Origin of the sequence: Acinetobacter marinus, from assembly GCF_900096915.1 — a bacterium.
Lineage (GTDB): Bacteria > Pseudomonadota > Gammaproteobacteria > Pseudomonadales > Moraxellaceae > Acinetobacter > Acinetobacter marinus.
This window is the reverse complement of sequence record NZ_FMYK01000003.1, coordinates 1-115343: the sequence shown is the minus strand read 5'-3', so window position 1 is coordinate 115343 and position 115343 is coordinate 1. Positions and strand designations below refer to the sequence as shown.

Annotated in this window: 126 protein-coding genes, 1 tRNA gene, 1 other RNA gene, 1 pseudogene and 1 riboswitch (1 of these 130 running past the window's edge); of the genes and pseudogenes, 65 read left to right on the top strand and 64 right to left on the bottom strand. The window is 43.3% G+C overall.

What is annotated here, in order from left to right; all coding sequences use genetic code 11:
- Positions 1-662, top strand: the 3' portion of a protein-coding gene (locus tag BLQ60_RS06555; protein WP_092618665.1) for a phospholipase A. Its footprint begins 472 nt before the window's first position; the window shows 662 of its 1134 coding nt (coding positions 473-1134); its start codon lies off the left edge, out of view; the stop codon is at positions 660-662.
- A 109-nt stretch (positions 663-771) separates the two neighbouring features.
- Here BLQ60_RS06555 and rlmKL read toward each other — a convergent pair whose 3' ends face one another.
- Positions 772-2982, bottom strand: a complete 2211-nt coding sequence (rlmKL, locus tag BLQ60_RS06550; RefSeq protein ID WP_092617812.1) for a bifunctional 23S rRNA (guanine(2069)-N(7))-methyltransferase RlmK/23S rRNA (guanine(2445)-N(2))-methyltransferase RlmL — start codon at positions 2980-2982, stop codon at positions 772-774.
- A gap of 245 nt (positions 2983-3227) precedes the next feature.
- On the opposite strand from rlmKL, the gene BLQ60_RS06545 reads away from it, so the two are divergent.
- From BLQ60_RS06545 to purD, 6 genes are all read left to right on the top strand, one after another.
- Complete coding sequence (locus tag BLQ60_RS06545; RefSeq protein WP_092617809.1) at positions 3228-4118, top strand: bile acid:sodium symporter family protein; 891 nt, start codon at positions 3228-3230, stop codon at positions 4116-4118.
- Between the two features lie 242 nt (positions 4119-4360).
- Positions 4361-5257 carry a 50S ribosomal protein L11 methyltransferase gene (prmA, locus tag BLQ60_RS06540; protein WP_092617806.1) on the top strand — a complete coding sequence of 299 codons (897 nt, stop codon included), beginning with the start codon at positions 4361-4363 and terminating at the stop codon, positions 5255-5257.
- Between the two features lie 24 nt (positions 5258-5281).
- Entirely contained in the window at positions 5282-5854 is a 573-nt protein-coding gene (locus BLQ60_RS06535; RefSeq protein ID WP_092617803.1) for an MJ0042-type zinc finger domain-containing protein, read from the top strand.
- 478 nt (positions 5855-6332) lie between these two features.
- Complete coding sequence (gene fis / locus BLQ60_RS06530) at positions 6333-6602, top strand: DNA-binding transcriptional regulator Fis (RefSeq protein WP_092617800.1); 270 nt, start codon at positions 6333-6335, stop codon at positions 6600-6602.
- 89 nt (positions 6603-6691) lie between these two features.
- On the top strand, positions 6692-8266 hold the full coding sequence (gene purH, locus BLQ60_RS06525) for a bifunctional phosphoribosylaminoimidazolecarboxamide formyltransferase/IMP cyclohydrolase (RefSeq protein ID WP_092617797.1): 1575 nt from the start codon (positions 6692-6694) through the stop codon (positions 8264-8266).
- 145 nt (positions 8267-8411) lie between these two features.
- The gene (gene purD / locus BLQ60_RS06520) at positions 8412-9698 is read left to right on the top strand and encodes a phosphoribosylamine--glycine ligase (protein ID WP_092617794.1); all 1287 of its coding nucleotides are present in this window, start codon (positions 8412-8414) and stop codon (positions 9696-9698) included.
- Positions 9699-9773: 75 nt separating this feature from the next.
- Here purD and BLQ60_RS06515 read toward each other — a convergent pair whose 3' ends face one another.
- Positions 9774-10034, bottom strand: coding sequence for a metal/formaldehyde-sensitive transcriptional repressor (locus BLQ60_RS06515; RefSeq protein WP_092617791.1), 261 nt, complete (start codon positions 10032-10034; stop codon positions 9774-9776).
- 68 nt (positions 10035-10102) lie between these two features.
- On the opposite strand from BLQ60_RS06515, the gene dmeF reads away from it, so the two are divergent.
- Complete coding sequence (gene dmeF, locus BLQ60_RS06510) at positions 10103-11107, top strand: CDF family Co(II)/Ni(II) efflux transporter DmeF (protein WP_092617788.1); 1005 nt, start codon at positions 10103-10105, stop codon at positions 11105-11107.
- Positions 11108-11122: 15 nt separating this feature from the next.
- On the opposite strand, the gene BLQ60_RS06505 is transcribed toward dmeF, so the two are convergent.
- Positions 11123-11560: an Rrf2 family transcriptional regulator gene (locus BLQ60_RS06505; protein WP_092617785.1), complete on the bottom strand. Its 438-nt coding sequence runs from the start codon at positions 11558-11560 to the stop codon at positions 11123-11125.
- 110 nt (positions 11561-11670) lie between these two features.
- Here BLQ60_RS06505 and BLQ60_RS06500 point away from each other — a divergent pair, with 110 nt between their 5' ends.
- Together BLQ60_RS06500 and BLQ60_RS06495 are read left to right on the top strand one after the other, a co-directional pair.
- Positions 11671-12549, top strand: a complete 879-nt coding sequence (locus BLQ60_RS06500) for an NAD(P)/FAD-dependent oxidoreductase (RefSeq protein ID WP_092617782.1) — start codon at positions 11671-11673, stop codon at positions 12547-12549.
- A 227-nt stretch (positions 12550-12776) separates the two neighbouring features.
- A complete protein-coding gene (locus BLQ60_RS06495; RefSeq protein ID WP_092617779.1) occupies positions 12777-13283 on the top strand; it encodes a CC0125/CC1285 family lipoprotein in 507 nt (168 codons plus the stop codon).
- A gap of 128 nt (positions 13284-13411) precedes the next feature.
- Here BLQ60_RS06495 and BLQ60_RS06490 read toward each other — a convergent pair whose 3' ends face one another.
- A complete protein-coding gene (locus BLQ60_RS06490; RefSeq protein ID WP_092617776.1) occupies positions 13412-14554 on the bottom strand; it encodes an acyl-CoA dehydrogenase family protein in 1143 nt (380 codons plus the stop codon).
- 355 nt (positions 14555-14909) lie between these two features.
- Between BLQ60_RS06490 and metK the strand changes: the two genes are divergently transcribed.
- Positions 14910-16079 (top strand): methionine adenosyltransferase, encoded by a 1170-nt coding sequence (metK, locus tag BLQ60_RS06485; RefSeq protein WP_092617773.1) that lies wholly within the window; start codon positions 14910-14912, stop codon positions 16077-16079.
- A 105-nt stretch (positions 16080-16184) separates the two neighbouring features.
- Here metK and BLQ60_RS06480 read toward each other — a convergent pair whose 3' ends face one another.
- From BLQ60_RS06480 to BLQ60_RS06410, 14 genes are all read right to left on the bottom strand, one after another.
- On the bottom strand, positions 16185-16622 hold the full coding sequence (locus BLQ60_RS06480; protein WP_244515976.1) for an SRPBCC family protein: 438 nt from the start codon (positions 16620-16622) through the stop codon (positions 16185-16187).
- A gap of 184 nt (positions 16623-16806) precedes the next feature.
- Positions 16807-17262 carry a hypothetical protein gene (locus BLQ60_RS06475; protein WP_092617767.1) on the bottom strand — a complete coding sequence of 152 codons (456 nt, stop codon included), beginning with the start codon at positions 17260-17262 and terminating at the stop codon, positions 16807-16809.
- 160 nt (positions 17263-17422) lie between these two features.
- On the bottom strand, positions 17423-20086 hold the full coding sequence (gene mutS, locus BLQ60_RS06470) for a DNA mismatch repair protein MutS (protein WP_092617764.1): 2664 nt from the start codon (positions 20084-20086) through the stop codon (positions 17423-17425).
- A 221-nt stretch (positions 20087-20307) separates the two neighbouring features.
- Positions 20308-20736, bottom strand: a complete 429-nt coding sequence (locus BLQ60_RS06465; protein ID WP_092617761.1) for an organic hydroperoxide resistance protein — start codon at positions 20734-20736, stop codon at positions 20308-20310.
- A 406-nt stretch (positions 20737-21142) separates the two neighbouring features.
- A complete protein-coding gene (locus tag BLQ60_RS06460; protein WP_244515975.1) occupies positions 21143-21574 on the bottom strand; it encodes a MarR family winged helix-turn-helix transcriptional regulator in 432 nt (143 codons plus the stop codon).
- Between the two features lie 185 nt (positions 21575-21759).
- Positions 21760-23175, bottom strand: coding sequence for a type I glutamate--ammonia ligase (gene glnA / locus BLQ60_RS06455; protein ID WP_171259065.1), 1416 nt, complete (start codon positions 23173-23175; stop codon positions 21760-21762).
- 331 nt (positions 23176-23506) lie between these two features.
- Positions 23507-24760 carry a D-amino acid dehydrogenase gene (locus BLQ60_RS06450; protein ID WP_092617752.1) on the bottom strand — a complete coding sequence of 418 codons (1254 nt, stop codon included), beginning with the start codon at positions 24758-24760 and terminating at the stop codon, positions 23507-23509.
- A gap of 200 nt (positions 24761-24960) precedes the next feature.
- Positions 24961-25075: riboswitch (glycine riboswitch) on the bottom strand.
- A 165-nt stretch (positions 25076-25240) separates the two neighbouring features.
- Complete coding sequence (gene folE, locus BLQ60_RS06445) at positions 25241-25789, bottom strand: GTP cyclohydrolase I FolE (RefSeq protein ID WP_171259083.1); 549 nt, start codon at positions 25787-25789, stop codon at positions 25241-25243.
- A gap of 171 nt (positions 25790-25960) precedes the next feature.
- Positions 25961-26689 (bottom strand): Smr/MutS family protein, encoded by a 729-nt coding sequence (locus BLQ60_RS06440; protein WP_092617746.1) that lies wholly within the window; start codon positions 26687-26689, stop codon positions 25961-25963.
- A gap of 233 nt (positions 26690-26922) precedes the next feature.
- Positions 26923-26998, bottom strand: a tRNA-Arg gene (locus BLQ60_RS06430).
- 101 nt (positions 26999-27099) lie between these two features.
- Positions 27100-28344 (bottom strand): dihydroorotase, encoded by a 1245-nt coding sequence (locus tag BLQ60_RS06425; RefSeq protein WP_092618663.1) that lies wholly within the window; start codon positions 28342-28344, stop codon positions 27100-27102.
- 103 nt (positions 28345-28447) lie between these two features.
- Complete coding sequence (locus tag BLQ60_RS06420; protein ID WP_092617740.1) at positions 28448-29464, bottom strand: aspartate carbamoyltransferase catalytic subunit; 1017 nt, start codon at positions 29462-29464, stop codon at positions 28448-28450.
- Between the two features lie 173 nt (positions 29465-29637).
- Positions 29638-31032 carry a class II fumarate hydratase gene (fumC, locus tag BLQ60_RS06415; RefSeq protein ID WP_092617737.1) on the bottom strand — a complete coding sequence of 465 codons (1395 nt, stop codon included), beginning with the start codon at positions 31030-31032 and terminating at the stop codon, positions 29638-29640.
- A 275-nt stretch (positions 31033-31307) separates the two neighbouring features.
- Positions 31308-32318 (bottom strand): SDR family NAD(P)-dependent oxidoreductase, encoded by a 1011-nt coding sequence (locus tag BLQ60_RS06410; protein ID WP_092617735.1) that lies wholly within the window; start codon positions 32316-32318, stop codon positions 31308-31310.
- Positions 32319-32454: 136 nt separating this feature from the next.
- On the opposite strand from BLQ60_RS06410, the gene tusD reads away from it, so the two are divergent.
- The 7 genes from tusD (at position 32455) to accC (ending at position 36559) form a co-directional block, all read left to right on the top strand.
- Positions 32455-32823 carry a sulfurtransferase complex subunit TusD gene (gene tusD, locus BLQ60_RS06405; RefSeq protein WP_092617732.1) on the top strand — a complete coding sequence of 123 codons (369 nt, stop codon included), beginning with the start codon at positions 32455-32457 and terminating at the stop codon, positions 32821-32823.
- A gap of 27 nt (positions 32824-32850) precedes the next feature.
- Positions 32851-33216: a hypothetical protein gene (locus tag BLQ60_RS06400; RefSeq protein WP_143005190.1), complete on the top strand. Its 366-nt coding sequence runs from the start codon at positions 32851-32853 to the stop codon at positions 33214-33216.
- A 5-nt stretch (positions 33217-33221) separates the two neighbouring features.
- A complete protein-coding gene (locus BLQ60_RS06395) occupies positions 33222-33524 on the top strand; it encodes a DsrH/TusB family sulfur metabolism protein (protein WP_143005189.1) in 303 nt (100 codons plus the stop codon).
- A gap of 184 nt (positions 33525-33708) precedes the next feature.
- On the top strand, positions 33709-34017 hold the full coding sequence (locus BLQ60_RS06390; protein ID WP_092617723.1) for a TusE/DsrC/DsvC family sulfur relay protein: 309 nt from the start codon (positions 33709-33711) through the stop codon (positions 34015-34017).
- A 272-nt stretch (positions 34018-34289) separates the two neighbouring features.
- Positions 34290-34754: a type II 3-dehydroquinate dehydratase gene (aroQ, locus tag BLQ60_RS06385; RefSeq protein WP_092617720.1), complete on the top strand. Its 465-nt coding sequence runs from the start codon at positions 34290-34292 to the stop codon at positions 34752-34754.
- Between the two features lie 13 nt (positions 34755-34767).
- Positions 34768-35181 carry an acetyl-CoA carboxylase biotin carboxyl carrier protein gene (locus tag BLQ60_RS06380; protein ID WP_092617717.1) on the top strand — a complete coding sequence of 138 codons (414 nt, stop codon included), beginning with the start codon at positions 34768-34770 and terminating at the stop codon, positions 35179-35181.
- A 16-nt stretch (positions 35182-35197) separates the two neighbouring features.
- Positions 35198-36559: an acetyl-CoA carboxylase biotin carboxylase subunit gene (accC, locus tag BLQ60_RS06375; RefSeq protein WP_092617714.1), complete on the top strand. Its 1362-nt coding sequence runs from the start codon at positions 35198-35200 to the stop codon at positions 36557-36559.
- A gap of 69 nt (positions 36560-36628) precedes the next feature.
- On the opposite strand, the gene BLQ60_RS06370 is transcribed toward accC, so the two are convergent.
- On the bottom strand, positions 36629-37156 hold the full coding sequence (locus BLQ60_RS06370; RefSeq protein WP_092617712.1) for a hypothetical protein: 528 nt from the start codon (positions 37154-37156) through the stop codon (positions 36629-36631).
- A 309-nt stretch (positions 37157-37465) separates the two neighbouring features.
- On the opposite strand from BLQ60_RS06370, the gene BLQ60_RS06365 reads away from it, so the two are divergent.
- Positions 37466-38962, top strand: a complete 1497-nt coding sequence (locus tag BLQ60_RS06365) for an amidase (RefSeq protein WP_092617709.1) — start codon at positions 37466-37468, stop codon at positions 38960-38962.
- 47 nt (positions 38963-39009) lie between these two features.
- On the opposite strand, the gene BLQ60_RS06360 is transcribed toward BLQ60_RS06365, so the two are convergent.
- From BLQ60_RS06360 to BLQ60_RS06340, 5 genes are all read right to left on the bottom strand, one after another.
- Positions 39010-39852 carry a class I SAM-dependent methyltransferase gene (locus tag BLQ60_RS06360; RefSeq protein WP_092617705.1) on the bottom strand — a complete coding sequence of 281 codons (843 nt, stop codon included), beginning with the start codon at positions 39850-39852 and terminating at the stop codon, positions 39010-39012.
- Positions 39853-39857: 5 nt separating this feature from the next.
- The gene (locus BLQ60_RS06355) at positions 39858-40682 is read right to left on the bottom strand and encodes an undecaprenyl-diphosphate phosphatase (RefSeq protein ID WP_092617702.1); all 825 of its coding nucleotides are present in this window, start codon (positions 40680-40682) and stop codon (positions 39858-39860) included.
- A 58-nt stretch (positions 40683-40740) separates the two neighbouring features.
- A complete protein-coding gene (gene tsaB / locus BLQ60_RS06350; protein WP_092617699.1) occupies positions 40741-41415 on the bottom strand; it encodes a tRNA (adenosine(37)-N6)-threonylcarbamoyltransferase complex dimerization subunit type 1 TsaB in 675 nt (224 codons plus the stop codon).
- Positions 41416-41682: 267 nt separating this feature from the next.
- Complete coding sequence (locus BLQ60_RS06345; RefSeq protein ID WP_092617696.1) at positions 41683-42219, bottom strand: gamma carbonic anhydrase family protein; 537 nt, start codon at positions 42217-42219, stop codon at positions 41683-41685.
- Positions 42220-42436: 217 nt separating this feature from the next.
- Positions 42437-43087, bottom strand: coding sequence for a CoA pyrophosphatase (locus BLQ60_RS06340; RefSeq protein ID WP_092617694.1), 651 nt, complete (start codon positions 43085-43087; stop codon positions 42437-42439).
- Between the two features lie 183 nt (positions 43088-43270).
- On the opposite strand from BLQ60_RS06340, the gene BLQ60_RS06335 reads away from it, so the two are divergent.
- A complete protein-coding gene (locus tag BLQ60_RS06335; RefSeq protein WP_092617691.1) occupies positions 43271-43831 on the top strand; it encodes an NUDIX hydrolase in 561 nt (186 codons plus the stop codon).
- Between the two features lie 29 nt (positions 43832-43860).
- Here BLQ60_RS06335 and BLQ60_RS06330 read toward each other — a convergent pair whose 3' ends face one another.
- The 5 genes from BLQ60_RS06330 to orn all read right to left on the bottom strand — a co-directional run bounded on the left by BLQ60_RS06330 (position 43861) and on the right by orn (position 47890).
- Positions 43861-44799 carry a polyprenyl synthetase family protein gene (locus BLQ60_RS06330; protein WP_092617688.1) on the bottom strand — a complete coding sequence of 313 codons (939 nt, stop codon included), beginning with the start codon at positions 44797-44799 and terminating at the stop codon, positions 43861-43863.
- 35 nt (positions 44800-44834) lie between these two features.
- Complete coding sequence (locus BLQ60_RS06325; protein ID WP_092617686.1) at positions 44835-45188, bottom strand: zinc ribbon domain-containing protein YjdM; 354 nt, start codon at positions 45186-45188, stop codon at positions 44835-44837.
- 173 nt (positions 45189-45361) lie between these two features.
- A complete protein-coding gene (locus BLQ60_RS06320; protein ID WP_092617683.1) occupies positions 45362-46171 on the bottom strand; it encodes an enoyl-ACP reductase FabI in 810 nt (269 codons plus the stop codon).
- A gap of 207 nt (positions 46172-46378) precedes the next feature.
- Positions 46379-47110 carry a Bax inhibitor-1/YccA family protein gene (locus BLQ60_RS06315; RefSeq protein ID WP_092617680.1) on the bottom strand — a complete coding sequence of 244 codons (732 nt, stop codon included), beginning with the start codon at positions 47108-47110 and terminating at the stop codon, positions 46379-46381.
- Positions 47111-47338: 228 nt separating this feature from the next.
- Positions 47339-47890 carry an oligoribonuclease gene (orn, locus tag BLQ60_RS06310; RefSeq protein ID WP_092617677.1) on the bottom strand — a complete coding sequence of 184 codons (552 nt, stop codon included), beginning with the start codon at positions 47888-47890 and terminating at the stop codon, positions 47339-47341.
- Between the two features lie 136 nt (positions 47891-48026).
- On the opposite strand from orn, the gene rsgA reads away from it, so the two are divergent.
- The 4 genes from rsgA to secB all read left to right on the top strand — a co-directional run bounded on the left by rsgA (position 48027) and on the right by secB (position 50587).
- Positions 48027-49145, top strand: coding sequence for a ribosome small subunit-dependent GTPase A (gene rsgA / locus BLQ60_RS06305; RefSeq protein ID WP_092617674.1), 1119 nt, complete (start codon positions 48027-48029; stop codon positions 49143-49145).
- A 143-nt stretch (positions 49146-49288) separates the two neighbouring features.
- Positions 49289-49723: a rhodanese-like domain-containing protein gene (locus tag BLQ60_RS06300; RefSeq protein WP_092617671.1), complete on the top strand. Its 435-nt coding sequence runs from the start codon at positions 49289-49291 to the stop codon at positions 49721-49723.
- A 9-nt stretch (positions 49724-49732) separates the two neighbouring features.
- Positions 49733-49999 (top strand): glutaredoxin 3, encoded by a 267-nt coding sequence (grxC, locus tag BLQ60_RS06295; RefSeq protein WP_092617668.1) that lies wholly within the window; start codon positions 49733-49735, stop codon positions 49997-49999.
- A 123-nt stretch (positions 50000-50122) separates the two neighbouring features.
- Positions 50123-50587 carry a protein-export chaperone SecB gene (gene secB, locus BLQ60_RS06290; protein ID WP_092617665.1) on the top strand — a complete coding sequence of 155 codons (465 nt, stop codon included), beginning with the start codon at positions 50123-50125 and terminating at the stop codon, positions 50585-50587.
- Positions 50588-51145: 558 nt separating this feature from the next.
- Here the strand turns inward: secB and coaBC are convergent.
- Positions 51146-52411 (bottom strand): bifunctional phosphopantothenoylcysteine decarboxylase/phosphopantothenate--cysteine ligase CoaBC, encoded by a 1266-nt coding sequence (gene coaBC, locus BLQ60_RS06280; RefSeq protein WP_092617659.1) that lies wholly within the window; start codon positions 52409-52411, stop codon positions 51146-51148.
- A 196-nt stretch (positions 52412-52607) separates the two neighbouring features.
- Here coaBC and radC point away from each other — a divergent pair, with 196 nt between their 5' ends.
- Positions 52608-53330, top strand: a complete 723-nt coding sequence (gene radC, locus BLQ60_RS06275; protein ID WP_092617656.1) for a RadC family protein — start codon at positions 52608-52610, stop codon at positions 53328-53330.
- A 58-nt stretch (positions 53331-53388) separates the two neighbouring features.
- Positions 53389-54300, top strand: a complete 912-nt coding sequence (locus BLQ60_RS06270) for a bestrophin family protein (RefSeq protein ID WP_092617653.1) — start codon at positions 53389-53391, stop codon at positions 54298-54300.
- A 46-nt stretch (positions 54301-54346) separates the two neighbouring features.
- On the opposite strand, the gene BLQ60_RS06265 is transcribed toward BLQ60_RS06270, so the two are convergent.
- Positions 54347-54862: a (R)-mandelonitrile lyase gene (locus tag BLQ60_RS06265; RefSeq protein WP_213030466.1), complete on the bottom strand. Its 516-nt coding sequence runs from the start codon at positions 54860-54862 to the stop codon at positions 54347-54349.
- Between the two features lie 172 nt (positions 54863-55034).
- Here BLQ60_RS06265 and BLQ60_RS06260 point away from each other — a divergent pair, with 172 nt between their 5' ends.
- Complete coding sequence (locus tag BLQ60_RS06260) at positions 55035-55904, top strand: AraC family transcriptional regulator (protein WP_092617649.1); 870 nt, start codon at positions 55035-55037, stop codon at positions 55902-55904.
- Between the two features lie 11 nt (positions 55905-55915).
- Here BLQ60_RS06260 and BLQ60_RS06255 read toward each other — a convergent pair whose 3' ends face one another.
- The 10 genes from BLQ60_RS06255 to BLQ60_RS06210 all read right to left on the bottom strand — a co-directional run bounded on the left by BLQ60_RS06255 (position 55916) and on the right by BLQ60_RS06210 (position 63127).
- Complete coding sequence (locus tag BLQ60_RS06255) at positions 55916-56299, bottom strand: (R)-mandelonitrile lyase (RefSeq protein WP_092617646.1); 384 nt, start codon at positions 56297-56299, stop codon at positions 55916-55918.
- A 184-nt stretch (positions 56300-56483) separates the two neighbouring features.
- A complete protein-coding gene (locus BLQ60_RS06250) occupies positions 56484-57242 on the bottom strand; it encodes an SDR family oxidoreductase (protein ID WP_213030465.1) in 759 nt (252 codons plus the stop codon).
- Positions 57243-57415: 173 nt separating this feature from the next.
- Positions 57416-58171: an SDR family NAD(P)-dependent oxidoreductase gene (locus BLQ60_RS06245; RefSeq protein ID WP_092617640.1), complete on the bottom strand. Its 756-nt coding sequence runs from the start codon at positions 58169-58171 to the stop codon at positions 57416-57418.
- A gap of 93 nt (positions 58172-58264) precedes the next feature.
- Positions 58265-58573 carry a YciI family protein gene (locus BLQ60_RS06240; protein WP_213030464.1) on the bottom strand — a complete coding sequence of 103 codons (309 nt, stop codon included), beginning with the start codon at positions 58571-58573 and terminating at the stop codon, positions 58265-58267.
- 17 nt (positions 58574-58590) lie between these two features.
- On the bottom strand, positions 58591-59325 hold the full coding sequence (locus BLQ60_RS06235) for a putative quinol monooxygenase (protein WP_092617637.1): 735 nt from the start codon (positions 59323-59325) through the stop codon (positions 58591-58593).
- Between the two features lie 30 nt (positions 59326-59355).
- On the bottom strand, positions 59356-59928 hold the full coding sequence (locus tag BLQ60_RS06230; RefSeq protein WP_092617634.1) for an NAD(P)H-dependent oxidoreductase: 573 nt from the start codon (positions 59926-59928) through the stop codon (positions 59356-59358).
- A 340-nt stretch (positions 59929-60268) separates the two neighbouring features.
- Positions 60269-60835 (bottom strand): sugar O-acetyltransferase, encoded by a 567-nt coding sequence (locus BLQ60_RS06225; protein WP_092617631.1) that lies wholly within the window; start codon positions 60833-60835, stop codon positions 60269-60271.
- Positions 60836-60895: 60 nt separating this feature from the next.
- Complete coding sequence (locus tag BLQ60_RS06220; protein WP_092617628.1) at positions 60896-61657, bottom strand: carboxymuconolactone decarboxylase family protein; 762 nt, start codon at positions 61655-61657, stop codon at positions 60896-60898.
- Positions 61658-61734: 77 nt separating this feature from the next.
- Positions 61735-62118: a DUF1330 domain-containing protein gene (locus BLQ60_RS06215; protein WP_092617626.1), complete on the bottom strand. Its 384-nt coding sequence runs from the start codon at positions 62116-62118 to the stop codon at positions 61735-61737.
- Between the two features lie 61 nt (positions 62119-62179).
- Positions 62180-63127, bottom strand: a complete 948-nt coding sequence (locus BLQ60_RS06210; protein WP_092617623.1) for an aldo/keto reductase — start codon at positions 63125-63127, stop codon at positions 62180-62182.
- A gap of 226 nt (positions 63128-63353) precedes the next feature.
- On the opposite strand from BLQ60_RS06210, the gene BLQ60_RS06205 reads away from it, so the two are divergent.
- A complete protein-coding gene (locus tag BLQ60_RS06205; RefSeq protein ID WP_092617620.1) occupies positions 63354-64250 on the top strand; it encodes a LysR family transcriptional regulator in 897 nt (298 codons plus the stop codon).
- Between the two features lie 18 nt (positions 64251-64268).
- Here the strand turns inward: BLQ60_RS06205 and BLQ60_RS06200 are convergent, their stop codons facing one another.
- Complete coding sequence (locus tag BLQ60_RS06200; protein WP_092617617.1) at positions 64269-64625, bottom strand: RidA family protein; 357 nt, start codon at positions 64623-64625, stop codon at positions 64269-64271.
- A gap of 544 nt (positions 64626-65169) precedes the next feature.
- Between BLQ60_RS06200 and BLQ60_RS06195 the strand changes: the two genes are divergently transcribed.
- Positions 65170-66828 (top strand): acyl-CoA synthetase, encoded by a 1659-nt coding sequence (locus BLQ60_RS06195; protein WP_092617614.1) that lies wholly within the window; start codon positions 65170-65172, stop codon positions 66826-66828.
- Between the two features lie 90 nt (positions 66829-66918).
- Here BLQ60_RS06195 and BLQ60_RS06190 read toward each other — a convergent pair whose 3' ends face one another.
- The 12 genes from BLQ60_RS06190 to BLQ60_RS06135 all read right to left on the bottom strand — a co-directional run bounded on the left by BLQ60_RS06190 (position 66919) and on the right by BLQ60_RS06135 (position 77871).
- The gene (locus BLQ60_RS06190) at positions 66919-69069 is read right to left on the bottom strand and encodes a TonB-dependent siderophore receptor (RefSeq protein ID WP_092617611.1); all 2151 of its coding nucleotides are present in this window, start codon (positions 69067-69069) and stop codon (positions 66919-66921) included.
- A gap of 248 nt (positions 69070-69317) precedes the next feature.
- The gene (gene yjgA, locus BLQ60_RS06185) at positions 69318-69851 is read right to left on the bottom strand and encodes a ribosome biogenesis factor YjgA (RefSeq protein ID WP_092617608.1); all 534 of its coding nucleotides are present in this window, start codon (positions 69849-69851) and stop codon (positions 69318-69320) included.
- A 2-nt stretch (positions 69852-69853) separates the two neighbouring features.
- Positions 69854-70123 carry an HPr family phosphocarrier protein gene (locus BLQ60_RS06180; protein WP_092617606.1) on the bottom strand — a complete coding sequence of 90 codons (270 nt, stop codon included), beginning with the start codon at positions 70121-70123 and terminating at the stop codon, positions 69854-69856.
- Positions 70120-70971, bottom strand: coding sequence for an RNase adapter RapZ (rapZ, locus tag BLQ60_RS06175; protein WP_092617603.1), 852 nt, complete (start codon positions 70969-70971; stop codon positions 70120-70122). Before rapZ ends, BLQ60_RS06180 begins: the two co-directional genes overlap by 4 nt.
- A gap of 139 nt (positions 70972-71110) precedes the next feature.
- A complete protein-coding gene (gene panC, locus BLQ60_RS06170; RefSeq protein ID WP_092617599.1) occupies positions 71111-71959 on the bottom strand; it encodes a pantoate--beta-alanine ligase in 849 nt (282 codons plus the stop codon).
- Positions 71960-71962: 3 nt separating this feature from the next.
- Positions 71963-72769, bottom strand: coding sequence for a 3-methyl-2-oxobutanoate hydroxymethyltransferase (gene panB / locus BLQ60_RS06165; protein ID WP_092617596.1), 807 nt, complete (start codon positions 72767-72769; stop codon positions 71963-71965).
- A gap of 129 nt (positions 72770-72898) precedes the next feature.
- Complete coding sequence (folK, locus tag BLQ60_RS06160; protein ID WP_092617594.1) at positions 72899-73474, bottom strand: 2-amino-4-hydroxy-6-hydroxymethyldihydropteridine diphosphokinase; 576 nt, start codon at positions 73472-73474, stop codon at positions 72899-72901.
- Complete coding sequence (gene pcnB / locus BLQ60_RS06155) at positions 73471-74976, bottom strand: polynucleotide adenylyltransferase PcnB (RefSeq protein ID WP_092617591.1); 1506 nt, start codon at positions 74974-74976, stop codon at positions 73471-73473. Before pcnB ends, folK begins: the two co-directional genes overlap by 4 nt.
- Positions 74977-75106: 130 nt before the next feature.
- Entirely contained in the window at positions 75107-75619 is a 513-nt protein-coding gene (locus BLQ60_RS06150; protein ID WP_213030463.1) for a ComEA family DNA-binding protein, read from the bottom strand.
- On the bottom strand, positions 75606-76367 hold the full coding sequence (mazG, locus tag BLQ60_RS06145) for a nucleoside triphosphate pyrophosphohydrolase (protein ID WP_092618658.1): 762 nt from the start codon (positions 76365-76367) through the stop codon (positions 75606-75608). The genes BLQ60_RS06150 and mazG overlap by 14 nt, the downstream gene beginning before the upstream one ends.
- Positions 76368-76479: 112 nt before the next feature.
- Positions 76480-77190 carry a glutamine amidotransferase gene (locus tag BLQ60_RS06140; protein WP_092617588.1) on the bottom strand — a complete coding sequence of 237 codons (711 nt, stop codon included), beginning with the start codon at positions 77188-77190 and terminating at the stop codon, positions 76480-76482.
- Positions 77191-77217: 27 nt separating this feature from the next.
- Entirely contained in the window at positions 77218-77871 is a 654-nt protein-coding gene (locus BLQ60_RS06135) for a class I SAM-dependent DNA methyltransferase (RefSeq protein ID WP_092617585.1), read from the bottom strand.
- 206 nt (positions 77872-78077) lie between these two features.
- Here BLQ60_RS06135 and BLQ60_RS06130 point away from each other — a divergent pair, with 206 nt between their 5' ends.
- Positions 78078-79601, top strand: a complete 1524-nt coding sequence (locus tag BLQ60_RS06130) for a fumarate hydratase (RefSeq protein WP_092617582.1) — start codon at positions 78078-78080, stop codon at positions 79599-79601.
- A gap of 125 nt (positions 79602-79726) precedes the next feature.
- On the opposite strand, the gene BLQ60_RS06125 is transcribed toward BLQ60_RS06130, so the two are convergent.
- The 4 genes from BLQ60_RS06125 to BLQ60_RS06110 form a co-directional block, all read right to left on the bottom strand.
- The gene (locus BLQ60_RS06125; protein WP_092617579.1) at positions 79727-80572 is read right to left on the bottom strand and encodes a DMT family transporter; all 846 of its coding nucleotides are present in this window, start codon (positions 80570-80572) and stop codon (positions 79727-79729) included.
- Positions 80573-80760: 188 nt separating this feature from the next.
- Positions 80761-81795: a class II fructose-bisphosphate aldolase gene (gene fba / locus BLQ60_RS06120; RefSeq protein WP_092617576.1), complete on the bottom strand. Its 1035-nt coding sequence runs from the start codon at positions 81793-81795 to the stop codon at positions 80761-80763.
- Positions 81796-81906: 111 nt separating this feature from the next.
- Positions 81907-82230, bottom strand: coding sequence for a hypothetical protein (locus BLQ60_RS06115; protein WP_092617573.1), 324 nt, complete (start codon positions 82228-82230; stop codon positions 81907-81909).
- Between the two features lie 61 nt (positions 82231-82291).
- Entirely contained in the window at positions 82292-83485 is a 1194-nt protein-coding gene (locus tag BLQ60_RS06110) for a phosphoglycerate kinase (protein ID WP_092617570.1), read from the bottom strand.
- Between the two features lie 153 nt (positions 83486-83638).
- Between BLQ60_RS06110 and BLQ60_RS06105 the strand changes: the two genes are divergently transcribed.
- From BLQ60_RS06105 to BLQ60_RS06040, 14 genes are all read left to right on the top strand, one after another.
- Positions 83639-84022, top strand: a complete 384-nt coding sequence (locus BLQ60_RS06105; RefSeq protein ID WP_092617567.1) for a DUF2237 family protein — start codon at positions 83639-83641, stop codon at positions 84020-84022.
- Positions 84022-84609 (top strand): Maf family protein, encoded by a 588-nt coding sequence (locus tag BLQ60_RS06100; RefSeq protein WP_092617565.1) that lies wholly within the window; start codon positions 84022-84024, stop codon positions 84607-84609. Before BLQ60_RS06105 ends, BLQ60_RS06100 begins: the two co-directional genes overlap by 1 nt.
- A gap of 241 nt (positions 84610-84850) precedes the next feature.
- Positions 84851-85834: a KpsF/GutQ family sugar-phosphate isomerase gene (locus BLQ60_RS06095; protein ID WP_092618655.1), complete on the top strand. Its 984-nt coding sequence runs from the start codon at positions 84851-84853 to the stop codon at positions 85832-85834.
- Positions 85835-85836: 2 nt separating this feature from the next.
- Positions 85837-86376, top strand: a complete 540-nt coding sequence (locus BLQ60_RS06090; RefSeq protein WP_092617562.1) for a KdsC family phosphatase — start codon at positions 85837-85839, stop codon at positions 86374-86376.
- Positions 86377-86579: 203 nt separating this feature from the next.
- Entirely contained in the window at positions 86580-87134 is a 555-nt protein-coding gene (gene lptC / locus BLQ60_RS06085; RefSeq protein WP_092617559.1) for an LPS export ABC transporter periplasmic protein LptC, read from the top strand.
- The gene (gene lptA, locus BLQ60_RS06080) at positions 87118-87675 is read left to right on the top strand and encodes a lipopolysaccharide transport periplasmic protein LptA (protein WP_092617556.1); all 558 of its coding nucleotides are present in this window, start codon (positions 87118-87120) and stop codon (positions 87673-87675) included. Before lptC ends, lptA begins: the two co-directional genes overlap by 17 nt.
- Positions 87675-88415, top strand: a complete 741-nt coding sequence (gene lptB / locus BLQ60_RS06075; protein WP_092617553.1) for an LPS export ABC transporter ATP-binding protein — start codon at positions 87675-87677, stop codon at positions 88413-88415. Before lptA ends, lptB begins: the two co-directional genes overlap by 1 nt.
- Before the next feature lie 374 nt (positions 88416-88789).
- Entirely contained in the window at positions 88790-89302 is a 513-nt protein-coding gene (locus BLQ60_RS06070; RefSeq protein ID WP_092617550.1) for a DUF4189 domain-containing protein, read from the top strand.
- A 31-nt stretch (positions 89303-89333) separates the two neighbouring features.
- The gene (locus BLQ60_RS06065; RefSeq protein WP_092617547.1) at positions 89334-89861 is read left to right on the top strand and encodes a DUF4189 domain-containing protein; all 528 of its coding nucleotides are present in this window, start codon (positions 89334-89336) and stop codon (positions 89859-89861) included.
- Between the two features lie 154 nt (positions 89862-90015).
- Positions 90016-90528 carry a DUF4189 domain-containing protein gene (locus tag BLQ60_RS06060; protein ID WP_171259063.1) on the top strand — a complete coding sequence of 171 codons (513 nt, stop codon included), beginning with the start codon at positions 90016-90018 and terminating at the stop codon, positions 90526-90528.
- A gap of 153 nt (positions 90529-90681) precedes the next feature.
- Entirely contained in the window at positions 90682-91215 is a 534-nt protein-coding gene (locus BLQ60_RS06055) for a DUF4189 domain-containing protein (protein ID WP_092617541.1), read from the top strand.
- A 44-nt stretch (positions 91216-91259) separates the two neighbouring features.
- Positions 91260-91745 (top strand): DUF4189 domain-containing protein, encoded by a 486-nt coding sequence (locus BLQ60_RS06050; RefSeq protein ID WP_092617538.1) that lies wholly within the window; start codon positions 91260-91262, stop codon positions 91743-91745.
- A gap of 23 nt (positions 91746-91768) precedes the next feature.
- A complete protein-coding gene (locus BLQ60_RS06045) occupies positions 91769-92236 on the top strand; it encodes a DUF4189 domain-containing protein (RefSeq protein ID WP_092617535.1) in 468 nt (155 codons plus the stop codon).
- Between the two features lie 22 nt (positions 92237-92258).
- Complete coding sequence (locus BLQ60_RS06040; RefSeq protein WP_092617532.1) at positions 92259-92765, top strand: DUF4189 domain-containing protein; 507 nt, start codon at positions 92259-92261, stop codon at positions 92763-92765.
- A gap of 144 nt (positions 92766-92909) precedes the next feature.
- Here BLQ60_RS06040 and BLQ60_RS14035 read toward each other — a convergent pair whose 3' ends face one another.
- Complete coding sequence (locus tag BLQ60_RS14035; RefSeq protein WP_171259062.1) at positions 92910-93071, bottom strand: hypothetical protein; 162 nt, start codon at positions 93069-93071, stop codon at positions 92910-92912.
- 215 nt (positions 93072-93286) lie between these two features.
- Between BLQ60_RS14035 and BLQ60_RS06035 the strand changes: the two genes are divergently transcribed.
- On the top strand, positions 93287-94693 hold the full coding sequence (locus tag BLQ60_RS06035) for an aminotransferase-like domain-containing protein (protein ID WP_092617529.1): 1407 nt from the start codon (positions 93287-93289) through the stop codon (positions 94691-94693).
- Between the two features lie 28 nt (positions 94694-94721).
- On the opposite strand, the gene BLQ60_RS06030 is transcribed toward BLQ60_RS06035, so the two are convergent.
- The gene (locus BLQ60_RS06030; RefSeq protein WP_092617526.1) at positions 94722-95561 is read right to left on the bottom strand and encodes a hypothetical protein; all 840 of its coding nucleotides are present in this window, start codon (positions 95559-95561) and stop codon (positions 94722-94724) included.
- A 79-nt stretch (positions 95562-95640) separates the two neighbouring features.
- On the opposite strand from BLQ60_RS06030, the pseudogene BLQ60_RS06025 reads away from it, so the two are divergent.
- A pseudogene (locus BLQ60_RS06025) lies at positions 95641-95838 on the top strand (cytochrome d ubiquinol oxidase subunit II); the annotation flags it as partial.
- A gap of 451 nt (positions 95839-96289) precedes the next feature.
- Here the strand turns inward: BLQ60_RS06025 and BLQ60_RS06015 are convergent.
- Complete coding sequence (locus BLQ60_RS06015; RefSeq protein ID WP_092617520.1) at positions 96290-96898, bottom strand: hypothetical protein; 609 nt, start codon at positions 96896-96898, stop codon at positions 96290-96292.
- Positions 96899-97063: 165 nt separating this feature from the next.
- Positions 97064-98482 carry a signal recognition particle protein gene (gene ffh / locus BLQ60_RS06010; protein ID WP_092617517.1) on the bottom strand — a complete coding sequence of 473 codons (1419 nt, stop codon included), beginning with the start codon at positions 98480-98482 and terminating at the stop codon, positions 97064-97066.
- 196 nt (positions 98483-98678) lie between these two features.
- Here ffh and BLQ60_RS06005 point away from each other — a divergent pair, with 196 nt between their 5' ends.
- On the top strand, positions 98679-99491 hold the full coding sequence (locus tag BLQ60_RS06005; RefSeq protein WP_092617514.1) for a cytochrome C assembly family protein: 813 nt from the start codon (positions 98679-98681) through the stop codon (positions 99489-99491).
- A gap of 24 nt (positions 99492-99515) precedes the next feature.
- Here BLQ60_RS06005 and BLQ60_RS06000 read toward each other — a convergent pair whose 3' ends face one another.
- A complete protein-coding gene (locus BLQ60_RS06000; RefSeq protein ID WP_092617511.1) occupies positions 99516-100604 on the bottom strand; it encodes an AraC family transcriptional regulator in 1089 nt (362 codons plus the stop codon).
- Positions 100605-100791: 187 nt separating this feature from the next.
- Between BLQ60_RS06000 and BLQ60_RS05995 the strand changes: the two genes are divergently transcribed.
- The gene (locus BLQ60_RS05995; RefSeq protein ID WP_092617508.1) at positions 100792-101763 is read left to right on the top strand and encodes an NAD(P)H-dependent flavin oxidoreductase; all 972 of its coding nucleotides are present in this window, start codon (positions 100792-100794) and stop codon (positions 101761-101763) included.
- A 90-nt stretch (positions 101764-101853) separates the two neighbouring features.
- On the opposite strand, the gene BLQ60_RS05990 is transcribed toward BLQ60_RS05995, so the two are convergent.
- Positions 101854-102297, bottom strand: a complete 444-nt coding sequence (locus BLQ60_RS05990; RefSeq protein ID WP_092617505.1) for a DUF2147 domain-containing protein — start codon at positions 102295-102297, stop codon at positions 101854-101856.
- 380 nt (positions 102298-102677) lie between these two features.
- Between BLQ60_RS05990 and BLQ60_RS05985 the strand changes: the two genes are divergently transcribed.
- The 17 genes from BLQ60_RS05985 (at position 102678) to BLQ60_RS05905 (ending at position 115251) form a co-directional block, all read left to right on the top strand.
- Positions 102678-103307 carry a TetR/AcrR family transcriptional regulator gene (locus BLQ60_RS05985; protein WP_092617502.1) on the top strand — a complete coding sequence of 210 codons (630 nt, stop codon included), beginning with the start codon at positions 102678-102680 and terminating at the stop codon, positions 103305-103307.
- 113 nt (positions 103308-103420) lie between these two features.
- Positions 103421-103779, top strand: a transfer-messenger RNA (tmRNA) gene (gene ssrA / locus BLQ60_RS05980).
- A 175-nt stretch (positions 103780-103954) separates the two neighbouring features.
- The gene (locus BLQ60_RS05975; protein ID WP_092617500.1) at positions 103955-105304 is read left to right on the top strand and encodes a tyrosine-type recombinase/integrase; all 1350 of its coding nucleotides are present in this window, start codon (positions 103955-103957) and stop codon (positions 105302-105304) included.
- Between the two features lie 161 nt (positions 105305-105465).
- Positions 105466-106440 carry a hypothetical protein gene (locus BLQ60_RS05970; protein ID WP_092617498.1) on the top strand — a complete coding sequence of 325 codons (975 nt, stop codon included), beginning with the start codon at positions 105466-105468 and terminating at the stop codon, positions 106438-106440.
- Positions 106441-106538: 98 nt separating this feature from the next.
- Positions 106539-106748, top strand: coding sequence for a MerR family transcriptional regulator (locus BLQ60_RS05965; RefSeq protein WP_092617496.1), 210 nt, complete (start codon positions 106539-106541; stop codon positions 106746-106748).
- 2 nt (positions 106749-106750) lie between these two features.
- On the top strand, positions 106751-106960 hold the full coding sequence (locus BLQ60_RS05960; RefSeq protein WP_092617493.1) for a helix-turn-helix domain-containing protein: 210 nt from the start codon (positions 106751-106753) through the stop codon (positions 106958-106960).
- Positions 106961-106962: 2 nt separating this feature from the next.
- Positions 106963-107259, top strand: coding sequence for a hypothetical protein (locus tag BLQ60_RS05955; protein WP_092617490.1), 297 nt, complete (start codon positions 106963-106965; stop codon positions 107257-107259).
- 2 nt (positions 107260-107261) lie between these two features.
- A complete protein-coding gene (locus BLQ60_RS05950) occupies positions 107262-107600 on the top strand; it encodes a hypothetical protein (protein WP_092617487.1) in 339 nt (112 codons plus the stop codon).
- Entirely contained in the window at positions 107593-107874 is a 282-nt protein-coding gene (locus BLQ60_RS05945; RefSeq protein WP_092617485.1) for a hypothetical protein, read from the top strand. Before BLQ60_RS05950 ends, BLQ60_RS05945 begins: the two co-directional genes overlap by 8 nt.
- Positions 107871-110117: a DUF3987 domain-containing protein gene (locus tag BLQ60_RS05940; protein ID WP_244515974.1), complete on the top strand. Its 2247-nt coding sequence runs from the start codon at positions 107871-107873 to the stop codon at positions 110115-110117. Before BLQ60_RS05945 ends, BLQ60_RS05940 begins: the two co-directional genes overlap by 4 nt.
- A gap of 289 nt (positions 110118-110406) precedes the next feature.
- On the top strand, positions 110407-111066 hold the full coding sequence (locus tag BLQ60_RS05935; RefSeq protein WP_092617482.1) for an SOS response-associated peptidase family protein: 660 nt from the start codon (positions 110407-110409) through the stop codon (positions 111064-111066).
- Between the two features lie 170 nt (positions 111067-111236).
- The gene (locus tag BLQ60_RS05930; RefSeq protein WP_378235208.1) at positions 111237-111725 is read left to right on the top strand and encodes a LexA family protein; all 489 of its coding nucleotides are present in this window, start codon (positions 111237-111239) and stop codon (positions 111723-111725) included.
- 13 nt (positions 111726-111738) lie between these two features.
- Entirely contained in the window at positions 111739-113025 is a 1287-nt protein-coding gene (locus BLQ60_RS05925; protein WP_092617476.1) for a Y-family DNA polymerase, read from the top strand.
- A 477-nt stretch (positions 113026-113502) separates the two neighbouring features.
- A complete protein-coding gene (locus tag BLQ60_RS05920; protein WP_092617473.1) occupies positions 113503-113763 on the top strand; it encodes a hypothetical protein in 261 nt (86 codons plus the stop codon).
- A gap of 3 nt (positions 113764-113766) precedes the next feature.
- Positions 113767-114120 (top strand): hypothetical protein, encoded by a 354-nt coding sequence (locus BLQ60_RS05915; protein ID WP_092617470.1) that lies wholly within the window; start codon positions 113767-113769, stop codon positions 114118-114120.
- Positions 114121-114179: 59 nt separating this feature from the next.
- Positions 114180-114737 (top strand): hypothetical protein, encoded by a 558-nt coding sequence (locus tag BLQ60_RS05910; protein ID WP_092617466.1) that lies wholly within the window; start codon positions 114180-114182, stop codon positions 114735-114737.
- 124 nt (positions 114738-114861) lie between these two features.
- The gene (locus BLQ60_RS05905; protein ID WP_092617463.1) at positions 114862-115251 is read left to right on the top strand and encodes a helix-turn-helix domain-containing protein; all 390 of its coding nucleotides are present in this window, start codon (positions 114862-114864) and stop codon (positions 115249-115251) included.
- Positions 115252-115343: the final 92 nt, after the last annotated feature.

Sequence of the window (115343 nt, the reverse complement as noted above, 5' to 3'; positions counted from 1 at the left end):
TTACCACAGAGCAGGATTTAAAAAATACCGAAGCCAAATTCCAACTCTCCTTTAAAACCAAAGCACTGGAAAATATCATCGGTGACAATGGCGATGTCTGGATTGGTTATACCCAGTCCTCTCGCTGGCAGGTCTATAATGAAGATGAATCTCGTCCATTTCGTGAGACCAATTATGAGCCTGAAGCAAGTCTGATTTTCCGTACCAATTATAACTTACTCGGTCTACATGGACGCTTGCTCGGTGTGACCTTTAACCATCAATCCAATGGTCGTTCTGACCCACTCTCTCGAAGCTGGAACCGTGTCATGCTCAATGTCGGATTTGAGCGAGACAATTTTGCCTTGATGATCCGTCCGTGGTATCGCCTCGAGGAAGATGATGAGGATGATAACAACCCTGATATTACCGACTACCTTGGTCATGGCGACATCACGGCGAACTATAAATGGAAAGATCATAACTTCTCATTAATGGCACGTCACAGCTTAAAAGGCGGCGATGATAGTCACGGTGCGCTACAGTTTGACTGGGCATTTCCACTGTCAGGACCGCTACGTGGACATTTGCAAATCTTTGATGGTTATGGTGAAAGTCTGATTGATTATAACCACAAAGCCACCTATGTCGGCTTGGGTGTGTCTTTGGTGAATTGGTTCTAATACACCTCATAATAGAGAAAAATTCAACCATGAAAAAAACTCGCTGTGTTCGCACAGCGAGTTGTTTTATTTCAACACGTAACCATCGATTGAGATCACTTATCTGTTATTAATCATCCACAGCAAAATGACGAATGCGCCACGCACGGTGGATTTTTTGATTACGCTTGAAGTCTGGACCAATCGTCCACTGGGTGATTTCTTCCACATCAAACATCGCTTCAATCTCCTCATCCATCTCAAAGCCCCGATAGTTATTGGAGAAATATAAAACGCCGTCATTGCTCAGACGGTTCATGGCACGCTTGATCAACGATAAATGATCACGTTGTACATCGAATGTGCCGTAGAATTTCTTCGAGTTGGAGAAGGTCGGCGGATCAATAAAGATCAAATCGTATTGCTCATGCCCTTCTTTAAGCCATTCAAAACAATCACTGGCGAAGAATTGATGCTGTTCATCAGGGTGATCAACCGTCAAGCCATTCAGTACGAAGTTTTCTTTCGCCCAGTTCAAATAAGTATTAGACAGATCGACACTGGTGGTACTCGCCGCACCTGCCAATGCCGCATGCACACTGGCAGTCGATGTATAACTATACAAGTTTAAGAAATGTTTATTTTTCGCTTCTTTGGCAATCTGTAAACGAATCTGACGATGATCTAAGAACAAACCTGTGTCCAAATAATCCGTCATATTGATCAGTAGTTTGGCATCACCTTCACGCACGATAAAGCGTTTAGAGGCTTGGCTTTGCTTTTCATATTGTGCTTTACCCGACTGACGAGCACGAGTTTTGATAAAGACTTTTTCACGTGGAATCCCAGTGACCGCACGGATCGCCGCCAATGCAAGATTAAACCGTTTTTTAGCTTTTTCAGGATCAATCTTTTTCGGTGGCGCATACTCTTGCACATGCAACAGCTCGCCATACAAATCCACCGCCAAATTAAAATCAGGCAAATCTGCATCATATAAACGCAGACAGTGGACTTGTTCTTTCACTGCCCATTTTTTCAGGCTTTGCATGTTCTTCTGTAGACGATTGGCAAAGTCTTGCGCTTCTTCAATCTCTACTTTTTCAGCTTGCCAATGTTGTAAAAATGGTTGGCGATCAGTCGCTGCTTTGACCTGTCCCAGACGCACATAGATCGGCAAATTACCATTCATCAAGCGCAAAGTTTCAGGATCAGCCAGAGCTAAGACATCGGCTTGCTCGATATGCGCAGCAATTACCGCAGCATATTGTCCGCTAAATTGTTCCTGTAACAACATCGACAAACCTTGATACAAGGCACGATTCGAGGCTTTATCACCAAGTCGTTCGCCGTATGGTGGATTAGTCACCACAAATGCGGTTTGTTCATTTGTTAAATTAAAGTCACACCAATCCCCAAGGACACGTTCTTCGATCTGAATTTGATCGAGTACCGACTCAAAACCTGCGGCAATAACATTTTTGCGCGTGGCTTGTACCGCATCCCAGTCCGCATCAAACGCATAAAACTTCGGCAATGGTCGCTCCATCGCTGCATGATGACGTTCGACCGCTTCACGCTTGATGCTTTGCCACAGTTCATGATCATGTCCATGCCAACCATTAAAACCAAAACGACGCACCATACCTGGTGCTCGTTCAGTCAAGATCATCAAGGCTTCAATGATAAATGTCCCCGAGCCACACATCGGGTCGAGGATCATGTCAGGCTTGCGCTGAGTCAGTTGCGCTTTTTGCAAAATCGCTGCGGCAAGATTTTCTTTGATCGGCGCATCGGTCATATAGCGGCGATAGCCACGGCGGTGCAAGCTGTCGCCTGACAGATCAAGGCAGAAATGATGCGCTAACTTGCCTGCAAGCACATAAAGGGTTATTTCAGGTTGTTTGGTATCAATACTTGGACGGCGACCTTGGCTTTCCATAAAGCTATCGACCACGCCATCTTTGACACGTAAAGTCGCAAACTGGGTATTCACCTTGATTTCACGTTCGGTATGCAAGCGAATCGCAAAGGTACTTTGTGGTGCAAAGATCAGCGACCAATCAAAATTGACCGCCGCTTCAAACAGCTCTTCTGCGACATCACGATCATCATAATTTTGTTCAATCTCTTGCGAGAAAATTGGCAACAACACACGTGAGGCAAGCCGTGACCACATGCAAATACGATATGCGGTTTCAAGCTGACCTTGAATAATCAATCGCCCTGCTTTGCGATCAACCACCTCTGCACCTAGCGCAGTAATTTCTTCCTGCAATAGGTTTTCCAAACCATCGGCACAGGTGACCCAATATCGACTCGACGCTTGCTGTTTACTCATCAAATTTCTGCACAATCAAAATGTATAATTAAAACTTGGCATAGTGTAGCCTATTTTGCCGTGTAACATGTGCAAGACTGTCGATACGCTACTATTTTTTAAGCAAGTCTTTTCAACACGTGCTAATCAAGCCAAATGGAAAAGTTTGATCAAAGTTGTTCCGAGCAGTCATTTTAAAATGCTTGAAAAGCATCCGTTTTTAGATACACTCAATGTAATATCAACAACTTATTCAAGGATGAATAATGGATTCAGCATTAGTTACCGTATTTTTACCGATTGCACTCGGTATTGTCATGGCAGGCTTAGGCTTAGAGCTCACGCCACAAGACTTTAGCCGTGTCAGAAAACATCCCAAAGCGGTATTTGTGGCACTATTTTGCCAACTGGGCTTATTGGTCGGTATTGCTTTTGCACTGTGTAAAATCTTTGCGCTTCAGCCACTGCTTGCCGTCGGTTTGATGCTACTTGCAGCCTCTCCAGGTGGTGCAACTGCCAATCTGCTGAGCTATCTATTTAAAGGTGACATTGCATTAAATATTACCCTCACCGCCATTAACTCGATTTTAGCGGCGTTTACCCTGCCAATCGTGGTGAATTTTGCCATCAATCACTTTATGCAAGGCGATCAGCAGATCGGGCTACAGTTTGCCAAAGTGGTGCAAGTGTTTGTGATTATTATTGTACCCGTGTTGATCGGGATGTTAATTCGACATTACTCGCCTCGTACTGCCGAGATGCTAAATAAGCCAACCCGTATTTTTGCAGTGGTGTTTTTGGTGATCATCATTCTTGGTGCGATCATGAGCGAGCGTGAAAATATCCTCAACTATATTGGCGAAGTGGGTGTGGCAACTGCGTTATTCTGTGCGATCAGCTTAAGCATTGGCTACTTTGTGCCGAGAATGTTTGGGATTAGCGCAAAGCAAGCACGTGCTTCGGCGTTTGAAATTGGTATTCACAATGGGACGTTGGCGATTACCATTGCCATCACCATCATGGCGAGCACCACCATTGCCATGCCTGCGGCAGTGTATTCGATCTTTATGTATTTCTTTGCGGTAGCGTTTGGCTTTATGCTCAATCGTATTGCACCCTTACCTGCCGAAACCAGTGCGGAACAGATCAACCATTAACATCAACCATTAACATCAAATCTAAACAACTGAAACGAGCGCAATAACGCAAACAATCTAAATCAATCTAGCCAAGCGCATTGTCAAATCAATCAACAATGCGCTTTTTTACATCTTAGATGAGCATTTTCACATGCCAATATTTTCTTTTTTAATTTCAAGCGATGCGATGCACAGCATATATTTTTGCTGTGTGAATCCGTTACAATAGCGCACAATATTTGATTTTTTGGTGACCTATTTTGAACTGGCTACAAATCCATATCACAGTACAACAATCTCAAGTCGAAGTGTGCGAATCGCTGTTATTGTCTTTAGGCGCAGTCAGCGTGACTTTAGACGATGCAGAAGATCAAGCCTTGCTTGAACCTTTGCCAGGCGAAACCCCGCTTTGGGATAAGGTGATTGTGACGGGGATTTTCCAGCAAGAAGACGATCAACCTTTAAATGCTGAGGCACTTTCTCAATTTATCGCCACACAAATCGAACACACAGCAATCCGTTCAGAAGTCATCGAAGATCAAGCATGGGAACGTGCATGGATGGATTATTATGAGCCGATCCAAGTGGCGGATAATCTGTGGATCGTGCCTGAATGGCTTGAAGCGCCAAATCCTGAAGTGACCAATATCAAACTTGATCCAGGACTTGCCTTTGGTACGGGTAACCATGCCAGCACATTCCTTTGTTTGCAATGGCTTGCAGGATTAGACCTGAAAGATAAAGTGGTGATCGACTACGGCTGTGGTTCTGGCATTTTGGGTGTCGCTGCGCTACTGCTTGGTGCAAAATATGTCTATGCCACTGACATTGATCCACAAGCTGTGCTGGCAACCAAGCAAAATGCCGAATTAAATGGTGTGGCAGATCGCCTTTGGGTCGGGTTACCTGAGGAGTTTGATGCACATTATCAAGACAAAACTGAAATCTTGGTGGCAAATATCTTAGCCAAACCACTGATGATGCTGGTGGAAACCTTCTACAATCTGACTGTGCCAAATGCACAGATTGCGCTTGCAGGTCTAATTGAAGAGCAGATCGAAGATGTCAAAGCGGCTTATGCACCATATTTTGAAATCACGGGACAGCAGATGCGTGAAGAAAACTGGTGTCGCCTCTCTGGACACCGCAAGGCTTAACGCTTAGCCAACTGGATCAAGCCGATGCGCTACTATAGCCAATGTCCACATTGCCAAAGCACTTATGAGCTGACGCTTATGCAGCTCAATATTGCACAAGGTAAAGTACGCTGTGCACAGTGTCATACAGTGTTTGATGCGTTTGCGCATTTCATTCTTGATCCAGCCTATGAGCCAAGCATTCATCCTGAAAAACATCTCAACTTTTCGATTCACAATAATACCCAAAATATCGAAACCAACCCTGTTGATGCCACAGCCATTCGCTCAGAGAATCATGCAATCATCCAGCATGTCATGCAAATGATGGGCAATGGCGTCGACGGCTCAAAGCTCAACTTATATACCTATCTCAACCACCTTGACACCATGAGTCCGAATCAAACAGGACACACGCCACTTTTGCCGATCTCCAATCTACTGGATGAAAAAGATGCTGAGATGGCATATACAAGCACTTACACAAAAGCTGCGACAGGTCAATTTAGAAAGAAAGCCTCGCCGAATCAGCGTAACTATTATTTCACTTGGGGCATTATCAACTTTCTTTTGGTGTTGCTGCTCATTTTTCAATTTTTCTTTTTTTCTTATGTCTAAGCGCCCATCTGTTCAGTTTTCTCATAGATTTTTGTAAAAATCATGGGTAATTCACATTTGTGTATTTTTTAAACAATCTAGCAAAAACAAAAAGTTGTGCAATATACTCTTAAACTTCCCGAATATACAGCAAAATAATTACGAAAAAATGAACTTTATTTACTCACTTTGAGCCAGAAAATGCTATTATATGCGCAATTGAAGTTTTAACTTATTTCTTTGCTGGTTCTAGCAGTTTAAAAAACAAATTCCCTTTTGATTGCCAATCTCGATTGGTACAGGGAGTTATTTTTGTTGTTTTATGTGTGTATATTTTTCATACAACACAATCAACCTAAACGCCAACCACAATTTGAATTGTTTGCGCTTCACTCTGGATGAAGATGTGCCCGCTTTATGATCTAAAGTGGTCGCATAGACGCTTGATACATTAACCCACCACTATCGATCTAGTGGTCAAAATTTTCGGATTTATCGCATGAATAGTAAGTCTCCTATTTTTACTGCACAATCTGACGTTGCGCTACGTATTCACGTAGACCGTGCAGTCCGCCATTACTTCGCTCAATTGCAAGGTGAACAGCCTGCGCAAGTTTACGATATGGTTTTGGCTGAAATGGAGAAACCATTATTATCAGTCGTTCTTGAATATACTCGTGGCAACCAAACACGTGCTGCTGAGATTCTAGGACTTAACCGTGGCACTTTGCGTAAAAAGTTAAAAGCGCACGGACTAATGGCCGAATAACTGATAAAATGCCTGCCAACGAGCGGGCATTTTTTATGCCTAAATTTTAGATATTTCCCCTTTTCACTTTTGATTTTAAACATACCGCTATGACTGTTTCTCGTGCTTTAATTTCCGTTTCTGATAAGACTGGTATCGTTGAGTTCGCACAATCGCTTGCGAGCTTGAATATTGAAATTCTTTCAACTGGTGGCACTTATAAGCTACTTAAAGACAACCAAGTTCCTGTGATCGAAGTGTCAGAGCACACTGGCTTCCCAGAGATGATGGATGGTCGTGTCAAAACCTTACATCCAAAGATTCATGGCGGGATTTTGGCACGTCGTGGGCTAGATGAAGCAGTCATGGCTGAGCACAATATTGATGCGATCGACTTAGTGATTGTCAATCTTTATCCATTTGCTGAAACTGTGGCCAAGCCAAACTGCTCTCTTGCAGATGCGATTGAAAACATCGACATTGGCGGTCCAACCATGGTACGTGCTGCAGCGAAAAACCACGCATCAGTTGGTATCATCGTCAATGCTTCTGACTACGATACCGTAGTCGCTGAATTAAAAGCAGACGGTACACTTTCACATGCAACGCGTTTTGATTTGGCAGTGAAAGCCTTTGAACATACAGCACAATATGATGGCATGATTGCGCAATATCTTGGCGCACGTGTTGGCAAAGCAGAAGGTGAAGCCGATCAATTTGCCCGTACGTTCAATGTGCAAATGAACAAATCACAAGATTTACGCTACGGTGAAAACCCACATCAATCCGCAGCGTTCTATGTGGAAAGCACTGCGACTGAGGCGTCTGTATCGACTGCAACGCAATTGCAAGGTAAAGAGCTGTCGTATAACAATATCGCTGATACTGATGCTGCCCTTGAATGTGTTAAAACTTTTGCCAAGCCTGCTTGTGTGATTGTAAAACACGCCAATCCATGCGGCGTAGCAGTATCTTTAGACGGCATTCAAACTGCTTATGATCTTGCTTATGCAACCGATCCTGAGTCTGCATTTGGTGGCATCATCGCCTTTAACCGTGAGTTAGACGTAGCGACCGCACAAGCAATCGTTGATCGCCAGTTTGTGGAAGTGATCATTGCGCCAAGTATTGCTGACGGTGTGCTTGAAGTGACTGGTACTAAGAAAAATGTTCGTGTTTTAACTTGTGGCGAACTGCCAGCAATTGACGCACGTGCACCGCAGTTCGACTTCAAACGTGTCAATGGTGGACTTTTGGTACAAGATCAAGACTTGGGCATGATCAAAGCCTCAGATCTGAAAGTTGTGACGGAACGTGCCCCAACCGAGCAAGAAATCGACGATCTGATCTTCGCATGGAAAGTGGCGAAGTATGTCAAATCCAATGCGATTGTTTATGCAAAAAACCGTCAAACCATCGGTGTTGGCGCAGGTCAAATGAGTCGTGTCAACTCCGCTCGTATCGCAGCGATCAAAGCAGAACATGCAGGACTTGTGGTTGAAGGTGCAGTCATGGCATCAGATGCGTTCTTTCCATTCCGTGATGGTATTGATAATGCTGCCAAAGCTGGCATCAAATGTATTATCCAACCAGGTGGTTCAATGCGTGATGAAGAAACCATCGCTGCAGCAAATGAGCACGGCATTGCCATGGTATTTACAGGCATGCGTCACTTCCGTCACTGATTTTTAAAATCCCTTTGTACAGTTCAACACCTCATTTTGGGCTAGTACATCGGGATTTTTTCATTCATAATTTTTGATGAAATTTTTGCATCACAGCATTTTGATAAATTCGATTTCATTGCGAGATGAAAAGGGAAAATAATTGATGAATATTTTAGTTTTGGGTAGTGGTGGTCGTGAGCATGCCTTGTCTTGGAAAATTGCCCAAGATGCCAAAGTCAGCACGGTATTTGTTGCACCGGGTAATGCAGGCACCGCCAATGAAGACAAATGTCAAAATGTACAACTCGACATCTTGGACAATGTTGCCATCGTCGAATTTGCTAAAAATAACCAAATCGACCTCATCATCGTTGGGCCAGAAGCACCGCTAGTCAACGGCGTGGTCGATGCTGCTCGACTTGCAGGCTTAAAAATTTGGGGACCAACCCAATACGCTGCACAGCTCGAAGGCTCTAAAGCATTTGCCAAAGATTTCCTGAAAAAGCACAACATTCCAACGGCTTTTTATGAAGTCTTTACTGAAGTTGCTCCTGCCAAAGCCTATGTCGAACAACATGGCGCACCGATCGTCATCAAAGCCGATGGACTTGCTGCGGGTAAAGGCGTGATCGTTGCCATGACGAATGACGAAGCCTTTGCAGCGATTGATGACATGCTTGCAGGCAATAAATTTGGCGATGCAGGTAGCCGTGTCGTGATTGAGCAATTCTTAGAGGGTGAAGAAGCCTCGTTTATCTGCATGATCGACGGCAACAACATCTTGCCAATGGCAACTTCGCAAGATCACAAACGTATCTTTGAAGGTGATCAAGGTCCGAACACTGGTGGTATGGGCGCTTACTCCCCTGCGCCTGTGGTGACTGATGAAGTGTTCCAACGTGCTATGGATCAAGTCATGCGTCCAACTGTAGATGGCATGAAAAAAGATGGTCATAACTACACTGGATTCCTCTATGCAGGTTTGATGATTGATGCGGAAGGTCAGCCACGTGTGATCGAATTTAACTGTCGTTTTGGTGATCCTGAAACCCAGCCGATCATGATGCGCTTACAATCTTCACTGGTTGATTTGGTCGAAGCAGGTATTGCAGGCAATCTACCTAGCGAAGCGAAGTGGGATGAACGTAAGTCAATCGGTGTGGTTTTAGCTGCCGAAGGCTATCCTGAAAGCGTGCGTAAAGGCGATGTCATCTCAGGTCTGGGGCAATCTCCAGAAGACACCAAAATCTTCCATGCAGGCACAGCACTGACTGAAGATGGTCATGTGATCACGGCAGGTGGTCGTGTGCTGTGCGTGACTGCTCTTGGCGAAAGTGTCCTTGAAGCGCAGATCAATGCTTTAGAAGTGTGTGGTCAAGTGACTTTCACAGGCATGCAATATCGTAGTGATATTGGCTACCGTGCCATTGCACGTGAGAAAAATAGCTAAGAGCATTTTTCATACTTATTGCAAACAAAATCTAAAGGCAGGAAATTGATTTTCCTGCTTTTTTAATTCAAATCACTATTTATACTTTTTGATTAAATCTAAAAACTCTTGCAACTGCGCTTCATCATATTGCTGAGGCAAAATATGTTCCACCAAATGCGCTTCTAATAATTCATTCATCAAACCATGCACCGCACCACGAATTGCAGCTACTTGTTGTAACACATCAATACAAGCCGTTTGCCCTTCTGATACCGCTTTATAGGTCGCATTGACTTGTCCTTGTAGACGACTAATCCGATTCAGGACTTTTCGATTATTTGATAAGTGACCCATTGCAATTCTTCATCAAATCCAAAATACTATAGGGGAGTATTTTAACATATTTTTAAAAAGTAGCAATCATGTCTTCATCCACCTCAAATCATCTCCATGCCAACCACACCCATCAGTTTGATCAAGGCAATCCGCTTGCTCAGAAAAAAATTCTGATTGCGACCATTTTTACTGGCGTTATGATGGTTGCAGAAATTGCTGGTGGATGGATTTTCAACTCCATGGCACTACTTGCTGATGGCTGGCATATGAGTTCGCATATGTTGGCACTTGGCTTGGCTTATCTTGCCTATCGTGCGGCACGTCATTATGCCAATGACCCACGCTTTTGCTTTGGGACATGGAAAATCGAAATTCTCGCAGGATATAGCAGTGCGATCTTACTCATGGTCGTTGCTTTGATTATGTGTATTAGCTCGATAGAACGCTTATTTCATCCTGTGCAAATTCATTATAACGAAGCGATCAGCATTGCGATTTTAGGTTTAATCGTGAATGTCGTTTGTGCATGGTTACTGCATGATGATCATGCACATCATGGACACGTACATCACGGACATTCGCATCATAGCCACCATCATCATGACCATGATCATTCTCATCACGAACATTCACACGATGAACATGAAGCAACGCATACTCACCATAGCCATGATCTGAATCAACGCGCTGCATTTTTACATGTCATCGCAGATGCACTGACATCTGTACTGGCAATCATCGCTTTATTCGCTGGAAAATATTTGCAGTGGGATTTTTTAGATGCAGTTTTGGGAATTGTTGGTGCAATTTTAGTGTCAAAATGGGCTTTAGGACTGATTCGTCAAACAGGAAAAATTCTCCTTGAAGCTGAAATGGATGAGCCTGTCGTCGTTGAAATTAAAGAAATGATGCAGGATTTAGATGTTGAACTGGCAGATTTGCACGTATGGCAAGTTGGTCGAGAAAAATTTTCCTGCATTCTCGCTGTAAATACAGAAAATCATGCGATAACGCCTGAAAGTATCAAACATGCTTTGTCGATTCATGAAGAAATCGTACATGCCACGATCGAAGTGAATTATGCACAATGAAATCTGTACGGTGGATTACTGAGAATGAACTTTATTCGCCTCGGCATTAAACAACTTTGATAAATCGCCAAGTGTAGTCTGCCGAAAACGCTCAAATAAAATCCGTTGTGCTTCAACCACCGCATCATCCAAGACTTGATTGACCGCTTTTTCGACCAAGCAGTCTGGATGGCTATTTTGATTACCAATCGCAAAAATATTCGGCTCACCCACTGCTTGATAAATATCCATCAATGTCAGCTGTTCAAAGTGCTCAATCAAACACCATCCGCCATTTCGCCCTTTTTCCGATGTGACAAAACCTGCATCACGTAGCCCAGACATAGTACGGCGTACTACCACTGGATTGGTCGAAAGCATCTGTGCAAGCTGTTCTGAGGTATAAGATTTTCGATCACTCGCCATGTGTAAAAGTACGTGCAACATGCGAGAGAGTTTACTGTCGATTCTCAAGGGATTTCTACAAAATGTATGATGATTTGAATTAATGTAACATTAAAAGTTGCAATTATCAAAATTTATTGATAACGTAACTTCATATGTTACTTATTAAGGAATTTCTCATGCAATATGATGTGGCAATCATTGGTGGAAGTTATGCAGGTTTGTCCGCAGCTTTACCTTTAGCACGTGCTCGGCGCAGTGTTGTCGTGATTGATCACGGTCAACGGCGCAATCGTTTTGCGTCGCATTCTCATGGTTTTTTAACCCAAGATGGTACATTGGCGAGCGAGATTGCTGAGATTGCTCGTGAACAAATTTCACGTTACTCAACCGTGCAGTTTGAAACAGGTCAGGTGCTTGATGTTGCTAAATCGAATGATCTATTTCACGTCTGTATAGATAAAATCCATGCCATCACTGCCAAGCGGATTATTATTGCTACAGGTGTGACAGATCAATTGCCGGAGATTCAAGGGCTACGTGAACGCTGGGGACAATCTATTTTTCATTGCCCCTATTGTCATGGATATGAGTTGAATCAAGGTCAGATTGCGGTGATCAATAGCTCAGAATTTTCAACTCATCAAGCAATGATGCTACCAGACTGGGGACAAGTCACGTTTCTGAGCAATGGGAAAAACCTGACCGATGAAGAGCGTAAGCAACTTGCGTCAAAAAATATTCCGATTATTGATGATGAAATAGCAGAAATTAGTGAGCATGCGACGATTAATTTGCAAAGTAGCGCTTCACAACAATTTGACGGCATCTTCGTCAGTAGCGCCACACGCATTTTGCAAGATTGGATCAAGGCGCTTGGTGTAGAGATCGAAAGTAATGGCGTCGGTGAATGGATTAAAACCGATGCAATGAAACAAACCTCGATGGATGGCGTGTTTGCCAGTGGTGATGTGATTCGATTTGGTGGTTCAGTGCCACTTTCTGTGGCAGATGGCAATCTTGCTGGTGTGTCGGCACATCGTTCTTTGATTTTTTAAGTGCGAATCCAAGTTGATGGGAATCATGATTATTCAATCAAATTCTCATCATATTGGTTCAAATCATTCCAGCTCCAATCATCTAATATTCAATCATCTAAGCGCTCATCACTCAAACTGAAATCATCAAAGAAAATCACTAGATAAACCACCAACAAATCAGGTATGCTTAAATCGTATAGTGCGTCACATTTTAGATAGAAATAATCGGATCAAAGGATTAGAAAATGAAAAAAATATTGATGCTATGTGCGATTTCTGCTGTGCTTTTCGGTTGTACCACACCGACAAAGTACAAACCCATCGGAAATATTACTGGAGATGGTTATGAGGAAATCGAATTATCACCGAATTATTTTAAGGTGATTTTTCGAGGCAATGTGGAAACATCACTTGAGCGCACTGCTGATTTAGCGCTATTGCGTGCATCGGATTTGATGCTAGCGAGAAATTGCCCGAGTTTTGAAGTGGCGAAATCCGACCAAGATGTGACCACTCGCCTTTGGTCTCGACCTGAGACACTCACCACGACGACCGATACGCAAACCATCGGAGATACCATAAAAACCACGACCAAAACTGATAGCACAGGTGGTGATCTCTATGAAGTACATTTCCCTAAAGTCACGCTGGAAGTCAAATGCAGTACTGCCAAACCTGATTTAGAAAAAAATATTTACGATACGGCTTTTATCAATCGCTCACTCAAGCAAAAGTATCAGATTAAAAATTAAAGTGCGCATGCATCACCTGATGGCGCATCGTTCTTTGATTTTTTAAATATCTATTCCAAAGCAAGATATGAAAATGCCCACAAATGTGGGCATTTTCAATCATTCAATATGCTATTTCAGCCGTTCAATCAACGCCCCAACACATCTCGTGCCACAATCTCTTTCATGATCTCATTGGTACCACCATAAATCCGCTGAATCCGTGCATCTACAAAGAAGCGTGAAATCGGATATTCAGTCATATAGCCGTAACCACCAAACAGTTGTAGCAAATTATCCGCGACTTTCATCTGCATATCAGAGGAGAATGCTTTGATTGCGGCAGCAGTTTGCACCGTCATCACACCGTCCATGTACTCCTCTAGACAGCGCTCATAAAATGCTGCCACAGCTTGCTCATCAATCTTGGCTTGGGCAATGACAAAACGAGTATTTTGAAATTTGGCAATCGACTGACCAAAGGCTTGACGTTCTTGGACGTATTTTACCGTGACATCAATCGCACCACGAATCGCACCTAATGCCGTCGCTGCAATCGCTGTACGTTCACGAGGAAGCTCTTGCATCAAATAAATAAAGCCGTGCCCTGCTTGACCGAGCAATTGATTTTTCGGCACTTTGACATTATCAAAGAACAGCTCAGAGGTATCTTGAGAATGTAAGCCGATTTTGTCTAAGTTGGTGCCTTTTTTAAAGCCGTCTAAATGCGTATCCACCAGCATCAGTGAAACACCTTTTGCCTTTGCAGTGGGATCAGTTTTCACCGCAAGCACAACTAAATCTGCATGTTGACCATTAGAAATAAACGTCTTTGAACCATTTAATAAATAATGATCATCTTGCAAAATCGCATTGCTACGAATCGACTGCAAATCCGAACCTGCACCAGGCTCAGTCATACCAATCGCACCGACCACCTCACCTGTCACCATTCTTGGGAGCCAATATTGCTTTTGCTCATCATTGGCAATGTGCAAAATATACGGTGCGGCAATCTCCGAGTGACACGAAATCGCCGTCGATAATGCACCATAGCCTGCACGGGCAGATTCTTCCACCAACATCAAAGAATAGTGTGTCGGTACGCCATAACCGCCATATTCCTCTGGCAGATCGACACAGAGATAGCCATTTTCACCGAGCAGATTCCAGACTTGGCGAGGCATCAAGCCTTCTTTTTCCCAAGTTTCATAATGCGGTGCAATGTGCTCTTGCATAAAACGGCGAAAATTGTCACGGAAGAGTTCTAAATCGGCATCGTGCTTTAACATGTGCTTATCCTTGCGAATGAAATTTGAATCAATACGAACTGTTCTTGTTCGCATCATGGCTAATTTTTTTAATTATGCCACTTCCGAGGCGCCTTTGAGATCACATCTGACGACAAAGTGTGAACTGATCAGCCAGTTTTTGATTTTTTTCTACACTTGTCCAAAATGTAAAATACTTATCTGAATTTATGCGAACTTTTTCTACATCTTCTGACAGATGAATTATTATTTTATTTCAATCGCTTAAATATTCATTATCAAAAGTATTGATTGAATTGCCCCTGTGCTAACCTGCCATCTTGGTGCAATATGATGTAATATATCGCCATTTTTAAAATTCAAGATTGGAATATCCATGCGCGAGTACGCTGTATTTACATCAGAATCCGTGAGTGAAGGTCACCCAGACAAAATGGCTGATCAGATCAGTGATGCGATTCTTGATGCCATTTTAGAACAAGACATTTATGCACGTGTCGCATGCGAAACTTTGGTTAAAACTGGTGCGGTGGTACTTGCAGGGGAAATCACCACCACGGCAAATATCGATGTGGAAAATATTGTCCGTAACACAGTGAATGGCATCGGCTATCATCATTCTGACTTAGGCTTTGATGGTTCGACCTGTGCCGTGATCAATATGATCGGCAAGCAATCGCCAGAGATTGCTCAAGGTGTAGATCGCCAAAAACCTGAAGATCAAGGTGCTGGCGACCAAGGCTTGATGTTTGGATATGCCAGCCGTGAAACTGATGTGCTCATGCCTGCGCCAATCTCTTATGCGCACCGCTTAATGGAGCGCCAAGCTGAGCTACGTCGTAGCAATAATGGCTTGCCGTGGCTACGCCCTGATGCGAAAAGCCAAGTCACTTTTGCCTATGAAAATGGCAAACCAGTTCGCCTTGATGCGGTGGTACTTTCGACCCAACACGATCCTGAAATTTCTCAAGCGGATTTGAAAGAAGCAATCATTGAAGAAATCATCAAACCTGTAATTCCTGCGGAAATGTTCCATGCAGGCACGAAATTCCACATCAATCCAACAGGGATTTTTGTGATCGGCGGTCCAGTTGGCGACTGCGGTTTGACTGGTCGTAAAATTATTGTTGATACCTACGGCGGTATGGCGCGTCATGGTGGTGGTGCATTCTCTGGTAAAGATCCATCTAAAGTTGACCGCTCGGCAGCCTATGCAGGTCGTTATGTGGCGAAAAATATCGTGGCTGCGGGACTTGCGGATAAATGTGAAATCCAAGTGAGCTATGCCATCGGTGTGGCTGAGCCAACGTCGATCTCGATCAATACGTTTAACACAGCAAAAATCCCTGAAGAAACCATCATTGAATTGGTGCGTGAGCATTTTGACCTACGTCCGTTCGGTATTACACGTATGTTGAACTTGTTGCAACCGATGTATAAGCAAACAGCAACTTATGGTCACTTTGGTCGTGAAGGCAGTAGCACTGCATTTACATGGGAGCAAACTGATAAAGCAGAATTACTCAAAGATGCTGCAGGGCTTTAAGCCTTGATCTAGAATCGACTTAATCTAAAACAAAGCCTGCTCAATGCAGGCTTTGTTTTAAATAGCAGAAATTTCAGAAGATTTTAACTGCCGAATAAATAATATTTACGCACTTTCTGACAATGCTTTTAAAATGTCTAAACCTTTGGTAAAGCCATTACGCATCATGTCTTCCCATTCCGCATCAGTATCCAATTCGACTTTGACAATGGTTTGCCCTTGCGTATTTTCACTTAAAAAGTACTTTTCCTGTGCACCTTTCATTTTTAGGACTTGTGGACTGTCAAAATCCTCTACCCCATTTTCCATAAAACCAAGATGGGTAAATACAAGGACATTCGGTTCATTCATCTCGCTAATCGTTGAAATCATGCCGTTTTGACTGCCGTCTAAAAAGAGTGTCCGACCGTTCACCTGCCAATCCGACTGCATCCGAGAATCAGCACTGAATGCACTCGTCCACTTTGGATAAGTATCTTCGCCCCAGAGTTTTTGCCATACTGTGGTTAGATCTGCATTGATGATTTTTTCAAAAGTGAGCATGATCATTTTTCTTTCTCCAGCTTTTCCAGTTTTATGCATTCCGCTTTTAATATAGATCGTTTCCATTACAAATGACTTTAGCGAATTTTTATTGGTTTGAATGTTGAAGTTTTTTATACAGCGTAACTATTGATAACTCGCCTGAGATTCAATGGAAATTGTTCTTCAAATTACGTGTTTAGCACTAGATTCGTGTATTTTTATGCCACATCAGGTCTGCAATTAAACTGGATTCGACAGTTAAGTGACTCGCTTGAATTTTCTGATTGATGAATTGTTCAAAGGCATTTTTATCTTTACCTGACCAATAAATGCTCGGCAATAAAATAAAACGCTGTGCGCCTGCATAAAACACATAACTGCCCTGTCCGCCCAGCTCGATGCGATCAATGTCTTGCCAATGAATTTGATATTTTCCGATGAAGCAATGCTGTTCAATAACATGCTCATCTACGAAATATGTGCCTGAACACAGCAGAAAAAATACAGCAATCAAATCAAAAAAAGCCAAGCACAGTACAGGTGCATACTGCCCTGCATAAAAGGCACTGATCAAATTTAAACTAAAGAAAAATAATCCAAACGACCCGACATACGCTAATGTTGCGAGTGATACCCTGTAACTATTCTTTTGATCCATAACAAATTATTCCGCTCAAATCGGTGAGCGTGAGGCTGATCTTACAATGCATCTGATAAACATCGCACAGATTAAATCAGCCTGTCCTTAAACCGCATTCATAAGTTTAGTTTAATCCAGCTTAATGTTTTTTGATATAAACCAGCATACCCTTTGTCGCTTATTTCATCTGTTGTTTGAGTTGATAGAGCATATCCAAGGCTTGTCGTGGCGTGAGATCATCCAATTGTAAGTTTAATAATTGCTGTTCAATCTCTTGATATTTCTCCAACAACGCTTGATCGACTGTAAAACTTTCTGAATCATCAAACTGATTTTCTTCAGGTTGTGATTCGACAAGCTGAGGCTCGGCGAAAAGGTCGCTTTGTACTTGTTGCGGTATCGCCTGTGCTTGATGTACTTCAAGTTCAGAGAGTTTTTTCTGCGCAGATTTAACCACATTTTGTGGAATGCCTGCGAGCTTTGCCACTTGCAAACCATGACTTTTACTGGCCGGCCCATGCTGGACTTTGTGTAATAAAATCAATTGTCCTTTGATCTCTTTGGCCACCACATGATAGTTATCTATCGCAGACTCCGCACCAAGCTCAGTCAATTCAAAATAATGCGTGGCAAACATACACAGGCATTTAATGCGTTTGGCGAGATCAAGCACGCACGCCCACGCCAAAGACAAGCCATCGTAGGTACTTGTACCACGCCCAACCTCGTCCATCAGCACCAACGACTGACTGGTGGCATGATGCAGGATTTGCGCTGTTTCGGTCATCTCCACCATGAAAGTGGACTTGCCTGAGGACAAATCATCCGCCGAGCCAATCCGAGTAAAAATCCGATCAATACTACTCATCTTCGCCACATCCGCAGGGACGAAACTCCCACAATGCGCAAGTAACATAATCAATGCGGTCTGACGCATATAGGTCGATTTCCCGCCCATATTCGGACCAGTGATGATCGCCAAACGATGCTGTGCATCAAGGTGGGTATCGTTGGCGGTATATGGCGTTTTGATTAAGGCTTCCACCACAGGATGACGACCACCTTGAATATGTATGCCTGTTTCAAGCTGAAATTCAGGGCGTTGCCAATGGTGCATGCGAGCTTGGGTCGCCCAGTTGGCATAGACATCTAGTTCCGCAATGGCTCGACTCATGGTTTGTAGTGGCACAATTTCGTCACGAAGCTCTTGCAGAAGCAATTCATAGAGTTGCTTTTCACGGTTCAGCGCACGAGCTTCACTGGAGAGCACTTTATCTTCAAAAGATTTGAGCTCTGGCGTGATGTAGCGTTCGGCATTTTTTAAGGTCTGACGACGGATGAAATGTGCTGGTGCTTGCGCCGCTTGCGCACGAGACAGTTCGATATAGTAGCCACTGACTCGGTTATAACCGATTTTTAAGTTGGCAATACCTGAAGCCTCACGCTCTTTTACTTCCAAATCAATCAGGAATTGCCCTGCATGATCACGAATCTGACGCAATTCATCCAATTCATCATCAAAGCCTTCAGCAATCACGCCACCTTCACGCAGTAATACAGGCGGCAATTCGACAATCGCTTGATTGAGCCGATCATAAATATGCTGAAATTGACCGAGTTCTCTTGCAATACGAGTCAGTGCAATATCACCATTTTGCAAAGTTGCTTTTAACGCATGTTGTAAAAATGGCAACTGACCACAGGCTTGACGCAATTGCACAATATCCCGAGGTCGAGCAGTACCTAAGCCAATGCGTGACAGGACTCGTTCAATATCGCCAATCTCTCGCAATACCAAACGCAGTGGCTCTTCATGAAAGCCATCTTTGATGGTTTGTACCGCATTGAGTCGTTCATTCAACACTGCACTATCACGAATCGGCTGTGTGAGATGTCGTGCAAGCAGTCGTGAACCCATTGCGGTTTTACATTGATTGACCAAATCAAATAGCGATGTGCCATGCTCAAATAATGGCTCGATAATTTCGAGATTGCGCCGTGTAATCGGATCAAGCGCAATAAATTGATCGGATTGCTCCACTTTGATACTGGTGATGTGCGGTAACGCCGTTTTCTGCGTTTCACGTGCATAATGAATCAGCGCCGCCGCCGCCGCTTGGGCAAGCTCCAACTGATCTAAGCCAAAGCCAGCTAAGGACTTCACCCCGAATTGATCGCATAAAGTTTGATAAGCATTTTTAATATTAAAATCAACATTTGGACGCAGTGTAGTTGGACAATCCAATTGTGCTTCGATCTGGGCAAATAGCTCTCGATCGACCATCGACTCATCGACAATCACTTCATTTGGCGCAATGCGTGCCATTTCCAAGATCATTTGATCAGGCTGTAAGGCTTGTTGTTGTACTCGGAATAAGCCAGCACTTAAGTCTAAAACCGCAATACCAATTTGACCTTGTTTGATTGCAATCGAAACCAGATGATTATTTTGACTACTTGCCAACAACGCATCATCGGTCAATGTCCCTGGTGTTAATACACGAACCACTTGACGCTCTACAGGTCCTTTACCTGTAACCTCACCCACTTGTTCACAGATTGCTACTGTTTCCCCTGTTTTGATCAAGCGTGCAAGATAGCCTTCAGCGGCATGATATGGCACACCTGCCATCGGGATCGGCTCGCCATTGGACTTACCACGATGCGTGAGGGTAATCCCTAAAATTTTCACCGCTCGCTGGGCATCATCGAAGAACAATTCATAAAAATCGCCCATACGATAAAACAATAACGCCTTGGGATATTGTGCTTTGACTTGTAGGAATTGTTGCATCATCGGCGTATGCGAATCTAAGTGTTCAATCGCTTGCTTTACATCCATCAATACGCCCTTGATCAATTCTTCAAAAAAGTGGAACGTCACATTATAACCAACACAATTGCAAACGCTAGCCTGCCAGACCTTTGAACTCTGTATAAAATGTTAAGTGCCGAAATATCGACAATTTTCGGTGATTGGAAAACTGCAAATCCATAAAAAATCCCCTGATTCGGGGATTTTCACTGCATATTTAAGTGCGTTGAATAAGCACAAGCTCGAACTTAAACAATCACATTTAAGGTCACATCAATATTGCCGCGTGTTGCATTTGAGTATGGGCAAACGATATGTGCTGCATCGACCAGTTTTTGCGCTTCGGCTTGATCCATACCTTCCAGATGAACATTCAATGTCGCCTCAATGCCAAAACCATTTGGGATTGGACCGATACCAACCTCACCATCAATATAGGCATCTTTTGGAAGTGAAATCTTGTCACGCCCTGCGACGAACTTCATCGCACCCAAGAAACATGCCGAATAACCCGCAGCAAATAGTTGCTCTGGATTGGTGACTACACCACCAGCACCACCCATCTCTTTTGGCACACCTAGCTGTGCATCCAGTGCACCATCGTCAGAACGTACACGACCATCACGACCACCTGTTGCAGTTGCTTTTGCGGTATAGACTACATTTTCTAAAGCCATGAGAATAACTCCTTAAAATTAATATCGCCAACAAATATATCGTACACGATATATTTAATATTTCAAGCATGAAATTTCACTTGAGTGTTAAATAGGGTCTGTTGACATTTCACAGATGCTTGCGACTACGGATGTTTTTTAGGCGATACTAGGCAGGAATGAGGAAGTTTAGTCATTCTAAATAACTCGTTCCTAACGACGTAGCGTCAAAAAACATCCTAGTCCCGAAGGGTTATCGCTAAAACTGCCATAAACTTCGTTATGAAACTTGGCAAGGGAGTGACCATTCCCTTCGTTTCATGCCTCGTTTCTGTGGTTTTAGCTGATAACGCAATGCATGGTTGAAATGTCAACAGACCCTAATGTAGCGCCTTATGAATTGCTAAATTGTTGTTTATTGTTTCGCTTATTTTTGATTAAGCTGTGTTCTCAAGTCATTTAACGATTGTTTCAGCTCAATGATCTGTTCAAGATCACACTCTGTTGCACACAGCACTGCTTCGGGAATATTTTCAGCCTGTTGTTGTAATGCTTTGCCCTGCTCGGTGAGATGAATCAGTACCTGTCGTTCATCTTGACTTGAGCGACGACGCTCTAAAAGGTGCTGCGCTTCAAGTCGCTTGAGCAATGGTGTCAATGTGGAAGATTCTAAAAAAAGTTTTTTACCAATCTCGGAAACCGTAAGCTGATCTTTTTCCCATAACACCAACATCACCAAATATTGCGGGTAAGTAATATTCAGCGGTGCGAGCAGTTCTCTATAGTGTTGATTCAATGCCAGATTTGCCGAATACAAGGCAAAGCACAACTGATTATCGAGTTTAAGTAATTCATTCACAAAAATACCACGCCATGTTTATTTAAAAGTGCATCATTTCAGAGATAATTATAAAGCGTTTATCCAAATAAATCGCACACAATTTAATCTTGTCTATGGATAATTTTGTTTTGCCATAAAAAAAGCCCGCACATGGCGAGCTTTCTTGGATTGTAAATACAGTAGACGTATTACATAAAGCTGTATTACAAGCTGTAGTACATATCAAACTCAACTGGATGAGTCGTGGTGTTCAAACGACGTACATCTTCAGTTTTCAATTCGATATATGCATCAAGCATTTCTTTGGTGAATACACCGCCTTTGAGCAAGTATTCGTGATCTGCTTGAAGTGCTTCAAGTGCCATATCTAGGCTATGCGCAACTGTAGGGATTTTCGCTTCTTCTTCAGGAGGAAGATCATACAAGTTTTTGTCAGCAGCTTCACCTGGATGGATTTTGTTTTGAATACCGTCGATACCCGCCATCAACAATGCCGCAAAACCTAAGTACGGATTCATCATTGGATCAGGGAAACGTGCTTCAATACGCTTACCTTTCGGGCTAGAAACGTAAGGAATACGGATCGATGCAGAACGGTTACGTGCTGAGTAAGCCAACATAATCGGTGCTTCGAAGTGTGGTACCAAACGCTTATACGAGTTGGTTGATGGGTTAGTGATCGCATTCAATGAACGTGCATGTTTGATCACACCACCGATGAAAAACAACGCCATTTCTGAAAGACCTGCGTATTCGTCACCAGCAAACAAGTTCTTGCCATCTTTAGAGATCGACATGTGAACGTGCATACCAGAACCATTATCCCCTACAAGTGGCTTCGGCATGAAAGTCGCAGTTTTTGCAAATTGGTGCGCAACGTTATGTACTGCATATTTAAACTGTTGTACTTCGTCCGCTTTACGAACCATAGTGTTGAAGCTCACACCGATTTCCATTTGGCATGATGCAACTTCGTGGTGATGTACTTCGACACGACCTGGACCCATGATGTCTTCGATTTTCGCACACATTTCTGCACGCATATCTTGACCTGAATCTACTGGTGGCACTGGGAAGTAACCACCTTTAACACGTGGACGGTGACCTGAGTTACCTGCATCGTATTCTTTACCAGTAGACCAAGCTGCTTCTTCAGCAGAGATGGTGTGACGTGCGCCAGACATATCGATGTCCCATTTCACGTCATCAAATACGAAGAATTCTGGTTCTGGACCAAAGAATGCTGTATCACCGATACCAGTTGATTTCAAATATTCTTCTGCACGACGTGCGATAGAACGTGGATCACGCTCATAACCTTGACCAGTTGATGGCTCGATCACGTCACAGGTCACAACTACGGTTGCTTCTGCGAAGAATGGATCAAGGAATGCAGTTTCTGCATCAGGACGTAAAATCATGTCAGACGCTTCGATACCTTTCCAACCTGCGATTGACGAACCATCGAACATTTTACCGTCTTCGAAAGAATCTTCGTCGATGGTGTCTGCTGGGTAAGTCACGTGTTGCTCTTTACCTTTGGTATCTGTAAAACGGAAGTCTACCCACTTCGCGCCACTTTCTTTGATTAACTCAAGTACTTTATTAGACATGTGCATTACGCTCCAGTTGAATTTGTTCGCACCTGTTCGGTGCTTGTCCAGTTGGCAGTTTATTACTTGGGTCTAGTATAGCAATTCCCATACCAACTTTTATTCCCTTATCTAAAACATTGATATTCTTAGAACTCAAGCAATTTTAGAGTATTGAAATCCGTTTTATTATACTAAGCAATTTTAAAAATGCACTATTTAGAAACATCTGCATAAATAATTCATTTTTGACCCACAAAAGCGCACCAAATTAATACCTGACACACTTTTGATATTGTTTATGCATTAAAATAGTGCATTTTCACATAATACGATGCGATTCAATGCAACCCGTCTTTTAAGCATCCAACTTTTGATGCATCGATTGACTGATCAGTTCTGCGGTTGCCATTGAAAGCGTCCAACCGAGATGACCATGCCCTGTATTATAAAATACACGAGGATGTTTGCCTTGCTCGACCCGTGGCATCAGATTTGGTGTCATCGGACGCAGCCCACTCCACGGCACACTACTGCACGCATCAAGATAAAAGTTTTGTCGAGTCCACTGTAATAGTGGAAATACTCGATCTGCCCGTATATCACGATTATAGCCATTAAATTCCGCAGTTCCTGCGACACGGAAGCGGTTATCGCCTAAACGGCTGGCTACGATTTTTGCGCTTTCGTCGAGCAGGCTCACCCACGGTGCATTTTCTGGATGAGGTTCTGCCTCAAGATTGACCGTGATCGAATAGCCTTTGACAGGATAGATGTTGACCCGATCGCCAAGTTTTTCTGCCAGTTGATAGCTATTCACACCGCCACAAATCAACACGGCATCTGCTTCGATAGGATGTGCTTCAAATTGCTCAAAGGCGTCATCACTTGGCTTGATCATCAACGTCACACCGCCATCTTGAAGACTGTTGCCGTGTAATTGAATATCTGTCACATCAGTGCCGAATAGATATTCAACCCCATATTTTTCTGACACTTTTGCTAAGCCGTTGGTAAATTTATGAATATCTCCAGTGGCATCATCAGGCGTATAAAAACCGCCGACATAGTCGCCTTTTAGTGCAGGCTCAATACTTTTCATTTCTGCTGGACTCACTGCATGACGCACCAAGCCACCTTTGCAAAGGAGTTCATTGACCTTTTGCGCTTTTTGAAAATCAGCATCATTATGGAAAAAATGCAGAATACCTTTTTTCACCAAATCAAAGTCGATACCTTCTTGTTCTGCCACATCGAATAGGCGATAACGTGCATCGAGCGCCAACTTGACGGTTTCGATGGTATTGGCTTCATAGTCTTTGATATGTGATACAAATTGGTACAACCAACTGTATTTGTGCATAGAAAATGATGGATTGAGCAACAATGGTGCATCCGATTTGCCCATCCATTTCATGCCTTTACGAATGGTTGAAATTTGATTCCAAACCTCCGAGTTACATGCAGAAAGTTGTCCACCGTTGGCAAATGAGGTTTCCATTGCAGGTTTTAAATGACGTTCGATGACGGTCACTTGATGACCGAGTTTCGCCAGTGCATACGCAGAGGTCACCCCTGTAATGCCCGCACCGATAATACAAATTTTTGACATAGTGCTCTCGTACCTATTGCTTGATTATGCGGATGCATAGACCTCATCTGTCATCGGTACCTGAGAGTTTCGATTGGTTTTACTTTTCTAAATAAACATCACATCAACATACTTTAGAAAAATAAACTCAACCATCCCCTTCGGTGAGCTTGGCTAAACACGTTCTCGACATGTTTAAACTGCTTCTCTCCAGATTGTGAATCATCATCACGGTCCTTTTGCCTGAGAGTTTCCGAGGCTGTTGCTCCTTCGGCGTGCATTTTTCAGCAATATTTTTAATAAATCATGCTGATTACACTCTCCCGCAATGATCATTTCAGCTCAACTGAGCTGCGTTTCACCCAAGATGTAGCATGAAATATGCCACAGCTCAATTGTATTTTGAGCTATTGCTTAAGTTACTCTATTTTAAGTATAAAAAAAGGCAGAATTTAAAAATTCTGCCGTTAAATTCATCATTCAAACTACGCCTGTGCACCATTAAAACACTTCTGGCACGGCACTTAAGAATTCTTGACGCGCTTGTTGATTGTCTTTCATCTCACCCAGATACGAAACAGTACGGGTAGTTGAATGTTGTTTACCCACACCACGCATCACCATGCACATATGCGCCGAATCAATCATCACCGCCACACCACGTGCACCTGTTGCTTCTTGAACAGCTTCGGCGATTTGCTTGGTGAGATTTTCCTGAATCTGTAAACGTCGAGCAAACATCTCGGTAATACGAGCAAATTTCGATAAACCCAACACCTGACCTTCAGGTAAATAGGCAATGTGCACACGCCCATAAAATGGCAATAAGTGATGCTCACACAGTGAATAAAATTCGATATTTTTGACTAAAACCATCTCACGGTTATCCGCAGGAAATACCGCTTTATTGATAACATCTTCGAGCTTTTGTTGATAACCTGAGGTTAAAAATGAGAATGCTTTTGCCGCACGTATTGGCGTATCTTGAAGCCCTGGACGTGCCAAATCTTCACCAATTTCCGTTAAAATTTTTGCGTAGTATTGTTGCATACTCATGGGCTTACACTAGGTTCATCAAATAAGGTGCGCATTGTAGCAGAAACCTCGGCATAATTCAGTCCGAAGCACTATATTCGTGCTGAATTTATCGGATTCGTCATTGTGCTATTGTTGATTTTTTCTATGGTCGAATATCTCTGCGCTATAAAAATGCAAGTTCAGTTAATTCTGCGCATCATATTTCGGATTTTTCTCAGCACGTTTTAACAGCACCAAAACAGCGCCCGTACCACCTTGATTCTCTGGTGCACTGACAAATGCCAACACTTCTCGATGTTGACGAAGCCAACCATTGACGCAGGTTTTCAGTACGCCATCTTTGCCTTTGCCATGCACGATTTTTACTACATTTTGGTTATTTTCTTTGGCAATATGCAGTAACTCAAGCACAGCACTACGCGCTTGCTCGATGGTACAACCATGCAAGTCCACCGCTTCAAACCAACGCATCTTCCCTGCTTTTAAATCCTCAAATACACGATGTTGCAAAGTGGCAATGCGATAGCTGAGAAAGGCTTGATTCGCCACAGGGTTAAGCAAAGCCTGCATATCGGAGAGCGCCTCACCTTCTGCGATCTCACTGCCCTCTGCTGCCATACGCTTTGCCAAGGTTTGCGCATCGACTTTCTTTTGTTTCGTGGTATTTTCAGGCTGTGCAAGATTATGATCTTTAATCTTTTCTACGCCTTGCATGGCTTTGGAGAAGAGTTGTGATTCGTCCTCTATAGTCTGTGTATCTACGCTATTATTTTTTTGTGCTTTGCTTTTTTCTGCATTACTTTTTGTTTGGGCGTGACTGTCTGTGCGGTCACTATCACTATGAATTTGCTTTTTAAATTGTTTGAGTAGGTCGAGTTGCGATTTTGAAAGTGAGGTGTCGTGTTTGCTCATGGGATGAACTATAAAAGGCTTAACTAAATATGGTTCAAAATTATAGCGCAATAATTGTGAAATGGATGAATATCTTAAATTTTGAATGTTTGAATAAAGATCATCAATTAAAGTTGCACAAACTGGAAGGCATCTTGCGATTTGCAATTGCTTGTTATGCTAGTTGCATTGGACTCCCAGCTAAATATCAAAACATCGAACACATTTAAAATAAATTTTATTGAAAATTATTATGGTGCGCTCAGCGGGACTCGAACCCACGCCACAGGCTTCGGAGACCTGTACTCTATCCAGTTGAGCTATGAGCGCATAAAGAGGAAACACATCATAGGCAATTATGCAATGCAGGTAAAGTACCATCTACATTCACACCATATAATTGCCTAGATTTCAAACAGCTTATGTTTGAATTAAACGGTTTGGATGAAGCAATCCATCACTTTGCCTTTGAGCTGTGCATTGATGAGTGGCGTATTTTTGCCTTGTGACGACATCGCTTTGGCATCCATCGCCCACGTTTGTTCTGGATTGACCAATACCCAACCCGATTGCGCTTGCCATGTTTCTGTGAGATGAAACACTTGTGCAGCATTGATGGTTACGCTTTGTACCCATTGTAACGGCGTTAATAAACCTTCATCGACGAGTTGTACACCGAGCGACACAAAACTATCAAATGCGCTAAAGCCCGATTCTGTTTCAGCAAATGGTGCCATTTTTGCCGAGCTACTCAGTGGCTCATGATGCGTGCAGATCGCATCAATCACACCCGAACGCACACCTTCACGGAGCGCTTGACGATCTTGTTCAGAGCGCAATGGTGGACGAACATGGGCAAGTGAATTAAATCCATCAATAATTGCATCGGTTAAATGCAACTGATGCATCGCCACATCCGCTGTCACAGGTAAACCTTTGGCTTTGGCATTGGCAATCAGTTGTACCGACTCACCACAAGACAATAAACCAAAATGTGCTTCGACACCTGTCGCTTCGATCATGTGCAGATATTTTGAAATAGCGACTGTTTCAGCGATTGGTGGAATCATTGGTAAACCTTGTCGAGATGCGATAAAACCTTCATGCACACAGCCATCTTTAGCAATTTCAGGTTCTTCGGCGTAGAACACGACTTTTAAGCCGAGTCCTGCAGCGTACTCCATGGTACGAATCACCACATCATCATTGGCAAAAGCAGCATTGGCATTGGATACTGCGATACAACCGCCTTTGCGAAGTCCTGCCATATTTGCAGGTTGCTGACCATTTAAGCCTTGGGTTTGTGCGCCGATAATGTGGAGATAAATGCCACCATCTTTCAGTGCTTTTTCACGTAGTCCTGCGAGCAATGCGCCATTATCTTGGACAATCGGCTTGCTATCAGGCGGGGTCACGATATGCAAAATACCATTTTTACGTGCAGCAAGCCCTTCGGATTTGAGCGTACCGTGTTGTTGCTGACCTGGTTCACGAAGTCGAGCGCAAAGATCCAACATGGTTGGCATCAGCCAATGCCCTTTGCCGTCGATTTGCGTGATTTGACTTTGATCAACTGCCTTTCCATCGACTAAACGCCCTTGATCTAAATATACCGTTTGCACTTGATCAGTTTCAGTAAATGGGTTTATTACACGAACATTTTCAATTTTTACAATTTGGCTTGTGTGGTTTTGACTTACTTTACTTGGGTTTGCTTGGACTTCGCTCACAATAGTCTCACTTTAATTTTGCAGAATATTTTCAAATTTCATTTCAGATTTACAGACTCAATGTGTCAGCAAAGCCTTGATGTTGCAATTGTCCTTGCATACTTAAAGCAAGCACCGCCATACGCACCGCAATGCCATTGGTGACCTGTTTTAAAATCACCGACTGCGCACCATCTGCAATACTCGAAGCGATTTCCACACCACGATTCATTGGCCCTGGATGCATCACGATCGCATTCGGTTTAGCCAAAGCCAGACGCTCTTCATTTAAGCCATACAACTTATAGAACTCTTGTTGAGAAGAAAGTGCAGGCGAATCAATCCGTTCATTTTGGATCCGCAGCGCAATGATCACATCGCAGTCTTTCACACCTGCATCCATATCGGTAAATAAACGCACATCTTGCGAATAATCATCAAATGCCACAGGGAGCAAAGTGCGAGGACCAATCACCCGAATATCGCTACAACCCAAAGTTTGTAGGGCAGCAATATTTGATCGTGCCACACGAGAATGTTTAATATCCCCGATAATCGCCACGCTCAGCTCGGAAAATGGTTTATTCGATTCACGGCGAATGGTCAGCATATCGAGCATGGCTTGGGTTGGATGCGCATGGCGTCCATCACCCGCATTGATAATTGCCACATTCGGGCAGACGGTTTCGGCAATAAAATGCGCTGCACCTGAAGCCGAATGACGCACCACAAAAATATCCGCCGCCATCGCCTCAAGATTCCACAAGGTATCTCGTAAAGTTTCGCCTTTACTGGTACTTGAGCGGGCGATATCAATATTCAAGACATTTGCAGAAAGACGTTTGGCTGCCGCCTCAAAAGTCGTACGGGTACGGGTTGAGTTTTCAAAAAATAGATTCATCACCGTGCGCCCTTCTAATAACGGCGTGGTGATCAGATTATTATTGTCATCAAAAAAACTTTGGGCAGTATCAAGAATTTGCGTGAGATTGCTTTTGCTCAGCCCTTCGATGGTCAGAAAATGCTTAAGATTGCCATCTTGATTGAGCTGAATCTGACTTGGTTGGTGTTGTGCAGCAATGTGCATATTAAAATCCTCAATCGGCGCAGCCTCAAATGCGCTTATTCTAACGGAAAATCGCTGGGTTGCGCAGTTTTTTAATTTGAAGTGATTTTGTAGAAAGCAGCGAATTTTAATGATAAGACAAAAGCATTGAGCAGTTTCTCCACCCAATGCTTACTTTTTATCTCAGCAAAGCATTACAGATTTGGATGCACCATTTGTGCGGGTTGCACCACTTCATCAAATTGCGCTGCTGTCACCAAACCAAGTTCGACTGCAACTTGTTTCAATGATTTATTTTCTTTATACGCCGTTTTGGCGACTTTAGCAGCATTTTCATAGCCAATCACAGGATTCAATGCCGTGACTAACATCAATGAGTTATGCAAGAAATGATCAATTTTTTCTTCATTGGCTTCGATCCCGACGGCACAGTTGTCATTAAAACTATTCGCCGCATCGCCAAGCAATTGAATCGATTGCAACAAGTTATAGGCAATCACAGGCATAAACACATTTAACTCAAAATTGCCCGAAGCGCCTGCAATATTAATCGTCGTATCATTACCCATCACTTGCGCCACCACCATAGTCATGGCTTCACTTTGGGTTGGATTGACCTTGCCTGGCATGATGCTTGAACCAGGTTCATTTTCAGGAATGCGCAGTTCACCCAAACCACAACGAGGACCACTGGCAAGCCAGCGCACATCATTGGCGATTTTATTGAGGCTTGCTGCGATGGTTTTCAGTGCGCCTGAGGCAAAGACTGCGGCATCACGCCCTGCTAAGGCTTCAAATTTATTCGGTGCAGTCACGAAAGGAAGTTGAGTCAGTTCTGCCAGTTTTTTTGCTGATTTTCCTGCATATTCAGGATGGGCATTGAGTCCCGTACCAACGGCTGTTCCGCCAAGTGGCAATTCGTATAAACCCTGTAAGGCATAATCCAAACGTGCCAAACCATGCTCAAGCTGACTGACATAACCGCTAAATTCTTGCCCTAAAGTCAGTGGTGTTGCATCTTGCAAATGGGTACGACCAATCTTCACAATCGATTCAAATTCAGCAGATTTTGCAGCCAAAGTATTTTTTAAATTGGTGAGTGCAGGAATCAGCAGTTCATTGATCTGAATCGCTGCGGCCACATGGATCGCAGTTGGAAATGAATCGTTGGTGGATTGCGCACGATTAACATGATCATTGGGATGTACGGGCTTTTGTGCGCCGAGTGGCTGACCGAGTTTTTGATTGGCAACATTGGCAATGACTTCATTGCAGTTCATGTTGCTTTGCGTGCCTGAACCTGTTTGCCACACCACCAAAGGAAACTGGCTATCCCACTGTCCGACAATGACTTCATCGGCTGCACCAACGATGGCATCACAGATGTCTTGAGGAATTTGATCTAAAGAGGCGTTGGTCAATGCCGCAGACTTTTTCACCAAGCCCATGGCACGGATCATCGCTCGTGGCAGTCGTTCTTGACCAATTTTAAAATTTTGCAGGCTACGCTGTGTTTGTGCGCCCCACATGGCATCGCTAGGTACGGCGACATCGCCCATGGTGTCATGTTCAATACGTGTAGTAGACATACGTTCCTCTCTGTTGCTCGCACGATTTCGATCGTGAAAACTTTGATTTTATAGTCGAAGAAATTTATTTCTGATACAAGGCAACCGAGTGAAAATGTACAAATTTGACTTCAAGCAAGGTTAGCGCTGTAGCAGGATTAAAGCTCTCGACTATAGATGAATGGTATGGCTGGCAACATGTACACATGTTAGGCTGGCGACGTCGGCTATGATGGCAGGATTTTAAAAATTTTGCACTTTAAATTTCCATGATCTACCAAACCGAATGCATCACATCACATCCCATTCAAACTGGCTTGATAATATCGCCACTGATCTTCGACCATCTGCGTCAAACTGCGTTCCGCTTTCCATGTAATAGTATTGTTCAATTTTTCAAGATCACCATTTAACTGGGCAAACTCCTGCACACGTTCGGTACTTTCCTGTATCGAAATCACTGCACTGGTCACGTCTTCAACGGTTTCGATTAAACGATTTAGACTCCTCAGCTCGGGATGACAGAGATTAAAACTCGCTAAGAAATTTTGCTGATCATTCGACCACAGCATCAATTTATACAGCGCATCAAGCATATCTAAGACATGCAAATAACTGCGCTCTGCCGTTCCATCTTCACTGTCTAAATGTTGATTAAAAAGCTCAAAACTTTCACGTTGTCCCGCCGCAACTTGTAACAGAGATTGAATCACCGACTTCGGCATGTGCTGTGTCCATTCACCAAGTTGTCCATCATGATACGCACCGATGATATTACCGAGTCTTAAGTTGAGAATCTGCCAATAATCATCCACTTGAAAGGTATCTTGCAGAATGTGCTCAATATTTTGTTGTGCCCGCACATACGGAATCTGATGTTGATAATGAAAGTCATCCTGCTCTTTCCAGTCTTTACCCGATGCGCCGTAAACAGTCAGCGAAGATAAATTCACCAACCGACGCACACCACTACGCTGCATCGCACGTAGCACGCTCATCATACAACTCAGATTATTATTATAATATTCAAGGGGTTTATGCACAGACTCAGACAAACTCTTAAAGCCAGCACAATGCACCACATAATCAATCGGATATTGCTCAAAGACTTTTTGCAACGCTGGCGTATTACGCACATCAAGGCGCATAAATGGAATATACAGTTTTGTGATATACTCCAGTCGTTCCAAACTTTGCATAGAAGCATGTGATAGATTGTCCACCAGCACCACTTCGTGTCCTTTGGACATCAAGTACAATGCGATGTGGCTACCTAAGTATCCCAACCCACCCGTGATTAATATCATGTGTCTTCCTCGATTTGGTTTAGAGCAAAAATTAAGTTTAATTCATTTGAGTTATATCGTGATTACACGTCCATAGCATCATCTTTGTACCATATCTATGTACCTTTTCTATGTACCAGAACTGAGCACCGCTACGATGCATACTTTAATTTTAATCACCGCAGCGCCAACGACACGATTAGCCTATCATGCTTTTCAGCTTGCTTGTGCAATGAAAAGTAAGCAACACGCTTTTGAGGTCTTCTTTTATCAAGATGCGGTAAGCATTGCCAATGCACAGTTGTGGCATGCAGAAGATGAGCTGAATCTGACCCAAGCATGGCAAAGCCTCGACATCCCGCTCAATGTCTGCGTCAGTGCCGCACTCAGCCGTGGAGTCAGCGATACAGAAAATGCCAAACGCCACCATCTCGCACATGATAATCTGGCTGAAAAATACTGCTTAACGGGCTTAGGCACATTGGCTGAAGCGCTAAAAAATGCCGATCATGTCCTGCAATTTTAAACTTTAATGCTAAAAGATAACCCATCGATGAATCGTTCTATGCGCACCGTATTGATTATTCTCTCCAAAAGCGACCAATCGGCAATCACGGTCAATGAAAGCCTGTCGGCACTGATGCTGTTTGCCAGCTTTGACATCAATATCCATGTGCTGTTTCGTGATGCTGGACTCAGCCTTTTGCACAATGCTGCCACGCCAAATCCGCAGCTTAAGCATTTCCTCAAACCTGCCAGCAAGATGGTGGAAAGTTTTGAGTTTTATGATATTGAGCACCTATACGTTTTAGATCAAGATCGCAATCATCCACTCCTCAAAGATTGCTCATATCCCCTGCAAACCATCACACTTGATCAAGCGTTTATCAATCAATTTGATCATATTATTCATTGGTAAGTGAGATGCACCAAATGAAAGAAATGTCATTTAATCAACTTTTTATTCTACAAGCGAACTATAACCGACTTGAACAAGCATTGTCTGAACTTGCCAATATCGTGACAGATCAAGATGCGGTACTGTTATTAGAAGATGCTGTCCTTGCACCCTCACTCGATGCGATTTCACATGCCAAAGCAATTTTTATTCTAAGTGCAGATGCACATATAGAGCATGAAAAAAACTTAGGTAATATGAAAATCATCGACTATGGCGACTGGGCGGAGTTGTTGCAACTCAGTCAAAAAGTACATACTTGGCAATAGAGAACTTGAATAAAACAACTGCGTAGGCAAATTTCTGCGTTGCGCCTTGCTCGCAATCCTCATGTACCTTTTGTACACTGCGGTTGCTGTGCGAGGTGCGCCTTGAAATTTACACTACTCGTTCGTTTTATTCTTAGTCCCCAAAATCAAATCAGAACCTTCAATTCAGGATTCAAACCCACTTATGCTCGAACTCGATCAAGACGGTCACTTACAACACTTCCAAGATTGGACCCCCGAAGTTGCTCAGCAGTTGGCAGACACGCTAGAGCTCACGCTGGACGATGCGCATTTTGAGATCTTATATGCACTGCGGGCGTTCTATGATGAGTACGGCTATGCCCCTGCAACACGCCCGTTGATCAAATATTTAAGCACAAAGGTCAATCCTGAGATTAGCAATCAATTACTCATGCAACGCTTTAAAACGGGTCTGGTGGCACGGCATTTAACCCGACTTTCAGGACTGCCGAAACCGCCTAACTGCTTGTAAATTTGTAATTATTTTGACATCTATGTGCATTAATATACTGTTTCAATTGTGCTAAAATCTTCGCCAATGGATTGGCAAAAAATGATTATTTTGATTAAAATTGATTTACCTGTTCACAACAATGTTACATTTTCGATGTGTGGTTTTTGATAGTTTTAAACATTGTAAACAGCTATAATAAAGCGTATCTTGCAACGATCAATCGGCATATTCGCTATAATTTGTCGGGATCTTGAAAATTTATAATTTTTGCACATTTTGGAATACCCATCATGCAAAGTCGTATTTTGCTTATCCACGGACCTAATCTGAATTTACTCGGACAGCGTGAGCCTGAGGTCTATGGATCATTGACATTGGACGATATTAACGCCCAATTAAAGCAAAAAGCCGATACTACGGGTGCCTTACTCGAATCATTCCAAAGCAACTGGGAAGGTGCCATCATCGATCGCATCCACCAAGCCAGCGTAGAAAATTATCAATTTATTATTATCAATCCCGCAGCATATACGCATACTTCGGTCGCAATTCGTGACGCCCTGCTTGGCGTTGCCATTCCTTTTATCGAAGTTCATCTCTCCAACGTCCATGCCCGTGAATCATTCCGCCACCATTCTTACCTGTCTGATAAAGCAGTTGGGGTGATTTGTGGTCTCGGTGCACGTGGTTATGAATACGCACTGGATTATGCGATGCAACATTTAGCCAAGCCTCCTCTGCAATCGACGACTTAAGGAATTCATTCATATGGATATTCGCAAGATTAAAAAACTCATCGATCTCATGATCGAGTCAGATTTACAAGCCTTAGAAGTCAAAGAGGGAGATCAAGCGATTTCTCTAACTCGCCGCAATCCAGTCGTCGCTGGCACAGTCGCTACTGCAGCACCTGTCGCAGAAGCGCCTGTGGTAAAAACACCTCGCGGTGCAATCGAAACCGCACCAATGGTTGGCGTGTTCTATGCAGCACCGAATCCAGGTGAGCCACCTTTTGTCAAAGTCGGTCAAACCATTTCAGCAGGTGAAACACTTGGTATCATCGAAGCAATGAAAATCATGAACCCGATCGAAGCGACGCAAAGTGGTGTGATTGACGAAATTTTAGTTAAAAATGGTGACATTATTCAATTTGGTCAACCTCTATTCCGCTTTCGCCCTTAAGCAGTGAGGTGTCATCATGTTACAAAAAATTCTCATTGCCAACCGTGGTGAAATTGCCCTACGCATCACCCGTGCGTGTAAAGCCTTAGGCATTAAAACTGTTGGCGTCTATTCCGATGCGGACAAAGACTTGATGCATTTACGCTTTGTAGATGAAGCCGTCTGTATTGGTCCAGGTACCACCAGCGAAAGTTATTTGAATATTCCTGCGATTATTACCGCAGCAGAAGTTACAGGTGCTGATGCGATCCATCCGGGGTATGGTTTTTTATCTGAAAATGCCGAATTTGCAGAAATCGTAGAAACTTCGGGTTTTACCTTTATTGGTCCTCGTCCTGAACATATCCGTTTGATGGGTAATAAAGTCTCTGCCATTGTCGCCATGAAGAAAGCTGGCGTGCCGACCGTACCAGGTTCTGCACATGCAGTGACCCCGCAAAATGCCCTCGCCGAAGCCAAAGAAATTGGTTTTCCTTTGATCGTCAAAGCCGCTTCTGGCGGCGGTGGTCGTGGGATGCGTATTGTTGAACGGATCGATACCCTGCTCGAATCGGTACAAGCAGCACAGCGTGATGCTGAAATGTGGTTTGGCGATGATACGGTATATATGGAGCGTTTCTTACAGAAGCCTCGCCATGTCGAAGTGCAAATCCTCGCTGATGGTAATGGGCATGCGATTCACCTTTATGATCGTGACTGCTCACTGCAACGTCGCCATCAAAAAGTATTGGAAGAAGCACCAGCGCCGAATTTGCCTGAACAAGCACGTGCAGATATTTTACAAGCCTGTGTCAATGCCTGTGAAATGATTCAATACCGTGGTGCAGGCACCTTTGAGTTTCTCTACGAAGACGGTGAATTCTTCTTTATTGAGATGAATACTCGTGTGCAGGTTGAGCATCCTGTGACCGAAATGATCACTGGCATTGACATCATTGAGCAACAGATTCGCATTGCTTCAGGACTTGGCTTAAATCTTCAGCAAGAAGACATTGAAGTCAAAGGTCATGCCATGGAATGCCGAATCAATGCTGAAGACCCGCAAACTTTCTTACCTTCTGCTGGGAAAATTGACACCTACTTTACCCCAGGTGGTGCAGGTGTGCGGATGGATTCACATCTGTATGCAGGTTATAGCATCCCGCCGTTTTATGATTCGATGATTGCCAAACTGATCGTACATGGTAAAGATCGTGACACAGCAATTGCTCGACTACGCCAAGCATTAGACGAAATGGTCATTACAGGGGTGAAAACCAATATTCCACTGCACAAAAATGTGATTTTACGTGATCCACAGTTCTGTGAAACGGCGATGGATATTCATTATTTGGAAAAGCATTTGCTTAAACCATTTATGCCTGAAGAAAAAAAATAAGCCTTATGGCTTATTTTTTTGCGTGTAAAGTTTGCGTGCAGGATTTGAAACTGAATCAATACAATTCCGTTAAGGCAATTGTTTATTCAATGTCGCAAAGCATTGTTCGCCACGTTGATTACCACAGAATTGAATTTGAGTCGGATTGACCCATTTCACAAAGAACTGTTGAATCTCGCCTGTCTGATCTTGCTTAACACCAGAGCAATCGGTTTGATTATTGTCATATTTGATCTGAAAAATCAGTGTCGGTAGATACTCACTGCGATTGCTTGGCGCTTGATATTGATATTGTCCAATTGACCATTCCTGATCACTTTTGATCACCATATTATTTTCGCCGCTGAAATTATAATATTCAACACAGCGCTTGTTGTCTGGAATTTCCATGCCCCAAAGCCCCATGATCTCAGGACGAGTTTGAATATTTATTTTTGAACTATTGGCAGCAGCGACGAGCTCTTGCGCCTCTTCATTGGTAATTTGTTCATTATTTTGAGCCTGCGCAACTTCCGTGTCCGCAGTTTGTGCAACAGCCAAAGTCGTCCAGAAACCAAGCGACATCATCGCCACTGTGGTGCATACAATTTTTTTCATCACTTTTCATTCAAATCCAAATGTACTGGATTCAAACTTAGCATAATTTTCAAAAAATGTGTTTCACATTAACGATATATAACAATAGAAATAATCTATAAATGCGCAGGTATTCTCGTCATCAAATTTGTTTTTTTGCGATGAAAACCATCTGTCCAGTGATTACAGACACAAGCAACAACTGATTCGCCCGATAGACAATTCTCACCGTCTGCATACAATTGCGAATCTTAAATATTTCAGATACGATCAATTTCATCATTCGTCATAACAACATGCTTGCTTGGATGCAACACAGGATAAAAACACATGAAATTTGAAGAATATATACAATATGATGCACTTGGACTCGCCGAATTAGTCCAGACCAAACAAATCCCCGCCAGCGAACTCCTCGAAGTCGCCATCCATCGAGCTGAAGCCGTGAATCCAAAAATCAATGCCATCATCACGCCGATGTATGAGCGTGCACGAAACAAAGTCAATGCTTTGCCCGCTGGGCGGTTTACAGGGGTTCCCTTCCTTGCCAAAGATTTATACCAAGAATATGCAGGTGTGCCTTCGAGCTATGGTAGCCAATCCTATATTCGCCAAAAATTCACGCCAACCGAGAATGCCGAAATCGTCAATCGCTGGGAAAATGCAGGTGTGCTCAGCTTTGGGCTGACCAATACCCCAGAATTTGGTATCAAAGGCGTCACTGAGCCAGCCGCTTGGGGTGCCTGTAAAAATCCGTGGCATCTCAAACACAATAGTGGTGGTTCATCAGGTGGTTCTGCATCAGCAGTTGCAGCAGGCATTACCCCGATCGCAGGCGCAAATGATGGCGGTGGTTCGATTCGTATTCCTGCATCCTATTGTGGTTTATTCGGGCTCAAGCCCAGTCGTGGACGCACCCCGTGGGGACCAAATCGTAGTGAGCTGATGCACGGTGCAGCAACGCAGCATGTCCTGACTAAATCTGTGCGTGATAGTGCCGCCATGCTCGATGTGATTCATGGCTTTGAAAACAGTTCGCTGTTTCGCTTACCTGACCCTGAACAAAGTTACTTAGAATTGATTCAACGCCCACCGCAACCCTTAAAAATTGCCTACTCTACCGTTTCACCCGTAGGCACAAAGGTCTCTAAAGATGCGATAAGCGCCATCGAACAAACGGTAAAATTATTAGAATCACTTGGACATCATGTGGTTGAAGATCAGCCAAATATTAACGGCACACAGCTCGCCAAGGACTTTATTACCACATGGTTTAGTCAATGTGCGCATAGTCTTGAGCAAACCCGCCGTGAATTGGGCAAAAGTGTTCGAGAAAGTGATTTTGAACTGGATAGCCGTGTCATTGCAGCTTTCGGCGCCAATACCTCAGCCGTGGACTATATTCACAATTTGCAAAATTGGGGAAAATACGTCACCGCAATGAATCATTTTTTCAATCGTTATGATCTCTATCTTATGCCGAGCACCGCAACGGTTGCCCCGAAAAATGGTGAAGTGGCGACACCAAGTTGGCAAAAACCAATTCTCAAAACCTTGCTGACTTTGGGTAAAGCCGATTGGCTGGCACAAGGTGCACTGATGGAACAGCTGATTAAAGATAATCTAAAATGGGTACCTTTCACCCAACTTGCCAATATCACAGGCTTACCTGCCATGTCCGTGCCGTTGTATTGGAATAAGCACAATCTACCTTTGGGTTCACAGTTTATTGCGCCATTTGCTCGAGAAGATCGCTTATTACAATTGGCGCATCAATTAGAAATGGCGCAACCATGGATGCCGAATTATCAAAATATTGTGGTTTAAAATGTTTTGTTCAGTGCAGATTTTAAGCTGATATTTAATTTTGACTTTTAATTTTGAAAATACGCATCAAAGCGAATCGCATCACCCTGCCATTGATGGTCGGGTGTTTGCCCATCCAAAAATGCCGCATGTTTTGGGCGCTTGACAATCACACGTTTAACTTTGGCTTTGGCAAGATTAAGCAAAGCATCGCCCAAATCCATTTCGCCATCCTCAGGTAAAAGCAAGTGCAACAATTGCATTTGCTTTTTCACTTGCGCCTGTTTTTTCTCAGATTTTTGATTGTGATCTCGTGCAGGAAACATCGGATCCAGATAAATCACATCGGCTTGATCTTGTGCGATTTCAGTTAAATATTGCGCTGAATCTTGATGAATCACCGTGATTCGTTGCGAAATATTGACTAAATAATCATGCGTTTCTGCCTGCTTTTTTGCTGACTCAAGCAAAGCAAAAAGAATCGGATGACGCTCAAGCAAAATCACTTCTGCGCCAAGTGATGCCATCAACAAACTGTCATGCCCAAGCCCTGCGGTGGCATCGATTATTTTTATTGTAGGGTTGAGTTGTGGCTTAATCTGGCATGCCCGAGCAATCAATTCATTCTTCGGATTAGCACGTTTCAATCTGGGCACTTCATCTTGCCATGCAGGTTGCATTTTCATGCCATTTGCAGTCAGCCAAAGCCCATCTTCATCGACCATGAGTGCCAAGTCAGGATTGAATTTTAAAAACTTATTATTGATTTTTTCTACTTCGATCAACTGACTTTGTACTGTCAAATCTGCAATACGAGCTTGCCAATATTGTGCATGCTCGACATGCTCCGTCGTGTGATAAATTTTCCAAATTTGATCATCCGACTTCGGCAGTAGCTCACTCGCAGACATATTGCTTACCAAAGTTTCCAACCTGTCAGCGCAAACAACAAAATAATCAAACCTGACGCAATGCGATACCACGCAAAGATCATAAAGTCACGCTTTGCCACATACGCAACCAAAACACGAATCAAAATCAGCGCCGAGATAAACGATACAATCACACCAACGGCGATGACGAGCCAATCCGTTGTACCTTGCAACACATGACGACTTTGCCAACCATCAAGTAATCCCGCACCGACAATCACAGGAATGCCGAGGAAAAATGAAAACTCAGTAGCTGCTTTACGCGATAGACCGAGCATCATGCCACCAATAATAGTCGCCCCTGAACGTGATGTGCCGGGAATCAGCGACAAGACTTGGATTAAACCGATATAAATCGCTTGTTTATAACTGATATTTTCTACTTCGGGTGCATTAATTGCACGTGGATTTTTCTCTACCCACCAAATAATCAGACCACCGACGATTAGACCTATCGCCACGGTAATATCATTAAACAACACATCTTTAACCCATTGTCCAAAGGTTAAACCCATGAGAATGATCGGAATGGAGGCCAAAATTAGCCCAAGACCTAAGCGGCGACCGTTCTCTTCACCTGTGATAATGCCAGTCGCTGCCCCCCACAGCCGTGACCAATATTCATAGATCACTGCCGCAATCGCCCCCATCTGAATCACCACCACAAATACCGCACTTTTCTCAGGAGTCCAAAAGTTCATCAACTCCGAGGCAAGAATCAAATGCCCTGTACTAGAGATCGGCAGAAATTCGGTAATACCTTCGACGATGCCCATGATGATGGCTTTGAGAAACAGTAGTAAATCCATGTGTAATGCCTAAAACAATAATCTGAATGTGGTTTAAAGGATAAATATTAAATTGAACTTAAGACTTGCCTTGATCGGCAATTTTTTTCCAAGCATTGTCCCGCAAATAAACAGGCAATGCCTGATCTGCGGATACGTTACGCCCTGCCAACCATTCTGCTTTGGCAATTTCAGCAATATCTTTAGCATTGGCATAATACAGATTCTCCGCACATGTATGACCCACTAGACTTGCACCAGTTCCCACCACATACGTATCAAAAGGCGGATTCAGTTGCATCATCGCTTGATCGTAGCCCAGTAATTGTTCATCACCGTGTAACTGCATAATGCCTTGATCATCGACAGCGAACTGCCCGAAATAGACTTCACTCATGCGGGCATCAATCACCGCAGTGATTTCTGAAAATTGAGATTGTTGATAGGCATGTTGCGCCAATGCTTGTAAAGTCGATACAGGAATCACAGCTAAATCATTTGCCCATGCTAGCGCCTGCGTGACTGCAGCATTAATCCGCACACCGCTAAATGAGCCTGGTCCACGACTAAATGCGATCGCCGAAATATCCTGCCATGTACTTTTCGACTCGGCTAAGCCACATTCAATCATCGGCAAAATCTGCTGGGTCTGCATGCGTGCTTCATGATGATGCTCAAAAAACAAAGTTTGCGTTGCATCGACTATCGCAACCGAGCATTGTTCATTGGCTGTTTCGAGGGCAAGAATCTTCATAGGATGGCGCTACATTCCAGAACATTAAAAACGACAAATAAAAAACAGGGAATTTTCAAAAAAATTCGCCTGCTATGATACGCCAGTTGGATATTTTAAAAAGTATTTTTATCAGACAGATGTAGCAAAATGGTATCGAAATCCACTGCTATTTTGAGGTCTCCCCCTTTGAGGGGGAGATTTAGAGGGGGTGAAAAGTAATCTCAGGTTGATTTCGTGATGATTTTTTCATACATCTAATACAATCAGGCAGTCAACTTAAAACTATCAGTCCAATGAAAACGGCTTGAGCTCATCCCGAAACTTTTTAAAGTGCTGCGCATAATGCATCGCACTCATCGTAATCATTTGCGCCACTTGCTCAGAGGCTTGTTTCACCACTTGTCCCGGCGAACCCATCACGATCGAATTATCTGGAATCACTTTACCTTCTGGAATCAACGCATTAGCACCGATAATGCAGTTTTTACCGATCACCGCACGATTCAGAATCACCGAGTTAATCCCAATCAAGGTATTATCGCCAATGGTACAGCCATGTAGCATCGCCTGATGTCCGACGGTGACATGCTTCCCGACATTCAGCTCAATGCCTGCATCGGTATGTAGCACCGCATTTTCTTGGATATTACTCATATCACCAATACGAATGATCGAGTTGTCACCACGAATCACTGCACCAAACCAAATACTGACTTCACTGCCCAGTTCGACCTGTCCAATGACTGTGGCATTATCAGCCACCCAGCCATTCCACGGCTGAACGGTGGTGGTTGGATGCAAATCTCCGAGTTGATATATCATGGTTAAAATCCTTTTAAAATATAGGGAACTTCGAGAAACCACCTGCGTCGGCAAATTTCTGCGTTGCGCCTTGCTCGCAATCCTCATGTACTATATTTACACTGCGGTTGCTGTGCGAGGTGCGCCTTGAAATTTACGCTACTCGCTAGGTTTTTCGAGATTCCCTATGTGAGGGTTTGATTAATTGGAAAACAAATTATAAAACGAATAAAGCTGATTAATCGTCAATATCTAAACTGGTGTCAAAATCCGCATCAAGACCTGTCACGATGTCTGGCGCTTGCACAAAAAAAGGCCATTCTTTATGGCATTTTAATCCACGACGAAGTAATGTCACCATGATCCGAGCAGTCATCCCCCAAATGATTTCATTGTCAAAACGAAAACTTGGCATATACAAATCATGTTCTGCAAATCTAACCAAATAGGCATGTGGCGGACTTTGAATAAATTCTTGTAAAGGCACATAAAAAATCCGATCAATTTCCGCAGGTTCAGCGATCAGGTCTACAGCCGCAGGAATCACCCCGACAATCGGTTTCACGCGAAGACCAGAACGTGCCTGTTGCATCGGCAGCTCACCCAGTAATTGCACATCAAACGGGTTTAATGCAGTTTCTTCATGTGCTTCACGCAGTGCCACCACAATATTACTGGTATCTGCCCGCTCTCGCCGACCACCTGGAAACGATACTTCCCCTGCATGATGACGCATATGGGCTGCACGGCGAGTCAATAAAATCCGAGGCGTCGCTTCTTGGGTGATCGCAATCAAAACCGCCGCATCAGCAGACTGGGTACGGGGTTGAAATGATAAATTTTGCTGTAATTGTTCGATCAATTGATCTTGTTCAAACAATTTTTGCATGTGTGCTACCTTTTTTACTTTACTTCTTTCATCGTTGTCTAAATATTCAATCGTCAAATGAGCGATACGATTTCATGATTTATTTCCCTTTTTATCATCTATAACACAGTTGTAGGTGCGTTGGGAATTTTTTTACGTTATGCTCGCTAGGAATCTTGGACTCTTGAAATATACGAATAATTTATGAGCTTTTGTAGTAACTGCGGACAGCCGACTGAATATAAAATCCCGCTGGGCGATCATCAAACTCGTGAGGTTTGCCCTGCCTGCAAAGCAATCCATTACGTCAACCCAAAACTCATCTGTGGCGCACTTGCCCTATGGGAGGACAAAGTATTGCTCTGTCGCCGTGCCATCGAGCCACGCTATGGGCTATGGACATTGCCTGCGGGCTATATGGAATTGCTCGAAACGATGGAAGAAGGTGCAGCTCGGGAAACGCATGAGGAAGCCGAAGCAGAGATCGAAGTCGAACAACTATACTGCATGTACAACATTCCACGGATTGGGCAGATTTATGTGTTGTTTAAAGCAAAACTAATCGAAGGTAAGTTTGGCGCAGGCGAAGAAAGTATCGAATCTCGTTTGTTTGAGGAACATGAAATTCCGTGGAATGATCTCGCTTTTCCAAGTGTGAAGCGAACTTTAGAGCATTATTTTGAAGATCGTAAAACTTTAAAAAATACAGATCCATTTCCAACCCATTTGGAAACTTTAGGGACACGTTTAGACCAAACTGGATAAACTCAAAGCATTTATTTTAAAACCAAAATTCAACTTTGTCGGGTCAGTAAAAATTCCGCAATAGTGTGTAAAGCCTGTGTATTACCCTGCATTGTCTTGAGCGCATCCATCGCTTGGTCATGCAGTTGCTGTGCATAATGTTGCGCATTGTCCAAGCCCATCAATGCAGGATAAGTCGATTTTTCCACTTGCTGATCTTTACCCGCAGTTTTACCAAGCACTTCGGTATCTGCTGTAATATCCAAAATATCATCTTGCACTTGGAAAGCGAGCCCAAGCGCACGACCAAACTGACGCAGTGCCGTAAAATCTTGATCCGCTTTCGGCAATACCGTCACCGCCCCCATCATGATCGCTGCTTGAATCAATGCACCTGTTTTATTGAGATGAATTTGTTCTAAATGATCTTGATCTACCAACTTGCCTTCAGCTTGCAAATCCATGACCTGACCATTAACCATTTTGCTACTTGCCGTAGCGAGGATTTGCATCTGTCGTAAGCGAATCTGATCATTATGCTGTGTATTTTCTATACTGAGCTTGTCGATGCTTTGCATATCGTCAAATAACCGACTACCCAACACTTCAAATGCTATCGACTGCAATACATCTCCTGCCAACAACGCCGTCGATTCACCAAATGCCACATGACAGGTCGGTTGACCACGGCGCAAGGCATCATTGTCCATACACGGCAAATCATCGTGACATAGTGAATAACAATGAATTAACTCGACCGCCACCGCAGCACGACGCACCGCTGGATTGAATAATTCTGAAGTTTTTTCTAATTGGTTTAGCTCAGCAGTGGCGTAGCATAGCGCAGGACGAACTCGTTTCCCACCAAGCATCACCGCATGATGTACGGCTTCTTTCAGCGGACTGGTTAACGCAAACTGATCAAGGCAAAATTGCAAATCGGCTTGGATCTGTTGTTGTGAATGTTTTAATAGGTCAGGAATCGTCATCGTTCTACTCGATACATCAGCGCTATAGCGTTGCGTTATGCTTTTTTTACAAATTCTGATTTGAGTTTCATCGCACCGATACCGTCAATTTTACAGTCAATATCATGACCATCTGTTGCATCTGCGATTAAGCGAATATTTTTGACTTTGGTACCGACTTTGACCACTAAGGATGAGCCTTTAATTTTTAAATCTTTAATCACCGTCACCGTATCGCCATCGTTGAGTACATTGCCATTTGCGTCTTTAATGACGTCAGATGTCGCTTCAAGTGCCTCGCCCTCTCGCCATTCATACGCACATTCAGGACAGATCAATAGATCGGCATCTTGATAGGTATAGGTGGATTGGCATTGTGGGCAAGCTGGAAGTGCGGTGTCTAAAGACATAACGGAGTAGACTCAATCTTTTGAATTTTCAGTTTGTTATTATAAGGACAAATGCCATCAATGTCGCATTAAAAAACCTGAATCCACTATAGATTCAGGTTTGATGAGCTACCTTTTCCCATTCTCAAGACCTAAACACTGAGAATGTGGTACTCGAATTGAATCACTGAGATTTATTCACTCGCATCTTCAAGTAATGCACTACTCATGCCGACAGTGCTAAAGCCACCATCGACATACAGAATCTCACCTGAAATACCTGACGCCCACGGTGAGCACAGGAACAATGCCGCATTACCCACTTCTTCAATGGTGACATTACGTTGTAATGGCGCAGTTTTTTGGTTGGCATCGAGCATCTTACGGAACGATTTAATGCCACTGGCAGCCAAGGTGCGAATCGGACCTGCTGAGATCGCATTAACACGAATACCTTCAGCACCAAGACTTGAAGCAAGATAGCGTACGCTGGCTTCGAGTGAGGCTTTAGCCAATCCCATAACATTGTAGTTTGGCATCACACGCTCTGACCCTTGATAAGTCAGCGTGAGCAAACAACCTTGACGCACAGTCAATAACGGACGAGCAGCACGCGCCATGGCAATAAAGCTATACGAGCTAATATCGTGGGCAATTTTAAAGCCTTCACGACTGGTTACTTCAGTAAAATCACCGTCCAAAGTTTCCGCAGGTGCAAAACCGATCGAATGTACCACACCATCCAAGCCATCCCAATGTGTTGCCAAATCAGCAAAGGCTTGATCAATCTGTGCATCATCTGCCACATCACATGGAAACACCAACTCAGAACCGAGCTGTGCAGCAAACTCATCGACCCGTTTTTTTAATTTGTCATTTGGATAGGTAAAGGCAAGCTCGGCACCTTCACGATGCAATGCCTGTGCAATGCCATACGCAATCGATAATTTACTGGCAATCCCAGCGATCAAAAAACGTTTTCCTGCGAGTAAGCCTTGACTCATGTTCTACACCAATCTGTTTTATTCAAATTAACCGCATGATGCCGAACTTTGCCACACGCTGTAAAGGTTGAAATCTTCCAAAATATTTGAGAAATGTTTATGGAAAGCATTCTACATTGAGTAAAATCAGCACAAACAAATCAAGTAACCAGATAGCAAAAAGCCCTGCATGTGCAAGGCTTTCATAGAATCTGTAACGGTTTAAATTTAGTCGCTACTAAGCAAACCAATCAAACGTAGGAATGACACATACATCCACACCAAGGTCGCAAGAAGTGCAATACCGCATAACCATTCAAAACTTTTTGGTGCACCGTTGGCAGCGCCATTTTCGATCAAATCAAAATCCAAGATCAGATTCAATGAAGCAATAATTGCCACAAAAGCTGCAAAGCCGATGCCTAACCATGAACTTTCAAACAAGCCTGGAATGGTGCTTTGGAATGCCAACACCATGATCCACTGCACGATGAATACAGCCATGATCGCAAGCGTTGCAGAGATCACCACCGCTTTAAACTTCGCTGTGGCACGGATAATGCCAAAACGATATAAAGCAAACATAGTCAATGCTGTGGCAAAAGTTGCCAATAAGGCTTGTGATGCAATACCAGGGAAACGGGCTTCAAAAAATAATGAAATCCCACCCAAAAACACGCCTTCTAGCAAGGCATAGGGAATAGCAAGTGATGGTGCAAGATGCGTCTTAAAGGTTGCAATCAATGCCACCACAAATGAGCCGATACCGCCGACCACCAAACCGCCAAATGCCAGACTACTATTCCCTGTCATATTGCAGAAGATATAGAAGGCAATACCGAGCACCGCAGCGATCACAGTCATCAGTACCGACTTTTGGATCGCACCTTCGACCGTCATCGGATTGCCACGATCGGCGTAGACTTCCGCTCGGGTAAAAATTGGATTATTACTTTGCATATTTTTTAATCCTGTATTGATATAAAACGAAACGTACTGCAATGAACGACTTAAGCCACAATTTTGCCCTTATTTTGAGCGATTTTGGAAAATTTAGTTCATTGCATCCAATAAAAAAATAACGGTAATTTCACGCTAATTTAACATACAAAAATAGACACCGTGTAGCTTTATTTTACACAGTGTAATGTATTGAATTGTTTTAAAAAACCACTTCACTTTGGTGATTTATTCGACCCGAAAAAAATATTCACGATAATATTTCAACTCACGGATCGAATCACGAATATCATCCAGCGCCAAATGTGAGGCGTCTTTTTTCAAACCACTCATGATTTCAGGGCGCCAGCGTTTTGCCAATTCTTTCACTGAAGACACATCAAGATTACGATAATGGAAAAATTGCTCAAGCTCAGGCATCAGACGATGCATAAAACGGCGATCTTGGCAGATCGAGTTGCCACACATCGGCGAGGCTTTGGCGTTGACCCATTTTTTTAAAAATTCTAAAGTCTGCACTTCGGCATCACGAGCTGTCAATTGGCTACGGCGCACACGAGCGGTGAGCCCAGATTGACCATGTTGCTTGGTATTCCACTCGTCCATCGCATTGAGTACCGTATCCGCCTGATGAATGGCAAGCATCGGGCCTTCAGCCAAAATGTTGAGATCACCATCGGTGACAATGGTTGCTATTTCGATAATCTGATCATTGTCGGTATCCAAACCAGTCATCTCAAGATCAATCCAAATCAAACGTGTATCAGCAGTGCTCGTCATGAATAATATGCTTATCAGTAAATTTTAGCCTTACATACTAACAAACTTATGGCTAAAAAAAATGATTTTCCGTTGTGCGAAAGCCTCCACTTCGTGGTATTTTTGCCAGTCTATATATTTTGAATGAAATGAGTGGATGGCTTTAATCCGTAAACGTCGTTTGACTGATCAACAGCAACGCCGTATCGCTAAGCAACAAAAAAACCGTCAAGAAGAATTTGATGCCGATTTCGACATTGAAGGCTTGGTGGTGCAACATTACGGACGTCAGCTTGAAGTGCAAGTCTGCTCCTTGCCGAAGCAAGAGCTTCAACAACAGCAACCCGAAAATTCAAGCAACAATAATGTAAATAGCGACAGCGAATCCTTTTGGCGCCCGATCGTTTTAGGGGAAATTTGGCGCTGTCATACTCGTACCAACCTCGACAGCCTCGTCACTGGCGATCGAGTCACTTGGCAAGCCGATCCCAACACGGGCTTAGGCGTGATCACTGCCATTCATCCACGTACATCCCTACTCAGCCGACCTGACCGTTATCACAAACTGAAACCTGTAGCAGCCAATGTGAGCCTGATCGTCATCGTCTTTGCACCGATGCCTGAACCGTCTGCGATGCTGATTGATCGCTATCTGGTGGCGTGTCACGATGCGGATATTCAACCGTTATTGGTACTCAATAAAGCCGACTTGTTAAAATTAAATCAATTACAATCCGATTCCTTAGAATCTGAACCGACTTTACAACTATTGCAGCAATATCAAAATCTCGGCTATGAAACCTGCATCAGCCAAAGTGAAGCCGATGAAGACAGTCCATATCATCCAAAGCATTTACTAGAAAAATTTGCTGGGCAAACCGTGGTTTTCGTTGGGCAATCAGGTGTCGGTAAAAGCTCACTCATTAACACCATCATTCCTGATGCAGCGCAAAAAACCAATATCATTTCGGAAAACTCCGCACTGGGTCAGCACACCACCACGTCTACCCGTTTGATTCAATTCAATGACAACTCGGCAATTATCGACTCACCAGGGATTCGTGAGTTTGGTTTATGGCATTTGTCCAAAGATGCGATTTTGACAGGATTCCCAGAGTTTGATGACTATTATGGACAATGCCAATTCCGCAATTGCACTCATCAAAATGAAAAAAACTGTGCCTTACAACTGGCTGCCGAACAAGGCAAAGTCGATCAACGTCGCTTGGATAGTTTGATTCGTCTGCTCAATGAATCCGCTGACGCTGACAGCTGAGGCTAAAACAGATTTTAAAACTGATTCGAAAATGGGCACTGAAAAATTTTGCACTATTTCGACAAGCACGCTTGAAGTTCACTGTTCCATCACTATATATGGGGTATACTGTGCTCGCTTTTGAAAAAGACATAAGGTGAAATGTGGAACGTTGGCTAGAGTTTATGGGAAATCATCCCATTTTATTTGGTATTTTAGGGGTATTGATTGTCCTGTTTTTTGTGATGGAAAGTCGCCGTAGCGGTCGCAAAATTTCCCCACAATCTTTAGGTATTTTGACCAAAGCACAAAATGCAATGCTGATCGACTTGCGTGATGGCAAAGACTTTAAACAAGGTCATATCAGCGGTAGTCGCAATATTCCATATAGCCAACTCGACGCACATGTTGAGGAGCTCAAAGCCAGTGATCGTCCACTGATCTTCATCTGTAATCTGGGTCAAGTCGCAGGCGCAGCCTTGCAAAAAGTCGGTCATGCAGACAGCTATCGTCTAGACGGTGGCATCATGAACTGGAAAGGTCAAGGTCTGCCATTGGTCAAAACGGCTGAAGGCAAAAACAGCAAATCTCACAAATAGGAGCATCACATGACTGCAAATGTTGTCGTTTACTCAACCACGGTCTGCCCTTATTGTGTTCGTGCCAAGCAACTGCTTGAGCGCAAAGGCGTAGCATATAAAGAAATTAATCTGTCTACCGAAGCACCCGAAGTGCGTATGGAATTGATGCAACGCACCAATCACCGCACCGTGCCACAGATTTTTATCAATGATGAGTTTATCGGTGGCTTTGATCAGTTGTATGCGCTAGAGCGTGATGGACAACTGGATAGCAAACTTAACGCATCCTCTTAATTTTTAATGGTTTTAACATCACATTGTGTTTCTTTTAGAATTTCTATTTCACCGAGGCACAATGTGATCAAGTTAAAACTCATGATTTACTTCAACCTTCAACACTGTACATAGGAATAGACAATGAGCGAAGAACAACAAGCACAACCACAATTGGCATTAGAACGTATTTACTTAAAAGATGCTTCTTTTGAAGTGCCTGGGGCAAGCGTATTTACCAAAGAATGGCAACCTGAGTTGTCCATCAACCTCACATCTGCAGCAGAACAAATCGACCCAACCCATTATGAAGTGGCGCTGAAAGTCGTGGTGACTGCGAAAAATGGTGGCGAAACTGCATTTATCGCAGATACCACGCAAGCAGGTATTTTCTTGGTGGAAAATGTAGAACAAGAACGTATGCCGTACATTCTTGGCGCATACTGTCCGAACATCTTGTTCCCTTTCCTTCGTGAAGCGGTGAACGATCTAGTATGTAAAGGTAGCTTCCCACAACTGCTACTTAGCCCGATCAACTTCGATGCTGAGTTTGAAGCGAATATGCAACGTGCACAGCAACAGCAAGCGGATGCAGAAGGTCAAGCCTAAGCGCTAACCGTAGTATTAAATACGGAAAACCACAGTCTAGGCTGTGGTTTTTTATGGGGAATGATCTATTAAAAAAAATTTTTAAGGCTTTTTGCTCAAGTATTTCAAAAAAAGCCAATAGCTTGCACTGATTAATAGCGTCATCAAAATTGCGGGCAAACTACCATACATTTTCCACCACGGTTCTGAAATTTGTCCAGTGTGACTCCAGCCAAGCAGCAGAAAAAATGGAATAGCAATCATTAATGCACTCAGACTAATCGTCAAAATGTTCAATAAAAAATAATGATTCAAAAGCATCGAAAGCAAAAATGTAATCGGCACTATCAAAATACAATACGCCAAATAGATCAGCACATGACCAAAGAAAACTATAAAAATCGAATACAGGCTATATTCATGATTTGCAATGATAAAAAACAATGCCGTCAAACATAATAATGGTAATGGCGTTAGCAATAAGGCTTTAAGGATGTGTGCTTTTGAATATTTCATTAGTAATCACACTGTATTTACAACTTTATAATACGTTGTAAATATTCAACAAAGTGAAATCAATCAAGACACAGGCACATGCTTATCCAAGGCTTTAGCGATCGCCTCAACCAACTGCTTGGCAATCTCATGTTTTGAGGCTTTTTCCAATTCTTGCTTTTGCATCTGATATTGCTCCGCAAAGAACACCACCATCGCATTCTCATCTGAGGCAAAACCAATATCTGCACGAGATACATCATTACATGCGATCATATCGAGCTTTTTCGCTGTGAGTTTACCTTGTGCATAGTCTTCAACATTTTGCGTTTCTGCTGCGAATCCCACAGTAAATGGACGTTTGTCTAACTGTGCAATGGTCGCCACAATATCAGGATTTTTCACCAAAGCGACTTGCAGTTCATCCCCAGCTTTTTTGATTTTATGCTCTGCGACTTGCGCCACACGATAGTCCGCCACCGCAGCGGTAGCGATAAAGACATCGGTACCATTTTCCACCAACTGCATACTGTGTTTAAGCATCTCTTGTGCCGATTGCACTTTGATACGGCGCACACCATTTGGTGTATCAAGACTCACAGGTCCAGAGATCAGCGTCACATCCGCCCCTGCGGCATAGCATGCCTCAGCAATGGCAAAGCCCATTTTCCCTGTACTGTGATTCGAGATATAACGTACTGGGTCGATCAACTCACGGGTGGGTCCTGCGGTGATCACCACATGTTGCCCTGCGAGTAAACCGAATTTTTCTGAGATTTCACGCTCAGCTTGAGCAAAGAAATCATTAACCCACTGTGCAATATCTTCAGGCTCAGCCAAACGTCCTAAGCCCACATCACCACAGGCTTGCTCGCCTGCTTCAGGCATCACCACATGCACACCATCCTGCACCAATGTGGTCAGATTACGCTGTGTCGATTTGGCTGCCCACATCTGCTGATTCATCGCAGGTGCAACCCAGACAGGTGCTTTGGTGGCAAGATATAAGGTGCTGAGTAAATCATCCGCCAAACCATTGGCAAACTTAGCCAGAGTATCGCAACTGGCAGGTGCGATCAGCAACAAATCCGCCCAACGTGCAAGCTCAATGTGCCCCATGCCTGCTTCGGCTTCAGGATCAAGCAGTGCGGTATGCACAGGATTTCCCGATAAAGCCTGAAACGTCAGCGGTGTAATAAACGCCAATGCACCTTCGGTCATCACCACACGCACGTCAAAACCAAAATCTTTTAAACGACGTACCAAGATGGCGCTTTTATAGGCAGCGATGCCACCAGTTACACCGAGGACGATACGACGAGTTTTTAACGCTTCTGCTTCGAGCTTCATTCCACAACCTAATTTAATGTCTTCGGGCTGGCAAACCATGTTTTATAAATCGTGCTTTATAAACCATGCTTTACCCATCTGGCTTGATAAATCATGCTTGATAAAACATTGCAACGGCGCTCACAATAGCATTAAATAAGCCATTGCCCAAGCCATAATTTCCACAACAATTCTTGATAAAAAGTACAGTACAACAATGCATAAAACCAACGACGATACAGCACATCACACCACAAAAAAATCCATCAAACATTGGCCTGCGGGCGAACAACCTCGTGAGCGGCTGTTACAACATGGCGGTCACGTGCTCTCGGATGCAGAGTTGTTGGCAATCTTTCTACGCACAGGCTATAAAGAACACAGTGCGGTGGAAATGGCTCGGCAAATGTTGCATCACTTCGGTGGACTCAGGCAAATCCTTGATGCTACACCTGAGGAAATTATCGCCTTTAAAGGCATGGGCATGGGAAAATCAGCGCAATTGCTAGCCAGTAAAGAGCTTGCACAGCGTTATTTACAACAGCAATTACAAACGGTGGAAACACTGGATAATGTCCAGCTCATTGTTGATTTTCTTAAAATGAAGTTGCGTGCTGAACGCCAAGAGCTTTTTGCGATTTTGTTGCTCAATCAACATTGTCAATTTATTGAATTTAAAGTGCTATTTCACGGGACATTGAGCCAATGTTCGGTTTCAACGCAAGACATTATCCGCTACGCCTTGGATCATCATGCGCATCATTTGATTGCGGTGCACAATCATCCGCAAGGTCATGCCCTGCCATCACCCGAAGATTTACAATTCACGGCAAAACTAGCACAAGCCTGCCAATTGCTTGATATGCAACTGTCTGATCATTTTATCATTAGCCAAAATGAATATTTTTCTTTTGCCGAGCAAGGCATGATTGCAGATTAAATCCAGTCGTAATATGCTAATGCACTGTGATGCCTGACTCATTTTTTACGCTCAACTTATGATTATTCGCCAGCCAGTTAATACCTTTAAATTGCTCTTTTCATGGGAAGGCACCTTGTTGCCAAAAATCCTGCCGCCACTGGGTGTGGTGATGCTGTTGTCAGCCGTGGTGGGTGGCTTAGAATATAACAATATTTATCATTTCCCTGAATTACCGCTCATGGGTTTTACCTTAATTGGTTTGGTGCTGTCGATCTTTTTGGGCTTTAAAAATACCGCATGCTATGACCGTTGGTGGGAAGCACGTAAATTGTGGGGGATTCTCATTGCAACCTCACGTCACCTCGATCGAGACTGTCGGGTGCTGTCACAAGCTCGCCGTGAACGGACGGTGCAGCAAATCATTGTCTTTGCCAATGTACTGCGTGACCGACTTCGCCAAGAAACCAATAACCCGATGAGCCTGCACGAAATTACAGGGATGAGCGAAAATCAGATTCGACTACTTTCTCAACATGCCAACGCCCCGCAATATACCTTGAGTTTGATTCAATGGGAGTTTATGCAGGCATTGAAAGAAGGTGAGATTAGCGACATTATTTATGCGCAGTTGAATGCGCATGTGCACGAACTGAGTCTGGTGCATACGGGCTGTGATCGGATTGCCACCACACCGATTCCGTATGCGTATTCGGTGTTACTCAATCGCACGGTGTATTTTTTCTGTTTCTTATTGCCATTTAGTTTGGGCAGTCTTTTAGGGCTTGCCACACCGCTGTTGGTGGGGATCTTAGCCTATACTTTCTTGGGGCTAGATGCGCTCAGTACCGAGATTGAGGAACCGTTTGGCACACAAAGTAATGACTTGCCACTCGACTCGATGGTGCGCACCATTGAAATTGACTTGCTCAGCAGTTTGGGCAAAGCCACACCAGCCCCAATCCAAGCGGTGAATAGTAATTTGCTCTAAGCATCGCTCATCTTTTGGCTAATCTTTTGTCTGCCTAGTCTCTTGGCTAATCCTTTGACTGAGCATACTGTGCATCGGTCACAGGTTCTAGCCAATTGACATTTTTCCCATCCACAGACTCTTGGATCGCCAGATGGGTCATGGCATTTTTTTCAGTTGCGCCGTGCCAATGTTTTACGCCAGCAGGTGTCCAGACCATATCCCCTGGATTGATGGTGATCTTCTCTCCACCTTCAGATTGCACATAACCTTGCCCCGCCGTGACAATCAGCATTTGCCCTGCTGGGTGAGTATGCCAGTTGCTGCGTGCAGACGGTTCAAAGCTCACACTCGCCATACTCAGCCGTGACGGTGCTTCACGAGTGCTCACACTCATATCAAGGCGTGGCGCTTGACCTGAGAAATACTGACTTGGCGCAGTCTGTGATGGAATACTTCCTGCAGGCATGACTTGCATTTGCGGTGGAGTTTGATCCTCCGTTGCACTGTAGCTCATTTGACTTAGCCCAAGCACACTGACACTACTTAAAACGAGGGTAAATACCGAATTTAATGTTTTCATGATACATCTCCCAAAAGTAAAATGGATAAGATTTACACCTAAATTGCACAGAATAAAACTACAAAATTTGCCTATTTCTACAAATCGTTTTATAGTCAATCTGATCGAATTAATGCAATAATGGTTATTTCTTGATACAAATAATTTCAAATTCAATGAGTTAATATCGAATATGTCCCATTTTTCTGAAGCAACTATTCTCAAACTCTTGCCTTATCTTCAAGCAGATCAATATTGGCAAAGCCCGATTGAGGGCATTTCAATCTATATGAGTCAACATCCGACCACTGCCACGACATACATGCAAATGCCAAGTCTATGTTTGGTCTTACAAGGTGAAAAAACCGTGCAATTTGGCAATCAAATCATGACTTACGATCAAGATCGCTATATGTGTTATGGCATGGCATTGCCGATTACGGCACATATCACCAAAGCCTCTACAGACAAGCCATATATTGGTCTGATGATGCAGCTCAACCAGCAATTGTTGCTCGAGACCATGATGCAGATGCAATCCGAGTCCACTTCAGCGCCTGCTGCCTATTTCATTAGTGCGCTGGAGTCGCCCCTTGCCAATGCCTTACAGCGTCTGATTGACCTAGTGGATCGTCCTGCCGATATTGCCTTTATGGCACCATTACTTGAGCGAGAAATCTATTATCTTTTAATGAGTAGTCCACAAGGCAATATTCTGAAACAGTTAGCCACCCAAGATAGTCACAGCCAGCAGATTGCCGAGGCCACGACTTGGATGCAACAGCACTTTTCCGAAGCAGTTGAAATGGAAACACTTGCCACGCAGGTTGGCATGAGCATTTCCAGTTTTTACCAACATTTCAAACGCTTAACGGAAATGTCACCACTACAATATCAAAAATCCTTACGTCTCTTGGAGGCACGCCGAAAAATCAAACTGCGTTCAGCCAATATCACCCATATTGCCAGTGAAGTGGGTTATGACAGCCCATCTCAATTTAGCCGTGAATATAAGCGCTATTTTGAAGTCAGCCCAAAACAAGATTGGCTCACTGCGGTCTGACACCATGCAGATTATATTTGTGCTTGCAGATAATCCTCATCACTGACAGGTTCAAGCCACGTCACCACTTCACCATCTTCGGCTTCGTTGATGGCAAAATGGCTCATCATGGTGTCTTTGGCTGCGCCATGCCAATGCTTTTCATCGGCTGCAATCCACACCACATCACCCGCTTGAATCACTTGCGCAGGCTCACCTGCTTTTTGTACAAATCCACGACCCGCGGTGACCAGAAGAAGTTGACCAATCGGATGCGTATGCCAGTTGGTGCGGGCGCTCGGTTCAAAGGTCACATGACCCGCTCCCGCACGGGCTTTGCCTTGTGGATCACTGGCAATGTCAAACTGTGGGTCTAAGCGCACATGACCACCAGTAAAATAACCGCTATTGGTCATATCGATTGATGCACGACTACCATTTTAAAGACTTCCATCTTGATCTCCATATAATTTCTGGAAAGGTTGATGCTATTTTTAAACTAGAGATGAATATCGACTGATAAATATCTCTCATCATTCTATTTATGCCCCGCCGATACTGTCTTAAGTCTGCGCAAAAGACAGCATTAGCCAGACAATATTAAAAAGTCTGTTTGGTTGGGCGTAGACTGATCTCATTGATCGCCATATCCGCTGGTTGCTCGATCGCATAAACAATGGCACGTGCGACTGAGTCCGCTGGAATTTCATAGGCATCATAGAAGGCTTGCATTGCTGCGCCTGACTCTTGATCACTACTACCTAGTTTTAGCTCACTATCGACCGCACCAGGATAAAGTGTGGTGACTCGAATATTATCGCCTGCGACTTCTTCTCGTAGCCCTTCCGAGATCGCTTTGACAGCAAATTTGGTGGCGCTATACACCGTACCGACACCCGCAGAGACTTTGAGCCCAGCGACTGAAGACAGATTAATAATGTGTCCACTTTGCTTACTTTGCATGGTCGGTAATACGGCTGCAATGCCGTACAACACGCCTTTGATGTTAATGTCGATCATCTGATCCCATTCATCGACTTTTCGTTTTGCCAGTGGTGCCATCGGCATAATGCCTGCATTATTGATCAGCACATCAACTGTACCGTAGTGAGAAAGCGTCTTTTCAATTAATGCATCGACTTGTGCCTGTTGTGCGACATCGGTTGCGACGGCGATTGCTTGACCGCCTTCTACTTCGATTTCGGCGACCAACTGTTCTAACCGATCTACACGACGTGCCGCCAAAACCAGTTTTGCACCAAGTTTTGCCAAATGGCGAGCGGTGGTTTCACCCAAACCGCTTGATGCGCCAGTGATGACGATGACTTTATTTTGGATATTGTTTTGTAATGCTGACATGATGTACTCCATAATGATGAACAACGAGAAAACCATCGAGAAAATCATAACGCCGTGGAATCGTTCAAAATAGCGCAGTCTGCTATAAAACTTGCCTAATTCTACGAAGTGTATCGTAACGATACCAACACTATTACACGCCTCAATCTCAACCGATTGCTCGAATCTGTGTATTAAATCCCAAATCCGCCATCAGCAGCGTAGCTTGCTCCTGTGATATAGCTTGCCTCATCGGAGCTTAAAAATGCTACCACGTTAGCCACTTCTTGCGCTTGTCCAAAGCGAGCTAATGGTACGATTTGAGTGACAGCGTCAACGTGCGCTTTTGACTCCTCCGCTGTTAAGCCATCATTGTCATAGAGTGGCGTATCTGTCGGACCTGGTGCGACCACATTGACTTGTATTCCATCCCCTGCCAGCTCTTTTGCCCAACTACGTGTCAAGCTGTGTACTGCTGCTTTAGATGCGGTATATACCGACATATGGGGCATCGGGTTGTTGACCAATCCTGTTGAAATATTGATGATTTTTCCTTTGCTTGCTTTCAATAAGGGTAAGGCTTTGATGGTGAGGTCAATCACAGCACCGACATTTAAATCAAAAATATTTTTATACTCCGCCATCGATACATCTTCTAAGGCAGTTACAGGGGCGATACCTGCATTATTGATTAATACATCGAGCTGTCCATATTTTTGCTGAACATGGGCAATCACTTGATCAAGGTCGGCACTATTGACCACATTGGCTACTACAGCATCAATGCTTGGATAATCTTGTGCAGTTTCTTGCAACACCGCTAAGCGACGCCCAACAATAACAACCTTAAAGCCTTTTTTAGCGAGTGTCTGACTAATTGCTTGCCCAATACCAGTGCCACCACCAGTCACCAAAGCAACTTTCTGACGAGTATCTGTAGATTGAATCATTTTTTTCTCCGATTTTTCATAAAAAGATTGCCTGAGCTAAAACACAGTACTATCTTCGCGATCAGTATATTTTTGGATTAAATGTAGCGCATGTTACGACGCATGATCTTCTTTAAAAAACGCAAGATCATCTTGTATTTTCGCCAACTCAAACGACTCGACCACATAGTCGGCTTTATCAGGATAATAAACATCTTGTTCTAAAATCTTTTGCAATGCCTCACGATTCGGTGCTTTTGCGATAATCAGTCCCGCATATGGTTTACTGTGATATGGACCAAGTAATAAAAAATCACCTCGCTCAAAATACTGAGTAAACCATTGGCGATGTCCTGCAAGTAGCGATTCGCCTGCTTCGCCTTGGGTAAATTCTGGTTTAATGACGATATCAATAAAAAACATTTCATTTCTCCTTACGGTTAAGGCTGCTGTGCTGGATAATCCAAGCCACCTTTATTTTTCAATATGCTCGGCTTGATCTGATAAAAGGTCTTTTCCCCGAGCATGTTTGGGGTTTCGGTTAAATACTTCTGAAAATGTGCAGTTTGACGATGTGCCTGATAAGCCGCTTCACTGGCATAGATTTCAAAGAACAGCCACGTATTTGGATCCGCTTGCGTTGTCCCTGCATAGATTGCCAAGACCCGATCTTCAACAGCCAACGACTGGATCATTTCAGGCATCACGATCTGCTTGAATGCTTGCGCATCTTTGGCGTGGACTTGGATGCGTACCATATTGGTAATCAGCTCGTCCGTTAAAGTGATCGGAGCAACTTTATCACCCAAATATTGCACCTGTAAGGGTGTGGCAACTTTGTGTGCAGTTAAGATTTCTGGTGATTTTTCTTTAAAATATTGATAGGACTCAGATTGTAAATGCTGCTGATATGCGGCTTGATCTCGATAGATTTCCACCATATAGCGCCTATTGGGTTGCTCGGTACTGCTTAGCGCATACATCGCTAAAGTACCCGCCTCATCTTGGACTGAGCGCTCAATATTTTGCCGTGCTACGGCATCATATGTGGCACTTTGTCCAGCTTGAATATCCATTTCAAAGACATTCATGACGGGGACGGCTTGCGCTCCTCCACTGAGTAATGCCGTTGCCAAAAGTACTGAGGTCGCTATGTTCTTGCTGGTGGTTTTCATTCTTTTTCTCCCAATCATCTACGATCTACATTAGGCGGCTTGCGCTGTTGTACGAAGCTGTGCCACCAGTTGATTGGCATGGTCGATTGCTTTCGCTTTCACTCGAGCGATGTCTTCTGCTGTGCTGACATTGGGTATGGTCATCATGCCGTTAGAGTACACTGGTGCTAACCACTCGATTCGGCATAAATCAATGGTTTGTTGCAATGGTGTCAAGAACGCATCTACAGTGTTATTCATCGCTTGACCATGCTGATAGGCATCAAATGGCGCACCCGTGGTAAAAGACAAGATGATTTTTTTGCCCGCAAGGCGAAACTGACTGCCATGTGCCCAACCATATAAAAACACTTCATCCAACCAACGTTTCATCAAGGCTGGCATGGCATACCAATGAAAAGGAAATTGCCAAATAATCATATCGGCAGCTTCTAACGCCTGTTGCTCAGCCTGCACATCAATGTCACGATTGCGATACAACTGGTCTAAACGACGTACAGTCAACTGCGCACCCAACTCACTCGCCACAGTTTCAACAATAGTTTGATTAGCAACGGATGCGTCTAAATTTGGGTGACCTGAAATCAATAGAATAGAGGACATAACCTGACTCCTTAAATGATTGTTCTCAACTCGATGTGATCATTATAAGTGTCGCCATTGCATATTTTTAGACCTAAATTAGTAGAATCACTTTTTCCTATTTGGAAATAGTCTAACCATCAAATCTAAACATTAAATCTAAACATTAAATATAAGCATTAAATATAAGCGTTAAATCTAAACATTAAATCGTTGAATCATTCATTTGTTGTCAGTAAATAAAAAGACCACTTGCAAGCAATGACAAGTGATCTTTTAGGACTGCGTTGAAGTCATATTGTGGCTGATCTAAATCATGACCTGATCAATCGACAATCAATTCATAAGCGATTCAAAATATTTATCCTTGATCAAGGTGCTTAATCACTTTTGCAGGGGTTCCCGCCACCACCACATGATCAGGCACGTCTTGCGAAACGACAGCGTGTGCCGCCACCACCGAATTTTCACCGATAGTCACCCCTTGTAAGATCGTGGCACCTGCGCCAATCCACACATTGCGTTTGATATGAATCGGCTTTGGCACCAAACTATGTCGTTGTGTTGGGTCGAGTGGATGACCTTCAGTCAACAAGCTGACATTCGGTGCGATCAACACATCATCATCGATGCGTATCCCGCCAAGGCTAAGCATCGTGCAATTAAAATTGATAAAGACATTTTTTCCTAGACTCAGATGCTTGCCACAGTTGATCTGTAAAGGTGGAAATAGCGTCGTGCTTTCATGGATTTGCTGACCAATCATTTCGCTTAAATAGGTACGGATTTGCTCAGGTTCGCTCGAGGTATTGAGCTTTTGCATCACAGCAATCGTCTGAAAAGAGGCTTCTAGCATTTTATGCCCTTCAGGATCATTGGGACGAATGGTGTCGCCTGATCGCAATCGTTCAAAAATGTCTTTGCTCATTTATTCCTCTTTATTGATGTATTTTTCTGTAATCTTCAATTCACATCACAAGTCAGGATTTCATCGGCTGGCTTCAATTTCAGCGAGCAATGTTTCGATACGCTGTCCCGACTCAGGACTGACCGCTTGACGCATGATTTGTGCAAAAGCATCAAGCTGTTCTGGTGTGAGCCCGACATTCATTGAAGCATTTAAATGTCCTTTGAGCTGCGCATCAGTACCAGAAATCGCAGCTAAGGCAGCCACTGTCGCAAGCTCTCTCTGCTGATAATCCAGCACATCTCGTGCAAAAATATCACCAAACAAATGCTCTTTGAGATACACATCAATCATGGGTGCAAACTGCGCATATGCTGCCTGATTATGGGTTAGGTCTGTTTTAAAGATGTCATTACGCGTTTGATTACCTTTGGCATTGATGTCGGTGTCTTTTGGCAAAGGCGTTGCATCTTGACCGACTGTGTCCTTGATGCCCTGCGCTTTACGCTCATCCAAGACCTCCACCATGGCATTGATGCCGTTCAGACTGCGAGGAAAACCAACATAAGCATACATCTGAATCAGCACTTCACGGATTTGATTGATGCTCAATCCAGCGTCAAGTCCTTTACCAATGGCTTGTTTTAACGCAGTAATATCTCCGTTTGCAGTAAACGCAGCAACTGGGATGATGTTTTGCTGTTGAGTGCTTAACATATCTTTTTCCTTTGCAAAAATGGATTGAGTACATAAACTGAGTCCAATGCCAATTGCGGCAATTGCTTTGAAATATGATGTCGTTTGTTTAGAATCTGGCTGAGTTTTTTTAAAATTAAAATGCATAAAACCTCCATGGATATATTTTTGATTGATCAGAATTATAAATCGGTGATGATGACTACCTTTTTAAGCATGCCATACTATTCAGCTAAGCCTTCTACGATATAGGTTCTGGAGTTCCCTGCACTATGTCGGATTGGAATCAGCTTTTGGTATGCATCCGAGCTGTACCAATCTTGCGCTTGCTTTAAACTGTCAAACTTGATCATCACCAAACGACCTTGCACGCCAAAGCCTTCTTTAACATCCGCTTCTCCGCCACGGATCACAAATCTGCCACTATAAGGCTTAAAGGTTGATTCCACTTGTGCACTATATGGCTTGATTGCTTCCCGATCGGTTGCTTGAAACTCTGCAACATAATAGGCAGGTGTTTGGCTTGGTGTCTGTGCACTCACAGCGCTGGCGGTAAATGCACTCACAACCACAGCACAACTCAGTAATGATGGATATAAAAAACGCATGGTAAAACTCCCAAAACATCTCACATTATTTGATAATAAAATTGACAAGCCATTGACTGGTTTAGATCATTTTATTTTCCCATGCACCACGTGTGTCGACACCCGTTTTTTCTGCAAGTTGCTCAAGTTCTGCCACTTCGGCATCGGATAAGCGCACTGTTGCAGCATGTGCAACATCTTCCGCCTGCGCCGCTTTAGACACCCCGATAATAGGCAAAGTCCCTTTGGCGATCGCCCAAGCAATGCCAATCTGTGCAACCGAGGCATTTTTGTCTTGACCAATGTCACGCATTTTATTGGTCAGCGTTTCGAGCTGTGCCAATACACCATTATAGCTATCACCACGCCCACTGCCTTCAGGCATTGGGTGTTCAGGGTTATATTTGCCTGATAACGCACCTTGCTCTAAGACCATGTAGGCAAAGAAGATGATGTCATTTTCTTTACAGTAATCTAAAACACCTGCCTGCTCAGAAGCACGGTAGAGCAAACTATAGTGATTTTGTACCGCAGCCAGTCGATGTCCTGCAGCTTTGAGCGCAGTATCAATGGTTTTAATTTGTTCTAAGTTGTGATTTGAAATGCCAACCTGCAAAATCTTGCCTGAATCAAGCAAAGTAATCAGCTCATCCGTCCAACGGTTAAAATCCGTCGGATTATGTATCCAATACATATCAATCGCATCAACACCCAAACGCTCAAGACTTGCATCCACCAAATCGGTCACTGGGGTTTTAGACGCCTTATCAGCCATCTGCGGGGTGAATTTGGTCGATACTAAGATTTGATCACGTGGCACAGTACGCACAAATTCGCCTAACAAGGCTTCGGATGAACCCATACCATAGACAGAGGCGGTATCCCAAAGATTAAGCCCTGCTGCCATCGCTTGCTGAAACACGGGAGTCAGTTCTTCTTGACCGAGCTGATGTCCAAAGACTTGATCGCCACCTGCTGCACCTGTGCCCCATGCCCATGTGCCGAGTGCGATTTTTGGAAAGTTTTTCATAGCATCATCCTTTTGTATTCTGAGTTTGAATCATGTCTTGCCGACGATATGTCACATCACCTGCGCCACTTCGGTTAATTTGGCTGCGACTGATTGAATAACTAGAGTTTATGCGCTTTTTTCTTTCTTGTTTAGACAATGATCGGTAAAATAACTTTTTCCAAAATGGAAAAAATAACAATTGATTAGGCAAAATTATATGGATAAAGCATATGGATGAATCATCATGAATAGTGCTATTTATGGACAATTACACGTTTTTCATAGCATCGTTGCGCAAGGCAATATTTCTGCAGCTGCACGCCAGCTTGGTATCGGCGCACCTGCCGTCAGTAAGTCATTGAAGTTACTTGAAGACCATATTGGCTTACTATTATTTAACCGCACCACACGACAGATGGAACTGACCGAAGCAGGTCAGCTCCTGCTAAATCAGACCCAAGGCATTGTTGAATCTCAGGCGCATGCGGTGGAAAGCGTGCAGGACTTAGGCAATAGACCATTTGGACATGTGCGCATTACCGTCGCACGCTTTGCTTATATTTGTTATATCCAGCCTTATCTTGCCGAGTTTCATCAGCGCTATCCCGACATTGAACTGGAAATTTCAGTCTTTGATGGCGAAGTAGATTTACTCAGTGATGGCTATCATCTGGGGATTCGCTTTGGCGATAAACTGGAGGATGGTGTGGTTGCCCGACAATTGGCTTCACCATTTCGAGAGGGTTTATATGTGTCGCAAGGCTACATCGATCAATATGGTGTGCCACATTCACCTGCCGATCTGCATCAACACAAACTCATTGGGTATCGTTTCATCAGTGCAAAACGCATTTTGCCCTTAATCCTCTCTCAAAATAATCAAGAATTGACCATAGAAATGCCAAATAGCATCGTCACCAATGATATAGATGTCATGGCAGATGGCGTGCGCCAAGGTTTGGGCATTGGCAGACTCTTTACCCCCGTGCATGCCCGTTTAGCTGATCAAGCCCAGTTTATTCCTGTATTGGAGAAGTATTGGCGTACCTATCCTGCGGTATATTTATACTACCTACAGGATAGCCAAAAAGCACAGCGCATCCGTGTGCTGATTGATTTTTTACTGGAACGGATTAGCTGATGCAGATTGGCTAAACTGTTAAGCTGACTTCACCGCCACCACAGTAAGCTCTACCAAGACCTTTGGATCATAGAGTTTGGCTTCAACACAGGTGCGTGGTAATGCCTCAATATTAGCCACCCATGCATCCCAAACCGCATTAAACGGCGCATAATCTCGCTCAATATCTTTGAGATATATCGTGACCGATAGAATGTTGCTTTTATCCGTGCCTGCATCGGCAAGAAACTGATCAATTAAATCCAAAGTTTGCTGCGTCTGCCCTGTGATGTCTAAATCAAAATCCGTCGCCAACTGCCCTGCGAGATGCACCAAATTGCCCGAAACCGCCACTTCAGAAAAGCGTTTTGAAACGTGTAAGCGTTGTACTGTCATCTTGGAAAAGTCCACTTATTCAATCAATTGTCATTAGGGTCTATTGACATTTCACAGATGCTTGCGACTACGGATGTTTTTTAGGCGATACAAGGCAGGAATGAGGAAGTTTAGTCATTCTAAATAACTCGTTCCTAACGACGTAGCGTCAAAAAACATCCTAGTCCTGAAAGGTTATCGCTAAAACTGCCATAAACTTCGTTATGAAACTTGGCAAGGGAGTGACCATTCCCTTCGTTTCATGTCTCGCCTTACGGAGCAGTGCTCCTCAGGTTTTAGCTGATAACGCAATGCATGGTTGAAATGTCAACAGACCCTAAGCGCATGGTAGCAATCTCACCATGGATTCAACAAGTCCCGACTTGGCAGGTTGATAACAACTTGCTAAAAATAACCCTATCAACTGATTCACCGCAACTCGTTGTGATGTACCCCACACAATCACAAAACTGATCAGTTTTTCCTCGACTAAAGTCGCAGTGAGTAATTGCCCGCTTACTTTTACCCTGAACACGATGATAAAAAACCACTCAAAGGAATCGTAATGGTCAAGGCTTATGATGAATTGCCGAAAACTCCTGCCAACTTTGTTGCACTCTCTCCGCTGCGCTATTTAGAGCGTGCTGCGTATATTTATCCTGATCAAGATGCGATTATTCACGGCGAGCGTCAGATCTCATGGCGTCAGACCTATCAGCGTTGCCGACAATTTGCCAGCCAGCTGAAAAAGCTCGGCATTGAGAAAAATGATACGGTCTCGGTACTGCTTGCCAACGTCCCAGCAATGATTGAAGCACATTTTGCCGTGCCAATGATTGGTGCGGTGCTCAATACCTTAAACACCAGATTAGATGCCAAAACCTTAGCGTTTATGCTAGAACATGCCGAATCTAAAGTGCTATTGGTCGATCCCGAATTTCGCCAAGTCGCCGTTGATGCCTTGGCGATTGTTGCAGAACGTCAACCTGAGCAAAAAATCGTGGTGATTGATGTCTTTGATGCAGAATTTGACGGAGAGCAAATTGCGATTGGTCAGTTTGAGTTTGAAGCATGGATAGCGGGCGGTGATACCAACTTTGAATGGCAACTGCCGTCCGATGAATGGGATGCAATTAGCCTGAATTACACCTCTGGCACGACTGGCAATCCTAAAGGTGTGGTCTATCATCATCGTGGCGCATACATCAATGCCGCCAGTAATATTATCGCTTGCGGTATGACACCACGTGCTACCTACCTGTGGACATTGCCACTTTTTCATTGTAATGGCTGGTGCTTCGCATGGACGATGGCTGCCAATGGCGGTACCAATATTTGTCTAAGAAAAATCGATCCTGCACTGATTTTCCAGTTAATTGAACGCCATCAAGTGGATTATTTCTGCGGTGCGCCGATCGTGCTGTCGATGCTCATCAACGCCCCGAAAGATCAACAAATTAATATTCAACATGCTGTCGAAGTGATGGTCGCTGGTGCTGCGCCACCTGCTGCAATTATCGAAGGTATGCGTAATCTCGGTATCAACGTCACGCACGTCTATGGACTCACCGAAACTTATGGACCTTCGGCACTGTGTGCGTCACAGGCGGGCTGGAGTGATTTATCCATCCAAGAACAAGCCAAACTGCATTCCCGTCAGGGCGTGCCCTACCCATTGCAAGATGGCATGAAAGTGCTAGACCCTGACACATTACAGCCTGTAGCGCATGATGGGGAAACCATGGGCGAAATCATGTTCCGTGGCAATATCGTCATGAAAGGCTATCTCAAAAATCCTGAAGCGACCGCTGAAGCCTTTGCAGGTGGTTGGTTTCATACAGGTGATTTGGCGGTCTGTCAGCCTGATGGCTATGCCAAAATCACCGATCGCTCTAAAGATGTCATCATCTCAGGCGGTGAAAACATCTCCTCGCTGGAGGTTGAGGAAGTGCTCTATCGCCATCCTGCGGTGATGACGGCTGCCGTGGTTGCCAAGCCTGATCCAAAATGGCAAGAAGTGCCTTGTGCTTTTATCGAGTTAAAGCAAGGCGTGGACGTGAACGTAGAGGATTTGCTTGTGCACTGTCGCAATGAATTGGCTCGCTTTAAAGTGCCCAAAGAGATCGTGATCACCGAGATCCCAAAAACCTCGACAGGAAAATTACAAAAATTTATCCTTCGAGACTGGGCAAAGGAACGTGCCGAAGCTGAGTTTGGTGAATAATCTTCGAAAATAATTTAAACGTTTTTAATCATCCAAATGCAATAAACCCCGACGTCATGCGGGGTTTATTGTTTTAGCCTAGGTCAAATATTAAAGGAACTTATATCTGACGGTAAACATGGTATTACGTGTCGACCCGTAGGCATGTGTGGTCGGATCGATATGATATTTTTCATTAAAGATATTATCGATATTCAATGTGGCATCGAGGGCATCATTCACCTGATAGCGCAACATCACGTCCGCCACCGTATAGCTGTATTGCGTGCTGTATTTATTGCAGGTCGAGTAGCGACAATCAAATGTTTTACTTTGCCAACGTAGTCCAGCGCCGACTGTCCACTTTTGCGCATCAAAGGGTAAATTATAATTGCTAAATAATTTCACCATATGCTTCGGCTGAGGTTGGAACTTATCGTAGTTACGGGTGTCTTGTGAATCATAATCGAGCTTGGTATAGCTATAACCCGCATGCAGTTGCCAATCGTCATTGATGCGTCCATTGAGCTCCGCTTCCCAACCATACCCCTCTCGATCGACTAAATCATAATAGGATGAAGACCAATCTGGCGCCCAGACTTGAAAGCCCACATCATTTTGCTCGACACGGTAATGGGCAAGATTAGCGGTCAAACGCCCGTCGAATAATGTCGATTTTAATCCAATCTCTTGATTGATGCCTTCCATCGGTGTGCTGATGTCATGATCATTCACATCCTTCATGTTGGCTTGTGGATTATATACTTCTGTCCAACTTGCATAGGCAGAAAGATCATCACTCAGATCGTAAACTAAGCCGAAATAGGGGGTAAAACGATCATCATCTTTGTTGACTTGGCTGTAACTGTCCTGATATTTGTAGCTATAATCATTAAACCGACCACCTGCAATCACATGAAATTGATCGGTCAAATTCATTCGTGTGGAGAGAAATGCGCCGACATTCTCAATATCATAGCGGGTCATCGCATAAAGATCTGCCGATGGTTTTGGATAAGGTAGACTCGACCGATCCACATCATAAATATTATCAATTGGATAATCTGCCCACCAGCCCGCATCTCGATAGTGGTTTTTGGTATGGTTATAACTTGCACCGACAGAAAACTCATGATTTTGTCCAAACAAATCATAATCGCCATTTAACACCCAGTTTAAGGTATGCATTTTGGGGCGATACAAGGTATCCGATGAAAACATGGTGCTGGAGTTATCGGCATAGACCGTGGTCGCATAAGCGCCAATATCTTGATTTCGCTCAGTTTGATAATAATTGTACTCAAACTTGGTTTTCCAATCATTGTCGAATTGATGCTCAATATTGGCAAAGATATTCCAACGCTCTAAGTCGAGCTTAGCCCAAGGCGCAGAGTTATTGTCCTTATAATCGAAATGGGTAGGCTCATCTAAAGCATTTTGACGATCCGCCGCAATCGCAGATGATCCCTCATCATCGACCTTCTGGTACTCGATCCCTGTAGACAATAGGGTCTTGTCGGTTAAGTCGTATTCCGCAATCGCATAGATCGCCAAGTTGCGATTATTGGCATCCACTTGTTGCGTATCATCATTGGTGTAGGCAGCGGTAAAACGCCCACGAAGGCTACTGTCTTGATTTAAGGCGCCAGTCACATCAAATTCGGCATTATAACGATTCCAACTGCCCGCCCCTAAGGTCGCTTGCCCAAAAGGCGTGGCTTGTGGACGCTTACGGTTGAGGTTAATCGTTGCACTGGGATTACCCGTACCCGTCATCAAACCATCCGCACCTTTAATGACCGTGATATTGTCATAAGCCAAAGTATTGAGATTGGCAATCCCTTGCGTCGCATACTGTCCGCCTGAGAATCCCACCACATCCATCGGCGTGCCATCGACCACAAAGTTGGTGATCTCCAGACCACGCGCATAGTAGTAAGTATATGACGTATCAGGATTATTACCCTGAGAGATTTTACTCACGCCAATGACATTGTCCAAAACTTTATCCACTGTAAACAAATTTTGGTCACGCATCTGTTGTTGAGTCACTACAGAAATCGATTGCGGCGTATCTTGTAATGCAATCGCCATTCCAGTGGCATTCGCATTTTCATCCACTGTATATTCACCCAATTGATCTACACCAATCACGATAATCGGACTCAATTGATGCACTTTACTGCTTGCATCTTCATCAGCATATGTCACAGCAGAAATGCTCAAAGAGAGCATACTCATCAAGAAATGTCGTTTTTTCATCGCCCCACCAATAAGAAATAAAAGGCAAATGATAATGGTTTACTTACAAATTTTAAATATATTTATACTCTTTTTTAAATTTAATTTATAAAAACCAGCCTAAAACAAAACATTGATGTCGGTATCGAGATCATCATCTTTAGATCAATCCATAAAATGTGATCCGAAAAAGGGCATCCAGAAACAATAAACCCCGAAATGATTCGGGGTTTATGTTGCGTTGAGCATTCAAATCAGCGTAGGTAGATTTACTCAGAAATCAGCGCCACTTGCTGTACATAATTAATAATATTTTGCTTTAAACCATTTAGCGTCTCTTCATCGACACCTTGCTGTGCATCACGTTGATAACGTAGCACATGCTGTCTTAAAGTATGGCGTTCTGCGGCGTTGTATTGTTTGCAAAACTCATGAATCGCAGCATCGCCTTGCTCAATAATGCGATCGACCCAACGCATCAATTGTGCTTGCTTTTTTGCACCCTGCTTTGGCACAAGAAAACTCAGCAACATGGTTTCGTCTTCATTACGAAGTAGTTTGCCAATGCGTTGAAACTGACGGCGACGTGCTTCAAAAGAGCTGATACTTTCCAACTCTAAAAATGCATCAACCAAGCGTTCATCCACAGGCAATTTTTGCAGTTGTTTTTTCGGCAATTCTGCCAGTTGTTCTGCAAGTGCTGCCATGCGTTGTACATGGCGTTTCTGTTCAGATTTACTGGCTCGACCTTCGAGCAAATCCTCAAAATCACCTTCGCTATACGGGCGTTGACGTTTAGCCATGATTATTCGCCCTCATGAAATTTGGCAGCAAAAAGTGCTTTGATTTCTTCACAGGCTTTTTCTTCGTCCGCACCATCGACTACCAAGCGCAAGGTCGTGCCTTTACCCGCACCGAGCATCAGCAAGGACATGATATTTTTGGCATCAATTAGTTCTTTGCCTTTACCCAACTGAATATTGGCACGATATTTACTCGTCACCTCGATCAGTTTTCCCGAAGCGCGCGCATGTAAGCCCAATTTATTGATTACGTCTAAACTCGTGTCGATCATGACCAGTGTTTCATTTCCCGATGCAGTACCTGAACCGACCATTTTGCCTGAAGCGCTTTCGCAAGTCTATCGACAAAATATACCGAGCGATGCTGTCCGCCCGTGCAACCCAAAGACACCGTGATAAAGTGACGATGCCCTTGGCTAAAAATCGGCAACCATTTTTCTAAAAATTGATGCACATCATCATACATGGCATTGACCATCTCATCAGCGGATAAGAAGTCTTGAATCTGTTGATCCAGCCCCGTATAACTGCGCAACTCATTGACCCAATGTGGATTAATTAAATGTCTTAAATCAAACACATAATCTGCATCCAGTGGAATGCCATGCTTAAATCCAAAGGATTGTAAAATCACTACCAGTTTATCGCCCTGACCGAGCTTGACTGACAAAGTATGACGTAGCTCATGTACCGTTTTACTGCTGGTATCAATGGTCAGTGTTGCACGGCGATAGACTGGATAAAGTAGTTCTTCCTCAACACGAATACATTCGGTCAAAGATTCAAAACGGTGCACCAAAGGATGCGGTCTGCGAGATGAAGCATAGCGAGAAACCAGCACTTCCTCTCGAGCCGTTAAGTATAACACCTCGACCGTACCGATTTTGCGCAGTTCACTGAGCACTTCATCAATCGAAATCTGATCAGGTTGTAAGTTGCGAATATCCAAACCCAGCGCCAGTTGATCCATAGCAGGATCGGTACTGAGCTTATTGACGATCTCAGGCACTAAAGATAACGGCAAATTATCAATGGTATAAAAGCCCAAATCCTCAAGCACTTGCAGTGTTGAGGTTTTCCCTGAACCTGAACGTCCTGTCACCAGCAGTATCTGTTTCATAGCACGATCTATTTTATCCGCAATAAGTTCTCTGATAGATATGGCTCTCTGGCAGAAATGGCTCACAAGCACATGCACAGCCAGCAACATCAGCAATGCATTGATTATAGCGCATGATCCATCGCCATTTTATGACAGATCAGTGCTCGGTATATTTTACCAAAAGATTATCGATCAATCGTGTTTCACCGAGCTTTGCCGCCACGAATAATACAATATCTTGATCAAAAGCAGTCACTGGCGCCAAGTCTGGGCTAAGTGCTTCGACATAATCAATCTCAAAGCCTGCCTTAGTCAGACTGGCACGCAACTGCGTCAAAGCATCGGCTAAGCTGCTTTGTGTCTGTAATGCGTGTTCTGCATCAGTCAAACTTTGATAAATTTTTGGTGCGACTTTACGCTGTAAATCGGTTAAATAGCCATTGCGTGAACTGAGCGCCAAACCATCTTCCGCACGCGCGATCGGCACACCGACAACATCAATTGGAAAACTCAAATCACGGGTCATCTGACGAATCACCGCCAACTGTTGCCAGTCTTTTTGTCCAAAAAATGCGGTATCAGGTTGCACAATGTGAAATAACTTGGTGACGACTGTCGCTACCCCATCAAAGTGCCCTGCTCGAGAACGACCACACAGCACATCGGTAATTTCACCGACCACCACCGCAGTACGACGTGGTTGATCACCATACATCTGTTGTACTGATGGCGCAAACAGCACGTCGCAACCTGCTTCTGCCAAAAGCTGGCTATCCGCCTCTAGCGTGCGTGGATAATTGTCAAAATCTTCATTCGGACCAAACTGGATCGGATTGACAAAAATGCTGACCACCACAATATCACAGAGTTTTTTTGCCTCGAGCACCAAGTTGAGATGACCTTGATGCAGATTCCCCATGGTTGGCACAAAGCCAATGGTCTTACGTGCCAAACGTGCAGGCGCAAGCGCTGCATTTAAACTTTGTACAGTCGTTTCAGTTTTCATGCTCTAGAGCTCAACTTGAAATGTATGTTCTTTTGCTGGGAATGTTTGATCTAAGACTGCTTGGTGATAGGCTTTAATGGCATCAACGATTGCATTCTCCCCAGATTGCTCTCGCATAAAATTGCGAACGAATCTCGCCACTCGACCAAAAGTTAAACCTAGCATATCTTGAATCACCAACACTTGACCGTCGGTATCCACGCCCGCCCCGATACCAATCACTGGTACTGAAAATTTATCCGCCACTTCTTTTGCCAAAGTCGCAGGGACACATTCTAATAATAGCAAAGCTGCACCCGCATCGACAACTGCCTGACAATCCTCAAGAAGTTGATCCGCAGCAGAGCGAGTTTTGGCTTGTAACTTATAACCACCAAAGACGTGTACCGACTGTGGTGTTAATCCTAAATGCACACAAACAGGTACGCCATTGCGAGTAAGACTGCGCACCGTATCTGCCAGCCAAGCTCCGCCTTCGATCTTCACCGCATGCGCACCAACTTGCATGACTTTACGTGAATTGATCAGCGCATCATCCACTGTGGCATAGCTCATAAACGGCAAATCAGCCATGATAAAGGCATGTGAATTACCTCGTGCGACGATTTGCGTATGGTAGACCATATCGTCGATATTCACAGGCAAGGTCGAGTCGTGCCCCTGAATGGTCATGCCGAGCGAGTCACCAATCAAAATGCTATCGACTTCTGCAACTTCTAAGGCTTTGGCAAAACTCGCATCATAACAAGTCAAACACGAAAATTTACGACCTTCTGCTTTAAAACGTCTTAAATCAGTTAGACTAATCATGTGGCTCATCCTCTCTCGCAAAAAAGCGTTATCTCAAAAATCGTACTACACAAAACTGACTTCGCAAAAACTGTTCTTCACATCAATGATGAAAAATAAAATTCAATGGGCAAACCGCTACGCTTCAAATTAAGCCTGCCTCTTTGCAAGCATAAAGGATTCATCCTGAAACCATGCGCTTTGTATTGCATCTTGTACAGGTAAATCAGAAACGGCTTTCGCTGTAGCGCTTTGCAAACATGCCACATCAGATAAACGGACTTCACCAACCGTTGCCTGTGGCAACAGATCCAACAATGGCAAAACCACAAAATCTCGTTCCATTAATCCGACGTGTGGCACATTCAATCGTGGATGTTGGATCTGATCTTGATCGTATAACAGCAAATCCAAATCCAGTGTACGCTCGCCCCAATGGCGCTTGCGCACTCGTCCTGCATCCTGCTCAATAGCTTGAAGTTGATCGAGCAAAGCTAAAGGCGATAATGTGGTGACTAATTCAACCACTGCATTGAGATAATCAGGTTGATCTTGTGGTCCCATCGGCGGACTAGCGTACAGACGAGACACTCGCACTTGACCTATCTCAGATAAAGCCTTAATCGCAAAACGCAAGTAAGCAAGCCGATCCCCCAAATTACTGCCTAGACCGATATAACAAATGTGATGTATTTGATCTTGGCTAGAGTGAGTTGAGTCAATCATTGCGTTGGTCCAAAGACCACTTGCGATAAATCACGTTGCACACGGCGACGACGTGTAATCGGATGGCTGTTTTGGTTTGTTCCGAAATCATTTGAACGACGATCATTGGCACTGTTTGAACTGTTTCTCGAGCCATTTTGCGTTGTATTGTTCGCACTTTGCTCAGCCTGTGGCGCTGAAGATGCACCATTACGCTGTTTGGCTCGGCGTGCAGCTCGACGATTCACTTCCGTTTCCAGCACTAAAGGCACAAATTCTTCAGGTTCATCCGCTGTAGTCTTTTTATGCTGACGGTTGAAATTACGCTTATAGCTGGCAATGGCTTTTTCTTTTTGGTCATTACTGAGCTCCTGGAACTGCTCCCACCACTCGCCCATGCCTTGCGTGCCTGTATCACCAGACTGTTCACGCAGCAAGAGAAAATCAAATCCTGCACGAAACTTGGCATGTCCCGCCAGATTCATAATGTGCTGCGGCTTTGGTCTGATCAATCGAGATTGCATCTCCCACACTTCACGGATAAAGGTTTCTGCAAAACGAGGAATAATGGTACGTGATGCCTGACGTTTCAATACATCAATACCTGCTTGGGCACGAGCTTCCGCCTCGACCACCCCACGACTACGATAAAAATCGGCACGCTCTAAATAGGCTTCCCATAGTAATACCGCATAGAAAAATGCAGGATTAATGGATTTACCAATTTGAATGCGTTGGTCTGTATTGAACGCCGCACGTTGCATAAAGGTGGTAATTTCAGGTTTGACATCAGCGAACATCTGACGCCAAATATGAAACTTAATCAACAACGGAAGTAATTGTTCCAATCGTCCCATCGAGAACATTTTTTGCGATTCATCATAGAGACGATGTGGCGACACTTCACGCAGTTGCTGTGCACAGGCTTCATCAAAAACCTTGAGAATACTTTGATCAATCTGAAAACCCAGCTTGGCAGCAAAGCGCAAAGTCCTAAGCATGCGTACAGGGTCTTCTTCAAAACGCTGACGAGCATCGCCGAGTAGTTTTAATTTCTTCTGTTGAATATCGCTATAGGCATTACAAAAATCCAGCACAATGCCGTCACGTGGCTGATAATACATCGAGTTAATGGTGAAATCTCGACGGGCAAAATCCTGCTCAATCGTGCCCCAATTATTATCACGTAGAATCATACCTGAGGCACTGGTCACGGCTTTTTTCGGCGGGGCACGGAAAGTCGCCACCTCGATCATTTCCCGACCAGAATGCACATGTGCCAGCTCAAAGCGACGTCCAATAATTCGACAGCGACGCCCAAATACTTGTTTGATCTGGGCAGGTGTGGCATTGGTCACCGCATCGAAGTCTTTCGGATGCTCACCGAGCATGAGATCACGCACACCACCACCAACGATATAAGCGTCATATCCCGCTTTGGTAAGGCTATCAATAATGTCTAAAATGGCAGGGCTGAGTTGTGACGTGGATAGTCCACATTTAGAGGCACGCAAAGTTTGCAAAGAAGCTGGCTCCAGATTGGAATTTAGCTAAAACAGATAAAAATTACGGCTTCATCATAGCTCTATCTGGATTAAAGGGCAATTTGTTTATCGATCATTTACCGAACTTTCAAGCCGATGCCACTACACATCAGGGTTTGAGGCGAATTCGATCTCGATTCTTCGCTAAAGTTTTTTCACCGATCCCGTTGACTTCGAGCAAATCATCTATCCGTTTAAAATCGCCGTGTTGCTGGCGATATTGAATAATTGCTCGGGCTTTCTTCGGTCCAATGCTATCCAGTTTTGCGGTGATTTCTTGGGCAGTGGCTTGATTGATATTGATTGAAACTTGCGTGCCGAGTTGTTGTGGTCGTGGCTGTTGTGACGATTGTGAATGTTGTTGTGTGGTTGATGACTGCGATGATGCACGGCTGTCATTCGATGCTGGTGCGGATGCGTTTGTACTCAATAAGCCGTGTGGGCGACTTGTTTGCACTGTAGGCGATGGCTGTGCTTGCATCAGCGATTGATCAATGCGCTCTTGCCGAGCCTTCCACTGCTCAAAGCTGAGCGTGGTTTTTGCATGCACCGTGCCCATACTGAAAGCACTCAGCTCGGCAATAAGGATAAATATGTTTGCGTAAATTTTATTGTCGTTCATGCGCTTTGGCTGCATCCCAAAGTTGATCCAATTGTGCCAAATCGCATTGTTCTGGTGTCAGGTTTTGCTGTGCCAAAGCCTGCTCGATATAGGCAAAGCGACTACGAAATTTGGCAATCGTGCCGTGCAAAGCCTGATCACAGTTTTGATCCAGCTTGCGCCCAACATTGATCATGGCAAAAAGACAATCTCCTAATTCTTCTTGAATGTGCTGAATATCACTGGTCTTCGTCGCTTCCCGAAGCTCTTGTAATTCTTCATCGAGCTTTAGCCAAGCACCCTCGACATCTGCCCAATCGAAATTGAGTGTCGCAGCATAATATTGAATCTTCTGTGCTTGATCGATACTTGCGCCAACTTTTACTTTCTCTAATCGACTGACAGGCTTTTGTTGCTTTTCTTGTGCCTTGATCTGTTGCCAAAGTTGGCTGACACCCGCTTCATCTAAATTTTGAAAATTCGGATCAAAGACATGCGGATGACGGCGAATCAATTTTTCTTTCAATGTATCAACCACATCTTGAAAATCAAATGCGCCTTGCTCACTGTACATTTGCGACTGAAACACCACTTGCAACAGCAAATCGCCAAGCTCTTCTTTGACATGCGCCACATCACCCGAGCGCACTGCGGCATCGACTTCATAGGCTTCTTCGATGGCGTATTTTGTAAGGCTTTCAGGCGTTTGCTTCTGATCCCACGGGCATTCTCGCCGTAGTGTTTGCATTAAGTCGAGCAAGTCTTGCATGTGGTCATGTTCCATTTCATTTATTCATTGACGACGCGGTTTCGATGCTAAAGTTACGATACTGATGTTGCGATACTGATGTTGCGATGTCGGGCTGAGTGTGTCGAGATCGTTATAATCCTGCCAACCATTCCAGCAATAACTGCTCACCCGCCTGCGCTAGCGCCGTGCCATAGCGCTGATTATTGGCACGTAGTTGCAAAATATCAATTTTGGCGTGATTGAGCTCACTACAATGTCCAATTAGCCATTGCTCAAAACGCTGTGCATCCGCTTCAGGATGAAATTGCATCGCTAAAATGTGTTTGCCCAGCGCAAAGGCTTGATGCGGATAATGTTCAGAACTTGCCAAAAGTGTTGCATTCTGTGGCAATTCAAAAGTATCGCCATGCCAGTGGAGCACGTTCACATCGTGTAAATATTTCAGTGGGCTGGCATTGCCTTGCTCGCTCAGTTGCAAAGTCGACCAGCCGATTTCTTTGATATGCCCTGCATAAACTTTTGCGCCACTTGCCGCAACTAACAATTGCGCGCCCAAACAAATGCCTAATGTGGGTAATTGATTTTGAATACGGTATTTCAGCCCATCAATCTCTTGCTGTAAATATGGATAAATATCCGTCTCATAGACACCAATTGGACCACCCAACACCACTAAAATCGATTCATCTTGATAAATTGATTCAGGAATATTCACACCCGCATGGTAGTAGCGAAGCTCAAAACCTTGCGATTGAAACACCTTGCCAAAACTACCCAAATCTTCAAAAGCAAGATGCTGGATGACATTGATATATTTTTTGCGTTTAATCACGTTTTGCATGCCCTCACCTTTATACAATCACCATTTTTAAGACGATTTTTTCTGCGCCAACCACACCGTATGTCCTGCACAATCAGCATCATTCGCAACCATCTCTAGGACTTGAAAGTCATTTTGCGCCAACAATTCACGATACTCATCAGGCGACAGACTCGCATGGTATAAGGCTTCGCCGAACATCTCACCGATCGCTTCACCTTCACTTGTGCCTGATGTAAACATCAACATCGTGCCGATTTTGGAAAATCGCTGAAACTGCGCAAACATCTGCCGTTGATCATCCGCAGTGAGATGAAAAAAACTATCCCATGCCAAGATCCCATCGAAAGCTGACTCTGTATTGTTATCAATATCTTCATTGAGCTGAACATTTCTCATATCGCCAAGAATCCAGCGATGATTCGGATATGTCTCCACAGGGAAATTTTGCTGTGCCATTTCAAGCATTACGTCTGAGCTATCTACACCTGTGATTGCACAACCTTTCTCACTCAAGTAACGTGCAATCGGTACGCCTGAACCACAGCCTAAATCCAATACTTTTGAATTGCTTGGCAATTTTTCACAAAAACGATCTAGCCAAGATTGTTCATACAAATATTCGCCTCGTAGCTCAGTCCACGCTCGTCCGTATTTGCGGTAAATGTCGATGATATTTTTTGCAAGATGTTGATCACTCATTCCATTTTAACTACTTGTATCGCTATTGGTTTATCTCATTATTTAAGTCGATGATTATCGCTTGTCCTGACACAGACAGATTCAGCGAATATTTTTACCAATATACTCCGACCTTTGGCGCAGTTCACCCATTTTTTCACCACAAAGCAGTGAATTTCTCGTATAATTTCCCCCGCTAGCTACCTGCCCGCACAAGAGATTTATATATGACGACCATTATCAAACAAGATGACTTGATCACTTCGGTCAAGGACGCCCTGCAATTTATTTCGTACTATCATCCTACTGATTTTATCCAAGCCATGAGCCGTGCTTACGACCGTGAAGAAAATAAAGCGGCAAAAGATGCGATTGCGCAAATCTTGATTAACTCTCGGATGTGTGCAGAAGGTCATCGTCCGATCTGTCAAGATACTGGTATTGTGAATGTCTTTTTAGAGGTTGGGTTGGATGTCAAATTTGACCTTACAATGAGCCTAGACGACGCAGTGAATGAAGGTGTGCGTCAAGGTTATTTAGAAAACACCAACGTACTTCGTGCATCTGTTTTGGCTGATCCTGCATTTGGTCGTAAAAATACCAAAGACAATACCCCTGCGGTGATTCATTACAAACTCGTGCCAGGTAATACTGTCGATATTACTGTGGCTGCCAAAGGTGGCGGTTCAGAAAATAAATCAAAACTAGCGATGCTCAATCCATCTGACTCAATCGTCGATTGGGTATTGAAAACTGTGCCAACCATGGGCGCAGGTTGGTGTCCGCCGGGTATGCTCGGTATCGGTATCGGCGGTACAGCAGAAAAAGCCATGATGCTCGCCAAAGAATCGTTGATGGAAGAAATCAACATGGACGAGCTACTCCGCCGTGGTCCTCAAAACAACATCGAAGAACTTCGTATTGAAATCTTTGAAAAAGTAAATGCACTGGGTATTGGTGCACAAGGTCTAGGCGGTTTAACCACTGTCCTTGATATTAAAATTAAAGATTATCCATGTCATGCTGCTGGCAAACCAGTCGGCATGATTCCAAACTGTGCAGCGACTCGTCACGCACATTTCACTTTGGACGGTTCAGGCCCTGCGCATATCCAAGCGCCAAAACTTGAAGATTATCCTGAAGTGACTTGGGATACTTCAACCTCGAAGCGTGTTAACTTGGATACCATTACCCAAGAAGAAATGAATGCGTGGCAACCGGGTGATACCTTATTGCTCAATGGTACGATTTATACAGGTCGTGATGCAGCGCACAAACGCATGGTCGATATGCTCAATAAAGGCGAAGAACTACCAGTCGACCTCAAAGGTAAATTTATCTACTACGTTGGTCCTGTTGATCCAGTCGGTGATGAAGTGGTCGGTCCTGCAGGTCCTACAACTGCAACTCGTATGGACAAATTCACCCGCCAAGTGCTCGAAGCAACTGGTTTGTTCGGCATGATTGGTAAAGCGGATCGTGGTCCGACTGCCGTTGAAGCGATTAAAGACAACCAAGCGACTTACTTGATGGCAGTTGGCGGTGCGGCATATCTCGTGTCTAAAGCGATTCGTGAAGCTGAAGTGGTTGCCTTTGCTGATCTCGGTATGGAAGCCATCTACAAATTTGTGGTGGAAGATATGCCTGTATCTGTTGCGGTGGATGTCAACGGTACATCTGTGCATGCGATCGCACCAAAAATCTGGCAAGAAAAAATTGGTAAAATTCCAGTGGTTGATGCGACTGTCTAAGTCAATCCATCATTTTTACCAATTCGATAAAATCTCGCCTCAAATCAAAAAAGCATAGCCTCGGTTATGCTTTTTTCGCTTATGCTTTTTATATTAATTTTCAATAAATTTAATGACTTAAGCCACTACATTGCTTGCATTAATATCAGCACAGCAATGATCGCAAGCATCCCGCCCACCACACGACTACGGTTGAGTTGTTCTTTAAAAATCAATACCGCCGCCAAAATACCAAAACACACTACCAGAATATTCATCGAAGCAAAGACCAATGCAGGACTGTCACTGAGCTGTCGATGGGCGTATAAATAAAAAGCAATATTGGCAAAATTCAGCACGCCCAATAACATGCCAGCCAATAGTGTTTTACTTGTTAAGACTTGAGATTGAAATAATGCCACCGCCAAACATAACAGCGCTGAACAGATAAAAATCGCATTGAGACTCATCGCAAACTGCAAGCCCAATCCCGAAGTATATTTAAACAATAAATCTATCAGCGCATAGCCAACCCAAACACTTAAAATACTCAGCCACGCTGCCATCGATTGACTGGATTTTGCCCCGCCCTGACCAATCAGCATGATCAACACCGCCACCACACCGAGCACAATTCCGAAAATTTTAAGTGCTGAAAATTGCTCTTGATAAATTAAGCTGGAAACCAAAATCGTCAGTACCACCGATAATCGCTGTGCAACTTCGGTTTTGATCAACCCCGCATGATGCAAAGCACGATCTAAACACCAAAAAATACTGGGTAATAAAATCGCCAATGCCCCAATCAGCCACCATGAATGTTCTAACTGCGCCACATTAAAAGACGGCTTGAACCATAAAAAACACAGCACGGATGCAGTAAGATAATTCAATGTCAATAGATGGACAATATTCAATCCATACTGACGATAAAGTTTCAGTGCGATCGACACCGATACACTAAATAAGGCTGCGATAAGAATAAATTGCATCGGTCATCCAAGAATTAATTTGAATCTGTAAAACTCAACACGATGATTTTTAAAAGATGATCTTCAAAAGACGATCGTTAATAGATAGTCATTAAAATAAGCGAATTCACAATCATGCAAAAGCATTTAACAATAAAAAACCCATCTCGTGATGGGTCTTTTATAGGTCAAATCAAATGATGTACAGATTAATAACGCTCAACCATTTTTTCCAATGAAATAGGACGAATCTTGTTGGCATTGCCTGCTGTACCAAATGCAGTATAACGATCTACACAGATTTGTTTCATGGTTTCTACCGTCTTCGCCAAGTATTTACGTGGATCAAATTCGGCAGGATTTTCCGCCATGAATTGACGAATCGCACCTGTTGATGCCAAACGTAAATCGGTATCAATATTGATCTTACGCACACCATGCTTGATCGCTTCAACCAATTGATCAACTGGTACGCCGTAAGTTTCGCCAATCTGACCGCCGTATTCGTTGATCACTTTGAGCCATTCTTGTGGCACAGAGCTCGAACCATGCATCACGATGTGGGTATTTGGCAATGCGGCATGAATTTCTTTAATGCGATCAATCGCCAAAATATCACCTGTAGGTGGACGCGTGAACTTGTACGCACCGTGTGAGGTACCGACTGCGATCGCAAGTGCATCGACATTGGTATCTTCGACGAATTGTTTTGCTTCTTCTACAGAAGTCAGCAATTGAGAGTGATCAAGTACACCTTCTGCACCAACGCCATCTTCTTCGCCTGCCATACCTGTTTCCAAGCTACCTAGACAGCCAATTTCACCTTCTACAGAGACGCCACAAGCATGCGCCATTGCCACCACTTCACGGGTAACACTGACGTTGTAGTCGTAATCGGTCGGGGTTTTCCCATCGGTACCCAATGAGCCATCCATCATCACCGAACTAAAACCAAGCTGAATCGAACGCTGACAAATCGCAGGGCTTGTGCCGTGATCTTGGTGCATGACCACTGGAATATGTGGCCACTCTTCAACCGCCGCCAAAATCAAATGACGTAAAAATGGCGCACCCGCATATTTACGAGCACCCGCAGACGCCTGCACGATCACAGGTGAATTGGTTTCATCTGCCGCCATCATAATAGCACGCATTTGCTCTAAGTTGTTGACATTGAATGCTGGAACGCCGTATTCATGCTCAGCGGCATGGTCTAATAATTGGCGTAGTGAAATAAGTGCCATAAATCTCTCCCAAAATATAAACGCATTCTAACCTGATCATCATTCGAATTCAGCTAAAATCACGTTTTAAAATAGAAAAAATCCCCGCTATGCGAGGATTTTTAAAATCAATTATTGTGCAGCTTCGCTACTTTGTTCAGGCTGTGCAGCTGCATCTGCTGTGGTGGAGTCTGCTGGCGTTGCGGTTGCAGTTTCTGTTGCTTCAACCGATGCATCAGGCGTTGCAGTCTCACCTTCTACCGCAATCGCTTCGGCATTTGGTTGATCGACCGAATCAATAGCTGCTTGTTGCTCTGGTGTCACTGCTTCGTCCGCAGGTGCGGTAGTGGTTGCTTCAGCAGGCGCAGCTTGTTCTGCTGGTGCTTCTTTTTTGGCACATGCCACAGTGAATAATGGAAGCGCAATTGCAAGTGCAGTTAAAAGTTTAATATTCATCAAGATATCCTCAAGTAAAGTGTTAATTCAAAATCAAATCAAATTTTAAAAACTAACCGTATTAGTTTTTCGCACGTTCAAGAAGTACAGCAACAGCAGGTAAAGTTTTTCCTTCAACAAACTCAAGGAATGCACCGCCACCAGTCGAGATATAGCCAATTTGATCAGCCACTTGATATTTATCAATCGCAGCCAAAGTATCTCCACCGCCTGCAATCGAGAAGCCTGCGCTCTCTGCGATCGCCAATGACAATGCTTTAGTGCCTTCACCGAACTGATCCACTTCAAAAACGCCGACAGGGCCGTTCCACAGTATAGTCTTTGATTGCTTCAACAATGTTGCAAATTGTTGTGCGGTTTCAGGGCCAACATCGAGAATCATATCGTTATCGCCAACATCAGCGACTTTTTTGACCACGGCGTTGGCATTGCCTGCTGAACCTAAGAAGTCATCGAAGTTAATTTCAGACGCATCCGTAACCACTACATCTGTTGGTAGTGGCACATCAACTTTAGCAGCGATTTGTTTAGCTGTTTCTAGTAAATCTGCTTCACAGAGTGATTTTCCGACGTTATAGCCTGCTGCGGCAAGGAAGGTATTGGCAATCCCGCCACCAACGATGAGCTGATCACAAATGGTCGACAATGACGTTAACACATCCAATTTAGTCGATACTTTTGAACCTGCAACGATCGCCACCATTGGCTTCTCAGGGGTTTGCATCGCACGACCCAATGCATCCAACTCAGCGGCAAGAAGCGGTCCTGCGACAGCTTCCTTGGCATAACGTGCGGCGCCTTCTGTCGATGCTTCGGCACGATGCGCTGTGCCGAATGCGTCCATGACGAATACATCGCACAGTGCTGCATATTTCTGTGCAAGCTCAGGATTATTCTTCTTTTCGCCGTGATTGAAGCGTACATTTTCAAGAAGTACCACTTGCCCTGCTTCAACCGTTACACCATTTAAATAATCGGTAAACAATTGCACGTCTTGACCCAGCGCTTCAGTTAGATATGCTGCAACTGGCGCAAGCGATTGTTCAGGCTTTGGCTCACCCTCTACTGGACGACCTAAGTGAGAAAAGACCATCACAGCAGCACCTTGAGCGAGGGCTTGTTTGATGGTTGGAATCGCAGCACGTAGACGCGCATCACTGGTGATTTTGCCATCTTTAACAGGGACGTTTAAATCTTCACGAATTAAGACACGTTTCCCATTCAAATCTAAATCAGTGATGCGCTGAAAATTCATCTGCTTCTCTCATGTTGGTTAAATTAGTTGCGCAAATTTTAAATCATTCTCATTAAAAAGGTAGTTCTATTTCGGTAAAATATGAAATTCGCCTCAAATATCATTTATCATGATGGTACTCACCCGCATTCATTTTAAATCAGGTTTGTATTTATGTCATATCATCCCGACCCAGAACTCAATCGCCTCAACGTCTTAGGCGGTGCACTCGCCAGTTGTTGTTTTGATCCGATCACAGGCTATTATCGAGATGGTTTTTGTCATACAGGCTATGCCGATGTTGGGCTACATACCGTGTGTGCACAGATGACTTCTGAATTTTTAAGTTTTTCACAGCGTGTCGGCAATGATTTGACTACGCCTTTGCCTGAAGTTGGTTTTGCTGGATTACAACCAGGTGATTTTTGGTGCATTTGCGTGACCCGTTGGGTCGAAGCATATCAGCATCAGGTTGCCCCGCCAGTGAAAATTCACGCTTGTCATGAAAGTGTGTTGCAATTTGTGGAGTTAGAAACGCTGATGGAATATGCAGTGTAATGACGCAGATTATTCTTGCCTCAAGCTCAGAAACACGCAAAGCGCTACTGAATCGCTTGCATCTCGATTATCTAGCGATCAGCCCTGAGATTGATGAAAGCGCAAAACCACATGAATCAGCGGAACAACTTGCACAGCGTTTGAGTTTTGAAAAGGCGTTGAAAATTGCCAAGGATTATCCCGATGCGATTGTGATTGGTTCCGATCAAGTCGCTTATCTTGCACAGTCCCCCCAGCAATTCATTGGCAAGCCCTATACCGAACAAGGCGCCATTGCACAGCTTCAACATCAATCTGGAAAAATACTCAATTTCACCACAGGCTTGTCTGTGCAATGTATCAATCAACAATTTGAACACACTTGTGTTGTGCCCTTTCAAGCCAAATTTCGTGAATTAAGCAATGATGAAATTCAGCGTTATGTGACCATTGATCAGCCCTTACATTGTGCAGGCAGTTTTAAAGTTGAAAGTCTAGGAATCAGTTTATTTGAATCACTCAAAGGTGATGACTACACCGCATTGATGGGCTTACCGATGATTCAACTGTGTGCTGTTTTACGTCAACTTGATGTTCGAGCGCCTTAAACCTTGCGTAACTTGTGCATAGGTGATTTAGACAAATGATCGCAAACGTATTCGTATTTTCCACGAGCAAAGCCTAAAGGTAAAATCGAGCAAAATCGTGCGTTCGGCAAAGTAATTACATAGATTTGCAATCCACATCCATATGCTTACAACCGTGCTTAAGTCTATACATTTTTAGAAATTATTCTGTGATACAATTATCCGAATGAATAATATGATCTTGATTTAGGCAATATAAATGATGCCCGCAAATGAGCTACACATAAACTTTATTGAAAGTGCTTTAGAAACCCTACAAATTGAGCAACAAGCGTTAAAAATCTTGGCGCAACAAATCGATCAACGCTTTGTTGATGCCTGTGAAATTATTTTGCAGTGTAAAGGGCGCGTTGTGGTGACTGGTATGGGGAAATCTGGTCATATCGGTCGCAAAATGGCAGCCACCTTAGCGTCGACGGGAACACCGTCGTTTTTCATGCATCCTGGTGAAGCAGGTCATGGTGACTTAGGGATGCTGGTGCGTGGTGATGTGCTGATTGCCATTTCCAACTCAGGTAAAAGCGATGAGATCATGATGCTCATGCCATTGATCAAACATCTCGATGTACCATTGATTACCATCAGCGCTGACGATCAAGGACCAATGCCACAAAATGCCAATGTTGCTTTGACACTGGGTAAGGCGCAAGAAGCCTGTCCGCTGGGTTTGGCACCCACATCGAGTACCACAGCGACCTTAGCACTTGGTGATGCCCTCGCTGTAGCACTATTAGAGGCTCGTGGTTTTACTGCGGATGATTTTGCTCGCTCACATCCAGCTGGTGCTTTGGGTAAACGTCTATTACTCCATGTTGAACATTTGATGCATCAAGGCGATGAATTACCATCTGTTACTGCATCGACACCACTCAATCAAGCCCTGTATGAAATGACCAACAAACGTCTCGGCATGACCACCATTGTCGATGACCAACACAAGTTGCTCGGTATTTTTACCGATGGTGATTTACGTCGTCTACTCGATCAACAGCAACAATTCAGCCTAAATATTCCTGTGTCTGAAGTGATGACAAAAAGTCCATTTACCATTAATGTCAACGCCAGAGCTGTGGTCGCATTAGATTCGCTGAAAGAAAAGAAAATCAACCAATTCGTGGTGGTGGATGATCAAGACAAAGTCGTCGGCGTGATCAGTATGCATGACTTAATTAGTGCAGGAGTATAATCATGGGTTCGTTTGCACTTCTTGAAAAAGCATTACATATGCAAGCCTTGGTGCTCGATGTGGATGGTATTCTTAGTGATGGATTCGTGACATTTACCAATACTAGCGATGAAATCAAAAACTTTGATATTCGTGATGGTTTAGGGATGAAACTGATCCAATCAATTGGCATGAAAGTCATCATTATCACAGGGCGCAAAAGTAATATCGTAGACAAGCGTATGTCTGATCTCGGTGTGGATTTGGTATTTCAAGGGCGTGAAGACAAAGGTACTGCCCTGCGTGAAGCCTGCGCTCAGCTCAACCTCTTACCCGAAGACTGTCTGTATATGGGTGATGATTGGCCTGACTTGTCTGCCTTTGCTTTGGCGGGAATGAAGATCACTGTACCAAATGGTCATGTCGAACTGCGTCGCCGTGCTGATCTGGTTACCGTTGCCTATGGTGGTCGTGGTGCAGTGAGGGAAGTCTGCGATATGCTACTGCATGCCAAAGGTGAATATGAAAACACCCTTGAAAAATTCCTCAACCCACCACATTAAATATAGATCATCATCTGCTTAATTGTGCTCTAATTAACGATGCTTTGTTGAGCTATATTCTCAGTCATTCGGATTGAGTTGATTGCTCACAGTATCGATGCTGGATTTGCGTGTTTGCTTTAAGTGTTTAATTTGGGATGTTTGGTTTTTAGATGCTTAGTTTTAGATGTTTGGTTTTGAATGTTAAGTGAAAGGCGATAACGATGGATACACGACTGCTTTATAGTATTGCGATGGTCTTTGTCATCATTGTCGCTGGCTTTTATTATTTCAGTGGCAAAAGCAAACGACTTGAGGCGAGCAAAGATGCCAATCTCAACTCAACCGCCAAAACCATTCAAGTCACTCAGACCAACGAACAAGGTCAACTGTATGCCAAATCGACCATTCAAGGCATGACCGTGAATATGCAATCTGGTGATGCTGTGCTTGAAAAAATTCAAGGTGTACAATATGAAAAAGGCAAAGAAAACGCCAGCTTTCATGCCGATCAAGGTTTTGCAAAAAATGATTATGAAAATGTAGAGTTGGTCGGTAATGTACGTGTGTCAAAACTCAGTGATCAGAAAACGCCAAGCATCACTTTTGATACCGACCAACTGAGTGGCAACACCAAAACCAATCAAATCGTGACCGATCATGAAGTCATGATCACCAGTCCACAAGGTAAATTTCAAAGTCAGGGCTTAAAGGCGAACTTAAATACTGGCGAATATGAATTTTATACAATTCGAGGTCTTTATGAACCAGCGTCCTAATCTACTCCCAACCCATTGCGCATCGGCATCGCTACTTGTTGCACTGTCGTTATTTGCCAGCACGCAGAGTTTTGCACTGACCAGCGATCGTCAAAAACCGATTAGCTTGGAAGCGGAACGTGCCACCTTCAATGAAAAAACGGGTGTCACGACTTATACGGGCAACGTGGTGATCCAACAAGGCACACTCAAACTGCAAGCCGATGCGATCGTTGCCAATCTCAACAGCAACAATCAAATCAAATCAGTCACTGCCAACGGCTCCCCTGCCAAATTCCAACAACAAATGGATGGCAACAAAGGACTGGCACGTGGCGAAGGCAAAAAGATCAATTACAACGCTGAATCTGGCATTATCACCTTATCAGGCAATGCATTCCTCAGTCAAAATGGCGCAACATTTCGTGGTCAAAACTTAAAATACAGCATGAGCAAAGGCGATATTCAAGCGGATGGTGGCAGTTCAAGCACAGGAAAAGGACGCATTCAAATCGTCATCCCACCGTCTGCATCGCAAAGCCTTTCTGGAGTCAAAGATTAATGAGCACTACAGCCGTGCAAACCTTATGTATTCAGCATTTGGCAAAAAACTATAGCAAACGCTGGGTGGTCAAAGACGTTTCTTTTGAAATCCACAGCGGACAAATCGTTGGCTTACTTGGTCCAAACGGCGCAGGAAAAACCACCAGCTTTTATATGGTGGTTGGCTTGGTGCGCATGGATAAAGGTTCAATTCATTTAGATAACAAAGATTTATCCAGTCTTTCCATGCATGAACGCGCTCGGCAAGGCATCGGCTATCTGCCTCAAGAAGCCTCGATTTTCCGCAAATTGACCATTGGTCAAAACATCATGGCGATCCTCGAAACCCGTAAAGATTTAAACAAACAACAACGCCAGCAACGCCTTGAAGAATTATTAAACGATTTTAAAATTACCCATATTCGAGATTCACTTGGCATGAGCGTCTCGGGTGGTGAACGTCGCCGTGCTGAAATCGCCCGTGCCCTCGCCTCTGATCCAAAATTCATGTTGCTCGATGAACCTTTTGCGGGGGTCGACCCAATCTCGGTCAATGACATCAAAGACATCGTGGAAAATCTTAAAGATCGTGGCATTGGCGTACTCATTACCGATCATAATGTGCGTGAGACTTTGGCAATCTGTGAAAAAGCCTATATTGTCTCCGAAGGTAGCGTGATTGCCGATGGCACACCGCAAGAAATCCTTGAAAATGACACCGTTCGCCGTGTCTATCTGGGTGAAGACTTCAAAGTATAAGCAAATTATGAAGAACATTATCGATCAAACCAAATCTGTATAATCAGAATTTATTGACTGAATTGCTCTTGATCAAAGACTAAAAAGACCATACAAGACGGTGATTTATAATCATCGTCTTTTTTTTCATCTGGTATGAATGACACACTTTCGGTAAAAAATATCACAAAATTCGTTTTTGATAAAACTCACAATTATGCGATTTTTTCGCATAAATACCACAAAAATACTATCAATACCGCACCAAACTTGCTCACAAATTCTTGCTATACAAGCACTTAGACATTAATCTTAATTAAATTAAGTTTAAGATTAACTTGACCGACTGTTTTACTCAATCTACGGATTTATATGAATCGCAGGGAGTGCCTCGTATGAAAACTCAACATTTATTTCTTTTTGGGCTGATGAGTGCAAGTATTTTTGCCATCAGTAACTCCGCACAAGCCGAATACGGCTGTCAGGCAGGTCATATTCCCGTGAATCAAGGACCTCAGCAAGTCTGTGTTGCCGATTACAATCTACCGCATTGGAATCAAACTCAACGAAAAAAAACAACAGGCTACTGGCAAAAAACTTGGGGAGCGATTGCCCCTTCTCCAACAGATGCAATTTTAGGTGTCGCTGAAAGTGTAGGCAGTAAAAAAGAAGCAGAAAAAATTGCCATAGCAGACTGCAAAGCCAAAGGCGGTACAGATTGCGAGGTTGACTTTGCCTACCACAACCAGTGCGCTGTCATGATTGTTGGTAGCAAAACATATCAAAACTATGGGAATGCCACGATAGCAGAGGCGACACAGCGAGGCTTAGCCGACTGCAATCAAAGGGAGAAAGGTTGTCGTGTCTATTACTCCGCCTGCGCTAAGCCCATCTATCATCGTAGATAATTTTTAAAAACGATCAAAAAGGAACCTTTCCATGAAAACACAACATCTACTTTTATCCGCCCTATTCAGCATCTCAGCCATTGGTTTTGCTGGGTCAGTACATGCTCAAGGGCATCAATATTTTATCTGTAATGGCACAGCTCAAGCTGGACCATGTACGGGTGGTTCTTCTGGTGGTGGCAATGGTGGTAACACTAGAAATGGTCAACCAATTACATATTGGAACTTTACATGGGGCGCTATCGCCTATGACAAAGACCTTCGCATCGCTGGCGGTTCCTCAGGCAAGGGTGGTAAATGGTCAGCCAAATCAGCAGCAAAAAAAGACTGTAAAGCCCGAGGCGGTAAAAAATGCAAGGTTTTACAAGAATATAATAGCGACAATGGATGTGCTGGACTGTCAGTCGGCAATTCAGGCAGATGGGCGACGGATTTTGGCAATACGCAAGAAGAGGCTGGGCTAGCCAGTAAAAACTATTGTGAGTCTGATGGAAAAGGCGCTTGCCAAGTTATCTACGCAGGCTGTAGTCACTTGGAAAGAGATCGGGTGGTCTATTAGAAACTATGATGATTAAAATTCGAGAAAATTTAATACTTCGAACGTCTTGTAATATCCGCAAATGGAGCATGCATTTTTCTTGACTTTGATCATCAGCATACATTTTAGAACACCACCAAAGATAGATAACCCAAACCTTAAAAGGAAATTTATTATGAAAACCAAATCACTGATCACAACAGCTGGAATCGTCGCAATATTCGGATTCTCAGCAAATCTTGCTGTAGCACAATATGTACCGCAAGCAGAAAAGCACCGAATGGCAACCCAAGGACAAGGATCGCAAGGATCGACAAGCTCGTCAAGCTCTGGCGTGCCAACGACGTATTGGAACATAACATGGGGCGCGTTCGCCTATGATAAAAATCTTGGCATCGCTGGCGGCTCAGCAAACAAGGGCGGGAAATGGTCAGCCAAATCAGCGGCAAAAAAAGACTGCAAAGCCCGAGGCGGAAAGAAATGTAAGATTTTACGAGCATTTAATAGCCTCGATGGATGTATTGGGGTGGTAAAAGGTCCTAAAAAAGTGGGTTGGAATTTTAGGGATACAGCTGAAGAGGCTGGGCAAATCAGTAAAGATTATTGTGAGTCGTATGAAGGAAAAGGGAATTGTCAAGTCATCTACACAGGCTGTAGCCCCTTGGAAAGAGATCGGGTGGTTTATTAGAAACTATGCTGGCTAAAACTCAAACAACCCTAAGTGCCTAAAAAGTCTTGCAAGATCAAATAAGGGAGCATGCATTTTTCTTCACTTTGACCGCCAGCGTACTTTTTAGAACACCACCAGAGTTCGATAAGCCAAACATCAAAGGACTGCATTATGAAAGTTCACCATCTATTTTTATCCGCCTTGTTTGGTTTCTCAGCCATTTTAGGCACCTCAATGAGCGCACAAGCCGAAGGTGGCTGTCCTTCTGGCTACGTGCCAACCCCAAACCAAGGTCAACCCTGCGCTGCTGACTACAACCTCCCCTACTGGAACCAACAGCAGCAAAGCCAACCACAAGTTCAGCCAAGAGTACGTGTGGTGTATAAATGGGGAGCTCTCGCATACGATAAAACGAACGGCGTATACGGTGCTTCAGATAACAACAAAAATGAACGGTCGGCAAAATCAAAGGCAATGAAGGACTGTCAAAACCGAGGTGGCAAAAATTGTGAAATTTTGAATGCATATGGTCGCGACCACTGTATTGGTCTAGCAAGAAGCCGTACAGGGGAAATCGCTTGGAAACACGAAGTATCAGTAAAAGATGCAAGTGAAGTAAGTATTAAAGATTGCGAATCCAGCTATGGAAAAGGCAATTGCCAAGTCATCTACTCAGGCTGTAGCTATGCGGTAAGAGTGGAATAACCAATTTAATCACCCCCAACCCAAACCTTAAAAGGAAATTTACTATGAAAACCAAATCATTGATCACAACAGCTGGAATCATCGCAATACTCGGATTCTCAGCAAATCTTGCTGTAGCGCAATATGTACCACAAGGCGCAAAACACCAAATCGCCACCCAAGGACAAGGCTCACAAGGGTCGTCCATGCCAAGGACGTATTGGAACATCACATGGGGTGCTATCGCCTATGATAAAAATCTTGGCGTAATCGGCGCATCAACAGGCAAAGGCGGTAAATGGTCAACAAACTCCGCAGCAAAGAAAGACTGTAAAGCCCGAGGCGGAAAGAAATGTAAGATTATACAAACATATAATAGCCTCAACGGATGTGTTGGCATGGCAGCAGGCAATTCAGGAGGATGGGCTACGGATTTTGGCAATACACCAGAAGAGGCTGGGCAAGCCAGTAAAAACTATTGTGAGTCTAATGGAAAAAGTCAGTGCAAAGTCGTCTACACAGGCTGTAGTCCAGAGGTAAGAGTAGGATAACCAAAACAACAAAGGAGTGAATCATGAAAACCAATCTGCTTATCACGACTGCTGGATTCATCGCAATACTGGGATTCTCAGCGAATCTTGCTGTAGCGCAATACGTTCCACAAGGCGCAAAACACCAAATCGCCACCCAAGGGGCACAACAGCCTACGGCACCACAGGCGCGTTGGGCAGATCGGTGGGGAGCATTTGCATCAGATGGCAAGACATACGGCATTGTTGCTGACGCTAACAGTGAGCGTAAAGCAAAAAGTAATGCTATTGCCGAGTGTGAGAAGAATGGAGGAAATAAGTGCCAACACAGGTTTACTTACAGAAGCCAATGCGCAGCAATAGCTGCAAGTGAGCGCAATAAGTTTTTCAGCGGCGCTCCTGATGCCAAAGAAGCTGAAGAAACTGCTATAAAGCGTTGTGAAACTGCGAACGGGAAAGGTGCTTGTTGGCTCTACTACTCAGGCTGTAGCCTCCCTGTCCGTATTCAATAACTCAGAAGAAAAGGAAATCATTATGAATATTCAAAAACTCAGTGTCATCAGTCTATTGAGCTTTGGTGCGTTTGCCTTGAGCAACTCCGCTTTTGCTGAAGGTGGCTGTCCGTCTGGCTATGTGCCAACTCCAAACCAAGGACAGCCCTGCGCTGCCGACTACAACCTCCCCCATTGGAATCAAGGGCAACCACAAGCCCAACCGCAAGTCCGTTGGGCGGATCGCTGGGGGGCAATGGCAGATGATGGTAATGGAACCGCTGGGATTGTAGAAAGTCGTAATAGTAAGAGAGAGGCTGAGGTCGCAGCAGTCAAAGAGTGCAAAAAACGGGGTGGTGGGAACTGTAAAACTTTTGCGACTTATTACAACCAATGCGCAGCTATAGCCGCTGGAGGTGAGCGCTCGGATTGGGCTCGAGCTGAGACTAAAGAGCTGGCTATTAAAATCAGCATGGATCGGTGTGAGAAAAAGGGAATAAATTGCCGAGTCTACTACTCAGGCTGTAGCCTCCCTGTCCGTATTCAATAGTTCAGAAGAACAGGAACTCATCATGAATATTCAAAATTAAAGTTGGATTCTTTTACAAAGTACATTTTATTCTGAACATCATAGTTCAACAAAGACTATAGGGCGATTAAGCTATCCGCATCGCCCTGTGATCAAGATGCGCCATTATGAATAATTACTCATATCCGCACCAACCGCAAAAAATACGCCTAAGCAAAACAACACCACAAACAGCGAAAACCAAAAAATCATATGCTTAAATGCTTTATCCGACATTGTGCTGTCTTGATATTTCGGTGCTGGCGGACGATGATTTGATGAATTCATGAGTCTTACTCCTCTCGGATTGTTTTTAAAATTGCTTTCGATGAACAAATTATGTACGCAAAAGCCAGCTCGGAATAGACACAGTTTTTAGCCAAAAAAGTATAACAGATGCCATTTTTTCAAGAATTCTGTTATATTTTTAGACTAAATTTTCATGGCAAATTATTGATCTTCTGTCCCAGAAAATGACCGTAAATTGACGTCTTGAGTGCATTATGTTGAAATCCGCACAAATCGTTTCACAGATTCAGCTGTTGATTAAAAATGGCGCGTTAAAAGCCCATCAAAAACTGCCGTCTTTGCGTGAACAATCCATGCAGTCAGGCTTTAGCTTGATGACCGTGCTCAGTGCCTATCAACAATTGGAAGCGCAAGGACTGATTTATAGCAAACAAAAATCTGGCTTTTATGTTGCAGGTGCTCAGGTCGATGCATCCTCGGCGAGTGAGGCGCTACAGCACACGACTAAAATTGAAATTAATTCTCAAGTTTTCCATTATCTCAAAGACACACAGCAACAAGACATCATTCCGCTGTGTTCTGCTTTTCCCGATCACGCGTTATTGTTCAATCCACGTTTGATGAGCATCATTGCACAACATGCCAAAAAGCGCCCCAGCTATCAGCAAAATGCCAATCTTCCACCAGGTAATCTCGCCTTGCGCCAATTGATCGCCAATAAATATATCGTTCAAGGCATTGCCACCAGTGCTGATGACATTGTGATTACCTCAGGTGCACTCGATGCACTGAATTTGTCCTTAGAAGCACTCACTCAAGCAGGTGATTATATTCTGCTACAACAGCATATTTTCTATGGCGCTTGGCAGGCAAGTGAACGGCTCGGATTACAGGTGATTAGCATTCCTGAACATCCGCAATTTGGCTTTGATTTGGACGCCTTCGAGCAAGCCTTGCAACGCTATCCGATCAAAGTCTGCTGGTTAATGCTGAATAGCCACAATCCGATCGGCTTTACCGTCAGTGACGAAATCAAAGCTCGCATTGGAGAATTATTACAGCAATATCAAGTGCATTTGATCGAAGATGATGTCTATCAAGAGATGTATTTTGGACAGCACAAACCCTTATCGATGAAATTTTTTGATCAAGACAATGATGTGTTGCACTGCTCTTCTTTTTCCAAATTGTTAGGTTCGGGGACTCGGATTGGTTGGGTGCATGCAGGACGTTATTCTGAAGCAATTCAGCATCGCCAGCAAATGCGCACGCTGTCGGCAAGCCCATTAATTCAAAATGCCTTGGGGGATTTTTTATCCAGCCAACATTATGAAAAACATCTACGCACGCTACGTCGTACACTCGCACAAAATAAGAAACAATTTTATCAAGCCTTACAGCGCATTTTACCGAACACCTGTGAAATTCAATATTTCGAGAGTGGCTATTTTCTGTGGATTAAACTACCTGAATCAGTCAATGCGGATACGCTGTATCAAACTTTATTGGCGGAAAATATTGGTATTTCTCCAAGTAGTCTATTCAATCCGCAACACGATCAATCATCCTATTTTCGCTTAAATTGCTCATTTGCATGGTCGCCTGAGATTGAACAGGCGTGTGTTCGGATCGGGGAAATGATCAGTACTTTAAGTGAATGATCAACGCTTTACATCGTTCCGACATCGTTTAGGATGCAAATAGTCGCCGTGGTTTATTTTCCTTGTATTGGATTTGCGTTTGCACATATTCGGCATAGACAGACAACTTTTCAAAAATATGCTCGGCATAAAACATATCTTCGATTAAAAGTGTACTTTGCGCTTCGGTTAAACCGACCACAAACGAAACTACTGGCGCTAAACGCTGTGAAAATAAGCGGGTTAATTGCGTATGTGTCTCATCTTTACGTTTAAATAAAAGTTGATGCATGCTTATTTCAGCGCTTGGCACAATCTCTGGCGAGTCATTCGATGAAATGACCGTGATGTTGATCTGGAAAAAGTCTGCTAGGTCTTTTAGCCTATTACGGTCAACGTCTTGATCGACAATCAAAATCAAACTACGCAAATCTGCACGCATTAAGGCTTGGATTATTTGTGTGATGAGAAATTCAGACGGATCTAAATCGGCATCCATCATGTGCATATGTAGATTCAGCGCATCGAGTGCCTTATCTATATCAAGCTGTAGTGCACTTTCTAGAGAATAGTGTGGCGATAATATCGTAGACACTGGTGCGGTGATTTGGGTGGAATAGATGGTTGCTCGATTTAAATTTGCCAAAATCAACGGCGCAAACAAAAATGCCAAGTTGCTACTTCGATCATCGATGGCAGATTGGATGATATACACCCCTTCGCTACGTTGTTGTTGTCTGTCTTGTTTGGCTTGAAGCAGTGATGCACTGATGTCCGTCACAGCGTTGCCAACGTGGCTTTTTAGAAATGGGCTTTCTAATCCTTCCTCAGCATGTTGACCGCCATAAAACAATTGGATCAGTTGGCTGAACTGTTGGCTTACAAACATCGGATCACCTCAATATTGACCTCAAATATTGTCTTTATTTTTGCATAATCACCATCAAAGCATAGGCACAAAAACTAATACGGGCTTTGTCATTAGCATTTTCCCATACATTATTCCGCCTTCGGTGACTATTTGGCAAGCCGCAGCACCACATTCTAGCCAGCGCTTTGCTTTAATTGGTGCACTTATTTTGATTCCCATCATTCTTGCATATACCATTTTTTCATATTGGGTATTTCGAGACAAAGTGCGGATCGGTGATGATGGTTACCATTAAAGGAGTTGTGTCGCTATGAAAAAGCTCAATTTGAAACTGTCGTCAATACAATGGTTTATCGTTTTGTGGTGTGTCGGTTTTGTGGGATTGGCTGTGATTGCAGGATTTTCTAAACTCATGCTTTACTTTGCGTATTGATCAATAAATTGGCATAAAAAAAGCCCCCTATCTTTTGAACTGAACGCTATACGTTCGACACAATTTATAGGGTTCAGTTCACCTACGATAGTTTTTTTGATGATGTAAAGACTTATACAACTACTAACCACATTGAGCGCTGTTTGTGTAGAAGTATGAACTCACCGACAACACAATAAATCATCATATTTTCGGTTAAATTGTTTATTTGCAAGGTCGTCTAAGGTCGGGCAGACATGTGTTCGGGTGGGGAAATTATCAGCTTCTATAACAAAACGCAGATTTGTCCATCTTAAACATTTTGATCAAATGATTAACAACCAATAGAATTCTGTTTACTCTTGATATAATCTAATGCTGAGCCGTATCCTTGTTTAGGGGATGGTAATTTCACATGAGGATTTTGTAGTATGGCGTCATTATAAGCATTCGATGCTTTATCCAAAAAAGCACATGATTTACTTTGATTTCCAAGGCGAGCGTACAAACCTCCAATATTAAAATAAATATTCATCAGTTTACTCAATTCACCATTTCGACTAGCCTCTATGCCAGCTAAGTTGTAATGCTCAATTGATTGAGCAAAGTAGTATTTTGATTTATCAAGATTATTTTGCATAGTTACGTCAGGATCATGAAATCCAGCACGTAAAAATTGAACACCAGCTTGAGCGACTGCCGATGATCCTAATAAATCTCCATAGTCGCGTAAAGCATTCGCCAGTCCAAACTGATTATTCGTTTGGCGATACTCTGTAATCGCCTCAAAAATTAATCTCTCCGCCAGTAATGGTCGGTTTTGCTCATATAATAAAGAATCAGCCTGTTCCAGTTTTTGTTGCGGATTATTGGTATTAACAACACCCACACCATTACACCCAGTAATAAATACAAAGAAAAGGGGTAAAATGATTTTATACATAATTTGCTTTCTCTTAAAATACCATATTGGGTAGCTGAATTTTTATCTACATTTGCTACCTAATATTGGCATAAAATATGCTAAAAACCTAACTCTAAGATTTAAAAAACCGCTAAGCATTTCCACTCAGCGGTTTTGATCATTCAAAAATGGAATCAGAAAAGATTATTTCTTATCTTGATCAGAACCACCAAACAGTGGTCCCATACCACCGCCAGCATTTCCGCCCATTTTGCCTTGCATAGTTTGAATACCACGAAGCATCTTGCCAATACCTGATGGTGATGAGAATTTCTTCATCATTTTCGCCATCTGCGCATGTTGCTTGAGCAGACGGTTGATGTCTTGCACTTCCATACCACAACCCGCAGCAATACGTTTTTTACGGCTTGGGTTGATGATGTCTGGATTACGACGTTCTTTAACGGTCATCGACTGGATGATTGCTTCCATCTTTTTCACTTGCTTTTCAGGTTGTGCTTGCTCAACTGCTTGCTGAATGCCTGAACCACTCATGCCAGGAAGTTTATCCAAGAAGCCCATCATGCCGCCCATTTTGTGCATTTGCTCAAACTGAGTCAGCATATCTTCAAGGTTAAATGTCCCGCCCTTTTGCAGTTTTTTCGCCATTTTTTCGGCTTTGTCTTTGTCGATTTTGCGTTCCACTTCTTCGACTAAAGACAGCACATCACCCATACCCAAGATACGCTGTGCGATACGCTCAGGATGGAATGGCTCTAAGGCATCGAGTTTCTCGCCCATACCCAAGAATTTGATTGGTTTCCCTGTGATGGCACGTACCGATAGCGCTGCACCACCACGTGCATCACCATCAGTTTTGGTCAGGATCACACCCGTGAGTGGTAATGCGTCGTTAAAGGCTTTTGCAGTGTTTGCCGCATCCTGACCTGTCATTGCATCGACGACAAATAAGGTTTCCGTTGGCTTAATCGCAGCGTGCAACTCTTTGATCTCGTCCATCATGTCATCATCGACATGGAGACGACCTGCGGTATCGACGATCAACACATCTGCGAATTTAATTTTGGCTTGTTCAATGGCACGATTAACAATAGTGATCGGACTTTCAGAGGCTTCGGACGCAATCCAATCCACACCCACTTCTTGCGATACGGTTTGTAGCTGTTTGATCGCTGCAGGACGATACACGTCGGCGGATACCGTTGCCACTTTTTTCTTTTGACGATCTTTTAAGAATCGTGCCAATTTTGCTGCTGTGGTGGTTTTACCCGCACCTTGTAGACCTGCAAGCAGAATCACCACAGGCGGTTTGGCTGCCAAGTCCAAAGACTCATTGGCATCGCCCATCATTTTGACCAATTCATCATGAACGATCTTGACGAAAGCCTGACCTGGAGAAAGTTGTTGCAGTACTTCCTGACCAAGTGCTTGCTCTTTGACACGTGCAATAAAGTCACGGGTCACAGGCAATGCCACATCTGCCTCAAGCAATGCCATGCGTACTTCACGCAACGTATCTTTAATATTGTCTTCTGTCAGTTGCCCTGTACCAGCAACATTTCTTAAACTCTGTGTGAGTCGGTCGGTTAAAGTATCAAACATTGCGAATTCCGCTTAAACTGCCAATTGAAAAAAACCTTTTCAACAGGGATAAATATGCATAAGATGCTATAGAATACTTGAGTTTGCCAAGAATTTATATCTCAATTGATGAATATTCTAACACAGAACTATTCTGCGACGAGTCTCTTGCGATTTTCAATCCTATTTAGAACACCTTCTGGATGAGCCACAGCGCATGTTAAGCCTGCACACCATCTTTACTTTATTGTCATTATTTGCGTATTTGGCGAGCTTTTTGTATTTGCTTTCACACTTCGCTAAGCAAAGTACAGCCAACCCCTTCTTTGTCTGGTCAACACTGGCAGTCGGTTTGATTCTGCACGCATTGACCTTGAGCTTGGATATGGTGACTGCGCAAGGCATCAATTATGAAGTGTTCAATCTAATTTCTTTTACTTCAGGATTGATGCTCCTCCTGACGCTAATTTTTAGTGTCTATCGACCTGTACTTATTCTCAATCTCATTTCTACACCAATTGCAATGATTGGCTTGGTGGTCGGCAGTTTGCTCAGCACACCTGGGCATGTGATCCGCCAGCAAGGCATTGGCATGGATATTCATATTTTCCTGTCATTGTCTGCCTATGCAGTGCTTTTTATGGCGACCATCCATGCGATTTTGATTTGGCTACAAAATCGTGAACTCAAACGCAGACAAAAACATCGCATCTGGGTCAATCTCTTGCCATCACTGCAAACCATGGAATCCTTGTTGTTTGATCTGATTTTGGTGGGCTTTATTCTACTGACCTTTGCGCTTGGTTTTGGCTTTTTGACCATTGATGATTTCTTTGCCCAACATCTGGTGCATAAAACCGTCTTTAGCATCATTTCATGGCTGATTTATGGCGGACTATTGCTGGGGCATTGGCGTTTTGGCTGGCGTGGTCAAAAAGCCATTCGCTTTACCTTGCTTGGTTTTGTGCTATTGGCTACAGGCTTTATCGGCAGTAAATTTGTCCTTGAAATTCTCTTAATGCGTAGCTAATTCAGTATTTTCCACAGCGCAATTTTAGCTATTTTTATGCTTGCGATATGCACTCGGCGCCACCCCAGTCCATTGCTTAAAACTTCGAGTAAATGGACTGGTCTCGGCAAAACCAAGCTGTAAGCTGATTTGCTCAATGCTCATCCTGCTACTCACCAACAACTCAATCGCCCGATCTCGTTTGACTTGATTTTTGATCGCCAAAAAGCTCTGCCCTTCATCTTGCAATCGCCGTTGCAAAGTATAAGGTGCAAGTTTGAGATATGTTGCAACCTGATCCAGCGTTGCCATTGGATGCATTGCTTGATTCATTTCATGATTTATTTTTTGGTTCACTTTGATCTGATCGAACTGAAAGCCCTCAGCATTTTGCAAACACTCCGCAACTTTTGCAGACCAACTGCGATCTTGAAAATTTAAAATCAATAATTGGGTAAATGGATCACTGAGTAAATGCTGCAATGATTGCATTGACTGATTCACAGACAGATTTAAACAGTGTCGATCAAAAATCATCTGTGCGCTCGCTTGTCCAAAACGAATCGGTGTTCCATAAAACATCAGTCGATAATCCGAAGCATACGAGGGTTCGGTAAACGGAAAATCAATCGCCCGAATCGGCAGAATATCTCGACTGAGCCAACACAAAATCCGATGAATAAAGAAAAATCCAAACTCAAAAATAAATGCATCCGGTTCCTGATACGGTTGAAAACCACCGATCAATTCTGCGCAAATCTTGTCATCTTTGATCTGTAATGAAATATCAAAACCCTTACCGATCATTTGATAATACTGCGTCATACGCTGTAAGGCTTGGTGCATATCTTTACTCGAAATCAGCCAATGCATCAATACTGCCAAACTGCCTAATGGAGAAATAGTTTGGCTATGACCAAGCAATTCATCTCGTGTGGCAACGGTTAAGGCGGTAATTAACTCCGCATATTGTCTGAGCGTGACTCGGGCTTGATGATGATCTAACAAGGCTGTAGAAATACGGCATTGTTGTAATATGTGGTCAATCTGTTGTTGAGATAAGGTCAATTTCGAGATTGCCGCATGAACAAAGTCAATACTGATCGAAATGCTATGAATAGATTGGTTTTGCATTCACACGATGACTTACTAGAGAGGACTTTAGTCATTATTGAGCAATTGATTATTGTTGTAAACTATCAATTTTATTGTGATCGATTGTCATTTAAGTTTGATGTAAATATTCTCATAATAGCCACATCAAATTTCCAAATTGTCTTTTGAGACAATATTTACAACATGACCAGCAAGGACTATTCACATGGCTCTTCCAGAATTATTTAAAAATCGTTTGCGTCTACCAGCCGTTGCGGCGCCACTATTTATTATCTCCAATCCAGATTTGGTGATTGCCCTCTGTAAAGCTGGCATCGTCGGTTCTTTCCCAGCGCTGAATGCACGTGGCGAAGGTGAATTTGAAAAATGGTTAATTCGCATTACCGAAGAGCTAGACGCTTATAACCAAGCCAATCCTGATCAACCTGCTGCACCTTTTGCAGTGAATCAGATCGTGCACAAATCGAATAATCGCTTGGAAGAAGACTTGGCACTTTGCGTCAAGTATAAAGTGCCTGTGGTGATTACATCACTTGGCGCACGTGTCGAAGTGAATGAAGCAATTCATAGCTACGGCGGTATTGTATTACATGACATCATCAATAATAAATTCGCCAAAAAAGCCATTGAAAAAGGCGCAGATGGTTTGATTGCTGTGGCAGCTGGTGCAGGCGGTCATGCGGGGACACAGTCACCATTTGCCTTGATCCAAGAAATTCGCCAATGGTTTGATGGTCCACTACTGCTCTCTGGCGCAATCAGTCGTGGCGATTCGATTCTCGCAGCGCAAGCGATGGGTGCAGACTTAGCCTATATCGGCTCAACTTTTATCGCCACCAACGAAGCCAATGCCGCACAAGACTATAAGCAATGTCTAGTCGATTCGAGTGCCGAGGATATTATCTACAGCAACCTGTTCACTGGTGTGCATGGTAACTATCTCAAAGCCTCCATCGTCAGCGCAGGACTTGATCCAAATGACTTGCCCGAAAGCGACCCATCAAAAATGGACTTCGGTTCAGGTGGCAACTCCGATAAAAAAGCATGGAAAGATATTTGGGGCTGTGGTCAAGGCATTGGTGCAATCGAAGCGATCCAACCTGCAGGCGACGTGGTTGCTCGCTTAAGTCGTGAATACCAAGCTACAAAAGAGCGCCTAGCCCAAGTGACATACTAGAGTCTAATGTCGCACCATTTCACATCGTAAACGCACAAAAAAATCCCTATTTGATATAGGGATTTTCTCAAGCTCAATGATTTTTCGAAATTAGTTCACACGATACCAAGTTTGGTCACGTCCCAGCGCCGACACACCGATAAAGCCACGACCACTCAACACCTTGCCATCTTTAGAGAGATTGGCTTTAAATTTATAGGTTTTGCCACTTTCTGGATCGATGATTGAACCATTGGCATACTGACCATCAGATACTTTCTTCAAACCTGTAACGATCTTTGCGCCAACTAAGGATTTGTTTTTGTAACGCCCTTCGCAAATATCACAGACCGTTTTGGTTTTTGCCTGAGGGTCTATCACTTTTTGAATGGTGCCTGATAATGATCCATCTGAGTTTTCAGTAAATTTTACCAAGGCTTTCGGTTGTTTGGTTTTGTCATCGACCGTTTTCCATACGGTGCCATTGAGCGCATCGGCAGCAAATGCAGATAATGGTAAAACTGCGACGGTAAGCGCACAAACGATACGTTTCATCTTCTAAATCCTTTGTTTTCGAATTGTGTGTGCAGTGTGCCGAGTAAAGATGGGCACAACAAGAAACTTTCTCGGTGGTTTTGTTTAAAATTCAGTCATTTTCTGCAACATTTTTTACAATCTTGCGATATTTTGCAAAATTAGGTAAGTCACTGCGTATTTCCAGTAATTCATGTCACAGTTTTTTTGAACCGCTTTTTAGCCACTTTGGAACTTTGCTTAGCCATTTTTAAGCTGATTTTTTACCAAAGCTCGATGTGCACTTCAGCGACAAGTACATCGATTTTCCAATCATACATCATAGAATGGCTAGTCACGCCACCATTTGCACAGATATGATAGGATATGTTCAATAATTAGCTCATTGTTCAAGGCTTGTCATGGTTGCACATAGCTCATCCCAATCCAGAATCCATAAAGCTGCTTTACGCTTATTCGCAGAACGTGGTTCGACCGTGATTACCGTCAGCGAGCTTGCTGAAGCGGCACGTGTCGCACGAGGTACCATCTATAATAATGGACTGAGTCCTGATTCGCTGTTTGAAGACATCGCCTCTCAACTCAGCGAAGAGATGAATAGTCGGATTATCAAAAGCCTTGCTGGTGAAACTGATCCCGCACAGCGCCTCGCCAACGGTATGCGCATGTATATCCGCCGTGCTCACGAAGAACCAGACTGGGGAAAATTTATTTGCAAATTCGCCTTTAGCAATCAGGCGATGCTCGGATTATGGACAGGTCAAGACTCCCCTCTTCCCGATGTGATGGAAGGGATAACCAATCAGCGCTATGCTTTTCGTCAAGAACAGCTAACCTCTGTGGTGGCAATGATTGCAGGTAGTGTGCTGACATCGATTTTTATGGTTTTAGAAGGACATAAAACATGGCGTGATATTGGCTCGGAAATCGCAGAGCTGACCTTGATCGCTTTGGGGCTGAATGCAGAGGAAGCCTATGATCTTTCACGTAAACCATTGCCCAATCTACTTGATAGCATAGAATCGACTTGAAGCACACACATATCAGTGTTGGTGAAAGATTGTGGATTTTTACAGCAATTAGCACTTGAAATACAATAGTATTATCTCCATTATCAAATCAGTGCTATACTGCACAACCATCTGGGGGTGTTATTGGCTTCGACGCTGGTGATGAAACTCATAGATGCATGCCGAGAGCGCATTTCCTCTCGTAAATCAAATTTGCATTTTTTAGTCGCAAACGACGAAACTTACGCTCTAGCTGCCTAAGGGCAGCTTGTCCGCTTCACTGAATACTTGTGGTCAGTGAACCCGACTGAAGCGAACGCACACAAGTCCGTATAAAGTCACGCTTCGGGGCTTTATACCAAACTAAGAAGATCGCTCGTTGTACCCTGTTCGTCGGGTCACTCTGAGTTAAAATAATTGACGATATCTAAGCATGTAGTATTCTCGAGTGTAGTGCTTGCGGACGCGGGTTCAACTCCCGCCACCTCCACCAAATGCTTAAAATTGTATCCCGAAATATGGGGATATATCAGACCAAAAGGCTTGAATCATAACGGTTCAAGCCTTTTTTCTTGCCTTGCATTAACTTTCTATAACGATATATAGCACTGGTTTTTTTGTATCCTATTTTGTATCCTTGAGTTATTCGCATTTTAGGGATACATAAAATGAAACGTACACAAATCAAAAAAAGACCTCTATCTGATACAACCCTTGCCAATCTTGAACCTGAGGAAAAGGAGTATCGAGAACTAGACAGCGATGGGCTTTATTTTCGTGTCAAACCTGATGGTAATAAGTCATGGCAGTTGAGATACAAGAAATCAAACGGTAAATATTCATGGCTAGGCTTGGGCGGTTTTAAAAATATCAGTGGCGCACAAGCGAGAGTAATTGCAGAGGAATGGCGAAAACGCATCAAAAGCGGTATCGACCCAACAGAATACAAACTAGAACTACAGCAAGAGCAGACAGGCGAATTTAAATTTCAACAATTGGCAATCGAGTATTGCAATTCCAAGACTTGGACGGATGATACACGCTCAAGAAATGAGGGTGCATTGAGAAATCATGTCTACCCTGTGATGGGAAAACGAGATTATCGAGAAATCACCAAAAAGGAATGGTACGAACTCATACAAAGCATTCAGAAAAAACCACATCCCAAAACAGGCAAGCCCATTATTGAAATGGGTAATCGTGTTAAACAGCTTTGCCAAGATGCGTACAGTCTAGCTGAAGTGACAGGACGTATTGACTACAATCCACTGATAGGGCTTGAGAAGTTTTTAGAAAAGCACATCACAGTAAATATGCCACATGTCAGCATTGAAGAACTCCCCGACCTCATTCGCTCAATTCGTGCGTTTCCAAGTCGGCAAACATCAATCGGATTGCAACTATCGCTTTTGCTTGGCTGTAGACCAAGTGAGATACGCAAAGCGGTGTGGACAGAATTAAATGCTGATATGACGCTGTGGACTATCCCCAGCCACCGTATGAAAAAGCGGATTGAACACAAAGTACCACTACCCAAGCAGGCAATCGAGTTATTGCATGAATTGAAAACCTATAGCGGTGATAGTCCGTATTTATTCAGAGGACGATTTACACCGAGCAAGCCAATTTCAAACAATACCTTTGGCAATGCGCTAAAGGATATGGGATACACAGGCAAGCAGACACCGCACGGATTTAGGCATATTCTTAGCACTTCATTACGTGAAAAAGGTTTTCAACGTGACTATGTGGAATCTGCTCTAGCGCACAAGTTGGGCGGTGTAGAGGGAACATACAACAAGGCAATCTATCTTGAACAACGTAGAGTCATGATGCAGTCATGGGCGAACCATCTTGATGCTTTGGCAGACGGTCAAGCAGTCGTTCAAGAATCCGACCCAATCAATGAACTGAGTGCAAAATTGCAGTTATCAGAATTACAGCTTGAACTTTTAAAACAGCATTTTGAATCGACTATTTTTGATAATGAGATTGAGGAAGTCAAAGACGTTGCATAGCGTCATTCGTGCATTAAGTGATTACCTTTTATGCTGTTATATGGCGTAGTATCGAATATAATTTAATCGTTAAGTCTAGGTTGATCCCCGAAAGTGCGTATCCCAATCGCATTGGCTTAACACTTATTCTATTTTTCTATTGGGTATGCTTGGGGGCATGAATGAGCAATATTAAAGATCAAATACCATATTACTCATTAAAGCAAGCATCAAAAATATTGAATAAAAAATTTGATACTGAAATTTATAATAGTAAATCCATTGTTTTAATCGCATTAGCATACAATTTAAAACTGCATGTATATTTCTACGGGCACTGGATGATTTCATGTTATGCCGAATCAAGTGTTTGTAATAATCAAACACAAGAAAAGCAGTTTTCAATAAACTCTCGTGTAGGTCGTGAATTAATCAGTATCGTTGTTCATGGAGTATTGCTTGAGCTTGATGTTAATGCTATTAGAAGCATCCATAATAAAGGGGAGTTTTTTCATGAAAATGAATTGGGTTTTTGTGGAGCACTAGAGGTTCATTTCGAGTCTAAGAGTGATGAATACTATTCTTTTTTAAGTGGAATTTTAAATCTCAAGGATTTAGCATTAGAAAACGAACAAAAAGTAGGGAACATTGATCAATTACAAATCCCTATTATTTGTCCATACATGATAGACATAGATGATGAAGACTTTAAGCCACCTGTATATCAATATTTTGACGATGACGGAAGGTACTCCTATTTTCCTCACATTAGATTAAAAGATATAGTTATTACACATACACAATTACAGAAAATTATAGATGGTGAATTAATTTTAAAATCAGATGATTACCTTGGTGACAAAACTAGCAAGTATGAAAAACATATTAGTCTTAATCATTCTTCACGAGGCATTAGCCAGTCTAAGAGAAATGCTAAATTAGCCTCTCAAACTTTGGCAGATTATTTTTGGCGACAGGATACCGAGCAGAAAATTAGAATTAAAGAAATGGCTATCCAAGTGTATGCAGATTTAAATCAAACCCAACATGCAGACCAGTTGCCCGACAAGACCGAAAGTCTTCAAAGTTGGATTGAACCAATCGCCGATAAATACCCACATTCACGCAAGCCTGGCAGACCAGAAAATGGGGACTAAGTTGAACTTAATCCCCATTAAGTAGAACTTGCCTAATATTAAATTATAAAAAACAAAAACATACTTAGCTCCATAAATCAGCAAATGGAGCTATTTCAATGCACCCTACACCAATCCGAGTGACCTACAAGCAAGCATGTGAACTTTTAAGCATTTCACGTGACACCCTCCGCAATCTGCAAAACAACGACCCCGATTTTCCTAAGTCAATCAAGCAAGGTACACAGCGTCAATCAGCCGTGTACTTTGATTATGCCGACCTCGTTGCATGGCACAACAGCAAGAAAGCCGAAGCAATGGGAGCATAACCATGAAGACTACACAGAAATCGCAAATCCTAGCCTATATGCAAACAGGCAACACCATCACCCCGATTGAAGCACTCAATAAGTTTGGTTGTTTCCGCCTTAGTGATGTGATTTTTCGCTTGCGCCAAAGTGGTCATGAAATCATTAAGCACGATGAACCCAACACACATAATAGCGGTTATCACGCACGATATGAATTAAAAGGACTATAACCATGAAGCACATTACGAAGTTACAAGCGAAGTTAAGCAAATTATCCCGAGCAATCGACAAGTCACACCCTGAATATTCACCAGTGCATGAGGATAAGCTAGATCAGCACTTGCAAGGTGTAATCAAACAGGTAGATAAACTTGAGCGAAAGCATGACGACCTTTTGACAGATATATGTAATATAAATTCGATGATTATTGATTTACTTGGTGAGATGCAAGACCAAACAATCAGCCAAGATAAGATTAAGCACCGATTGATTGAGGTTTTAGACTGCTCAAAAGATGAGGTGGCTTGATCATGAAAGCATTAAATTATCCAGTACGTCTTGCAAGTAAATTCAATCGAGCTTATTCTGTAGACCTCTCAAAAAGTAAAAGCGTCACCCCACAGCGTCATTGTGGTTTTATTGTGCCTAAAATCTGCATAGGCTCTCAATCTATGCACATACACAGCGCAAGCGTATCAGCTACGCACACAAGGCTGAAATCCCTTTATGAGGGGTTGACACGACAAAATAAGTCAGCAATGGCGAATATGTCGGGCGGTACTTTTACACCGAGAGTAAGACCCTTCACCCTAATTTCTCAAGTTAGCGTGAATCACAACTCAAAAGTAAAAGGAGGCAATCATGCCTAATTCAAATCAAAACATCACTGTATCATTAAACTGTGCAAGTCAATTTTTTGTCCCACATAAAGACGCAGATGCACATCATGCGCAAGACGTTATTCACCAATTAGTTGAAAGCACTAAGAACCTCGCAACGGCAACATTTAACTGCTTTGATGAGGGTGCAGAACTTGCGGTCAGAGATGACATTGTGGCGAATCTTCTCCACGACATACAGACCAGATTAGAGCTTATTGAAAAACTGCTACCAATGGCATTTTCTGATGGTGGTGAAGTATGACAGCCAAAGCAAAAGCCGACTGGGACACCACACCCGACCTCTTCGAACCACTACAAGCCGAAGTGTCTACGCCTGAACAATGGTTAGAGCTTGCGGAATTGGTACAGCCAAATGATGAAAGACGCTTAAGTCATGCGTTGTTTGGTGATGTCGATCTAAACATCATGCAAGCCTTGCATATAGATTTTAGCAATCCTGAAATCAACGGTACGAAGTATCACGAACCCTTGTTATTGCCACTATGCAACGGCAAGGGAGAGTTAAAACAAGTTGCCATCATGGAGCTTGGCAAGCGCATCTATATACCACCACCCGACCACAAGCCTAGAGCGTTCGCACGCTTTGGAAGTTTTGAGCAATCACAGCCTATCTTTATCGCCTACGACCTATTCAACGCCTTAAAACTGGCGGATAACGGCTATAACGTGGCGCTGTGCATTTTGGGCGGTGTGCTAAGTGATGAAGTAAAAAACGAGTTTTCAAACCACGAATGCAGATTAATTAAATCGGTGTGCAGTCAGCTATCAAAAGCAGGTTTTAACCGCTTGTATATGGTGTCCTATTCGCAAGTGTACCCGAAGCTACATGACGCACTGAAAAACGCCGTAGCAGGCTATCACGTGCGATTTATTGATAGTGATTTAGATATTGTGTTTATGGATAATCCAGAGGTGCAAGAATTGATTGATGAAGCGTTACAGAAAGATGAATCGGCTAGAAATGAAAAAGGCTTGAACACCACGACAGATATTCAAGCCCTTAAATCTGTACGCAAGCAGATTACACAGCAGAATAATTATAGCCCGACATGGGACGCACTGCTACCACTTTCGCAAAACATCGAGCTAAAGCCTAATCCATACCCTATAGATGCAATGCCAAAGCTGATTAAGGACGCAAGCATTGCAATATCGGAATACGTGCAAGCACCTATCGCCATGACGGTGCAGTGTGTTCTAGCCACAGCTACGCACCTCGCTCAGCGTTCAGTAAACGCACCCAAGCCGAATGATGTTAGCGGTATCGGTGAGCCGTGCAGTTTATTCCTATTGACTGAGGGCAAAAGTGGAAGCCGTAAAAGTAGCAGTATGTCACTTGCAAATAAAGTTATAACAGAGCATGAACGCAAAGCATACAACGACTATAAAGCTGAGCTTGAAGCATGGGAAAGTGAACTCAATGCACTACCCAGTAAAAAAGAACAAGGCGCTTTCCTTGCTGACAATCCAAAGCCGTGCGACCCATCGAGCATATTTAACGATGTCACTTTTGAGTCACTATCAGCACTTTACATTGATGGCAACATTGTTAATGCGTCAATCAGCAGTGATGAAGCTGGGCAATTCTTTGGCGGTCACACCATGAAAGGTGACACGGCAAGAAATGCACTAGGCGGATTTACCAAGTTATTTGATGATGGTTCTACACAGCGCACACGTGGAAAATCTAATATCAATGGTAGTGGCAGAGCTGATGACGTGCGCCTTGCATTCAACTTACAGGGACAGCATGAGGTGCTATCTGATGCGCTCAAAGACCCATTGCTACGTGAACAAGGCTTTTTACCACGCTTCATTTTAACCGTACCTGAAAATCTCGCAGGGCAACGCACGCAGGACAGCGCATTCAGAAATAAAACAAGGCACACCAATAAAGACCCTAGACTAATCGCCTACTGGCAACGATGCACCGAGTTATTGCCATTATTTGACTGTGAGCGTAATTCACAGCAAATAGACAGCGACACGCCAGCACGCCCAATTATCCCCATGAGTGATGAAGCCAACACCGTAGAGCTTGATTTCTACAACGAGTGTGAGCGTTTGCAGGCTAAAGGCAAGCGATATGAATATATTCAACCATTCGCAAGCCGTGCGCCACAGCTCGCTAGACGCTTAGCTACGGTGCTGGCGTATTTTGAGAAGCAGAGCGTTATAACTGGCGAAACGATGCACAGTGCATGTGAAGTGCTAAGGCATTCACTTAAAGAATGGCTACGTTATGCCGAAGTTGAAACGCTCAAGAAATCTGATGCACAAGAATTATTGGACTGGTTGCTTAAACAAAATGAGGAGAAGATTTTAAAATCATCCATCCGACAATATGCACCATCTAAATTTAGAAATGGCGTAATTTATAACGAAATCCTTACACACTTGATTGATGCAAATTACATCCAAATCGAGCAAATTAATAACAAGGACTACATCGTTATAAATCCAAAGTGTCGAAAAACTTGCTAATTTTGCTAAATATGGCTGTATCACATGTTGTATATAGGTTTTGCAATAGCAAACGGCTTGCTAATCGGTTGCTAAAAGTTGCTAATCCATTGCTAAATAGCAGGGAGTTAGCAGAATTAGCAAAGAGTTAGCAAGGAAATTGCTAAGCTGTAACTATTGGTAAATAAGGCTTGTAGACGAAATTAGCAGAATTAGCAGACTTTTATTATATTTTACTCTTTGAGTAATCCTCGACTTTATCAATGTAATATGGTTTCTTAATTAAACTGGATCATTAAATTAAGTATCAATGTGTGCCAACTTTAAACCGATCAGCAAGCCCAAGATTGTACAACTTGGGCTTGACTTGCAAATGCCAAACTTTGAACTCGGCGAAGACATTTATCCAAGTCATGACAGTGCATTACTCTTTTATAATCCAAATACTGAAAACATTGAGTGGCGCAGTGTAAAATTCGGATTAGTACCAAAGTGGGCAAAGAGTTTAGATATTTGCCGTTATACCTACAATGCACGCACGGAAACTGTTCATGAAAAGCCGAGCTTTAGTCATGCTTGGCAAAACAATCAATTTGCTTTGATTCCTGTAGAAATTATCTATGAACCTCGATACATAGATGGTAAAGCACAGAGATGGGGAATTTCCCGAAAAGATGGTAAGCCTTTTACTGTAGCTGGGCTGTTTGAAAACACTACGATAGACGGTCAGCAAGTGCGTTCAATGACCATGCTCACGATCAATGCAGACCAGCATCCTTTTATGTCCCAATTTCACCAGCCTAACGATGAAAAACGCTCAATAATCGTCATCCCTGAACAACACCGTAAAGACTGGCTGAAAACAAGTCATAGAAATGCACCTGATTTTTACTTCGACATGTCAGACGAATTTACGGCTAAACACATGCCTCGCCCTCAAAAAATCTCACCACAGCACGACTTATTTTGACGCTCAGTTGATTTTATTAGGTTTATAGTCGTTGCATCATTTTTACAAATCAACGTATCCTATTCGTTACAGATAACTTCAAACATGCCAAGTTGCATAGGAGTTCTTTTATGACTAAGAAATTGCAAGTCTATTTCTCAGATGGTGCATGGCGTTCATTGCAAAATCTGATGGGTGAAAATGGCAGTCCAAGCCCGACTTTAAACGCCTTACTTGAAAGTGTTTCTTCGCACGATATTCGCCCTGTAGTTGCAAGAACTACTGTGAGCATACCCTTTGTACTTGATCGAGTATCGGCAGGCTTTCCGTCCCCTGCGAATGACTATATCGACCGCTCTATTGATTTAAATGAGTTTTTGATTGATAACCAATCGGCAACATTCATTGTTGAAGTCAATTCATTATCTATGTTCAATGCTGGTATAGATGTGGGCGATCAATTAATTGTTGATCGGAGCTTAAATGCGCACGATGGTGAGATTGTTATTGCGCTTGTAGATAATGAATTTACCGTTAAACGACTCATCATTACACCTCAAGAAACTTACCTCAAAGCCGAAAATCCTGAATACTCAGACATACACTTTCTTGATGGTCAAGAACTGCAAATATGGGGAGTTGTCACAAGTATTATCAAGCCCTTGCGTAAGCGTAAATAGTTGAGTCAGTATCATGCAAAATCGAATATTTGCACTGGTAGACATCAACAATTGTTATGTCAGTTGCGAACGTGCGTTTAATCCTAAGCTGAATAATGTGCCTGTTCTTGTGCTGTCTAATAATGATGGTTGTGCCATCGCACGGAGTCAGGAAGTTAAAGACTTAGGCATAAAGATGGGTACACCATTGTTTAAGATTCAAGACATGATCAAACAGCATCAAATCCAAGTCCTATCAAGTAACTATGCCTTGTATGGTGAAATGTCACGTCGATTTCACAGCGTCCTTTTTGATTTTGTCGGTCTGGGCGAACAAGAAATTTATTCAATTGACGAATGTTTTTTAGACTTAACACGGCATCGCAACTTTGACCTTGATCAAATGGCGCAGAAGATCAAAGCAAGACTTTGGCAATGGTTAAGCCTACCTGTGTGCATTGGCATCGGTGCAACTAAAACCGAAGCGAAAATAGCCAATCACATTGCAAAGAAAAATCAGCAATATGACGGAATTTGTAATCTTTATGAAATGAGTCTAACCTCAAAAGAAGATATATTTTCACAAATTGATGTAAGCGAAGTGTGGGGAGTAGGACGTAAGCACAGTAAGAAACTGCAAAATATCAGTATTACTAATGTATTGGACTTGGCTAGTGCAAATGATAGTTTTATACGGAAGCAGTTTTCAGTAGTCATGCAAAGAACCGTACTTGAGCTACAAGGTACGTCATGTATCGAGATTGAACATACACCCGATGCAAAGCAACAAATCATTTCTAGTCGCTCTTTCGGACAGCGTGTGACTGAATTAGTCGATTTACAGTCGGCAATCCGTGCGTATGTACAAGATGCGTTTAAGCGGTTGCGAGATGATGCGCTCTTGTGTGGTTGTATGATGGTTTTTGTACAATCAAATCCTTTCGATGAAAGTATGCCGTTTTATAACAAGTCAGTATCTTTTAGTTTTCCCGAACCGACTGATGATTTACTTTTGATGACTAGATATGCCTCAAAGATGATTGCAACTCTCTATGAAAAAGGGATTCGATTTAAAAAGTGTGGTGTGGTTTTAACGTGCCTTGAACCGAAAGCAAAACATACTTATGACTTACTCACAGATATGCAACAGGTTCAAGAAATTGAACGGCTGATGGCAACTTTTGAAAATGTGCATGATAAATTTGGCAAAGCGAAATTGTCATTGGGTGCGGTGCATAATAAAAATAATAACTGGCAAATGAGCCGTGAAAAGTTAAGTGCTAATCCATTTCGTGTAGGGAGCTTTTTGAAGGTTCGTTAGAAGTGAGCAACTTAAGTGTAAATATGATAAGGTGTGATCAAAAACAACATCATTGTCCGCCCAAAGCCTTATATCCCAATAGCTAAAGGTATGATCAAAATTGCGCAGTCATCAAGGTACATCAAGGTAATTTCACATAGACAGCACACCAATTCAAGACCGTACCGAACCTATTAAACGCCTTACACCGCAATAGATTGATTGCATTTTCAATACAAGTAAAATTCTGCATTTCTGATACTTGGGGGTGCAGAAAAATCAATCATAAGTCACTTTTTAGATTTTGACATTTTTACATACCCTTTTTGCACCAGTTCTTTACATTTTTACCTTTTGTCATTTTTTAATCAGTAATCTTTTAATAATCATTAATATACGCAATTTGGAATGTCAGAAATTGCCGTCATTTTTTTACATTATTCTTTAGTTTGATCGAACTGGTGATTTTTCATTTTTGACATTTTAGGAGCTAAAAACATGACTGAAATCAAGAAATTTGTACTCGTATCTTATGCACTTGACCCTCACAAGATTTATCCAAAACTTGCCGTCAATGATAAGACCTCCAAAGTCGTTGAAGTCAAGCTAGTTGATGACGGCAATCTATTCGGCACAAGGGCGCACATGCTACGAAAACAAGGTGTAAAAGGTGTGATTGTCATGTCCGTTGGTACGCTATCGGCAATTGTGAAAGAAGCACAGCACCAAGCCCATATGCAACTCATTGAGGAGGATTGACCAATGGGAGGTAAATCCGATAAGCACGCACTGGCATGGACTGATGAACGCAGACGGCAACAGCGTGAACGAATCCTAGCATCTAAGCCGTGGGAAAAATCCACAGGTGCAAAGACCACAGAGGGCAAGCGGATTACCTCCAAAAATAGAGTGAAACGCCTTGCACTTTTGACACCTAGACAGCTAGACCGTGTTATCTCTATGCAATTCCAATCGAGCAAACTAGAGCAAGCATACCGACAAGCCGAAACGCCTGAACAACAGGAACGACTTAAAACAATGATTGATGACAGCTATAAGCAAACTAAAGAATATATTCGTAAATGCACTGATGATAAGGTTTTTGGAACTGGCTAAATTGGCTTAAACGAACTAATGAATAATGAAATCTCATTTTAACCAGTGGGATTTTTTTCATGATTACTTTAGATGATCGAGCCAAAGCCGTACGCCTTAGTTATCCGCTTACAATGCGCCTTGCAAAACTCATCGAGCGTGGTGCATTTACTGCGACAGCACAAGAAATTATTCATCGAGCAGAACAGCAAAATATCAGCGTAGATGATGCGTATTTACAGATGAATGCTGAACTTGATCAACAGGAAGCCAATTACAAGGCGACTACCCAACAGGCACTTGAAGCCTACGACACCCATATCAGTAATCATGCCGATGAACTGGCACAACTTCATAAGCAATTAAGTGAAGCACGTTCGATTGCAACGACTGTAAGCAATCAAATCCAAAATGCCAAAAATGCACGAGATGGTATCTATTGGGAATTAAGACGAGCAGACCTTTCAAATGAGCAAATCAAGGCAGTCATTGATATGAAAGCACCTTTTGATTTTGACAAGGCTGAACAGGAAGTTTACCAAGCTAAACGTATCGTCATGCCACAGCTACAGGCACGTATTGACGATATTTACAGCGAAGCTAAAGCAGTGCAGTTGAACGTAATTGTAGGTATTTAAAAAAGAGCATGGCGCATGATTGTATTGTGGATTCAGTCATGCGCCATGTGGTAGCACACCATTAAGGCGTTGGGTGCGAACTCAGTATAACAAGTCAAATGCTCCCCAATTTTAGGTATTCCAGATGACCGCATTTATTGAAGAAAAGACAGCGAAATCAGTAGGCAAGCGTTTAAAAATCGCTCGCACAATGGCAAAGGTGCGACAGGAGGACGTAGGCGTACATATTTGGGGCGAACCGATCAAAAACCGTATTAGTGAAATTGAGAATGGTAGACTACCAAACTCAGCTATTTTACTTAGACTATGCTTGTTTTATGGTGTATCTGCAGATTGGGTGCTGGGCTTTACTGGTGAGCCTGACATTGACCCGAAATTGTCCCAAGTGGCGATTTTATACAATGCTATTGCCGAACGGTCAGTAGCGATGGTGAATAACTACATTGAACGCCTATCCGAAGCCAGCATAGCGCACTTAACGCATTTTAATGACAACAGTATCTTGGAGCTGTGAATAGCCACCGATTTTGTAGACACCTTTTAGTTAGATAAAATGGCTAATTAACGAGGTGCTTATGAGCAGTAAACGATATACTCCAGAATTTA

Excerpts from the sequence above, each read along its gene's own strand:
- rlmKL (WP_092617812.1), bottom strand. The coding sequence starts at position 2,982 with ATGAGTAAACAGCAAGCGTCGAGTCGATATTGGGTCACCTGTGCCGAT.
- BLQ60_RS06545 (WP_092617809.1), top strand. The coding sequence starts at position 3,228 with ATGGATTCAGCATTAGTTACCGTATTTTTACCGATTGCACTCGGTATT.
- BLQ60_RS06535 (WP_092617803.1), top strand. The coding sequence starts at position 5,282 with ATGCGCTACTATAGCCAATGTCCACATTGCCAAAGCACTTATGAGCTG.
- fis (WP_092617800.1), top strand. The coding sequence starts at position 6,333 with ATGAATAGTAAGTCTCCTATTTTTACTGCACAATCTGACGTTGCGCTA.
- purH (WP_092617797.1), top strand. The coding sequence starts at position 6,692 with ATGACTGTTTCTCGTGCTTTAATTTCCGTTTCTGATAAGACTGGTATC.
- purD (WP_092617794.1), top strand. The coding sequence starts at position 8,412 with ATGAATATTTTAGTTTTGGGTAGTGGTGGTCGTGAGCATGCCTTGTCT.
- BLQ60_RS06515 (WP_092617791.1), bottom strand. The coding sequence starts at position 10,034 with ATGGGTCACTTATCAAATAATCGAAAAGTCCTGAATCGGATTAGTCGT.
- dmeF (WP_092617788.1), top strand. The coding sequence starts at position 10,103 with ATGTCTTCATCCACCTCAAATCATCTCCATGCCAACCACACCCATCAG.
- BLQ60_RS06500 (WP_092617782.1), top strand. The coding sequence starts at position 11,671 with ATGCAATATGATGTGGCAATCATTGGTGGAAGTTATGCAGGTTTGTCC.
- BLQ60_RS06495 (WP_092617779.1), top strand. The coding sequence starts at position 12,777 with ATGAAAAAAATATTGATGCTATGTGCGATTTCTGCTGTGCTTTTCGGT.
- BLQ60_RS06490 (WP_092617776.1), bottom strand. The coding sequence starts at position 14,554 with ATGTTAAAGCACGATGCCGATTTAGAACTCTTCCGTGACAATTTTCGC.
- metK (WP_092617773.1), top strand. The coding sequence starts at position 14,910 with ATGCGCGAGTACGCTGTATTTACATCAGAATCCGTGAGTGAAGGTCAC.
- BLQ60_RS06480 (WP_244515976.1), bottom strand. The coding sequence starts at position 16,622 with ATGCTCACTTTTGAAAAAATCATCAATGCAGATCTAACCACAGTATGG.
- BLQ60_RS06475 (WP_092617767.1), bottom strand. The coding sequence starts at position 17,262 with ATGGATCAAAAGAATAGTTACAGGGTATCACTCGCAACATTAGCGTAT.
- mutS (WP_092617764.1), bottom strand. The coding sequence starts at position 20,086 with ATGGATGTAAAGCAAGCGATTGAACACTTAGATTCGCATACGCCGATG.
- BLQ60_RS06465 (WP_092617761.1), bottom strand. The coding sequence starts at position 20,736 with ATGGCTTTAGAAAATGTAGTCTATACCGCAAAAGCAACTGCAACAGGT.
- glnA (WP_171259065.1), bottom strand. The coding sequence starts at position 23,175 with ATGCACATGTCTAATAAAGTACTTGAGTTAATCAAAGAAAGTGGCGCG.
- BLQ60_RS06450 (WP_092617752.1), bottom strand. The coding sequence starts at position 24,760 with ATGTCAAAAATTTGTATTATCGGTGCGGGCATTACAGGGGTGACCTCT.
- folE (WP_171259083.1), bottom strand. The coding sequence starts at position 25,789 with ATGCAACAATACTACGCAAAAATTTTAACGGAAATTGGTGAAGATTTG.
- BLQ60_RS06440 (WP_092617746.1), bottom strand. The coding sequence starts at position 26,689 with ATGAGCAAACACGACACCTCACTTTCAAAATCGCAACTCGACCTACTC.
- BLQ60_RS06420 (WP_092617740.1), bottom strand. The coding sequence starts at position 29,464 with ATGCACATTGCTGCACAACACCAACCAAGTCAGATTCAGCTCAATCAA.
- fumC (WP_092617737.1), bottom strand. The coding sequence starts at position 31,032 with ATGTCTACTACACGTATTGAACATGACACCATGGGCGATGTCGCCGTA.
- BLQ60_RS06410 (WP_092617735.1), bottom strand. The coding sequence starts at position 32,318 with ATGATATTAATCACGGGTGGGTTGGGATACTTAGGTAGCCACATCGCA.
- tusD (WP_092617732.1), top strand. The coding sequence starts at position 32,455 with ATGCATACTTTAATTTTAATCACCGCAGCGCCAACGACACGATTAGCC.
- BLQ60_RS06400 (WP_143005190.1), top strand. The coding sequence starts at position 32,851 with ATGAATCGTTCTATGCGCACCGTATTGATTATTCTCTCCAAAAGCGAC.
- BLQ60_RS06395 (WP_143005189.1), top strand. The coding sequence starts at position 33,222 with ATGCACCAAATGAAAGAAATGTCATTTAATCAACTTTTTATTCTACAA.
- BLQ60_RS06390 (WP_092617723.1), top strand. The coding sequence starts at position 33,709 with ATGCTCGAACTCGATCAAGACGGTCACTTACAACACTTCCAAGATTGG.
- aroQ (WP_092617720.1), top strand. The coding sequence starts at position 34,290 with ATGCAAAGTCGTATTTTGCTTATCCACGGACCTAATCTGAATTTACTC.
- BLQ60_RS06380 (WP_092617717.1), top strand. The coding sequence starts at position 34,768 with ATGGATATTCGCAAGATTAAAAAACTCATCGATCTCATGATCGAGTCA.
- accC (WP_092617714.1), top strand. The coding sequence starts at position 35,198 with ATGTTACAAAAAATTCTCATTGCCAACCGTGGTGAAATTGCCCTACGC.
- BLQ60_RS06370 (WP_092617712.1), bottom strand. The coding sequence starts at position 37,156 with ATGAAAAAAATTGTATGCACCACAGTGGCGATGATGTCGCTTGGTTTC.
- BLQ60_RS06365 (WP_092617709.1), top strand. The coding sequence starts at position 37,466 with ATGAAATTTGAAGAATATATACAATATGATGCACTTGGACTCGCCGAA.
- BLQ60_RS06360 (WP_092617705.1), bottom strand. The coding sequence starts at position 39,852 with ATGTCTGCGAGTGAGCTACTGCCGAAGTCGGATGATCAAATTTGGAAA.
- BLQ60_RS06355 (WP_092617702.1), bottom strand. The coding sequence starts at position 40,682 with ATGGATTTACTACTGTTTCTCAAAGCCATCATCATGGGCATCGTCGAA.
- tsaB (WP_092617699.1), bottom strand. The coding sequence starts at position 41,415 with ATGAAGATTCTTGCCCTCGAAACAGCCAATGAACAATGCTCGGTTGCG.
- BLQ60_RS06345 (WP_092617696.1), bottom strand. The coding sequence starts at position 42,219 with ATGATATATCAACTCGGAGATTTGCATCCAACCACCACCGTTCAGCCG.
- BLQ60_RS06340 (WP_092617694.1), bottom strand. The coding sequence starts at position 43,087 with ATGCAAAAATTGTTTGAACAAGATCAATTGATCGAACAATTACAGCAA.
- BLQ60_RS06335 (WP_092617691.1), top strand. The coding sequence starts at position 43,271 with ATGAGCTTTTGTAGTAACTGCGGACAGCCGACTGAATATAAAATCCCG.
- BLQ60_RS06330 (WP_092617688.1), bottom strand. The coding sequence starts at position 44,799 with ATGACGATTCCTGACCTATTAAAACATTCACAACAACAGATCCAAGCC.
- BLQ60_RS06325 (WP_092617686.1), bottom strand. The coding sequence starts at position 45,188 with ATGTCTTTAGACACCGCACTTCCAGCTTGCCCACAATGCCAATCCACC.
- BLQ60_RS06320 (WP_092617683.1), bottom strand. The coding sequence starts at position 46,171 with ATGAGTCAAGGCTTACTCGCAGGAAAACGTTTTTTGATCGCTGGGATT.
- BLQ60_RS06315 (WP_092617680.1), bottom strand. The coding sequence starts at position 47,110 with ATGCAAAGTAATAATCCAATTTTTACCCGAGCGGAAGTCTACGCCGAT.
- orn (WP_092617677.1), bottom strand. The coding sequence starts at position 47,890 with ATGACGAGCACTGCTGATACACGTTTGATTTGGATTGATCTTGAGATG.
- rsgA (WP_092617674.1), top strand. The coding sequence starts at position 48,027 with ATGGCTTTAATCCGTAAACGTCGTTTGACTGATCAACAGCAACGCCGT.
- grxC (WP_092617668.1), top strand. The coding sequence starts at position 49,733 with ATGACTGCAAATGTTGTCGTTTACTCAACCACGGTCTGCCCTTATTGT.
- secB (WP_092617665.1), top strand. The coding sequence starts at position 50,123 with ATGAGCGAAGAACAACAAGCACAACCACAATTGGCATTAGAACGTATT.
- coaBC (WP_092617659.1), bottom strand. The coding sequence starts at position 52,411 with ATGAAGCTCGAAGCAGAAGCGTTAAAAACTCGTCGTATCGTCCTCGGT.
- radC (WP_092617656.1), top strand. The coding sequence starts at position 52,608 with ATGCATAAAACCAACGACGATACAGCACATCACACCACAAAAAAATCC.
- BLQ60_RS06270 (WP_092617653.1), top strand. The coding sequence starts at position 53,389 with ATGATTATTCGCCAGCCAGTTAATACCTTTAAATTGCTCTTTTCATGG.
- BLQ60_RS06265 (WP_213030466.1), bottom strand. The coding sequence starts at position 54,862 with ATGAAAACATTAAATTCGGTATTTACCCTCGTTTTAAGTAGTGTCAGT.
- BLQ60_RS06260 (WP_092617649.1), top strand. The coding sequence starts at position 55,035 with ATGTCCCATTTTTCTGAAGCAACTATTCTCAAACTCTTGCCTTATCTT.
- BLQ60_RS06255 (WP_092617646.1), bottom strand. The coding sequence starts at position 56,299 with ATGACCAATAGCGGTTATTTTACTGGTGGTCATGTGCGCTTAGACCCA.
- BLQ60_RS06250 (WP_213030465.1), bottom strand. The coding sequence starts at position 57,242 with ATGTCAGCATTACAAAACAATATCCAAAATAAAGTCATCGTCATCACT.
- BLQ60_RS06245 (WP_092617640.1), bottom strand. The coding sequence starts at position 58,171 with ATGATTCAATCTACAGATACTCGTCAGAAAGTTGCTTTGGTGACTGGT.
- BLQ60_RS06240 (WP_213030464.1), bottom strand. The coding sequence starts at position 58,573 with ATGTTTTTTATTGATATCGTCATTAAACCAGAATTTACCCAAGGCGAA.
- BLQ60_RS06235 (WP_092617637.1), bottom strand. The coding sequence starts at position 59,325 with ATGAAAACCACCAGCAAGAACATAGCGACCTCAGTACTTTTGGCAACG.
- BLQ60_RS06230 (WP_092617634.1), bottom strand. The coding sequence starts at position 59,928 with ATGTCCTCTATTCTATTGATTTCAGGTCACCCAAATTTAGACGCATCC.
- BLQ60_RS06225 (WP_092617631.1), bottom strand. The coding sequence starts at position 60,835 with ATGAGCAAAGACATTTTTGAACGATTGCGATCAGGCGACACCATTCGT.
- BLQ60_RS06220 (WP_092617628.1), bottom strand. The coding sequence starts at position 61,657 with ATGCATTTTAATTTTAAAAAAACTCAGCCAGATTCTAAACAAACGACA.
- BLQ60_RS06215 (WP_092617626.1), bottom strand. The coding sequence starts at position 62,118 with ATGCGTTTTTTATATCCATCATTACTGAGTTGTGCTGTGGTTGTGAGT.
- BLQ60_RS06210 (WP_092617623.1), bottom strand. The coding sequence starts at position 63,127 with ATGAAAAACTTTCCAAAAATCGCACTCGGCACATGGGCATGGGGCACA.
- BLQ60_RS06205 (WP_092617620.1), top strand. The coding sequence starts at position 63,354 with ATGAATAGTGCTATTTATGGACAATTACACGTTTTTCATAGCATCGTT.
- BLQ60_RS06200 (WP_092617617.1), bottom strand. The coding sequence starts at position 64,625 with ATGACAGTACAACGCTTACACGTTTCAAAACGCTTTTCTGAAGTGGCG.
- BLQ60_RS06195 (WP_092617614.1), top strand. The coding sequence starts at position 65,170 with ATGGTCAAGGCTTATGATGAATTGCCGAAAACTCCTGCCAACTTTGTT.
- BLQ60_RS06190 (WP_092617611.1), bottom strand. The coding sequence starts at position 69,069 with ATGAAAAAACGACATTTCTTGATGAGTATGCTCTCTTTGAGCATTTCT.
- yjgA (WP_092617608.1), bottom strand. The coding sequence starts at position 69,851 with ATGGCTAAACGTCAACGCCCGTATAGCGAAGGTGATTTTGAGGATTTG.
- BLQ60_RS06180 (WP_092617606.1), bottom strand. The coding sequence starts at position 70,123 with ATGATCGACACGAGTTTAGACGTAATCAATAAATTGGGCTTACATGCG.
- rapZ (WP_092617603.1), bottom strand. The coding sequence starts at position 70,971 with ATGAAACAGATACTGCTGGTGACAGGACGTTCAGGTTCAGGGAAAACC.
- panC (WP_092617599.1), bottom strand. The coding sequence starts at position 71,959 with ATGAAAACTGAAACGACTGTACAAAGTTTAAATGCAGCGCTTGCGCCT.
- panB (WP_092617596.1), bottom strand. The coding sequence starts at position 72,769 with ATGATTAGTCTAACTGATTTAAGACGTTTTAAAGCAGAAGGTCGTAAA.
- folK (WP_092617594.1), bottom strand. The coding sequence starts at position 73,474 with ATGATTGACTCAACTCACTCTAGCCAAGATCAAATACATCACATTTGT.
- BLQ60_RS06150 (WP_213030463.1), bottom strand. The coding sequence starts at position 75,619 with ATGAACGACAATAAAATTTACGCAAACATATTTATCCTTATTGCCGAG.
- mazG (WP_092618658.1), bottom strand. The coding sequence starts at position 76,367 with ATGCAAGACTTGCTCGACTTAATGCAAACACTACGGCGAGAATGCCCG.
- BLQ60_RS06140 (WP_092617588.1), bottom strand. The coding sequence starts at position 77,190 with ATGCAAAACGTGATTAAACGCAAAAAATATATCAATGTCATCCAGCAT.
- BLQ60_RS06135 (WP_092617585.1), bottom strand. The coding sequence starts at position 77,871 with ATGAGTGATCAACATCTTGCAAAAAATATCATCGACATTTACCGCAAA.
- BLQ60_RS06130 (WP_092617582.1), top strand. The coding sequence starts at position 78,078 with ATGACGACCATTATCAAACAAGATGACTTGATCACTTCGGTCAAGGAC.
- BLQ60_RS06125 (WP_092617579.1), bottom strand. The coding sequence starts at position 80,572 with ATGCAATTTATTCTTATCGCAGCCTTATTTAGTGTATCGGTGTCGATC.
- fba (WP_092617576.1), bottom strand. The coding sequence starts at position 81,795 with ATGGCACTTATTTCACTACGCCAATTATTAGACCATGCCGCTGAGCAT.
- BLQ60_RS06115 (WP_092617573.1), bottom strand. The coding sequence starts at position 82,230 with ATGAATATTAAACTTTTAACTGCACTTGCAATTGCGCTTCCATTATTC.
- BLQ60_RS06110 (WP_092617570.1), bottom strand. The coding sequence starts at position 83,485 with ATGAATTTTCAGCGCATCACTGATTTAGATTTGAATGGGAAACGTGTC.
- BLQ60_RS06105 (WP_092617567.1), top strand. The coding sequence starts at position 83,639 with ATGTCATATCATCCCGACCCAGAACTCAATCGCCTCAACGTCTTAGGC.
- BLQ60_RS06100 (WP_092617565.1), top strand. The coding sequence starts at position 84,022 with ATGACGCAGATTATTCTTGCCTCAAGCTCAGAAACACGCAAAGCGCTA.
- BLQ60_RS06095 (WP_092618655.1), top strand. The coding sequence starts at position 84,851 with ATGCCCGCAAATGAGCTACACATAAACTTTATTGAAAGTGCTTTAGAA.
- BLQ60_RS06090 (WP_092617562.1), top strand. The coding sequence starts at position 85,837 with ATGGGTTCGTTTGCACTTCTTGAAAAAGCATTACATATGCAAGCCTTG.
- lptC (WP_092617559.1), top strand. The coding sequence starts at position 86,580 with ATGGATACACGACTGCTTTATAGTATTGCGATGGTCTTTGTCATCATT.
- lptA (WP_092617556.1), top strand. The coding sequence starts at position 87,118 with ATGAACCAGCGTCCTAATCTACTCCCAACCCATTGCGCATCGGCATCG.
- lptB (WP_092617553.1), top strand. The coding sequence starts at position 87,675 with ATGAGCACTACAGCCGTGCAAACCTTATGTATTCAGCATTTGGCAAAA.
- BLQ60_RS06070 (WP_092617550.1), top strand. The coding sequence starts at position 88,790 with ATGAAAACTCAACATTTATTTCTTTTTGGGCTGATGAGTGCAAGTATT.
- BLQ60_RS06065 (WP_092617547.1), top strand. The coding sequence starts at position 89,334 with ATGAAAACACAACATCTACTTTTATCCGCCCTATTCAGCATCTCAGCC.
- BLQ60_RS06060 (WP_171259063.1), top strand. The coding sequence starts at position 90,016 with ATGAAAACCAAATCACTGATCACAACAGCTGGAATCGTCGCAATATTC.
- BLQ60_RS06055 (WP_092617541.1), top strand. The coding sequence starts at position 90,682 with ATGAAAGTTCACCATCTATTTTTATCCGCCTTGTTTGGTTTCTCAGCC.
- BLQ60_RS06050 (WP_092617538.1), top strand. The coding sequence starts at position 91,260 with ATGAAAACCAAATCATTGATCACAACAGCTGGAATCATCGCAATACTC.
- BLQ60_RS06045 (WP_092617535.1), top strand. The coding sequence starts at position 91,769 with ATGAAAACCAATCTGCTTATCACGACTGCTGGATTCATCGCAATACTG.
- BLQ60_RS06040 (WP_092617532.1), top strand. The coding sequence starts at position 92,259 with ATGAATATTCAAAAACTCAGTGTCATCAGTCTATTGAGCTTTGGTGCG.
- BLQ60_RS14035 (WP_171259062.1), bottom strand. The coding sequence starts at position 93,071 with ATGAATTCATCAAATCATCGTCCGCCAGCACCGAAATATCAAGACAGC.
- BLQ60_RS06035 (WP_092617529.1), top strand. The coding sequence starts at position 93,287 with ATGTTGAAATCCGCACAAATCGTTTCACAGATTCAGCTGTTGATTAAA.
- BLQ60_RS06030 (WP_092617526.1), bottom strand. The coding sequence starts at position 95,561 with ATGTTTGTAAGCCAACAGTTCAGCCAACTGATCCAATTGTTTTATGGC.
- BLQ60_RS06015 (WP_092617520.1), bottom strand. The coding sequence starts at position 96,898 with ATGTATAAAATCATTTTACCCCTTTTCTTTGTATTTATTACTGGGTGT.
- ffh (WP_092617517.1), bottom strand. The coding sequence starts at position 98,482 with ATGTTTGATACTTTAACCGACCGACTCACACAGAGTTTAAGAAATGTT.
- BLQ60_RS06005 (WP_092617514.1), top strand. The coding sequence starts at position 98,679 with ATGTTAAGCCTGCACACCATCTTTACTTTATTGTCATTATTTGCGTAT.
- BLQ60_RS06000 (WP_092617511.1), bottom strand. The coding sequence starts at position 100,604 with ATGCAAAACCAATCTATTCATAGCATTTCGATCAGTATTGACTTTGTT.
- BLQ60_RS05995 (WP_092617508.1), top strand. The coding sequence starts at position 100,792 with ATGGCTCTTCCAGAATTATTTAAAAATCGTTTGCGTCTACCAGCCGTT.
- BLQ60_RS05990 (WP_092617505.1), bottom strand. The coding sequence starts at position 102,297 with ATGAAACGTATCGTTTGTGCGCTTACCGTCGCAGTTTTACCATTATCT.
- BLQ60_RS05985 (WP_092617502.1), top strand. The coding sequence starts at position 102,678 with ATGGTTGCACATAGCTCATCCCAATCCAGAATCCATAAAGCTGCTTTA.
- BLQ60_RS05975 (WP_092617500.1), top strand. The coding sequence starts at position 103,955 with ATGAAACGTACACAAATCAAAAAAAGACCTCTATCTGATACAACCCTT.
- BLQ60_RS05970 (WP_092617498.1), top strand. The coding sequence starts at position 105,466 with ATGAGCAATATTAAAGATCAAATACCATATTACTCATTAAAGCAAGCA.
- BLQ60_RS05965 (WP_092617496.1), top strand. The coding sequence starts at position 106,539 with ATGCACCCTACACCAATCCGAGTGACCTACAAGCAAGCATGTGAACTT.
- BLQ60_RS05960 (WP_092617493.1), top strand. The coding sequence starts at position 106,751 with ATGAAGACTACACAGAAATCGCAAATCCTAGCCTATATGCAAACAGGC.
- BLQ60_RS05955 (WP_092617490.1), top strand. The coding sequence starts at position 106,963 with ATGAAGCACATTACGAAGTTACAAGCGAAGTTAAGCAAATTATCCCGA.
- BLQ60_RS05950 (WP_092617487.1), top strand. The coding sequence starts at position 107,262 with ATGAAAGCATTAAATTATCCAGTACGTCTTGCAAGTAAATTCAATCGA.
- BLQ60_RS05945 (WP_092617485.1), top strand. The coding sequence starts at position 107,593 with ATGCCTAATTCAAATCAAAACATCACTGTATCATTAAACTGTGCAAGT.
- BLQ60_RS05940 (WP_244515974.1), top strand. The coding sequence starts at position 107,871 with ATGACAGCCAAAGCAAAAGCCGACTGGGACACCACACCCGACCTCTTC.
- BLQ60_RS05935 (WP_092617482.1), top strand. The coding sequence starts at position 110,407 with ATGTGTGCCAACTTTAAACCGATCAGCAAGCCCAAGATTGTACAACTT.
- BLQ60_RS05930 (WP_378235208.1), top strand. The coding sequence starts at position 111,237 with ATGGGTGAAAATGGCAGTCCAAGCCCGACTTTAAACGCCTTACTTGAA.
- BLQ60_RS05925 (WP_092617476.1), top strand. The coding sequence starts at position 111,739 with ATGCAAAATCGAATATTTGCACTGGTAGACATCAACAATTGTTATGTC.
- BLQ60_RS05920 (WP_092617473.1), top strand. The coding sequence starts at position 113,503 with ATGACTGAAATCAAGAAATTTGTACTCGTATCTTATGCACTTGACCCT.
- BLQ60_RS05915 (WP_092617470.1), top strand. The coding sequence starts at position 113,767 with ATGGGAGGTAAATCCGATAAGCACGCACTGGCATGGACTGATGAACGC.
- BLQ60_RS05910 (WP_092617466.1), top strand. The coding sequence starts at position 114,180 with ATGATTACTTTAGATGATCGAGCCAAAGCCGTACGCCTTAGTTATCCG.
- BLQ60_RS05905 (WP_092617463.1), top strand. The coding sequence starts at position 114,862 with ATGACCGCATTTATTGAAGAAAAGACAGCGAAATCAGTAGGCAAGCGT.